The sequence below is a fragment of the Streptomyces sp. NPDC048643 genome (genome assembly GCF_040650615.1).
In the GTDB taxonomy this organism is placed as follows: Bacteria; Actinomycetota; Actinomycetes; order Streptomycetales; family Streptomycetaceae; genus Streptomyces.
On sequence record NZ_JBEZHO010000023.1, the window covers coordinates 1 to 114,330 of the forward strand.

At 70.1% G+C, this 114,330-nt stretch carries 102 protein-coding genes, 1 tRNA gene and 3 pseudogenes; 58 read left to right on the forward strand and 48 right to left on the reverse strand.

Features of this window, described 5'->3' with window-relative positions; all coding sequences use genetic code 11:
• The 26 genes and pseudogenes from AB0C62_RS22625 to AB0C62_RS22750 form a co-directional block, all read left to right on the forward strand.
• Positions 1 to 847 (forward strand): annotated as a pseudogene (locus tag AB0C62_RS22625) (hypothetical protein); the annotation flags it as partial.
• Positions 848 to 867: 20 nt separating this feature from the next.
• Complete coding sequence (locus AB0C62_RS22630; protein ID WP_362975759.1) at positions 868 to 1,644, forward strand: peptidoglycan-binding protein; 777 nt, start codon at positions 868 to 870, stop codon at positions 1,642 to 1,644.
• Between the two features lie 13 nt (positions 1,645 to 1,657).
• The gene (locus tag AB0C62_RS22635; protein WP_362975761.1) at positions 1,658 to 1,837 is read left to right on the forward strand and encodes a hypothetical protein; all 180 of its coding nucleotides are present in this window, start codon (positions 1,658 to 1,660) and stop codon (positions 1,835 to 1,837) included.
• Positions 1,838 to 1,946: 109 nt separating this feature from the next.
• Complete coding sequence (locus AB0C62_RS22640) at positions 1,947 to 2,471, forward strand: hypothetical protein (RefSeq protein WP_362975763.1); 525 nt, start codon at positions 1,947 to 1,949, stop codon at positions 2,469 to 2,471.
• Positions 2,472 to 2,591: 120 nt separating this feature from the next.
• Positions 2,592 to 2,765 carry a hypothetical protein gene (locus tag AB0C62_RS22645; RefSeq protein WP_362975765.1) on the forward strand — a complete coding sequence of 58 codons (174 nt, stop codon included), beginning with the start codon at positions 2,592 to 2,594 and terminating at the stop codon, positions 2,763 to 2,765.
• A 105-nt stretch (positions 2,766 to 2,870) separates the two neighbouring features.
• Entirely contained in the window at positions 2,871 to 4,454 is a 1,584-nt protein-coding gene (locus AB0C62_RS22650; protein WP_362975767.1) for a hypothetical protein, read from the forward strand.
• Between the two features lie 233 nt (positions 4,455 to 4,687).
• On the forward strand, positions 4,688 to 5,554 hold the full coding sequence (locus AB0C62_RS22655) for a hypothetical protein (RefSeq protein ID WP_362975769.1): 867 nt from the start codon (positions 4,688 to 4,690) through the stop codon (positions 5,552 to 5,554).
• The gene (locus AB0C62_RS22660) at positions 5,551 to 5,706 is read left to right on the forward strand and encodes a hypothetical protein (protein WP_362975771.1); all 156 of its coding nucleotides are present in this window, start codon (positions 5,551 to 5,553) and stop codon (positions 5,704 to 5,706) included. The genes AB0C62_RS22655 and AB0C62_RS22660 overlap by 4 nt, the downstream gene beginning before the upstream one ends.
• 116 nt (positions 5,707 to 5,822) lie before the next feature.
• A complete protein-coding gene (locus AB0C62_RS22665; protein WP_362975773.1) occupies positions 5,823 to 6,029 on the forward strand; it encodes a hypothetical protein in 207 nt (68 codons plus the stop codon).
• A gap of 178 nt (positions 6,030 to 6,207) precedes the next feature.
• The gene (locus AB0C62_RS22670) at positions 6,208 to 6,936 is read left to right on the forward strand and encodes a hypothetical protein (RefSeq protein ID WP_362975775.1); all 729 of its coding nucleotides are present in this window, start codon (positions 6,208 to 6,210) and stop codon (positions 6,934 to 6,936) included.
• 165 nt (positions 6,937 to 7,101) lie between these two features.
• On the forward strand, positions 7,102 to 7,380 hold the full coding sequence (locus tag AB0C62_RS22675; RefSeq protein WP_362975777.1) for a hypothetical protein: 279 nt from the start codon (positions 7,102 to 7,104) through the stop codon (positions 7,378 to 7,380).
• A gap of 275 nt (positions 7,381 to 7,655) precedes the next feature.
• Positions 7,656 to 8,078 carry an HNH endonuclease gene (locus tag AB0C62_RS22680; protein WP_362975779.1) on the forward strand — a complete coding sequence of 141 codons (423 nt, stop codon included), beginning with the start codon at positions 7,656 to 7,658 and terminating at the stop codon, positions 8,076 to 8,078.
• Positions 8,066 to 10,510: a phage/plasmid primase, P4 family gene (locus AB0C62_RS22685; protein WP_362975781.1), complete on the forward strand. Its 2,445-nt coding sequence runs from the start codon at positions 8,066 to 8,068 to the stop codon at positions 10,508 to 10,510. Before AB0C62_RS22680 ends, AB0C62_RS22685 begins: the two co-directional genes overlap by 13 nt.
• A 103-nt stretch (positions 10,511 to 10,613) precedes the next feature.
• Positions 10,614 to 11,114 (forward strand): DNA (cytosine-5-)-methyltransferase, encoded by a 501-nt coding sequence (gene dcm, locus AB0C62_RS22690; protein WP_362975783.1) that lies wholly within the window; start codon positions 10,614 to 10,616, stop codon positions 11,112 to 11,114.
• A gap of 70 nt (positions 11,115 to 11,184) precedes the next feature.
• Positions 11,185 to 11,670, forward strand: a complete 486-nt coding sequence (locus tag AB0C62_RS22695) for a DNA (cytosine-5-)-methyltransferase (protein ID WP_362975785.1) — start codon at positions 11,185 to 11,187, stop codon at positions 11,668 to 11,670.
• Between the two features lie 230 nt (positions 11,671 to 11,900).
• Complete coding sequence (locus AB0C62_RS22700) at positions 11,901 to 13,775, forward strand: DNA polymerase (protein ID WP_362975787.1); 1,875 nt, start codon at positions 11,901 to 11,903, stop codon at positions 13,773 to 13,775.
• A gap of 466 nt (positions 13,776 to 14,241) precedes the next feature.
• Complete coding sequence (locus AB0C62_RS22705; RefSeq protein WP_362975789.1) at positions 14,242 to 15,429, forward strand: sigma-70 family RNA polymerase sigma factor; 1,188 nt, start codon at positions 14,242 to 14,244, stop codon at positions 15,427 to 15,429.
• Positions 15,430 to 15,527: 98 nt separating this feature from the next.
• Positions 15,528 to 15,737, forward strand: coding sequence for a hypothetical protein (locus tag AB0C62_RS22710; RefSeq protein ID WP_362975791.1), 210 nt, complete (start codon positions 15,528 to 15,530; stop codon positions 15,735 to 15,737).
• A 24-nt stretch (positions 15,738 to 15,761) separates the two neighbouring features.
• Positions 15,762 to 15,848: transfer RNA gene (locus AB0C62_RS22715), tRNA-OTHER, on the forward strand.
• Between the two features lie 123 nt (positions 15,849 to 15,971).
• Complete coding sequence (locus AB0C62_RS22720) at positions 15,972 to 16,289, forward strand: hypothetical protein (protein WP_362975793.1); 318 nt, start codon at positions 15,972 to 15,974, stop codon at positions 16,287 to 16,289.
• A 13-nt stretch (positions 16,290 to 16,302) separates the two neighbouring features.
• Positions 16,303 to 16,593, forward strand: a complete 291-nt coding sequence (locus tag AB0C62_RS22725; RefSeq protein ID WP_362975795.1) for a hypothetical protein — start codon at positions 16,303 to 16,305, stop codon at positions 16,591 to 16,593.
• Positions 16,583 to 16,771: a hypothetical protein gene (locus AB0C62_RS22730; protein WP_362975797.1), complete on the forward strand. Its 189-nt coding sequence runs from the start codon at positions 16,583 to 16,585 to the stop codon at positions 16,769 to 16,771. The genes AB0C62_RS22725 and AB0C62_RS22730 overlap by 11 nt, the downstream gene beginning before the upstream one ends.
• Before the next feature lie 24 nt (positions 16,772 to 16,795).
• On the forward strand, positions 16,796 to 17,533 hold the full coding sequence (gene thyX / locus AB0C62_RS22735) for an FAD-dependent thymidylate synthase (protein WP_362975799.1): 738 nt from the start codon (positions 16,796 to 16,798) through the stop codon (positions 17,531 to 17,533).
• On the forward strand, positions 17,530 to 17,757 hold the full coding sequence (locus AB0C62_RS22740; protein ID WP_362975801.1) for a hypothetical protein: 228 nt from the start codon (positions 17,530 to 17,532) through the stop codon (positions 17,755 to 17,757). The genes thyX and AB0C62_RS22740 overlap by 4 nt, the downstream gene beginning before the upstream one ends.
• A 286-nt stretch (positions 17,758 to 18,043) precedes the next feature.
• Entirely contained in the window at positions 18,044 to 18,316 is a 273-nt protein-coding gene (locus AB0C62_RS22745) for a hypothetical protein (RefSeq protein WP_362975803.1), read from the forward strand.
• Positions 18,309 to 18,713, forward strand: a complete 405-nt coding sequence (locus AB0C62_RS22750) for a deaminase (protein ID WP_362975805.1) — start codon at positions 18,309 to 18,311, stop codon at positions 18,711 to 18,713. The genes AB0C62_RS22745 and AB0C62_RS22750 overlap by 8 nt, the downstream gene beginning before the upstream one ends.
• Here the strand turns inward: AB0C62_RS22750 and AB0C62_RS22755 are convergent.
• Positions 18,706 to 18,978: a hypothetical protein gene (locus tag AB0C62_RS22755; protein WP_362975807.1), complete on the reverse strand. Its 273-nt coding sequence runs from the start codon at positions 18,976 to 18,978 to the stop codon at positions 18,706 to 18,708. The two genes, AB0C62_RS22750 and AB0C62_RS22755, sit on opposite strands and share 8 nt — an antisense overlap.
• Before the next feature lie 1,488 nt (positions 18,979 to 20,466).
• On the opposite strand from AB0C62_RS22755, the gene AB0C62_RS22760 reads away from it, so the two are divergent.
• Entirely contained in the window at positions 20,467 to 21,189 is a 723-nt protein-coding gene (locus tag AB0C62_RS22760; RefSeq protein WP_362975809.1) for a hypothetical protein, read from the forward strand.
• Positions 21,190 to 21,761: 572 nt separating this feature from the next.
• Complete coding sequence (locus AB0C62_RS22765; protein WP_362975811.1) at positions 21,762 to 21,995, forward strand: GntR family transcriptional regulator; 234 nt, start codon at positions 21,762 to 21,764, stop codon at positions 21,993 to 21,995.
• 7 nt (positions 21,996 to 22,002) lie between these two features.
• Here the strand turns inward: AB0C62_RS22765 and AB0C62_RS22770 are convergent, their stop codons facing one another.
• The 13 genes and pseudogenes from AB0C62_RS22770 to AB0C62_RS22830 all read right to left on the reverse strand — a co-directional run bounded on the left by AB0C62_RS22770 (position 22,003) and on the right by AB0C62_RS22830 (position 38,295).
• Entirely contained in the window at positions 22,003 to 22,332 is a 330-nt protein-coding gene (locus AB0C62_RS22770) for a hypothetical protein (protein WP_362975813.1), read from the reverse strand.
• A gap of 151 nt (positions 22,333 to 22,483) precedes the next feature.
• A pseudogene (locus AB0C62_RS22775) lies at positions 22,484 to 22,960 on the reverse strand (Ada metal-binding domain-containing protein); the annotation flags it as partial.
• 202 nt (positions 22,961 to 23,162) lie between these two features.
• Complete coding sequence (gene rsgA, locus AB0C62_RS22780; RefSeq protein WP_362975978.1) at positions 23,163 to 24,239, reverse strand: ribosome small subunit-dependent GTPase A; 1,077 nt, start codon at positions 24,237 to 24,239, stop codon at positions 23,163 to 23,165.
• Positions 24,240 to 24,568: 329 nt separating this feature from the next.
• Entirely contained in the window at positions 24,569 to 25,318 is a 750-nt protein-coding gene (locus AB0C62_RS22785; protein ID WP_362975815.1) for an NUDIX hydrolase, read from the reverse strand.
• A 62-nt stretch (positions 25,319 to 25,380) separates the two neighbouring features.
• A complete protein-coding gene (locus tag AB0C62_RS22790; RefSeq protein WP_362975817.1) occupies positions 25,381 to 28,110 on the reverse strand; it encodes a CHAT domain-containing protein in 2,730 nt (909 codons plus the stop codon).
• Positions 28,111 to 28,199: 89 nt separating this feature from the next.
• The gene (locus tag AB0C62_RS22795; protein WP_362975819.1) at positions 28,200 to 29,729 is read right to left on the reverse strand and encodes a CATRA conflict system CASPASE/TPR repeat-associated protein; all 1,530 of its coding nucleotides are present in this window, start codon (positions 29,727 to 29,729) and stop codon (positions 28,200 to 28,202) included.
• A gap of 111 nt (positions 29,730 to 29,840) precedes the next feature.
• Entirely contained in the window at positions 29,841 to 30,176 is a 336-nt protein-coding gene (locus tag AB0C62_RS22800; protein WP_362975821.1) for a CATRA system-associated protein, read from the reverse strand.
• A 244-nt stretch (positions 30,177 to 30,420) separates the two neighbouring features.
• Complete coding sequence (locus AB0C62_RS22805; RefSeq protein ID WP_362975822.1) at positions 30,421 to 31,083, reverse strand: hypothetical protein; 663 nt, start codon at positions 31,081 to 31,083, stop codon at positions 30,421 to 30,423.
• Entirely contained in the window at positions 31,080 to 31,502 is a 423-nt protein-coding gene (locus tag AB0C62_RS22810) for a hypothetical protein (protein WP_362975824.1), read from the reverse strand. Before AB0C62_RS22810 ends, AB0C62_RS22805 begins: the two co-directional genes overlap by 4 nt.
• A 3-nt stretch (positions 31,503 to 31,505) precedes the next feature.
• Entirely contained in the window at positions 31,506 to 33,941 is a 2,436-nt protein-coding gene (locus AB0C62_RS22815; protein WP_362975826.1) for a glycoside hydrolase domain-containing protein, read from the reverse strand.
• Positions 33,942 to 34,464: 523 nt separating this feature from the next.
• A complete protein-coding gene (locus AB0C62_RS22820; protein ID WP_362975828.1) occupies positions 34,465 to 35,952 on the reverse strand; it encodes a cellulose binding domain-containing protein in 1,488 nt (495 codons plus the stop codon).
• Positions 35,953 to 36,238: 286 nt separating this feature from the next.
• On the reverse strand, positions 36,239 to 37,561 hold the full coding sequence (locus AB0C62_RS22825; protein ID WP_362975830.1) for a radical SAM protein: 1,323 nt from the start codon (positions 37,559 to 37,561) through the stop codon (positions 36,239 to 36,241).
• A 71-nt stretch (positions 37,562 to 37,632) separates the two neighbouring features.
• On the reverse strand, positions 37,633 to 38,295 hold the full coding sequence (locus AB0C62_RS22830; protein ID WP_362975832.1) for a pyridoxamine 5'-phosphate oxidase family protein: 663 nt from the start codon (positions 38,293 to 38,295) through the stop codon (positions 37,633 to 37,635).
• 166 nt (positions 38,296 to 38,461) lie between these two features.
• Between AB0C62_RS22830 and AB0C62_RS22835 the strand changes: the two genes are divergently transcribed.
• The gene (locus tag AB0C62_RS22835; protein WP_362975834.1) at positions 38,462 to 39,310 is read left to right on the forward strand and encodes an alpha/beta hydrolase; all 849 of its coding nucleotides are present in this window, start codon (positions 38,462 to 38,464) and stop codon (positions 39,308 to 39,310) included.
• A gap of 110 nt (positions 39,311 to 39,420) precedes the next feature.
• On the opposite strand, the gene AB0C62_RS22840 is transcribed toward AB0C62_RS22835, so the two are convergent.
• The gene (locus AB0C62_RS22840) at positions 39,421 to 40,428 is read right to left on the reverse strand and encodes a hydroxyacid dehydrogenase (RefSeq protein ID WP_362975836.1); all 1,008 of its coding nucleotides are present in this window, start codon (positions 40,426 to 40,428) and stop codon (positions 39,421 to 39,423) included.
• A 243-nt stretch (positions 40,429 to 40,671) separates the two neighbouring features.
• Here AB0C62_RS22840 and AB0C62_RS22845 point away from each other — a divergent pair, with 243 nt between their 5' ends.
• The 3 genes from AB0C62_RS22845 (at position 40,672) to AB0C62_RS22855 (ending at position 46,091) form a co-directional block, all read left to right on the forward strand.
• The gene (locus AB0C62_RS22845; protein ID WP_362975838.1) at positions 40,672 to 41,922 is read left to right on the forward strand and encodes an FAD-binding protein; all 1,251 of its coding nucleotides are present in this window, start codon (positions 40,672 to 40,674) and stop codon (positions 41,920 to 41,922) included.
• An 82-nt stretch (positions 41,923 to 42,004) separates the two neighbouring features.
• The gene (locus tag AB0C62_RS22850; protein ID WP_362975840.1) at positions 42,005 to 44,986 is read left to right on the forward strand and encodes a glycoside hydrolase family 2 TIM barrel-domain containing protein; all 2,982 of its coding nucleotides are present in this window, start codon (positions 42,005 to 42,007) and stop codon (positions 44,984 to 44,986) included.
• 202 nt (positions 44,987 to 45,188) lie between these two features.
• Positions 45,189 to 46,091: an alpha/beta hydrolase gene (locus AB0C62_RS22855; protein ID WP_362975842.1), complete on the forward strand. Its 903-nt coding sequence runs from the start codon at positions 45,189 to 45,191 to the stop codon at positions 46,089 to 46,091.
• Between the two features lie 46 nt (positions 46,092 to 46,137).
• On the opposite strand, the gene AB0C62_RS22860 is transcribed toward AB0C62_RS22855, so the two are convergent.
• The 5 genes from AB0C62_RS22860 to AB0C62_RS22880 form a co-directional block, all read right to left on the reverse strand.
• On the reverse strand, positions 46,138 to 46,941 hold the full coding sequence (locus tag AB0C62_RS22860; protein ID WP_362975844.1) for an isocitrate lyase/phosphoenolpyruvate mutase family protein: 804 nt from the start codon (positions 46,939 to 46,941) through the stop codon (positions 46,138 to 46,140).
• Positions 46,922 to 47,782, reverse strand: a complete 861-nt coding sequence (locus AB0C62_RS22865) for a rhomboid family intramembrane serine protease (protein ID WP_362975846.1) — start codon at positions 47,780 to 47,782, stop codon at positions 46,922 to 46,924. The genes AB0C62_RS22860 and AB0C62_RS22865 overlap by 20 nt, the downstream gene beginning before the upstream one ends.
• 57 nt (positions 47,783 to 47,839) lie before the next feature.
• A complete protein-coding gene (locus tag AB0C62_RS22870) occupies positions 47,840 to 49,672 on the reverse strand; it encodes a DUF2264 domain-containing protein (protein ID WP_362975848.1) in 1,833 nt (610 codons plus the stop codon).
• Positions 49,673 to 49,857: 185 nt separating this feature from the next.
• Positions 49,858 to 50,646 (reverse strand): class I SAM-dependent methyltransferase, encoded by a 789-nt coding sequence (locus tag AB0C62_RS22875; RefSeq protein WP_362975850.1) that lies wholly within the window; start codon positions 50,644 to 50,646, stop codon positions 49,858 to 49,860.
• Positions 50,647 to 50,694: 48 nt separating this feature from the next.
• The gene (locus AB0C62_RS22880; protein WP_362975852.1) at positions 50,695 to 51,309 is read right to left on the reverse strand and encodes a nitroreductase family protein; all 615 of its coding nucleotides are present in this window, start codon (positions 51,307 to 51,309) and stop codon (positions 50,695 to 50,697) included.
• 81 nt (positions 51,310 to 51,390) lie between these two features.
• Here AB0C62_RS22880 and mmuM point away from each other — a divergent pair, with 81 nt between their 5' ends.
• On the forward strand, positions 51,391 to 52,341 hold the full coding sequence (gene mmuM, locus AB0C62_RS22885) for a homocysteine S-methyltransferase (RefSeq protein ID WP_362975854.1): 951 nt from the start codon (positions 51,391 to 51,393) through the stop codon (positions 52,339 to 52,341).
• Positions 52,342 to 52,527: 186 nt separating this feature from the next.
• On the opposite strand, the gene AB0C62_RS22890 is transcribed toward mmuM, so the two are convergent.
• Positions 52,528 to 54,246, reverse strand: a complete 1,719-nt coding sequence (locus tag AB0C62_RS22890) for a carboxylesterase family protein (RefSeq protein ID WP_362975856.1) — start codon at positions 54,244 to 54,246, stop codon at positions 52,528 to 52,530.
• 90 nt (positions 54,247 to 54,336) lie between these two features.
• Complete coding sequence (locus tag AB0C62_RS22895; protein WP_362975858.1) at positions 54,337 to 55,014, reverse strand: ThuA domain-containing protein; 678 nt, start codon at positions 55,012 to 55,014, stop codon at positions 54,337 to 54,339.
• Between the two features lie 291 nt (positions 55,015 to 55,305).
• On the opposite strand from AB0C62_RS22895, the gene AB0C62_RS22900 reads away from it, so the two are divergent.
• The gene (locus AB0C62_RS22900; protein ID WP_362975860.1) at positions 55,306 to 55,719 is read left to right on the forward strand and encodes a VOC family protein; all 414 of its coding nucleotides are present in this window, start codon (positions 55,306 to 55,308) and stop codon (positions 55,717 to 55,719) included.
• A gap of 9 nt (positions 55,720 to 55,728) precedes the next feature.
• Here AB0C62_RS22900 and AB0C62_RS22905 read toward each other — a convergent pair whose 3' ends face one another.
• Both AB0C62_RS22905 and AB0C62_RS22910 read right to left on the reverse strand, forming a co-directional pair.
• On the reverse strand, positions 55,729 to 56,484 hold the full coding sequence (locus AB0C62_RS22905; protein WP_362975862.1) for a helix-turn-helix transcriptional regulator: 756 nt from the start codon (positions 56,482 to 56,484) through the stop codon (positions 55,729 to 55,731).
• Between the two features lie 10 nt (positions 56,485 to 56,494).
• The gene (locus tag AB0C62_RS22910) at positions 56,495 to 57,466 is read right to left on the reverse strand and encodes an AraC family transcriptional regulator (protein ID WP_362975864.1); all 972 of its coding nucleotides are present in this window, start codon (positions 57,464 to 57,466) and stop codon (positions 56,495 to 56,497) included.
• A 103-nt stretch (positions 57,467 to 57,569) separates the two neighbouring features.
• Between AB0C62_RS22910 and AB0C62_RS22915 the strand changes: the two genes are divergently transcribed.
• Entirely contained in the window at positions 57,570 to 58,403 is an 834-nt protein-coding gene (locus AB0C62_RS22915) for an NmrA family NAD(P)-binding protein (protein ID WP_362975866.1), read from the forward strand.
• Between the two features lie 12 nt (positions 58,404 to 58,415).
• On the opposite strand, the gene AB0C62_RS22920 is transcribed toward AB0C62_RS22915, so the two are convergent.
• A complete protein-coding gene (locus AB0C62_RS22920) occupies positions 58,416 to 59,603 on the reverse strand; it encodes a YihY/virulence factor BrkB family protein (protein ID WP_362975868.1) in 1,188 nt (395 codons plus the stop codon).
• Positions 59,604 to 59,620: 17 nt separating this feature from the next.
• Between AB0C62_RS22920 and AB0C62_RS22925 the strand changes: the two genes are divergently transcribed.
• The 15 genes from AB0C62_RS22925 to AB0C62_RS22995 all read left to right on the forward strand — a co-directional run bounded on the left by AB0C62_RS22925 (position 59,621) and on the right by AB0C62_RS22995 (position 74,711).
• On the forward strand, positions 59,621 to 61,255 hold the full coding sequence (locus AB0C62_RS22925) for an acyl-CoA dehydrogenase family protein (RefSeq protein ID WP_362975870.1): 1,635 nt from the start codon (positions 59,621 to 59,623) through the stop codon (positions 61,253 to 61,255).
• A gap of 405 nt (positions 61,256 to 61,660) precedes the next feature.
• Positions 61,661 to 62,806: a GAF domain-containing protein gene (locus AB0C62_RS22930; protein WP_362975980.1), complete on the forward strand. Its 1,146-nt coding sequence runs from the start codon at positions 61,661 to 61,663 to the stop codon at positions 62,804 to 62,806.
• A 218-nt stretch (positions 62,807 to 63,024) separates the two neighbouring features.
• Positions 63,025 to 64,374, forward strand: a complete 1,350-nt coding sequence (locus tag AB0C62_RS22935; protein WP_362975872.1) for a hypothetical protein — start codon at positions 63,025 to 63,027, stop codon at positions 64,372 to 64,374.
• A gap of 100 nt (positions 64,375 to 64,474) precedes the next feature.
• Positions 64,475 to 65,047 (forward strand): GNAT family N-acetyltransferase, encoded by a 573-nt coding sequence (locus AB0C62_RS22940; RefSeq protein WP_362975874.1) that lies wholly within the window; start codon positions 64,475 to 64,477, stop codon positions 65,045 to 65,047.
• A gap of 146 nt (positions 65,048 to 65,193) precedes the next feature.
• On the forward strand, positions 65,194 to 65,277 hold the full coding sequence (locus tag AB0C62_RS22945) for a putative leader peptide (RefSeq protein ID WP_309486338.1): 84 nt from the start codon (positions 65,194 to 65,196) through the stop codon (positions 65,275 to 65,277).
• Positions 65,278 to 65,413: 136 nt separating this feature from the next.
• Positions 65,414 to 67,108 carry a nitrite/sulfite reductase gene (locus AB0C62_RS22950; RefSeq protein ID WP_362975876.1) on the forward strand — a complete coding sequence of 565 codons (1,695 nt, stop codon included), beginning with the start codon at positions 65,414 to 65,416 and terminating at the stop codon, positions 67,106 to 67,108.
• Entirely contained in the window at positions 67,105 to 67,284 is a 180-nt protein-coding gene (locus AB0C62_RS22955; protein ID WP_081220004.1) for a hypothetical protein, read from the forward strand. Before AB0C62_RS22950 ends, AB0C62_RS22955 begins: the two co-directional genes overlap by 4 nt.
• The gene (locus AB0C62_RS22960) at positions 67,281 to 68,000 is read left to right on the forward strand and encodes a phosphoadenylyl-sulfate reductase (protein ID WP_362975878.1); all 720 of its coding nucleotides are present in this window, start codon (positions 67,281 to 67,283) and stop codon (positions 67,998 to 68,000) included. The genes AB0C62_RS22955 and AB0C62_RS22960 overlap by 4 nt, the downstream gene beginning before the upstream one ends.
• On the forward strand, positions 67,997 to 68,605 hold the full coding sequence (gene cysC, locus AB0C62_RS22965) for an adenylyl-sulfate kinase (protein ID WP_362975880.1): 609 nt from the start codon (positions 67,997 to 67,999) through the stop codon (positions 68,603 to 68,605). Before AB0C62_RS22960 ends, cysC begins: the two co-directional genes overlap by 4 nt.
• Positions 68,602 to 69,540 carry a sulfate adenylyltransferase subunit CysD gene (cysD, locus tag AB0C62_RS22970; RefSeq protein WP_164375023.1) on the forward strand — a complete coding sequence of 313 codons (939 nt, stop codon included), beginning with the start codon at positions 68,602 to 68,604 and terminating at the stop codon, positions 69,538 to 69,540. The genes cysC and cysD overlap by 4 nt, the downstream gene beginning before the upstream one ends.
• 2 nt (positions 69,541 to 69,542) lie before the next feature.
• Positions 69,543 to 70,898: a GTP-binding protein gene (locus AB0C62_RS22975; RefSeq protein ID WP_362975882.1), complete on the forward strand. Its 1,356-nt coding sequence runs from the start codon at positions 69,543 to 69,545 to the stop codon at positions 70,896 to 70,898.
• 235 nt (positions 70,899 to 71,133) lie between these two features.
• Positions 71,134 to 72,243 (forward strand): aliphatic sulfonate ABC transporter substrate-binding protein, encoded by a 1,110-nt coding sequence (locus AB0C62_RS22980; protein ID WP_164375266.1) that lies wholly within the window; start codon positions 71,134 to 71,136, stop codon positions 72,241 to 72,243.
• 36 nt (positions 72,244 to 72,279) lie between these two features.
• Entirely contained in the window at positions 72,280 to 73,068 is a 789-nt protein-coding gene (locus tag AB0C62_RS22985; protein WP_362975884.1) for an ABC transporter ATP-binding protein, read from the forward strand.
• The gene (locus tag AB0C62_RS22990; protein ID WP_362975886.1) at positions 73,055 to 73,957 is read left to right on the forward strand and encodes an ABC transporter permease; all 903 of its coding nucleotides are present in this window, start codon (positions 73,055 to 73,057) and stop codon (positions 73,955 to 73,957) included. Before AB0C62_RS22985 ends, AB0C62_RS22990 begins: the two co-directional genes overlap by 14 nt.
• Before the next feature lie 7 nt (positions 73,958 to 73,964).
• Positions 73,965 to 74,711 carry a sirohydrochlorin chelatase gene (locus AB0C62_RS22995; protein ID WP_362975888.1) on the forward strand — a complete coding sequence of 249 codons (747 nt, stop codon included), beginning with the start codon at positions 73,965 to 73,967 and terminating at the stop codon, positions 74,709 to 74,711.
• A gap of 29 nt (positions 74,712 to 74,740) precedes the next feature.
• Here AB0C62_RS22995 and AB0C62_RS23000 read toward each other — a convergent pair whose 3' ends face one another.
• The 5 genes and pseudogenes from AB0C62_RS23000 to AB0C62_RS23020 all read right to left on the reverse strand — a co-directional run.
• On the reverse strand, positions 74,741 to 75,358 hold the full coding sequence (locus AB0C62_RS23000) for a DsbA family protein (RefSeq protein WP_362975890.1): 618 nt from the start codon (positions 75,356 to 75,358) through the stop codon (positions 74,741 to 74,743).
• A gap of 111 nt (positions 75,359 to 75,469) precedes the next feature.
• Positions 75,470 to 76,510: a 2-dehydropantoate 2-reductase N-terminal domain-containing protein gene (locus AB0C62_RS23005; protein ID WP_362975892.1), complete on the reverse strand. Its 1,041-nt coding sequence runs from the start codon at positions 76,508 to 76,510 to the stop codon at positions 75,470 to 75,472.
• 53 nt (positions 76,511 to 76,563) lie between these two features.
• Positions 76,564 to 76,935 (reverse strand): nuclear transport factor 2 family protein, encoded by a 372-nt coding sequence (locus AB0C62_RS23010; protein ID WP_362975894.1) that lies wholly within the window; start codon positions 76,933 to 76,935, stop codon positions 76,564 to 76,566.
• Positions 76,928 to 77,476 carry a DUF1697 domain-containing protein gene (locus tag AB0C62_RS23015; RefSeq protein ID WP_362975896.1) on the reverse strand — a complete coding sequence of 183 codons (549 nt, stop codon included), beginning with the start codon at positions 77,474 to 77,476 and terminating at the stop codon, positions 76,928 to 76,930. Before AB0C62_RS23015 ends, AB0C62_RS23010 begins: the two co-directional genes overlap by 8 nt.
• 64 nt (positions 77,477 to 77,540) lie before the next feature.
• Positions 77,541 to 77,789, reverse strand: a pseudogene (locus AB0C62_RS23020) (S8 family serine peptidase); the annotation flags it as partial.
• Between the two features lie 205 nt (positions 77,790 to 77,994).
• Between AB0C62_RS23020 and AB0C62_RS23025 the strand changes: the two are divergent.
• Complete coding sequence (locus tag AB0C62_RS23025) at positions 77,995 to 80,277, forward strand: MMPL family transporter (RefSeq protein ID WP_362975898.1); 2,283 nt, start codon at positions 77,995 to 77,997, stop codon at positions 80,275 to 80,277.
• A 108-nt stretch (positions 80,278 to 80,385) separates the two neighbouring features.
• Here AB0C62_RS23025 and AB0C62_RS23030 read toward each other — a convergent pair whose 3' ends face one another.
• The 5 genes from AB0C62_RS23030 to AB0C62_RS23050 form a co-directional block, all read right to left on the reverse strand.
• Positions 80,386 to 81,384 carry a CDP-alcohol phosphatidyltransferase family protein gene (locus tag AB0C62_RS23030; protein WP_362975900.1) on the reverse strand — a complete coding sequence of 333 codons (999 nt, stop codon included), beginning with the start codon at positions 81,382 to 81,384 and terminating at the stop codon, positions 80,386 to 80,388.
• Positions 81,385 to 81,691: 307 nt separating this feature from the next.
• On the reverse strand, positions 81,692 to 82,921 hold the full coding sequence (gene mgt / locus AB0C62_RS23035; protein WP_362975902.1) for a macrolide-inactivating glycosyltransferase: 1,230 nt from the start codon (positions 82,919 to 82,921) through the stop codon (positions 81,692 to 81,694).
• Between the two features lie 18 nt (positions 82,922 to 82,939).
• The gene (locus AB0C62_RS23040) at positions 82,940 to 84,223 is read right to left on the reverse strand and encodes a sugar ABC transporter substrate-binding protein (RefSeq protein WP_362975904.1); all 1,284 of its coding nucleotides are present in this window, start codon (positions 84,221 to 84,223) and stop codon (positions 82,940 to 82,942) included.
• Complete coding sequence (locus AB0C62_RS23045; protein ID WP_362975906.1) at positions 84,223 to 85,056, reverse strand: carbohydrate ABC transporter permease; 834 nt, start codon at positions 85,054 to 85,056, stop codon at positions 84,223 to 84,225. The genes AB0C62_RS23040 and AB0C62_RS23045 overlap by 1 nt, the downstream gene beginning before the upstream one ends.
• Positions 85,053 to 85,991, reverse strand: coding sequence for a sugar ABC transporter permease (locus AB0C62_RS23050; protein ID WP_362975908.1), 939 nt, complete (start codon positions 85,989 to 85,991; stop codon positions 85,053 to 85,055). The genes AB0C62_RS23045 and AB0C62_RS23050 overlap by 4 nt, the downstream gene beginning before the upstream one ends.
• 200 nt (positions 85,992 to 86,191) lie before the next feature.
• Between AB0C62_RS23050 and AB0C62_RS23055 the strand changes: the two genes are divergently transcribed.
• A complete protein-coding gene (locus AB0C62_RS23055; protein ID WP_362975910.1) occupies positions 86,192 to 87,055 on the forward strand; it encodes an aminoglycoside phosphotransferase family protein in 864 nt (287 codons plus the stop codon).
• A 64-nt stretch (positions 87,056 to 87,119) separates the two neighbouring features.
• Here the strand turns inward: AB0C62_RS23055 and AB0C62_RS23060 are convergent, their stop codons facing one another.
• The 4 genes from AB0C62_RS23060 to AB0C62_RS23075 form a co-directional block, all read right to left on the reverse strand.
• Positions 87,120 to 87,842, reverse strand: coding sequence for a 3'-5' exonuclease (locus AB0C62_RS23060; protein ID WP_362975912.1), 723 nt, complete (start codon positions 87,840 to 87,842; stop codon positions 87,120 to 87,122).
• Between the two features lie 122 nt (positions 87,843 to 87,964).
• Complete coding sequence (locus AB0C62_RS23065; RefSeq protein ID WP_362975914.1) at positions 87,965 to 89,203, reverse strand: SAV2148 family HEPN domain-containing protein; 1,239 nt, start codon at positions 89,201 to 89,203, stop codon at positions 87,965 to 87,967.
• Between the two features lie 119 nt (positions 89,204 to 89,322).
• On the reverse strand, positions 89,323 to 90,639 hold the full coding sequence (locus AB0C62_RS23070; protein ID WP_362975916.1) for a copper amine oxidase: 1,317 nt from the start codon (positions 90,637 to 90,639) through the stop codon (positions 89,323 to 89,325).
• 64 nt (positions 90,640 to 90,703) lie between these two features.
• Positions 90,704 to 91,522 (reverse strand): Tat pathway signal sequence domain protein, encoded by an 819-nt coding sequence (locus AB0C62_RS23075; RefSeq protein ID WP_362975918.1) that lies wholly within the window; start codon positions 91,520 to 91,522, stop codon positions 90,704 to 90,706.
• A gap of 179 nt (positions 91,523 to 91,701) precedes the next feature.
• Here AB0C62_RS23075 and glgX point away from each other — a divergent pair, with 179 nt between their 5' ends.
• Together glgX and treY are read left to right on the forward strand one after the other, a co-directional pair.
• A complete protein-coding gene (gene glgX, locus AB0C62_RS23080) occupies positions 91,702 to 93,810 on the forward strand; it encodes a glycogen debranching protein GlgX (RefSeq protein WP_362975920.1) in 2,109 nt (702 codons plus the stop codon).
• A 174-nt stretch (positions 93,811 to 93,984) separates the two neighbouring features.
• Positions 93,985 to 96,459, forward strand: coding sequence for a malto-oligosyltrehalose synthase (gene treY, locus AB0C62_RS23085; RefSeq protein WP_362975922.1), 2,475 nt, complete (start codon positions 93,985 to 93,987; stop codon positions 96,457 to 96,459).
• Here treY and AB0C62_RS23090 read toward each other — a convergent pair.
• Positions 96,419 to 97,711, reverse strand: coding sequence for a cytochrome P450 (locus AB0C62_RS23090; RefSeq protein ID WP_362975924.1), 1,293 nt, complete (start codon positions 97,709 to 97,711; stop codon positions 96,419 to 96,421). The two genes, treY and AB0C62_RS23090, sit on opposite strands and share 41 nt — an antisense overlap.
• 392 nt (positions 97,712 to 98,103) lie before the next feature.
• On the opposite strand from AB0C62_RS23090, the gene AB0C62_RS23095 reads away from it, so the two are divergent.
• Positions 98,104 to 99,354, forward strand: a complete 1,251-nt coding sequence (locus AB0C62_RS23095) for a M14 family zinc carboxypeptidase (RefSeq protein WP_362975926.1) — start codon at positions 98,104 to 98,106, stop codon at positions 99,352 to 99,354.
• Positions 99,355 to 99,381: 27 nt separating this feature from the next.
• Here AB0C62_RS23095 and AB0C62_RS23100 read toward each other — a convergent pair whose 3' ends face one another.
• The gene (locus tag AB0C62_RS23100; protein WP_362975982.1) at positions 99,382 to 100,755 is read right to left on the reverse strand and encodes a M14 family zinc carboxypeptidase; all 1,374 of its coding nucleotides are present in this window, start codon (positions 100,753 to 100,755) and stop codon (positions 99,382 to 99,384) included.
• A 166-nt stretch (positions 100,756 to 100,921) separates the two neighbouring features.
• Entirely contained in the window at positions 100,922 to 101,473 is a 552-nt protein-coding gene (locus AB0C62_RS23105; protein WP_362975928.1) for a DUF1707 and FHA domain-containing protein, read from the reverse strand.
• A gap of 190 nt (positions 101,474 to 101,663) precedes the next feature.
• On the opposite strand from AB0C62_RS23105, the gene treZ reads away from it, so the two are divergent.
• Entirely contained in the window at positions 101,664 to 103,409 is a 1,746-nt protein-coding gene (treZ, locus tag AB0C62_RS23110) for a malto-oligosyltrehalose trehalohydrolase (RefSeq protein WP_362975930.1), read from the forward strand.
• Between the two features lie 52 nt (positions 103,410 to 103,461).
• Here the strand turns inward: treZ and AB0C62_RS23115 are convergent, their stop codons facing one another.
• The 5 genes from AB0C62_RS23115 to AB0C62_RS23135 all read right to left on the reverse strand — a co-directional run bounded on the left by AB0C62_RS23115 (position 103,462) and on the right by AB0C62_RS23135 (position 110,411).
• Positions 103,462 to 104,403 (reverse strand): aminoglycoside phosphotransferase family protein, encoded by a 942-nt coding sequence (locus tag AB0C62_RS23115; RefSeq protein WP_362975932.1) that lies wholly within the window; start codon positions 104,401 to 104,403, stop codon positions 103,462 to 103,464.
• Between the two features lie 63 nt (positions 104,404 to 104,466).
• Positions 104,467 to 105,591, reverse strand: a complete 1,125-nt coding sequence (locus tag AB0C62_RS23120) for an aminopeptidase P family protein (protein WP_362975934.1) — start codon at positions 105,589 to 105,591, stop codon at positions 104,467 to 104,469.
• Positions 105,592 to 106,024: 433 nt separating this feature from the next.
• A complete protein-coding gene (locus AB0C62_RS23125; RefSeq protein ID WP_362975936.1) occupies positions 106,025 to 106,660 on the reverse strand; it encodes a PDZ domain-containing protein in 636 nt (211 codons plus the stop codon).
• 245 nt (positions 106,661 to 106,905) lie between these two features.
• Positions 106,906 to 109,083, reverse strand: coding sequence for a germacradienol/geosmin synthase Cyc2 (gene cyc2, locus AB0C62_RS23130; RefSeq protein ID WP_362975938.1), 2,178 nt, complete (start codon positions 109,081 to 109,083; stop codon positions 106,906 to 106,908).
• A 131-nt stretch (positions 109,084 to 109,214) separates the two neighbouring features.
• Positions 109,215 to 110,411 (reverse strand): damage-control phosphatase ARMT1 family protein, encoded by a 1,197-nt coding sequence (locus AB0C62_RS23135; protein WP_362975940.1) that lies wholly within the window; start codon positions 110,409 to 110,411, stop codon positions 109,215 to 109,217.
• A gap of 215 nt (positions 110,412 to 110,626) precedes the next feature.
• Between AB0C62_RS23135 and AB0C62_RS23140 the strand changes: the two genes are divergently transcribed.
• Positions 110,627 to 111,580 (forward strand): lytic polysaccharide monooxygenase, encoded by a 954-nt coding sequence (locus tag AB0C62_RS23140; RefSeq protein WP_362975942.1) that lies wholly within the window; start codon positions 110,627 to 110,629, stop codon positions 111,578 to 111,580.
• Positions 111,581 to 111,699: 119 nt separating this feature from the next.
• Positions 111,700 to 112,569 carry a LysR family transcriptional regulator gene (locus tag AB0C62_RS23145; RefSeq protein ID WP_362975944.1) on the forward strand — a complete coding sequence of 290 codons (870 nt, stop codon included), beginning with the start codon at positions 111,700 to 111,702 and terminating at the stop codon, positions 112,567 to 112,569.
• Between the two features lie 33 nt (positions 112,570 to 112,602).
• Here the strand turns inward: AB0C62_RS23145 and AB0C62_RS23150 are convergent, their stop codons facing one another.
• The gene (locus AB0C62_RS23150) at positions 112,603 to 114,048 is read right to left on the reverse strand and encodes a DUF3533 domain-containing protein (protein WP_362975946.1); all 1,446 of its coding nucleotides are present in this window, start codon (positions 114,046 to 114,048) and stop codon (positions 112,603 to 112,605) included.
• Positions 114,049 to 114,330 lie beyond the last annotated feature (282 nt).

Here is a 114,330-nt window from a genome sequence, read left to right on the forward strand (position 1 = left end):
ACCGGGCATTGTGCAGTCCGTGAATGGCAAGTCTGACGCTGCTGTAACGCTGACTGCCGCTGACGTTGGTGCGTTCCCGGTTGCGGGTGGCGTGATGACGGGCGGGTTCACTGCGGGTGGCACAAGTACGATTCCGAACCTTCGCATGGGTTCGACGTCCGTTGGGTTCGCGGGTGGCAGCGGCGGAATTCTCGCCTTCCCGAACGCGACGACCGTTCCGAACGCTGCCCCGACCGGCGCCGTTGTGTTCGTTGAAGGCGGTCTTCTGAAGGTCCGGCAGGGTGACAACACAACGGTCACGCTGACCGCTGACGCTGTGTCTTCGGTGAACTCCAAGACGGGTGCGGTATCCCTTACCGCTGCGGACGTCAGTGCTCTTGCCACGTCAACACGGGGCGCAGCGAGCGGAGTTGCAAGCCTGGGCACGGACACGAAGGTTCCCGTGGCTCAGCTTTCCGTCGCGTCGGCTGTGACTGCCGCTGATCAGTCCATTACGGCAGACGCGACGCTAACCACAGATGGTGACCTAGTCCTTCCGGTAGTGGCGAACGCGCGGTATCTCGTGACTGCCAACCTGATTTGGACGAACGGTGCGGGTGGGTTCGCCTGTTCGTTCACGGGACCTAGTGGCGCAACGATGGCTTGGACGGACAACGACAGCGGCGGCAATGCCACGCTCACCACGAAGTCGACGTTTCAGACTTCGAAGGGTTCGACCATGACGGGCGTTCTCGTGACGTCCAGCACCGCCGGAAACCTTTCGGTCACATGGGCCCAGGCTGTTTCGGACGCTAGCGCCACGGTTCTTAAGAAGGGAAGCGGACTTGCAATTCAGCGAGTCGGCTAATCAACGAAAGAGGCAACAGAATGGCTAAGTTCGCCGGCGCCACGTGGCGACCGATTCCCGTCAACTACACGAAGGGCGGGCAGGATTCTGTACACGGCGTTGTCGTGCACATCATGGCCGGAACGCTTGCCGGTACCGATTCTTGGTTCCGCAACAGTGCGGCTCAGGCTTCGTCCCACTTCGGCACGGGCAAGGCTGGGGCGCTTTATCAGTGGGTTGACACTGCTGACCGCGCATGGGCCCAGGCTGACGGCAACCGCACGTGGCTCAGCGTCGAGAATGAGGGCAAGGGCGGTGACACGCTGACTGACGCGCAGCTTGACCGCAATGCCGAAGTCCTTGCCTGGGCGCACAAGACGTACGGTGTCCCGCTTCAGGTGGCTTCGGGCGTCAGCGGCAAGGGGCTGGGGTATCACGGCATGGGCGGCGCTTCGTGGGGCAATCACCCTTCGTGCCCCGGTCCGAAGATCGTTGCTCAGCTTCCGGAGATTGTGAAGCGCGCGAAGGCGATAGCGGGTGTCAAGCCTGCCGCGCCGGCGAAGCCTTCGTATGAGCCGTTCCCGGGTGCTTCGTGGTTCAAGACTGGGCGGAAGTCGCCCATTGTCCTTGCCATGCGTAAGCGGCTCATTGCCGTTGGCTGCAACAAGTACAAGTCCAGCACTGACCCGGACACGATCGGCTCCGGCGACATTGCTTCCTATGAGACGTGGCAGCGGAAGTGCGGGTTCACGGGTGCGTCCGCTGAGTGGCCGCCCGGCAAGACCACGTGGGACAAGCTGAAGGTCCCGAACGTCTAAGAAGGGGTACGCCATGGGCGACCACAGCAAGACTGAGCGCTTCAAGCTGGGCATAGTGCTGTCCTGGGCGAAGGCTCATCCGAAGGTCGTGAGCGCGGTTGTTGTCGGCGTGGTCGGCGTTGTCTCGGCTGTGAAGCCTGACTTCCCGGGCGCTGCCGTTCTGGCCACGGTTCACGCTGTCCTAGGGGCTTAGTGACCGACTCCCTTCCTGGGTGGTGACACACTCAGCGAAGGGAGTTCGGGCAGTGATCCGATATCGACACGTGGGGCTCATCGGGCGTGCGCGGGCGGGGAAGGACTCCGTGGCGGCGCGCCTGTCGGAGCGTCATGGTTATCAGCGGGTGGCGTTCGCGGACCGGTTGAAGGAAGCGGCGCTGAAGGTTGACCCATACGTTGAGGTGTGGGCGGGACCTACCGCGTACCGGCAAATTCGACTGTCGGACGTTGTGCGTGAGCACGGGTGGGAAGGCGCAAAGAAGTACCCGGAAGTTCGCCGCTTCCTTCAGCAGTACGGGCAGACCGTTCGTGACATTGACCCGGACTTTTGGGTTCGTGCCGCACGTCCGTCTATCGACGCTGCGAATCGCCTGAGCCTGCCGGTCGTCGTGACTGACGTTCGGTACGCGAACGAAGCGCGTTGGCTTCTGAACCGTGGCTTCGCCCTTGTCCGGGTGACTCGTCCCAACGTGGTGTTGGCCGGCGCAGCGGGCAGGCACAAGAGCGAGACTGAACTAGCCGACTGGGCAACGGACATGACGGTTGCCAACACTGGGACGCTGAACGATCTGAACGGGATCGTTGACAGTCTCCTTCTCCCCCGGAGCTAGCAACTAGCCCCGCACTGACTGACCTTCGCGGTTGGTTGGTGCGGGGCTTTTTTGTGTCCTGGGGTTGTGCGTACGTACTCACGTGAGTATCTTGGAAGCACACCAACGAAGGGCGGGGAAATGTTCAAGCGCGCGAAGGACGTCACGTACACGGATCGGCTTGTGACCGAAGCGGGAATCATGGACGTGCGCACGGTGGCCACGGACATGATCGCATTTACCACGATGATCGGGAACGCCGACGACACGCTGATTTACGGGGCGTACGAACAGGTTGAGACGCTGGACGACTAGCCACCCGGGACCGGAGTCACGAACTCCGGTCCCACTCACCGTGAGTACGTTGGACACTCCAAGATCACTCAGCTAATGTCAGCAATGCAACGAAGGGGCGGGACCATGGCGGCCGTGCGTGCACCTAAGGGATACCGGACGTTCTACCTGGGCGCGGGCAAGGTCGTTCACGCCGCCCAGGACAGCGACACGACGACGCTGTGTAAGAAGCCGATCACGACTGTCAAGCTGTCGCACTACCCGTATATCAATTGCACCCAGTGCGCGAAGACTGCCCTGACGTTCACCAACGGAGAGAAGGAAGACATGCCGAAGAGTGGTGCGCGCCTTCCGTGGCGTCTGACGTTCCAATACGCCACCCAGGCCAAGCCCAGCAACAATGCGCACTACTCTGCGGAAGATGCGGAGCGAGCGGCGGACGAAATGGTTGACACTGCCGCGCGTCGCGACTCGTCCGTGACGATCACGATCAGCAATCGCGACACGGGTGAAAGCTACAGCTACCCGCGTACCGACGGAGAGAAGGAAGCCATGCCCCCGAAGAAGAAGACCGAAGCTGCGCCGGCTGACGTTGATGTTGACGCGCTGATCAGTGACGTTCACGCGACCATTGACCAAATCAATGAGATCACGCCGGGTGACGAAGGCGCGGCCACGCTTGCCGCTGAGCTGAAGTCGGAAGCCGAAACGAAGATCCTTCAGCTTCCCACCAACAAGCGCACGGCACTGCGGAGCGCACGGGACAAGGCGTACAAGGCAGCGATCACGAAGCCGGAGCCTGCCGCCGCACCTGCCCCCGCGCCTGCCGCTGAGGTAGCCACTATCAGCGACGACCCGATGAAGTGGGCGCACGTGCCCGAACTCATCGCAACGGGCGTCGAGAAAATGCGCGAAGGCACCGAAGCCGGGATGAAGCTGACTTCCGCCGGCGAAGTGGTGGCGAACGTTCTTCTGACTATCCGTCAGAACATGGTTGACCCTGAGACTGGTCTGCCGGATCTCCCGTGGCGCATGAAGGCGACCCGCAACGCTGCGAGCAAGGTGTACGACGACGCTCTTAAGGGTGTCTCCGAAGACGACGTTGACCGCCGTGCCGCTCACGCTTCGCTCATCAAGGCGACCCAGAACAAGGCGAGTGACGTCCTTGTTGCCTGGCTTCGCGGCTACACCCGGGATGACATTGCGCTTCTCCGGGAGATCTTCCCCGCTGCCGCTGCCGCCGTACAGGCTGACGAAGAGCTGACCCCGGAAGCCGCTATCCGGAAGCTGTACGCGGACAAGGGTGTTGAACTCCCGCTTCGTGGTCGCACTGAGCAGATGCGCATTAACCGTCGCGTTGACGCGATCGTGAGCGCGACGAAGGAACTTGAGACGGCGAAGGAAGCCGAGGACAAGGACAAGGCCGAAGAGCTTGAAGGCAAGATCAGCGACTTGAAGGCTGACCTTCCCGCTGACGCGCTTGAGAAGCTGGGCGAGACGGAGACGGAGAAGAGCGACGCCGACAAGACGTCGGAAGCGCTTGAGCGTGCGTGGAAGGCCATTGAGACGGCGGGCAAGCGCGCGAAGAAGCTGAAGGGCAACGACAAGCGGAAGGTCAAGGCGGAGCTGTACAAGCGCATTCGCCTCATGGCCGAAGACTTCGATCTTGATCTGAGCGCCCTTGTGCCGGCGGACACCGACGAAGCGTAAGCGCTAGCGCACCACCCGGAGCCCCGTTGGTCACCATGACTGGCGGGGCTTCGTCACGTTCAAGCACAGCGCGAAGGGCTCCGACCTGGGCTTAGTGACGGAGTGACGCTGTGTCTTAAAATCTGAATTCACACCAACACATATAGAGAGCAATCCAAATTTGAAGGCACTGCGTCACAGCATCACTTGCCCTGCTGCGCAGTGACCGACTCCCTTCAGTACGGGTGACACCAATGAAGGGGGTCACCTTGCCGAAGGTGCGCACTATCTTTCGCGGCGGAAGCCGCTTTTACATCCACCCTGAGAACAGGGAACTGATCCATCCGGGCGTGACCAGCATCCTGGGCATGATCCCTAAGCAGAACTTTCTAGCCCCGTGGCAAGCAAAGCTGACGGCGGAACTTGCCGCTGACTCACTTGACTTCATCGCTGACATGCTGACGCGTGGCGGACGAGACAGCGTGGTTGATTACCTGAAGGGCGCTGCCCGCCGGTACACGAAGGTTCGTGCCGACATTGGCAGCGAAGCTCACGACCTGTTTGAGCGCCTGATTCGCGGTGAGTACGTGGGGCGGGTTCGGTCGGATCTTGAGCCGTACGTGACGCACTTCCGTGAGTTCATGGCAGCGGTGAACCCGGAGTTCGTACGTGCCGAAGACGTGGTTTGGTCGGACACCTATGGGTACGCCGGCTCATTCGACATTTGGCTGTACGTGTGGTTGGACGAGAACGGCGACCCGACCCCGGACCGGTCCGGCACCCGTCACCTGATCTTGGGCGATTGGAAGACGGGCAAGAACACGTACCCGGACGTTGCGCTTCAGCTTGCCGCGTATGAGCGTGCCGACTACGTCATTGACCCGGACGGCAACCGTGAGCCCCTGCCTGAGTTCGACGGCGCGGCGGTGCTCCACATCACTGACGAAGACTGGGCTTTCAAGCCGGTTGACACGAGTGACGAAGTGTTCGCTGAGTTCCTGCACCTTCGTGCCACGTTCGATTGGGATCGTGAGCTGAGCCGGAAGGTAATCGGGAAGCCCATTGCACGGAAGGTGCGTAAGCGTCTCGTGACCGGTACCCAGCGACGGGCAAGCAAGTGACGCGCGAAGAGGCGCTGAACAAGGCAGCGGACCACGTGGCGAAGCTGTCGACGAACGCGCGTGGCTACGCGGACGGCGTGACACTGCCCCAGCGGATTGATGCAACTGAGCGGCTTGCCCGCTTCCTGATCGGTGAGGAGACGGACGAATGAGCGGTCCCAACTGTCTTTGCAACCCCCAGCGTTCGGGGCTGTGCGGTAGCTGCGGGGGCTAGTCTCCGACTCCCTTACTGGCACACGCAACCGAATCGCTTGAAGGAGAGACACCCTTGTTCGACTTCCTGAAGTTGTTCGTCGTGGCGTTCGTGCTGTCAGTCCTGGGGCTGTGCGCTTCGGCGTTCGGGCTCATGATTTACGTCGGCGTGTGGCACGGGTACAACGCTGCTGTGCCGGCTGTGGGCTTCATTGACTGCCTGTACGCCGTCGGCATTCTCTCCCTGCTGGGCATCCTGGGCGGCAGCGTGAAGTGCAAGTAGCACCCTGCCGGACCGACGACCCACACGAAGCCCCTCAGTGCCTTACACGGGCGCTGAGGGGCTTTCGTCGTTGCCGTGCCAAGTCTCCGACTCCCTTACAGACAGAAGACAGCTACAGCGGACGCGCGGGAAGTGTCACTGAACCTTCCCGCGCGCCCTACAAAGGGAGAAACCCTCTATGGCGCGGCAGAGCATTTGGGCGAAGGACGAAGAGAACAAGCCGAAGGAACGGGTCACCTATTCGGATGACACCGTTGGCCGGCTGCACTCCGGCTATATGGACGAGACGAACCCGAAGAAGCCCGTTCCCGTGGCGCTGGGCGAGTGGCGTTTTTCGACCGGTGACAAGGTCGTTGCTGATGCCCTTGCCGCACTGTTCGGCGGCACTCCCGCTGAGAATGATGAGAGTGCGTCCGAGAACTTCATAGACGTCTTCACCGACGCTGCGAAGGTCCCGGTGATCATCGAACAGGACGGTATCTATTGGGACATGAAGCAGTGGATCAACGGCAAGCTTGTCCACCACTGCGACGGCTTCAACTTCCTTTCGCATCCGAAGGATGACGAACTTGTCGGCACTGAGTGCGGTTGCCCCGTGCTCTTCGCGGAGCGTAAGCAGGCGGCGAAGGATTACCAGGGTCCGAACCCTGCCATCAAGGTGACCTTCCGCCTTGCTGATGACCCGGAGATTGGCCTGTTCAGTTTCCAGACTGGGGCATGGACGCTGTTCAAGGTGCTTCACGAGTCGGAAGGCGCGCTTGAGGACCTGGGCGTTACCGCGCTGGGTGATCTTGAGCTTGAGTACGTGGAGTACACGCCGAAGAAGGGTCCGATGCGGAACAAGCTTGTTTCGTACACGAAGCCCAACATCAACATTCGCCGGCCGTACGTCGCTGATGCTGAGTGACGCACAGCGCGTAAGCGTGTTGCGATTCCTGAAGGGCGCTGACGATGCGTACATTCGTCAGCCCCTTTGGGAGTTTCACCCGTCATACCGCGCTCACGTTCTTCATGAGCGGCGCGTTCGCTTCGGCGTTCCTACCGCTGACGATTTTGACCCGGAGTACCGCTAGTGAGCAAGCGCGGAACGGTCACCGACTACGCGGGAGAAGCGCTGTACGTCGGTGACCTAGTCAACTATGCGACGCGTTGCGGGAACGGTACGCGCGCCACGGACGCAATCATTCGAGCGATTGAGATTCGCTACGCGTACGGCAAGCGCATCCCGTTCCTTCTCGTCCAGCCGACGGGCGTTGAATCCCGCAGTGGATTGGATGAGCGCAAGACGCTGCGCAAGGAATGGATAGGCACGGAACACGTACGGCTCTTGCGTAGCAGCGTGGCCGGCTAACACGACAGATGACGACTAAGCCCCGGGCGGAGCACTGAGCTTCGTACCGGGGCTAGTCGCGTTAAAGGCACTCACGGTGAGTAGGTTGGGAATGCGAAAGGGATTGTTCATCACGCTGGGCGGGGCTCCGGCGATAGGTGACGTTCGGGCGGCAGACACGGCAAACGTGATCTTCGTACACGCCGACGCTCCACAGCGGAAGGACTGGGCGCGCTACGCGGACGCGCTGACGATTGCGGTTGCCCGTGGCGCTGAAGTCATCACGGGTGTGCGCCGTGCGTCATGAGCCGAAGTGTGGTTGCAAGCCGTGCCGAGACAAGCGGCGGAAGGCGTACATCAAGGACTATTACCGGAAGTTGCCGAAGGACAAGCGGCACACGCTGAGTCAGAAGCGTCGGGCGACGGCGTACGGCGTGGCGCACGAAGAGTATTCGCGCACGGAGATTATGCGTCGTTGGGGCTACCGCTGCGCCTACTGCAACGCGCGGGCTGAGCACCTTGACCACGTCCACCCGCTGAGCAAGGGGGGTGCTGACGCTGCCCACAACATGCTTCCGGCGTGCGCTCCCTGCAACTTGAGCAAGGGCGCGAAGACGCTTGCTGACTGGGCACTCACCTTTGGGCCGGCGGACCCAGGTAACCGACTCCCTTCTGTGGCTCCGAAGGACGAGAGAAGGGAACTTCCGTGGAGTTCGTAGACCTGTTGGGCCGCTTCAAGGACGTCAGCGAAGAGGCGGACGGCGGTTACCTTGCCGTGTGTCCGGCACACAACGACTCGCGTCCGTCGCTGCGCATATGGCGTGGTGACGACGACAAGGTTCGCATGACGTGTCGTGCGGGTTGCAAGACGGAGCGCGTGAAGGAAGCCGTGGGGTTGGCCTGGGCGGACCTGTTCGACGTTACCGGCGAAGGCAGCACCGTGCCGAAGGAGAAGCCCGCGCTTGTGACGGGTGCCCCGGTTACGCGGCTCCGCATGTGGCTTGAGTCGCTGCCGCTGGGTGACGGCACGTACGCCGAAGGCCGATTCGGTATCGACCCTGAGACGGCTGAGCGCCTGGGGCTTCGTTGGGCTGACGCTACGCCGTTCCCGTCCGCTGAGGCGTATGAAGCCGCCGTTGCCGCTGGGGTGCAGCCCGCATTTCTGTCGCGAAGCTTCGCGCGGTATCCGCGTCTTGTCGTTCCGCTGGACGGATTCGACGGCGTGACCCGTGGCGCTCAGGGGCGAGACTTGAGCGGCAAGTGTCCTGGGCGGTGGCTGAGCCTGAGCAACCCGGAAGGGCAGCGGTGGGCACCGTACGGCGTTTTCAGGGGCGAGTCGGGATATGGAGTCATCCTCATCACTGAGGGACCCGGAGACGCGCTCACAGCGGTTTCTGTCGGGTATGACGCCGTTGCCGTCCGGGGCGCTTCGCTGGTCAACAACCCTGAATTGATTGCGGAGTTGGCCGCTGGGCTGAAGGGCTTTCAGGTAGTGGTCGCCGGCGACAATGACACGGCGGGCAACGACTTCACTCAGCGGTTGTCTGAGGGGCTTGCCGCGCACGGAATCGACGTGTACGCGCTGACGCTGCCGCATGTTGGCGACGATCTGACCGATTGGCGTGCACGCGTCGGGGATGACTTCGCGTCCGACTTGCACGCTGCCGTTAAGCACGCGCGCCCCGTGAAGGATCGTGCCGTTGTGGAGGCGGAGCACCGTAAGGCGGAAGTGGCGCACCGCACGGGCGCAACGGTCGTCAGCAGCGATCAAGGCGCCGACGCTGCGCGCATCCTGGGTGAGCTTGCCGCCACGTACGGCGAAGAGGCTGACGCCATGAACGCGTTCGCCCTTGTTGCGTGGACGGAAGGGCGCATCAAGCACGCGAACGGGCTGGGGTACTTCGTCTGGGACGGTGTGACCTGGGTGAAGAGCGCGACTCGTGTCCGGCAGGAAATTCACGCCATGGGCGCGGCTCTTGTCCTTGCCGGGTACGTGAAGGAATCGCGCGGGTTCACGTCCACAAGCAAAATCAACAACCTGTTGGAAGAGCTTCGCAGCGTGCCGAGTGTGTATGTCGACGCTGAAGAGTTCGACGCGAAGCCCCACCTGTTGAGTTTCGCGAACGGTGTGGTTGACCTTCGTACGGGCAAGATCCGGCCGCACGACAAAGCTGACATGCTCACTGTGTCGCTGCCCATAGAGTACGACCCGGACGCGAAGGCTCCGCGCTGGGAACAGTTCGTGTCTGAGATCTTCCCGAACAACCCGGATCTTGTGGACTACATGCGCCGGCTGACGGGTTACGGGATTACGGGCAACACGTCGGAACAGTGCTTTGCTGTGCTGTGGGGCAAGGGTGCCAACGGCAAGAGCGTTTTCACGGAGACACTGACGGACGTCTTCGGCCGGATCACTTCCACAACGCCGTTCGCCACGTTCGAAGACAAGGGCAGTGGCGGGGGCATCCCGAACGACCTTGCTGCGCTTCGTGGTGCGCGCCTTGTCATGGCGTCTGAGGGCGAGTCGGGCAAGCCCATGTCGGAAGCTGTCCTGAAGCGTGTGACGGGTAAGGACAAGGTCACCGCGCGATTCCTTCGGCAAGAGTTCTTCACTTTCGCGCCGACGTTCCTGATCATGCTTGCGACGAACCACAAGCCGCGCTTCCGTTCCCAGGATGAGGGGCTGTGGCGACGCGTGAAGCTGATTCCTTTCACGCGGTACTTCGCGCCCCATGAGCGGGATTACGACCTTGACAAGAAGCTTCGCGCTGAGGCAGCGGGCATTATCGCCTGGGCTGTGCGTGGCGCTGTGGAATGGTACGCGAACGGGCTGAACGACCCGGAATCGATTAGCGCCGCTACGCGTGAATATCGCGCGACGTCCGATGCACTCGCCGGCTTCTTCCCTGGGGTGCTCATTGAGGACGAGTCGGCAACGCTGCCGGGTGCTGACGCGTACAACGCCTATCGCGATTGGTGCGAAGCCGAAGGACTGAAGCCTACCGAGGTTTGGTCACGGAAGGCGTTTTACGGCGCCATGGAAGAGCGCAACGTTTCGAAGAAGAAGACCAACAAGGGCATCAGCCTTGTCGGCGTGCGGGTTGCTGACGCGCCTACGGCTGTTGGTCCGGGAATCTTCAGCAAGGATTGACCGCACAACGGAGCCCCAACCTACTCACCGTGAGTGGGTTGGGGCTCTTCGCGTACCCAGGTCACCGACTCCCTTCTAGGTGCACAACGAAGGGAGAGACACAGTGCCAATTCTCGAACTCTGCGCGGGTTACGGCGGGCTGGGCATAGCCGTTGAGAACCTGACCGGCGACAAAGTGACCGTAGTCGCTGAGGTACACAAGGCAGCGTGCGAAGTCATGGCGTACCGATTCCCGGACGCGCCGAACATCGGTGACGTGCGCTATGCCCCGTGGCATGAATTCGCGGGTGAAGTCGACACGATCACAGCGGGTTTCCCGTGTCAGGACATTTCCAACGCCGGAAAGCGTGAGGGTATCAAGGGTGAGCGCAGCGGAATTTGGTTCAATATCGCCGAAGCCGTACGGATCATTCGACCCCGATACGTGTTCTTGGAGAACGTCGGAGCTATCCGAAATCGGGGACAAGGCGCAGTGCTCACATCGCTTCACGAAGTCGGGTATGACGCTGCGTGGACAGCTATTCGAGCTAGTGACATCGGAGCGCCCCACATGCGCGAACGGTGGTTCTGCGTTGCGACTCCTTCCGACTCCGACGGTAGCTGACGCGGACCGGGGACCGGACTTCGCGAAGGCTGACCGGCCTGGGGCTGGGGGCGACGACCTTGTAACCGCTGTGGCGCGCCTCTTCCCGCGTGACCGTGCTGACGTCCTCTTCAAGACTCCGACGGCGAACCTTGCCAGCAACGGCAGCGCACAGCACCCGGACAAGAGGAAAGCCGGCGGGCATGGTCCGACGTTGGAAGACGAAGTTTGCTTCCTGCTGAACGTCACGCCCGACGACGAATTGCCCGACGACGGTCCGCACTCCCCTGCTGAGTGGTGGAATGAGTTCGCGCCTGCCGTGTACCGCTGGGAGTGCATACGCGGCACTGCGGCACCGGTTCCCGTGGTTCGTGGTCCGCGCGGTGGCGTGAAGCTCAGCCCGGAGTTTGCGGAATGGCTCATGGGGCTTGACCCGGGTTGGGTGACCAGCGTTCCGGGGCTCACGCGCAAAGAAATGATTGAGCGAATCGGCAACGGCGTTGTCCCGCATCAAGCGTTCTATGCGTTCAGGGAACTGAAAGCGAAGTTGGATGCGCGCAACGGTGGGGGCGAGTAGTGGAGCACGAAGACGGGTGCGAATGCGCGGCGTGCGGAACGCTGGTCATGGGCCCGTTTGATGGCTGGGAACCGAGGTACCTGCCGGACGGTACCAACGGAACGTGCGTGTTCTGTCGGCGTAGTGGTCAACTCGCCTATTACACGGCGTTGGGCATGTCCGTAGGCGTGTGCTGTCAGCGCTAGTAACCGACTCCCTTCGTGGCACTTGTCACGAAGGGGGTTTGTTGCATGATCCATTACCGCCACGGAGTGAACGGCGAACCGGTAACCGTGTTCGTGCCTGAGACGGACGGCGACCTTCGCACGTTCATGGACTGGGCGCGAAGTCAGCCGGAACTTGCGTTGGACACGGAGACGACCGGGCTTGCTATGTACTCGCCCGGGTACCGCTTGCGCACGGTGCAATTCGGCACAGCGCATGAAGCCTGGGTCATCCATTACGAGTTGGGCGGCAGGTTCGTTGAGGCAGCGAACTACGTACTCCGCCACTGTCCGCGCTTCCTGATTCACAACGCGCCGTTTGACTGGCTTGTGTTGGACGCGCATTCGGAAGTGTCGCTTGAGTCGTTGGCTCCGCGCACGACGGATACGAAGATCAAGGCCACGCTGATTGACCCGCGTCAGCCCCAGGAAGGCGGCATTGGGACCGGCCTTAAGCCACTCAGCGCGTTCTACGTCGACCCGACGGCGCCGGACACACAAGGCGACTTGACCGCTGTGTTCCGTTCGCTGGGACTGACGAAGGCAACGGGCTGGGCGGGTATCGACCTTCGGCACCCAATTTACAACTTGTACGCGGGACTTGACGTCATACTCACGGCGCGTCTGAACCCGAAGCTTGACGCTGAACATGCGCGCCTGGGAGTTCGGCCGGCGCTTGTGGAGTATGAACACGAGATTGCCCACATGTGCGCTCACATGCAACGCGCTGGGCTTGTGCTTGACCTTGACTACGTCGACACGCTGCGCCGAATGTTGCGCGACGAAGAAGAGAAGTACCTAACGATTGCCGCGCGTTGGGGTGTTGATGCGGTCAACTCCGGCGCTCAGGTGTCCGAAGCCTTGCTTGCCATGGGCGAGACGCTGACTCAGAAGACCGACGGCGGAGCGCTGAAGGTAGACAAAGCCGTCTTGCTGCCGTTGGCGGACCTTGATCGCGATTGGCAGCGAGTCGGGGCACGTGCGCCTAACCCGTTGGCTGAGGCGGTGCTACGGAGCAAGCGCGCCGGCAAATGGGTCACGACCTACGCCGACCGGTTCGCGGCGAACGTTGACCCGCACGGGCGCATCCACGCGACGATAAACACCCTTCAGGCGCGCACGGGTCGCATGTCCATTTCGGGAGACTTCGCGGCGCAGACGCTGCCTTCGTCCGATTGGATGATTCGCCGCGCTGTGCTGTCCGACGCACCCGATCACATCGTTGGGTCCGTCGACTTTCAGGCGATTGAAATGCGCGTGTTGGCGGCGCTTGCCGACGTGAAGCGCATGAAGGCAGGGTTCAGCGACCCGCACCCGGACCCGGAGATTTACCCGGACGGGTTCGACATTCACATGTACACGGCGCGGCTCATCAAGGGTCCGAACGCCACGAAGCGTGATCGGAAGGTCTTCAAGGGCGCTGGGTTCGGCAAGGTGTACGGCGGTGGCGTGGCGACGATTGCGCGGCAAACCGGAGCGCCTGAATCTGAGATCTCCCGCGCTGTGACGGAGTACGACCGGGTGTTCCCTGAGATCAAGCGTGCGTCGTCGCGTTGGCAGCGGGAAGCGCGCAACACGGGGCTTGTGACTGTGTCGGTGACTGGTCGCCGGCTTCCGCTGGACCGTGACCGGACTTACGCCGTTGTGAACTATCAGTGCCAAAGCGCCGCCCGTGACGTGCTGGGGCAAGCCATGCTGAACATGCGTGACGCTGGGCTTCTCGACCTGATGAAGTTGCCGATTCATGACGAAATCGTCTTCAGTGCGCCGAAGTCGGACGCGAAGGACATTGCGCGTGAGTTTGAGCGTTGCATGACCATGGACTTGTACGGCGTGCCGGTCGTCGCTGATGCGGACCTAGGTGGGCGCTCATGGGGGTCGCTGTACGGCGCTGACGTCTAAGCGGAATCGCTCCAACACGTAGCGGAGTTCTGACGTCCACTCAAGATCACGCGCGGATAACAGTTCGAAGGTACTCACGGTGAGTACCTTCGAAACCTACCGAAGCCCCGTTGCCTGTAACTCAAAGGTAACGGGGCTTCTGGCATATGCCGCTTCCGTACATCCAAAGGATGAGGCCGCATCACGCCTTCGAATCTTCAACAACCCTGAGCCGGCCCGTCGGGTCTCTGCGGGTGTTCCGAACGAAATCAAAGGTACTCACGTGAGTGCCTTCGGGTTATGTTCGAACTGTTCGACGGACCGGAAGTGATCAGCCCCCGTCGGCAAGAGTCGGTGACCGTATCGGTTGCCCTCACCTGCCCAAACGTGGGGTGAGCCTTGCCGTGAATTGGCTGTGACGCGCTCCGTCGCTCCCTAGGTCACCGACTCCCTTCAGCGGATTCAAACCGACTTAGGGAGTCACCCAGTGCTGTCCTTCGACACCATCAAGGCCGCTCAGTCCGAAGACAAGCTTGCCGCCGTCACTGCCGCCGCAACCATCGTTGAAGCCATGGCGGGACGCATCAAGACTCACGCGGACCGGGCAGCGCGCCGCATGGCTCCGCACGGTGGGGCACGGCTTGCTGACTATCAGGACGAGTTTGCCCAGGTCGGACGAGTGGCTGTGTTCGACGCGCTGAGCCGCTTCACCGACACGACCGTTGACGCGTTCGAACGCTACGTGTACACGACCGTTGAGAACGCCATGAAGGATGCGGTCCGCAGTGAGCGCAACGGTGGGGCAGGCGCGGACGAGAACGCTGTAAAGACCTTCGCGGCAATGATCGAAGCGGCGGAAGGCAACCTTCACAAAGCAGAGAAGATGTGCCAGACGGAGCCGCCCGCTGGTCGTCGGATGAGCCCGGAGCGTGCACACGCCGCACGTCTTGCCTGGCAGGGTGCTCTTTCGCTGGACAAGGTCACCGGGGCGCGTGAGCACACCGAAGCGAGCGGCACGATTGCCGACACGCTTGCCTATCACGACGAAGAGCCGGACGGAGAGATTCGCCCGAAGGTTGGTCGGGGCGCTGTGATCGAAGCCGCCATGGTGCTTGAGCGGTACGTGCCCGTTCCCACTGACCACAAGGCGCGGAAGTTCCTTGCACACGCGCTCACCGTGGGACTCGCCGGCTACGCCACGCCGGACACCGTTGACGCGCTTGAGGACGTCATCACGCTCCCCCGTGACCCGGAAACGCGCCGCTACGTGCTGGACGCAATGGCAGTCTTCAGCGCCGCTGCCTCCACTGCGACGGACGGCGAACTTGCCGCTGACCTTCGTGACGTCCGAGACGACCGTATGGCCGACTCGCGTGAGAAGCATGACCGTGTGAACGGCGTTCTTGACTCCATGGGTGCCGCACAGCGTGACGTCCTTCGCCACTCGTTCGGTATCGGTGACGTCATGGAGTTCGGATGGGGCGACGGGTGCGATATGGAAGGGCTGTGCGAAGCCCTGGGCATGACGTACGTCAACGCGAAGGCTCACCGCGCTAAGGGTCGGAAGGCGTTCGCGAAGCGCTACGTGGCCGCTGTGGCTGTGAGCAAGCCCGCTCTTGCCGCCGTCCTTGAAGCCGCTGCCGCCGCACAGCTCACCAACAAGGGTCGCAAGTAACCGACTGTCCTGGGGCGGAGCTGACCGGTTCCGCCCCGGGTTACCGACTCCCTTACTCGCACACGAAGACGACGCTTCGCAGAAACAGGAGACACCCAATGCTCTTCAAGCTTGAGAACGGCTACCGCGTACGCACGACCCGCATGACCGACGGCGTTGAGTTCGAGACGCGCAATCGCAAGGGCGAAACCATCAGCAGCGTTCTTCACTCGCACGCCGAAGCCGTCCCGCTCATCAAGCGACTGACCGTGCTGGACGCGTGCCGCTTCGTTCGGGTTTTCGGCGGTGGGGCAAACACCATCGCTTAGCAGTGCGGGGCTTCGGCCCCATAAGCCCCGGTAGCTCAGCGGAAGAGCGCCCGGACCTAGGGCCCGTAAGGGTGCAACGGGAAGTCACCGGTTCGAATCCGGTACGGGGCACGCAAGACCAACTCACAGCGAAGGGGGCGCGCCGTGCGCGTGTGGAGAGTGGCACATGAGTCAGCCCGGTACGAAGGATTCCCCGCCGGACCGTACGCCTGTAGCGAGACACTGCCGGACAGCGTGAACATCAAGCTTCGCCGCATGTTCGAAGCGCACTGCGCCTACTCGCACCCTTCGCCTTACGCGGACGCGGACCTTCGCGGAATCAGTTCGCATGAACGCTGCGGGTTCGACTCGCGAGAAGCGCTGAGTGACTGGTTTGAAGGGTTCCTTCCCTTGCTTGTTGAGTGCGGGTTCCGCGTCTACACGTACGACGTTCCCGACTTCGCTTGTCGTGTGGGTCGCGCCGGCCAAGCCGTTTTTGATCAGTACGAAGCGAAGGAATTGAGCGTTGAGCCCTTCGCGTTGAAGCCCCAACAAATTGCACTGTTCGCATAAGGAGAGAACCGACATGCTGAGTGTTACGAACGAGACGAAGGCTGTACTTCAGGCGGAGAAGGGGCGCATTGTCGGCTTCATCAAGTCGTCGGAGCCGGGCAAGATCAGCATTGCCGTCCCGGGTGAGCGTGCCGTGATGACTCCGGCTCAGGCGCGTCAGCTTGCCGCGTGGCTTGTGGAAGAGGCCAACACGGGCGCAACGGCTACGCGTGAAGGTCGCGCTGAGAGTGGTTGGCGTACCGCTGAGGCGCGTCGACAGACGGAGATTCGAAGCGCGCTTCACCCTTCCCGCCGTGCCTTCTGAGATCAAGGCTCCGCGCGTCACAGCATCCCAGCGCCGTGCCGAACGGACCGCTGAGCGTGTGGACGCGTGGAAGATCGCACGCAACTTGATCGGTCCGGAAGCGGCATGGCCGGACGGCGTTGACCCGTACGACGTGTTTCAGCTTGCCCAGTGGCTAGCCGGAGACGCGACCGAATGACGACGTGGGGCGAACCTACTCACCGTGAGTGGGTTCGCCCCGTTGGGAGAGACCTTGAACGTTGACGTGATCGCAAGCACTTCGCTTAGCGACCTTGCCCTGTTCGACGCGTACGACTATGACGCGATTCCCTGGGGTCAGAACACGACTGAGGCGGACGCGCTTGCCGAAGCCGCTGGGCGAATCTGTTTCAAGAGCTTCAGCCGGCCGAACCCGAAGACCGCAGCGAACGCCGACTACTTGAACAACATCATTACCCAGGGTCATTACAGCGTGCTGGAACACTCGTCCGTGACGTTCCTTGTCCGTGACGTGTCCCGCGCACTGCTGACGGAGCTGACACGGCACCGACACCTGAGTTTCAGCGTGGTGAGTCAGCGGTACGTCCGATACGACGACACGAAGCCGGTCATTCCTCCTGCCATCGAAGGCCATGAGGGGGCAACGGAGCTACTGCGGACGGCGTACAAGCTTGCCGTTCACGATTACGGCGCACTAGTCCACACGCTGACCGCTCAGGGGCTGAGCCGCAAAGCTGCCCGCGAAGCGGCCCGTTCTGTGCTGCCGAATGCCGCACCCGTAGACATGGTGGTTACCGGCAACCTTCGGGCATGGCGTGACGTGCTGGGCAAGCGTTGGCACGTGGCCGCTGACGCTGAGATCCGTGAGTTCGCTGGGCTTGTCCTGGGTGAGCTTCGGAAGGTCGCGCCCAACTCCGTTCAGGATGTGCCGGCCAAGCCTTACGGGAGTGATGACCAGTGAGCGACGCGAAGCCGAACCCGTTCCTGAGCTTGAGCCCCGCTGCCGTCGATGTGCTGGACGACATGCGTGAGGAATGGAACGACCGTGAACGGCACGGCGAACTAAACGGTGGCTGGGGCTACGGGCCGAAGAAGACCGAAGCGCTCAGCGCGCTCAACACACTGATAACTGAGGCATGGCGCGTGCGGGTTGCGTACATCGACGTTGAGGAGACTTCCGAATGAACAAGTCCACTGCCGCACTTGCCGCTACCGCTGCCCTTGCTGCCGCTGTGCTGACCGGGTGTTCCGACGGCGACGACAACACGGAGTGTTCGACCTTCACGACGGTCGGGTATTCGGTTCCGGCTCCGCGTCCGGCTCCAGCTCCGCGCGTTGCTCCCCCGGCTCCGCGCCCGAACTTCAACAAGCCGACCACGCCGAAGGCACCCCAGCGCAACACGACCCCGATTCAGCCGGCACAGCCGAATTCGCCCCGTGTGCACACGACTTGTTGGGAGCGCGACGACCGATGATCAACGCCGTCCTTGTGGGGCTTCCCGGGCACGCGACTTCGCGCCGGATCATGGGCCCATTCAGCGCCGCGTGTTGGGACGCTGACGTTGAGCCTGAGTTCGCTGACGTCACTTCGTACGACCCGCGCGGCAACGGCGTTGACGTAGTCCCGACCATTCGCGTGTACGCCGACGACGACCCTTACGGCGACGTGTTGGCTGAGCATCGGGGCGCAGCGACGGACGAAGAGATTCGCGCACTTCTGAAGCGGGGGCTTGAGCTTGTCTGAACGACCTTCATGGGACGCGTATTTCTTGGCGGGTGCTGCCTGGGCGGCAAGCCGTGCGGACTGTACGCGCTCCCAGGTTGGCGCTGTGCTTGTGAACGCTTCCAACGAAGTGCGCGGCACGGGTTACAACGGTGCGCCGGCGGGTGTTCCTGGGTGCATGTCAGCGGGTGCATGTCCGCGCGGTCAGCTCACGTACGCGCAGTGCGCAGCGAACACGGACTACAGCAATTGCGTTGCCGACCACGCCGAACGGAACGCGATTCGTCATGCGCCTGCCGCTGAGCTTCCTGGGGCGACGCTGTACGTGACTCGTGAACCTTGCCCTTCGTGCTGGACGCTGATTCGGGCTTCAGGAATTCGTCGCGTCGTGACTCCAGAGTTTGACGTACTCACGTGAGTACGATAGATTCTCTCTTGTCAGCAACGACGAAGGAGAGAACGAAATGGTTCACATGCAATGCGGCGCTTGCAGCGGTGACGTTCAGGTGACCGAAGAGCAGTACCGGACGTTGAACGTGATCCCGTGCCCGAAGTGCCCCGACGGTGGCGTTGACCTTGTGCACGCGCGACGGCACGCCGACGATTTCTGATCTGCCGGAATCCCCCAACCTACTCACCGTGAGTGGGTTGGGGGATTCTTTGGTTTCTGGGTACGTACTCACGTGAGTACGTGGTAAGCTACTCACGTAAGGACGAAGACGACGAAGGGCACAAAAATGGTTGAGGTACGCGAACTGAAGTGCGTCAGCTGTGGCGAGAAGTGCAGCGGAAACATGAGGCACGCTCACATTTACCGCTGGGTGAAGCACTGACGGAAGACGAAGAAGCCCCGACCTACACACGGTGGGTCGGGGCTTTGCTGCGTTTGCTGACGTTCTCTCAGTTGTCTCTCAGGCAACAAACGTTCCCGTCTGGCGTCTGTCAGTGGTCGGGCGTAAGGTCGGTCACCTGTTCGACGGCGCGCACAGAACCTACACACGTGCACCCAACGAACGACACAAGTCACCGGTTGTACGACTCAGGTATTGGTAGGGGTCAACCCTGTCGGATGAGTCGTACGTATAACCGGAAGCGCAACATGGGAAGCACAGATTCCGCCACTGGGGGGCGACACATGCACACCGCACCTTTCACGCTGTCACTGTCCGTCTGGGTGCCGTCCAGCGCTGCCCATGCGTGGCTTCCGTGCGCGCTGCTGGGCACGTCCATGAGCGACGAACCCATAACGGCGTGCGCTGAACTCCACGCGGTTTTGGGGGCGCATGGGCGACTTGTCGCACGCATCCTGAGCGCTCCGCCGGCTCCGAAATACGCCGGTTTCCGCATCATTGGCCGTCGGAAGGATACGGGCATTTTGGTCGCCGGAGTTGAGTGGAAACGATCATCCGAAACAGGGCAACTCATCCTGAGCGGTGACGTGTTCACAGCATGTGAATGGGTTCACGCAACATAGCGGAAGCCGTTCATCCGGTTGGTGTATGGTCCGATTAAGTTTAAAACTGGACAAGATCCGTTTTGGGGGGTTTCAATGCGTCGGCTAGTGCTGCCCGCTGCCGTATCCGCTGCCGTTTTCACCATGATGTTGGGTGCCGTCGCACTCAACGCACACGCTGACGCTGACCCCGATTGCAGGGCTGACAGCGTTCCCGACAACCTGCCGGAAGCGGAGCCGACCCCGGAGCCGACGACCGGTGACACGCTGCCCCAGGGTTCCCCAGCGCCCATGAAAGCGACTGAGCTGCCCGCCCCATCGCTCATCAAGCCGAAGCACGCGAAGCCGCCCGTTGCGCCCAGTGAAGCCCCGCCGGCTGAGCACCACGCAACCGCGAAGCCCGCAAAGCCGAAGCACGCGAAGCCGGAGCACCATGAGCGGCACCATGCGCGCGGTGAGCACCATGGGCATGGTCACCACCATGGGAAGCACCGACGCAACACGACCGGAAGTAAGGGACCGTTCAGCGACGGCGACAAGGACGGAAAGGTTTTGGACGACTTGCTAGGAACGGTACTCCCCGACGGCATGTTGCCCATGAGCTACCCGACCGACCAACGTCACGACACCCAGCCTCAGCGCCCCAACCACCATTGGGCGTAGGCAAGTTACCGACTCCCTTACTCGCCCATGCAAGAGATCAAATTCTCAACTACGCATGGGAGTACGGGAGTTGGATACGCGGACGATCATCAGAACCCGACATGTGCTTGTGGGCGGACGTTGGTTCCTGATCCTGGGGCTTGTGTTTTACAGCCTCATGACGACCACGCCGTTCGTTGCCGCTCACAGCGAATGGGCGTGGTCCGGCTGGGTGCTGGGGCTCATCGTTGATGCCGCCTTCATCATGGCGCTGTCAGCAGAAAGCACCCTTGCGAAGTACGGCGTGACGAAGCTGGGGAATTGGCCCGTTGCCTTCCGCTGGGTCACCGGGTTGGCGTCGGTCTTCCTGAACGTGTGGCTGAGCGTGAGCGACCGTGATCCTGTCGGCGTGGCTGTGCACCTGATCGCTCCGGCGTTGGTCATGCTTCTGGCCGAAGTCGGACCCGTGTACATGAAGGCGCTTGCCGACGCTGAGCGGGAAGCCCTGAGCGCCCCGGAGACGCTGCCGATCACTGGGGACAACCCGATTGCCGCACGGTTCCTTGAAGAGCCTGAGGCGGAGTACGAGACACCTGACGACAGCGGGCTTGAGGCGAGTGGGTATGAGCCGGCGCCGGTCGTCACCCATGAGCGCCTGCCCAACGCTGAGGCGGACCGCATCATTGAGGAAGGTTGGCGGCACAAGCTGAACCCGGTTGAAGTCGCTGCCGCCGCTGGACGTCACCCGGCAACCGTTCGCCGGAAGTTCAAAGAGTTCGACGCTGCGCTGAGCATCTGACAGAAGCCCCGTGCTGACTGCCTTCCCGGCGGTTGGTGCGGGGCTTTCTGCGTGCCCATGAGAGAAGCCCCGTACGTGTCGGCGTACGGGGCTTCAATCTTCAGCGGGTAGCGCGATACTTCCGCCAAAGTTTTTGACCGTATGGGCAACCGCTGGTCGCCTTCGGGGCATGGGCGCACATGTGGCAGTGGTCCGCGTGCTTCAGCCACGACGCGTAAGCCGTCTGAAGGTACTGCGGCGCGCTCATCGGTTCGTCCCGTGCGGGTGGCGTCGGATCTCAACGTTGCAGTCCGTGACGCGGGACATGTCGTGACCCTTCCGCGCGGCTTCACGCTCCCTGACAAGGGCGCTACACACATTGCAGCCCCGGGCGGGCTGTGCTTCGTCCAGTACCTGACTAGTCTGTTGCACGGTGACACGCTCCATCGTGTTGCCCATTACCCCCGGACCGGTCGCACGGTTCGGGGGTTTCGTCGTTTCGTCACAGTAGCGCGGTCCGCCACCCTTCGCCATAGCGCGCCATAGATACCTATCGGTCGACTGGCGCGCAATAGGTACCTACGGTGAGAAGCATGGGTGATCTTGACGACTCACGCCCGAAGTGGGTACAGATTTTCGAAATTCTCAGCGCCCGGATTGCTGACGGCACGTACGCGCCGGACACGAGGATTCCGACCACGCTGGAACTTCAGGGTGAGTTCGGCGTAGCCAACGCGACGGCTCAGAAGGTGTATCGCCGGCTCCGCGAAGACGGGTTGATCCGGACCGAACCCGGCATGGGGTCGTATGTGAAGCGGCAGGCGTAGGGACGAGTCAGCGGGTGGGAAGCGCCTTCCGCAACGCGCCTTCAATGGCGCGCACCGCCGGACCGTACGAAGGGTCGTTCAGGCGCTCTTCGCGCATGTCCGCCACTCGCCCGACGCACACAACGTGATCAACCAACGCGCGCACAATCTTGCGAAGGTCGTCACGCGAAACGTCCGGGCGGTCAACCATGGCCAACGCGTACCGGGCATCATTGCGCGCTGTGCTGAGCATGTGGGCTTCTTCCTGATCTGCGAAGCCGTCCACTTCCCCCGGCGCTGCAAACTCCGCTTCGCCATTCGGCCCAGTCCACGGAAGCCGGCGGACGTTTTCAGGCATGACGACTCCCCATCAATCGCGCTGTGTCGGTGACGTCCACGCTACGGATACCAGGTGGCTAGAACGGCGTTGAACGGGCACGATCTTTCTGCGGAAACGGACTGACCCGGACACGTTGGACATGCTAGAACTGTTAGTTCCGTCCCTTCGGAAACCCGGCCGCGAAGGCGATCTGGGTGATGGGGAGGCCGGTGGTCTGGAGGAGGATCCGCGCGGTGTGCGCCCGCTGGGCCCGAGCGAGGGCGACCGGGCCCGCCCCGACCTCGGCGGTGAGCTGGCGCTGCACCTGGCGGGCGCTGTAACCGAGGCGTGCGGCGAGCCCGCCGACGCCCTCGCGGTCCACCACGCCGTCACCGATCAGGCGCATGGCGCGGCCGACGACATCGGCGCGTACGTTCCATGCCGCGGAACCGGGCACGGCGTCCGGGCGGCACCGGCGGCAGGCCCGGAAGCCGGAGCCCTGCGCGGCGGCGGCCGTCGCGTAGAAGCGGACGTTCTGCCGCTTCGGCGTCACCGCGGGGCAGCTGGGCCTGCAGTAGATGCCGGTCGTCCGCACGGCGAAGAAGAACTCCCCGTCGAAGCGGGCGTCCCGGCTGCGTACGGCCTCGTACCTGGTGTCCTCGTCGATCACCCTTCCAGTGTGGCCCGGAACGGACAGCGCGGCTGGCGGGAATCGGACACCACGTTACGGGCCCGGTGGAGGAACCGGGCCCGGCGGGGCGGCGACCACGGCCGGCCGGGGCGGAGCGACGGACGGGCCGTCGCCGCACCCCGGCCGGACCGGTGAACGGGCGGAGAGCCGGGACCCCCGGCCCCTTCGCGGGGCAGAGCTACCAGCGGCCCCGCTTGGCCTCCATGGCGGCGCGGCCTTCCGCACCCTTGCGCTTCCAGTCCCGGCGGATCTCGGCGCGGACGCGGGCGTCCGTCTTGGCGACGATCCGCTGGTTCTCCCGGATCAGCTTGCGGTAGCTGTCGAGCCGTCGTTCCGGCAGTGCGCCGGAGTCGACGGCCTCCAGCACCGCGCAGCCGGGTTCGGCGACGTGGGCGCAGTCCTGGAAGCGGCAGTCGGCGGCGAACTCCTCGATCTCGGCGAACACCTGGCCGACGCCTGTCTCGGCGTCCCAGAGGCCGACACCGCGCAGTCCCGGGGTGTCGATGAGGACGCCGCCGCCCGGCAGGACGAGGAGGTTGCGGGTCGTGGTGGTGTGCCGGCCCTTGCCGTCCATGTCGCGGGTGGCCTGGACCTCCATCACGTCCGCGCCCAGCAGGGCGTTGGCGAGGGTGGACTTGCCGGCGCCGGACTGGCCGAGCAGGACCGCGGTCCCTCCGGCGAGCACGGCTTCGAGGACGTCGAGTCCCTCGCCGGTCGCGGAGCTGGCGGTGAGCACGGGCACGCCCGGTGCCGCGGTCTCCACGTCCTGGACGAGGTGGCCGAGCGTCGCCGGATCGGGCACGAGGTCGGCCTTGGTGAGGACGACCACGGGCTGCGCGCCGGACTCCCAGGCCAGGGCCAGGAAGCGTTCGACCCGCCCGAGGTCGAGTTCGACGGCGAGCGAGACGGCGACGACCGCGTGGTCGACGTTGGCGGCGAGGATCTGCCCCTCGGACCGCTTGGAGGAGGTGGAGCGTACGAATGCGGTACGGCGCGGCAGATACGCCCGTACGTAGCGGGGGTGGCCCGAGGGTTCGACGGCGACCCAGTCGCCGGTGCACACGACCCGCATCGGGTCGTGCGGTGTCACGAACGCGGTGTCCGCGCGGATGACCCCGTCGGCGGTGGCCACGTCGCACTGACCGCGGTCGACGCGGATCACGCGCCCGGCGACGAGACCTTCGGAGAGGTAGGGAGCGAACTCGTCGGCCCAGGCGTCGTCCCAGCCGTAGGACACGAGCGGGGAGAGGTCCAGGGACGCGAACGAGGTCGGGAGGGCGGAGCTGGAAGTCAAGGGAGACCCTTCACAAGGGCGGCCCCGGCGACGCGCACTACGGCGCGAAGGAAGAGGAAGGTCAGCCGGCGGCCACGGAGGTGGACTTGATGAACTTCTGGATGCGGGCAGCGCCCATCTCAATGACAGCCATCGGTCACACCTCCCAGTGCACAATCCAGGTCACCTGCGACAACGAACCCCGTCGCCGCGCCAACGGGCCCCACTCTAGAGACCCCTCGGCGACGGCGCCATCGAATTACGGACAGAGGCCACTGCCCCCGGACTGCGGGGTCTCCCGGGCGGGCCGGTCAGCCCAGGTCGGCCTTCAGCACGCCCTGGGCCAGGGCCAGCGCGTATGCGGACAGGGTGTACGCGTCGGAGATGTGCCGGTCCGCGACCATCGTTCGGAACTCCTGTTGCGATACGGCCCGGTATGCCTGGATTCCCTCCGCCCGGGCGTCCCCGGTCGGCTCGTCGGCCACCTGGTCCGTCCCCACGTGCGCGAGGTACAGGTGGTCCACGCCCGCACGCAGGCCGGTGTCGGGAGAGAGCGCGCCGAGATAGGTGAAGTCCACGACGTGGACGCCCAGTTCCTCCTGAAGTTCCCGCGCGGCCGTACCGGCGCCGTCCTCCCCCGGAGCACCGAAGCCACGGGGGATCTCCCAGTGCCATTCCCGGCTCGCGTGGCGGAAGTGACGCAGCAGGACGACACGTCCGTCGGCGAGCAGGGGAAGAACCGCGGCTCCTCCCGACGCGGACGCGGGCAGGATACGGATGTACGTCCCCAGTCGGCCGTTCGCGAACCGTACGGCGTCACGTACCAGGCAGAAGTAGGCGTCGCGATAGACGACGCCGATGTGTCCGACGCTCTCGGGCAGACCGGCCGCGACGGCCAGCCGTGACATGGCGTCAGCCGCCCGATCCTGGTCTGCGCGGTCGAAGAGGATTTCGAAAGCCGCGCCGGAGGGGTTCACGAACAGCTCCGGGCGGTGCTGACGCAGCGCCTCGTAGTCGGTGAGTGCGGCCTGCTTAACGTCGGCCGGGTCGTGTGCGCCCATGGCTCTCCTCAATCTGTGCGCGATGTCGGTGTCGCCGCCGGGACGGGACGAGCGCGACCGGATCATAGATACAGCGCGATGGGGAGCCGATCGACTCGGGCCTCCACCGACGTGTACGTCTCGATACTCTCCCGGTAGTGGTCGTGCAGGGTCTGCACGACGTCGAAGACACCGGTGGCCGAGGGTCCGAGCGCCGCTCTGCTCTCGCGCAGCAGGGCACTCACCGTCGCCACCATCGCCGAGTTGCGGACGGACCACAGCGGCACGCCTATGGCACCGGCACCGCTGATGATCAGCGACCGCATGAATCCGAGGACGTCACCGCCGTCGGACCGCATCCCCTGTCCGGCCAGACAGGCGCCGAGCACGGTGAGCTTGTTCCTCGGCAGGCTGACGCGCAACGCGAGGTCGAACTGCGACAGCATGTCCGTCTTTCCCAGATAGATCAGCGGGCCGGAGACCTCAGGTTCGTCCACATACACCCCGTGCCCGGCGTACACGAAGAACTCCGGCTTCACCGCGACCAGTTGCTCAAGACCGTCCCAGTCGGCGGTGAAGGCGCCCGCGACCTTGCCCACGAGGGCGTCGGGGACCTCTCCGGCCACGTGGACGTGCGTCGCCGTCCAGCCGACATCGACGATCTCGTCGCCCGTCGCCTGTGCGTCGGTGGACAGCAGCGCGGCCAGGTCGTCGTCGTGCTCCATGAGTTGCTTCTTGAGCAGATGGCGGCCACGCGTGACGAAGGCGGCCACACTCACCGAGTGCGACAGCGGAACCCGGGCAGCGAGCGGCCGGTCGTCCCCCGGCGCGGTGGCGACATGCAGGGGGATCGCGAAGATGTCGTCGGTCGGGATCAGGGTGAGATGGCTCGGCGGCCCTCCCTTGGTGGCGCTCTCCCACACCGGCCCGACCAGCAGGTTCCAGATGCGCCGGCAGGTTTCCTCCTTCGGTACCGGAAACGCCGGATCCGCGAGGTCCTCGAAGACCTGGCGCGCGAGTTCGGCCACGTCCGTGTACGGAACGGAGGGCAGCAGCGTGAGCACCCCGTCCCGGCAGACCACGATGCCGAGCGAGTCGGGCTCGGTGGCCTCCTCGCCCTCCAGGGCCGCATCCGACGTACCGAAGCGGAAGTACCGCACGACACACGAGCCCTCGTGGTTGAGGGTGTACTGGACCAACTGATGGGCGATGTCGTCGTCGTGGGTCGCCGATGTCAGCGGGTGCTGGAGGAAGTGCTCCTCGTACTGCTGCTCGCGCTCGATGAGGAGTTCCCTCCACTCCCTCCCCTCCGTCGCCTCGGCGGATCTCTGTGTGCGCAGAGGCGTCCGACGACCCTCCGGGGAACCCTTTTCGGCCCGGGATCCTTCCGGAGCGGTGGGCAGCGGATGTACGGGGCGGCCGAGGACGGGTGGGCGGGACGACGCGAGCAGGTCCAGGAGTTCCCGGCCCGAGGACTCCTCCACCAGGGAGACGATCTTCTCCAGGTCCTCCTGCCGGTGGCCGCCCCGTGCCATCTGCGCACCGATGGCGCGCAGATACGCGGGCCTCACGTGGTTGGCGTAGGCGCGCTTGTACACGGGGAGGGCGATGGCTTCGCGCACCGACTCCGCCATCCTCAGTCGGCGGTCCAGGACGTCCCGTGGACGATCGGCCGCAGGGAGGGCGGCAGCCGTCTCCCGGTAGTAGCGCACGGTGTAGGCGTAGAAGTCGACGTCCAGCCCGGCGCGTCGGCCCGTACCGACGACGTCGTCCTCCAACTCGTCGAGAAGGTTCCCCAGATCGGCCAGGCCGTCGGGGCCGCCGGCGAGCCGGGCGAGGTTCTGGCGGGCGATCCGCCGTCCGCGCTCCCACCCCGGTCCCGCGTACTCCTCGCGGCCATGACCCAGATCGCGCAGGGTCGCGAAGCTCCTCTCGGGGTCGTCTCCGCAGAAGGCCTCGTTCAGGAGCGACTGCGTCGTGCGGTACGTGTCGTTCAGCCCCTCCGAGATGGCCTTGGCGCGCGCGGTGACGCGCAGTGACTGCTCCTTGTCCCCAGCCTGACGCAGAGCGGTGGCGAGGTTGTGGAGGGCATTGGAGTAGCCGCGGAGGAACTCCCTTTTCCTGAGAGGCGTTTCCTGATGCGGAACGGCATGGATGTCGACACCGTGCTCGTTCGCCTGCTCGACGAGTTGGTCGTGTCTCCGCTGCATCGGAGCGACCATCGCGTCGACGTCTCGCCCTCCGGTCCTGCCGTCGTCCTTCTCACGCGCCGCCTGCTCACGTTCCTCGAACTCGGCGCGGGTGTAGTTGCTGAGCAGGTCGGGCAGCGCCCACCACAGTCGGGCCGACTCGGCCACCCGCACCGCGGTACCGAAGTCACGCCGGGAGGCGGTGTAACTCCCCAGGCGGTAGCGGATCCTGCCCACTCCGTCGTGCCACCGGGCGAGGGCGTAGGCGGGGAAGGGGTCCTCGGGGTCGGCGGTGCCCTCGGTCAGCCACGCCGACAGCCGCTCGGCGTCCGGCCGTGACGCCTCGATCAGCTGCAGCCCCGCGAGCAACTCGTAGCCGAGGTCCGCCTGGACGATTTCGCACCAGTGGGCGCCGACTCTCCGTGCGATGCCTCGGGCACCGGCCTGCGGCTCCTTGGTGTGCGCTCGCGCCATTCGTAACATGCCGATGGCGTCCGCCTGGCGCATCGGGGCATCGAAGTCGATGTCGAACCGCATGATCAGATCCTCGACGTCCAGTGCCTCGACGAAGGCCCTGATCGCGGAGCCGGGGTCCTGCGGGTGCCGCCCGTCGTGCTGGCGCATGGGGAGAACTCCTCTGATTCCGTCGGATTCATCGCTCCGGCACCGCGGGGACTCGAGCGGCGCGCGGAGCGGAGGGGACAGCGAGTGGACTAGCGCGGCCGAGTCAGGAGGTGTGTCCCCACGAAAGCGATCAGACCGGCCACGACGGCGCCCGAGAGCGACCACGCGACGGCGGGAGGCCCTCCTCCCCGGCCCAGCGCCCAGCAAGTGACGGCCAGCCACCCCAGGGCGGCACCGAACAGCCCCGCGACGCCCGAGTCGAGCCATCGGTAGCGGGACGTCGTCGGCGCGACGCCCGCCCAGCGCAGTGTGGCCAGGGGCAGGGCGAGGGCAAGGGCTGCCACGGCGACGATGACCGGGGACTCGAGGGACTTGCGTATCGGCACCTTGTAGTTCATGGTCTGCACTGCCGTCAGCGCGGTGAGGAGCGAGCCCAGAATGGAGGTCTGAATCAGCGTCAGCCAGCCGCGGTGGCTGACCAGTTCACGCTCCACCAGTACCGAGACCGCGGCGCGCACGCTGTCCGCCCGTTCGCGCGCGGCTTCCAGATGCAGCCGGTCCTCGTCCACCTGCTTGATGAGCCATTCGGCGTCGGCGAGGTCCGTCACGGTCCAGGAGACTCCCCTGCCGTGCCTGCGTAAGTCGGGGGTGTGCAGACGCATGTTGGCGACGGCGGTGGAGACACTGCGGCTCAGCTGACGCTGGCGCGTGATGGTCCACAGCAGTCCCTGGGGCCCGAACTGGGTCTCGTCCAGCAGGTGCGACGTCTTCAGCAGGCGCTCGAGGGGCGCGGGACGTCGGGTCGCGGAGTCCAACTCCCGCAGGAGCGCCGTCGTCCGCTCGTCGCTCTCCGATATCTGCGCGCGCGACGGCTCCGAGGACGCGTACAGCCGTCCTTGGTACTGGATCTTCGAGAGCTGGAGCAAATAGCGTGTGAGCGGCATCAGCCCGTGTCGGCCGTCGGTGGCCCAGGCCCACTCGTCGAGGTCTGCCTCGTGCCGGGCCGGTGCGAGAACGTAGAGGTCGGTGGCATCCTCGGGTTCGCCGGTCTCGGTGGACCTCCACACGGCGAAACCGTGCTCCGTGCGGTCGAAGCCGGCCCACCAGGGTTCGGTGCCGGCCCGGGGAGCATGCCGACGGACGAGCTCGCACATCGCGCGGTCGCGGCGTGCGAGCCCCCGGCCGTGCAGGGCCTCGAACACGCGGAACTCCCCCAACAGACCCTGGGGTTGGGGCGGTCCGCCGGCAGCGGCCACCGCTCCGCTCCACTGGGCGTCGAGATCGGCCCACTGGGTGAGGCCTCTGGACGAGTCGTTGGGTGCCAGCAGGGCGACGAGGCCGACGACATCGTGGTCGGCGAAGGCGAAGGCGGAATAGACCGAGTCGTCGCCCGTCCGCTGTGCGGCCGCCAGCAAGGTGAATCGGGGGGCGACCGGGGGTGCCAGGCCGAAGTCGATATGGTCCGCGGGCACGGAGGTCCCGGCAACCGGCTCACGCATGCCCAGTGAACGGCATGCTCGCCACAGACAGGCGAGGTATTCGCGCGCGTTGCTGTCGATCTCGGATTCGGCGGGCGCGAACGCCATGACGAGTAAGGCCGGCTTGGTGATTCCGTTCATACTGTGCGACCTGCTTCCGGAACCCCGAGGGGCTGTCAAGGAGTACCGAGCCTTCTTCGATGCGCGTTCCTACTCGTCCGACCGCGGACAAGCGGTTCGGCTACGGTCGGTTCACGCCGTCTCCCCTTGGGGGTTCCGGCCTTCCCGGGAGCGGTCCTCGGGACCGCTCAGGTCGGCCGTGAGCCGTGCGACCAGGTGATTCCGCTGCTCGCGCTGTTGTGCCGGGATGGGTGTGCGCCCCGCGCCCAACCGGGCCTGCGCACGACGTGCCCCTTCTCGGTCCAACGGCTCCAGGAGGGCCAGCACGTGAAGAGTCTCGGCATCGTCCCCTTCGGGGAGCACGGACTCGAGCCTGTTCAGCACATCGCCCACGGCGCGCCATTCCTCCGCGGTGAGCGACCAGTCCTCGATCTCCCGCAGACGCGCAAGGATCTGTCGTAACTCCATGAAAGTCCTCCCCCGAGCACCGCCGACCGCACACCCACGCCCACGGATTCCCCGCATCCGCCCCGTATGCGAAGCCCAGCCTTGCGTGTGACGGAAGGTGTTCCTGGGTTCGCCGGCTGATTTTCCAACCTTTGGGCCGAGTGCACAAGGCAGAGCGGCACCGAGTGGGCACCGGGCCACCGACCGAACCGTCCGTCGCTGCGAGACCTCGCGCCGACGGACGGCCCGCGTTCCGCCGCGGGGCCTAGGAAGCGGTGCGGTGGGCGAAGGACGTGGCGCGTCGGCGGCGGGCGGGGTCGAAGGCGTCGGTGGCGCCCGCGCCCTCGTTGCCGGGGCCGGAGTTCCAGCCGTCGATCTTCCGGGCGACCCCCTTCACCTTGGGGTGACCGGGCTCGTGCGCGACCTCGAAGTGGGACTCCTTGGGCGTCGCGAAGTCGCCGCCCCACGCCACGGCGCCGTCCAGTTCGGCGAGGACGTCGCGGATGACGACCAGTTCCTGCGGATAGAAGCCGCCCTTGGCACCGAGCGGGTAGGCCTGGGGTCTGATCTCGATGGCCGTGCCGGACAGGTAGTTCGACTCGTGGGGGTCCTGGACGCGACGCGAGGTGCGGTGGCCCCGGACGTCGCCGTCCCGAAGCTGGTCGATCTCGTAGTGGAAGCGTCGTGCGACGTGCAGGAGCAGGGTCGCGGCCGTTCCTCCGGCGAGGTGGACGGACCGGTCGCTGCCCTCGATGCGGAAGCTCTCCGCCTCGGGCAGGATCTCCCAGCCGTTGGCGGAGCGGCTCCCCGCCCAGTCCGTCCGGCGGGGGGCTGCGGAGGCGGGGGCCGCCCCCAGTGACCCGATCGCGGCGGCTCCGGCGAACCCGGCGGCGGCGCCCACGAAGTGGCGCCTGGTCAGCTCGTTCACGCTGTGCCCTTCTCGGTGCGTTGGTTGACGACGGCCAGCCGAACGGCCAGGCCCAGGAAGGTGACGGCCAGCAGGGGCAGGACCACCAGGGCCGGGTTGACCCATACCGGGACGAGGTCGAAGCCAGCGTTGCACTTGTTGTGCAGGGGGAACCATCGCGAGGGCTCCTGCCAGTGGACGGAGCGGTAGGCGCGGTCGTAGGTGGTGCCGGCCGCGTGACAGGACTCCTCGGCGTCCATCGAGGAACCGGCGAGGGCTCCGACGATCCAGGTGACGAGCATGGCGACGAGACAGAGCCCCGCTGTCACGAGGAACCAGCCGGGTGTCTTCCACCGGCCGGTGAGGAGGGGCCGGCTCCACAGTCCCAGCACGATCAGGACGGGAACGGCGAGGAGGAGGAAGTTCGCGATGACGCCCATCGATCAGTGGCCGGCTCGTGCGGCAGCTCGCTGCCCGGCGGCCTTGAGGTACTTCCGCAGGTTGCTCTTGTACGTGGCGGCCAGGCTGTTCTCCAGGCCGACGAGGGCGAGCATGCGGTCGCTGAAGCCGAGGACGAACGCGTCGAGCTTGTCGCCGCCGCCGGGAAGATTGATCATCACGGACGGCAGCATGGCACCGGAGGCCATGATGAGCTTCTTGCGGGCGAGGTCGACGGTGACGTCGTCGGCGGCCGTGAGGATGTTCCAGCAGGACTGGTAGCAGTTCCCGCCGTTCTGCCAGCGGGTGTCGTAGTTGTTGCGGAACCGGCGCAGCCCGCCGCCTCCGTTGTACTGGGCCTTGACCCAGTCGACGATGTTCTGGCCGCCCGTGACGGCCTTGGCCAGCAGGTATCCGTCGGCGTCCTCGACCATGTCGGTGAAGCCGAAGCTGGAGACGACGGCCGGTTTGGCGAGCTTGGCGTCGCAGAAGGCGTGTCCGGAGGCGTACTGCTCCTCGGAGTTCCGCCAGTCGGCGTAGAAGGTCATGATGTCGCCGCCCCAGCCGGCGATGTCGCCGCCGGTCGCGGACTTCTTGTCGCTGGGGTCGGAGTTGACGAGGAAGCCGTTGGCGGTGGCCATCAGGTGCGTGGCGTCGAGGTCGTAGCCGGAGATGGGGTCCTTGAAGCTGTCCATCACGGACATGCCCCGGGTGTTGCAGTAGTCGACGAAGCCGGAGTCGAAGCTGCCGGCGAGCCACCACCAGGCCATGCCCGCGTACTTCTCGTGGCGGATGTACTCCATGACGAGCTGGCTGGCGTTCTTGTCGTGCCCGTACGCGACGGCCATGCCGTAGAGCTTCTCGACGTACGCGATGAAGCCGTCCGCCGGACCGGCCGTGCTGTTCACGGAGTTGGTGCCCGGGTCGCTTCCGGTGCGCCAGACGTCGCGGTCCAGGTCGAAGGTGTCGGACCCGTTGGTGACCTTGAACTCCTTGATCTGGTTCATGGACCAGTTGTCCGGCAGGGGGAAGCCGAGGTTGCCGGAGAAGCCGTAGGACATGCCGGAGACGAAGGAGTACCGGGCGAGGGTCTTCTCGGTGACGTTGGTACAGACGTTGCGGGATCCGTAGACGCCGTGGAGGTACTTCTTGCCCTGGCCGGCGAGGCCCGCCACCACGCCGTTGAAGTACGTGACGATGCCCTGCGGATAGCCGTCGATCGCCTCCTGCGTGGCGTCGTAGTCGCAGGCGAAGTAGATGGTGGTGCCGCGGTTGAAGCCGTAACCGCTCGCCAGCGCGTGGGCGTTCAGCGCGTGCTGGTACCCGGCCGTGTAGGTGAAGTCCGACAACTGGCGCGCGTTGTCCTGGTAGATGGGGAAGACGCGCAGGCCGGCGTCGAAGATGGTCTTGAGTTCGCCGGGTTTGATCTCCTTGTCGAGCGTGGAGCCCGGGGGGTCGTACAGGTAGCGGCCGACGATGCGGAAGCCGTTGTCGTAGAGCCATCTGGCGCGCGAGGCGGTTATCTCGTAGCGCGTGTCGCTGCCGTGGGCCTCGCGGTCCGGGTCGCCCATGGAGACGAGGAGCTGGGACCACGTCTGGTAGTCCCCGAGACCGGTCTCGGGGAGCTGCGAGAACTTCTGGAAGATCTGGACGAACTCCTTGGTCTTGGAGTCGAAGCTGTCCTTGAAGGTGGTGCGGACCTCCTGGTCGTCCTGGCCGTGCAGGATGACCGGCTCGTTGAAGACGCAGGCGGCCGTGAAGAGCTGGACGAAGATGCCGGAGTTGCCCTCGGTGAGGGTGTGCGACTTCAGGCCGGCCTGGGTGCCCGGGCCGAAGTTGCCGGTGGGGCTGAGTCCGAGTTCGTACTGGAGGGCGATCATGAGGGCCTTCTGCACGTCGCGGGAGTAGATCCCGTCGCAGGGGCCGATGCTGTAGGCGTCCTTCTGCCAGTAACCGCCGTTGAGCCACCGCTGGATGCCTCGGATCTTGTCGGTGCCACCCGCGACGACGACGTAGGCGTCCATGTTGAGGATGCACTTGGCGATCTTGGCGTTGATGACACCGTCGCCCTCGGGGATGCCCATGTTGGACCGCAGGCTCTTCACCGCTTCGCGGGTGACGCCGGTGAACCAGCCGTAACTGTCCGGCTCGACGGCCCAGTAGCCCTTGCAGAACAGGCCGTGTTCGAGGATGGCGACGATGTTGCGGTTCGCGTCCCAGCCGAATCCGATATCGCCGAGCGCCTGCATTTTGGACATCGTCCCGGGGCCGAAACTGGCGACCACCGGACTGATGCCGAGTTCGTGCTGAAGTCCCATGATCAGGGAGTTCATGGTGCCCCAGCCGGTGTGGCCGTCTTCCGGACACGGAACATATCCGGCCACGGTGCCGTAGGTGGAGTTCACCCATTTCTGCGCTTCGAGGACTTTCTCGTCTGCCAAGTCTTTTCCTGTCTCCGGTCGTACGGCACCAGGCCGCACGAGACTGCGAGCCGAAAGGAAAGGGGGCCTGTACAAGGAGGGGACGAACGTCGACGGGCCTGACCGGCCCACCGTCGCGGAACGCACGCTGCGGGCAGAGCTGTTGGGGGTGCCGCTCCGGCCGGCCAGGGGGAACGCTCCGAGGACGGGCACAGGTAGGCGTGCTCCCGATCTACCGAACTGCCCTTCCTCGCACCCGATTCACCGAAAGGCGTGGGCCTTTCCGACCAGCCGTACCGCGCACCATGAACACGTCCCCCGCTCCCCGTGACGGGACTTCCCGAAGAAGATCCCGCGAGCACGCTAAGGCACCCGCCACCGCGCGAACAGCCCCACGACGGCTGCCGGATCGGTGCGTCGGGAAACTCCGCATGCCCGAACGATGTGACTCCCGACACGGCTCCGAGGGTTGTGCGATTTCCGGCCTCTTCGCGGCGGGAACGGGCCAATGCATCGACCCCGGGAAATGGCCCGGCGAGTGGATTCAGTGCGCTGTCGCGCAGGATGCCCCATTGAGGGTGATGGTGTCGGGTGCCGTGTTCGTGTGCTGCCAGGAGCCGATGAAGCCCACGGAGACGGAACCGCCCGCGGCGACCGTCCTGTTGTAGTCGGCGGCGGTGGCGGTCACCCGGGAGCCGTGCTGGTCGACGGTGCCGTCCCACATCTGGGTGACCCGCTGGCCGTCGTCGAAGGTCCAGCCGAGCCGCCAGGTGTCCAGGGGCTCGGTGGTCGTGACGGAGACGGTCGCCTGGAAGCCGTCCGGCCACTCGTTGTCGAGGGTGTACGTCGCCGCGCAGCGAGGGGAGTTCCTCGTCGGCTCCGGGGTGCGGTCGACGACGCGGGCCGGAGGCGAGGTCGGGCCCTGGGGTTCGGGATCGGGATCGGGTCGCGCGTCGGCGGTCGTCCGCGTCGGCTCCGGCGAGACGAGCGTCCCGTCGGCGCGGTTGGTGGCCGGCGGGGACGACGACACGGCCGGGGCGGCCACCGGCCGGTCGGCGACGGCCGTGTCGCCGCGCGGCGCGATGGAACCGTCGCCGTCGGGGCCGAAGGGCATGAGGGAGACGGTGAGCGCGAGTCCGGACACGATGAGGGCGGCGACCAGCACTCCGGTACGGCCGATCCGGGGCGCGGGCTCCCGGTTCTCGGCGATGCCGGTGTCCACGGCGGCCTCCGAGCGACCGCCGCCGAGTCCCGCTTCGGCGGCGCGGCGGCGGCGTTCGAGATAGGCGAGGCCGCCCCAGCCGATCACCCCGCCCGCGAGCGCGGCGGGCAGTCCGCCGCCGTGCAGGCGCAGGCAGGCGGCGGCCTCCGCGCACTCGGCGCAGTGGGCGAGGTGCCGGGACAGATCCTCGGGTGTCCCGGCTCCCGGCGAACGGGTGACCGCGTCGAGGAGGCGGGCGTAGCTGCGGCAGGCGGTGTCCATCGGGGTGTCGAGGTGGCTGCGGTGGCAGCGGGCTCTGAACAGGGCGCGCACCTCGCCGAGTTCCTCGGCGGCCGCCACCGGGTCCAGGCCGAGCCGACGGGCCACGGCGGGCAGCGGGAGGGCTTCGACCTCGACCAGCCACAGCAGGGCGGCGTCCGCCTCCTGGAGGTCCCTGAGGCCGCGCAGGGCGATCGGGCGGTGCAGCGGGGGCCCGGTGAAGCGTGCGGCCTTCTCGGAGTTGAGCCACAGCCTGAGGTCGGGGTCGAGCCGGTGCCCCTGGCCGTGCGTCTCCCAGGCCGCGGCCGTGGTGCGTACGGAGTTGAGCAGCAGGGGGATCCGGGGCAGCCCCGGTGTCCTGCGGCCGGTGTTCTTCGCGCGGACCTCGGCGGCGCGGGCCTCGTGGACGCCGTGCGTGAAGGCCTCGGTGGCGAGTTGGGTCGCGGCGGCCGAGCCGGACGTGCACAGGTCGGCGTACGAGAGCACCGCGTCCCAGCACTCCGAGAACAACGCGGCCTCGGCGGCGTCCTGAGGGGTCGGCAGGTCGGGCATGGGGGGCTCCTGCATCCACTGCGTCCATGTGCAACGTCAGGTAACGCCCAACTCGGCTTGCGGCACCGGGGAGTTGGAGACCGTCCCGACAACGGGCCCGAGCCTTTCACGGTTCCGACACAACTGACAAGCCGTTCCCTCACATCGCGCGACCGGGCGGTCACGCGTCGGTGATTCCGGCCTCCCCCACGGCCCGCGGAACGCGCCCGGCCCGGACGTACGGATGACGTCCGGGCCGGGCGAGGCGTTCAGGGGTGCACGGGGTGGGGTGCACCGCGCCGATGGGTCAGACCTGGGCGGCCGGCTCCTCCGCGGGCAGGCTGTCCATGAAGGAGCTGACGGAGAAGACCGCGCGCCCGGGGCCCGGCTGCCCGTACCCGGGGGGCGACTTGAGACCGAAGTCGTCCATGGTGGCGCGGTAGGCCTCCAGCAGACGGATGTGGTACTCCAGCGGCGCGCCCTGCGGGTTGGCCTTGCCGAGCGGGGTGGTCGGCTCCGGGCACCAGGTGGTGAAGCGGGGCGTGATGCCGTGGGACATGAAGAAGCGCAGTCCCTCGGTCGTCGACGCGATGGCCTCGTCGACGCTGGTGAAGCCGAACGGCTCGGCCATCTCCACGCCCGCCACGAAGTTGGGGATCACGTTGCGCGCGCCGAAGATCTCGGCGGAGTCGAGGATGCGCTTGTGCCACTCGTCCCGGCCGACGTAGCGCTCCTTGCCGGGGCAGTACATCTTGAACAGATACTCGTCCCACACCTCGTAGTTGGGGTGGTAGATCTGCACGCCGTAGTCCTTGAACCGCTGCACGTCGTCGCGGGGCAGCGCCTGGGCCACCACCTTGCCGATCCAGCGTCCGGGGAACCGCTCCTCGATGGCCTTGGCGTAGTGGCCGTAGAAGTCGGCCTCGTCACGGCCGGACACCGTCTTGGTGATCGCGCCGCCGGTGAGGGTGTAGGCGGTGGACGTCTTCGCGGTGTCGTACCGGTCGATGATCTCCAGGGCTTCGAGGACCTCCTCGACGTCCTTGACCCCGGTGTACGGGCGGCCGGCCGCCTTGTGCTGGCGCCAGTTGTGGTTGATGTCGCAGTACTGGCACTCCTCCTTGGCGCCGAAGTACTGGCAGACCCGGAACACCGTGAGGTAGATCAGGTAGCCCCACTGGATCGTCGGCGCCACCTCCATCACGGACTTCCCGTTGGAGAGCTTGTGCCGGTAGTACTCGGGCATCGGCGGCACGCCGACGTCGGAGATCCGCTTCCCGTCGAGGTAGAGCCCGAGGACTCCCTCGTCGTCGGCGGCGACCCGGTAGGGCGAGGACGGGTTGACGCGCACGGAGACCACGGTGCGCCGCAGGTCGTACGGGCCGCCGGTGAGGATGATCTCCTCGGGCGGGCGCCGGAGCGCGGCCTCGCCCAGCTCGGGGAGCGTGCCGTGGTCGAAGGAGAAGATGAAGTACGACTTCGGCTTGACCTCGCCGTTCTCGTTGTCGCTGAGAGCGGACGCGTCGAAGGCCACACCCCCGCGGAGCAGGTCCTCCTTGAAGACGGCCTCCCGCGGTACGTGCGGGAACCGCTCCATCAGATCCTCGACCAGCGCGGTGCGGCTGCCCATCCCGTTCTCCTCGCTCCCGACCTGCTTCGTCTGTCGTGTTCGACTCCTCACGGTATGCCCCCGGCCCGGCGTCAGCCGTGCCGGGTCCCCTCGCGGCGCGCGATGTGGTCCGGAACGGGCTGTCCGGACGGCAGCAGCGGGTCGGGCACGGGCGCGCCCCAGGTGGCCGTCAGCGGGAGCGTGCCGGCCCACAGGCCCCCGGCGGCGTCCGGGCCGTCCCCATCGTCCGGAGCGCCGGTACGGATCTTGACGGAGGCCACTTCGAGGGACAGCGCGAGCACGGTGGTCGCGGCCAGCTCCTTGCGGCTGGGGCCTCGGGCGTAGTCCCACTGTCCGGGGGTGGCGTGCTCCGTGAGGAGGCGGAGGGCCTCGGTCTTCTCGTCGGGGTCGGTGACCTTCCGCGGGACGCCGTGGATCATCGCGCTGCGGTAGTTCACGCCGTGCTCGAACACGGACCGCGCGAGGACGAGCCCGTCGACGTGCGTCACGGTGACACAGACGGGCGTGTCCCCCGCGAGGCTCCGGCTCGCCACGGAGCCGTGGACGTACAGGTCGCGCTCGCCCCGCCCGTACACCGTCGGCACCACCATCGGGCGCCCGTCGACGATCACCCCGAGGTGGCAGACGAACCCCGCGTCGAGGATGGCGTCGAGGTCGGCGCGGTCGAGGCTGCCCTGCTCGCGCAGCCGGCGGTGCCGGGTGAGGTCGGTGTCGGGAAGCGGTCCGTAGGTCATGAGTGACAGAATAACGATATCTGTCATTCGTTAGCCATAGAGCAACTGAATCAGCAGCATGAGACGTCACAAACAACGGAATCCGCATCGAGAGCGCGGCGAGATGGCGCCCGGGCCACGCGGAAGTCGTTTGCCCCGTCCGGCCCCCGCTGCGAGAGTCGCGGCCATGCCGACCTTCACCGCGTACGACGGGACAGAGCTGGCCTTCGAGGTTCTCGGGGACGGACCACCCCTGGTGTGTCTGCCGGGCGGGCCGATGCAGGACTGCGCCTACCTCGGGGAGCTGGGCGGGCTCTCGGCGCACCGACGGCTGATCATGGCGGACCCGCGCGGCACGGGTGGCTCGGCGGTCCCCGAGGACCCCGGCACGTACCGCTGCGACCGCCTGGTCGACGACGTGGAGGCGCTGCGTGAGCATCTCGGTCTGGACCGGCTGGACCTGCTCGCGCACTCCGCGGGGACGAACCTGGCGATGCTGTACGCGCAGCGCCACCCGGACCGGGTCGAGCGGCTCGCGCTGATCACGCCGAGTCCCTACGCGGTCGGCATCGAGATCACCGGGGACGTCCGGCGGGAGACGGCGCGGCTGCGGGCGGCGGAACCGTGGTTCCCGGAGGCGTTCGCCGCACTGGAACGGATCGTCGCCGGAACCGGGGACGCCGCCGCCTTTCTGGCCATCGCCCCCTTCTGGTACGGCCGCTGGGACGAGGCTGCCCGAGCGCACCGGGCGGCGGAGGACGCGCACCGGAACCAGGAGGCCGCGGGCCGTTACGGCGACGGCGCGTTCACCCCGGACGACACCCGGGCGGCGCTCGGCCGCCTGACGTGTCCGGTGCTCGTGCTCGCCGGCGAGGTCGACCTGAACTCCCCGCCTGCCGCGGTCGCCGCCCTCGCCGCCGTGTTCCCGCGTGCCGAGCTGGTCGTCCAGCCCGGGGCCGGGCACTTTCCGTGGCTCGACGACGCGGAGCGGTTCGTGGGGACGACCGAAGCCTTCCTCGGCCGACCGGCCGGGTAGCCGCCCGCCGCGCGCAGCGCCACCCCGCAAGCGCCGGAAACGCCTGCCACCCCGCGGCGCCGGTGACGTCCGTCCGCCGTCGCCGCCGCCCCAGGGTCCTCTCCGGCCCGTCAGGCCGTCCGGTCCAGCTCCGTCTCGTCCACCCGGAACTCCAGCTCCCGCCCCGCCAGCAGCCGTTCCAGTTCGCCGAGAACGGTCGCGCCGAGCCGGGCGACCTCGTTGCCCTGGGAACCGGCCAGATGCGGGGTGACGAAGGCGTTCGGGAGGTCGAGGAGCGGGGAGTCCGCAGGGAGCGGTTCCGGGTCCGTGACGTCGAGGACGGCGCTGATCCGGCCGGACCGCAGTTCCCCGACGAGCGCGTCGTGGTCGACGAGGGAGCCGCGCGCGGTGTTCACGAGGACCGATCCGTCGGGCATCAGGGCGAGTTCGCGGCGGCCGACGAGGTGCCGGGTCTCGGGGGTCTGCGGGGCGTGCACGGTGACGATGTCGCTGCCGGCGAGCAGGGCGTCGAGCGGCAGCAGCGGCACCCCGAGAGCCGCCGCCCCGGCTTCGGTGACGTAGGGGTCGGCGAGGCTCACCTCCAGGTCGAACGGCCGCAGCAGTTCGATGAGGCGTCTGCCGATGCGGGAGGCGCCGACGACACCGACACGGCGGCCGAAGTTGCCGAGGCCGGGCAGGATCTCGCCGTAGGGGAAGGCCCGTTCGTCGCGGAGGCGGTCGCGGTGAGCGAAGACGTTCTTGCCCGCGAGCAGGATCATGGCGAGCGTGTACTCGGCGACGGGCAGCGCGTTCGCGGCGGCGGCCGACGACACGGCGATCCCGCGGTCCCACACCGCCTGTGTGGTGAACCCCTTCACGGAGCCGGCGGCGTGCAGCACGGTCCGCAGTTCCGGCGCCGCCTCCAGCGCACCGGCGTCGAGGACCGGACAACCCCAGCCGGTGATCAGGACCTCGGTGGCGGCGAGACGCTCACGCACGCGGGGATCGGTGAAGTCCCCCGCCACCAGGGCGGGATCGATGTCCACCAGCTCGCGCAACCGGGCGAGCGTGTCCGCCGGGAACACGCGCGGCACGTTCTCGGCCGTCATGGCGAACATCGCCACGGGACGCTTCGGCACAGAGGGGCCTTCCGGTTCGGGAGACGCCCGACGGCGTCCGGCGACGGTGCGGGGCCTCGACGCGATCGCGTGACCGTCGGCGAGTGTCGACGGCCCTCGTGACAGCGACAGCAACCGCTCTCTACGGTAGATCGCAGCGCGTGAGAGGGTCAACGAAGAGGTCTGCCACCTGGGCGGACCGGCGCGGTACGTTCGCCGGGTGGTCATCGCACGGGCGGCGGACATCCGAGGAGGAACAGCAGGATGACTGGGACGCTGACCAACTGGGCCGGCAACATCACGTACACGGCCAAGGAGCTGCACCGGCCCGCCTCGCTCGGCGCGCTGCGCGCGCTGGTCGCGGAGAGCTCCCGGGTGCGGGTGCTGGGCAGTGGCCACTCGTTCAACCGGATCGCCGAACCGGGCGCCGACGGCGTCCTGCTGTCGCTGACCGCGCTGCCGCCCACGATCGACGTCGACACGGCGGCCCGCACGGTACGGGTGTCGGGCGGCGTGCGCTACGCCGAACTCGCCCGCGCGGTGCACGCGAAGGGGTTCGCGCTGCACAACATGGCCTCCCTGCCGCACATCTCGGTGGCCGGCTCGGTCGCCACCGGCACCCACGGTTCAGGGGTCGCGAACGGGTCGTTGGCCTCGGCGGTCCGTGAGGTCGAGCTGGTCACCGCGGACGGTTCCTCGCTGACGATCGGCCGCGGCGACGACCGTTTCGACGGCGCGGTGACCGCGTTGGGCGCTCTGGGTGTGGTCACCGCTCTCACACTCGACGTGGAGCCGGACTTCGAGGTGAGCCAGCACGTCTACACCGAACTCCCGCTGGAGGGACTGGACTTCGAGACGGTCGCTGCCTGCGCGTACAGCGTGAGCCTGTTCACGGACTGGGGGCGGCCCGGTTTCCGCCAGGTGTGGCTCAAGCGGCGCACCGACCGGCCCCTGCCGGACTTCCCCTGGGCGCGGCCCGCGACCGAGGCCATGCACCCGGTGCCGGGGATGCCCGCCCGCAACTGCACCGAGCAGTTCGGCGTTCCCGGTCCCTGGCATGAGCGACTTCCCCATTTCCGGGCGGAGTTCACGCCGAGCAGCGGCTCCGAGCTGCAGTCCGAGTATCTGCTGGCGCGCTCGGACGCCCTGGCCGCCCTGCACGCCCTGGACGCGATCCGCGGGACGATCGCACCGCTGCTGCAGATCTGCGAGGTGCGGACCGTCGCCGCCGACCGGCAGTGGCTGAGCCCGGCCTACGGGCGGGACACCGTGGCGCTGCACTTCACCTGGGTCGACGACACGGAGGCCGTCCTGCCGGTGGTGCGGAGCGTCGAGCGGGCGCTGGAGCCGTTCGCGCCGCGCCCGCACTGGGGCAAGGTCTTCGCCGTACCGCCGGAGACCCTGCGCGGACGCTATGCGCGCCTGACCGACTTCCGGACGCTGGTCGACGGCCTCGACCCGGCCGGCACCTTCACCAACGCCTTCGTGGCGGACCTCCTCCCTCCTCGGTCCTGAGACACCGGGCAGGGCCTCGGGAGAACCGCACCGACCGGGAACACGACGCACGGGCTGATCCACGGGCTGACCTAGGAGACGCATGTCCTTCCGCACCTCCCCCTCGCACCCGACCGCCGCACCCTCCGCCACCGGCTACGTCGAGGACGTGTCCCCCGGCCACGGCGCGCTGCCGCCGCGCGCCCGGTACGCGGCCTCGGACGCCGCGGCCCTTTCCCTGAACGGGCGTTGGCACTTCCGGCTCTCCCCCACCGCCGACGCGCGCGACGACTCCTTCGCCGCCGAGGGGTACGCGCCGCACGAGGACGACGACCCCGACAGCTGGGCCGAGGTCCAGGTCCCCGGCCACTGGGTGCTGCAGGGGCACGGCGCGCCGATCTACACCAACCACCTCTATCCGTTCCCGGTCGACCCGCCGCACGTGCCGACCGAGAACCCGACCGGCGACCATCTGCGCCTCTTCGACCTGCCGGCGGACTGGCCCGCCGACGGCGGTACGGTGCTGCGCTTCGACGGGGTCGAGTCCTGCGCCCGCGTCTGGCTGAACGGCACGGACCTCGGCGAGTTCAAGGGCTCCCGGCTGCCGCACGAGTTCGCCGTGGGCCATCTGCTGCGGCCGGGGCGCAACGCGCTCGCCGTCCGGGTGCACCAGTGGTCGGCGGGCTCCTACCTGGAGGACCAGGACCAGTGGTGGCTGCCCGGCATCTTCCGTGACGTCACCCTGCTGCACCGCCCCGCGGGCGGCGTGCTCGACTTCTTCGTGCACGCCGGGTACGACCACCGCGAGGGCCTCGGAACCCTGCGCGTGGACTCCGACGTCGACGGACGGGTCCTCGTGCCCGCCCTGGACGTCGACGTCGCGACCGGGGCGGAGGTCACGGTGCCGGTGGCGCCGTGGACCGCCGAGACGCCCCGGCTGTACGACGGCGAACTGGTCACGGAGGGCGAGCGCGTACCCCTGCGGATCGGCTTCCGCACCGTCGCTCTCGACGACGGGCGGATCAAGGTCAACGGCCGTGCGGTGCTGTTCAAGGGCGTCAACCGGCACGAGTGGCACCCGGAGAAGGGCCGCGCGCTCGACGCGGAGACGATGCTCGCCGACGTGCTGCTGATGAAGCGGCACAACATCAACGCCGTCCGCACCTCGCACTATCCGCCGCACCCCGCCTTCCTCGACCTGTGCGACGAGTACGGCCTGTGGGTCGTCGACGAGTGCGACCTGGAGACCCACGGATTCACCGAGGAGGCCTGGCGCGGCAACCCCGTCGACGACGACCGCTGGACGCCCGCGCTCCTCGACCGGGCGGCCCGGATGGTCGAGCGCGACAAGAACCATCCGTCCGTCGTCATGTGGTCGCTCGGCAACGAGGCGGGCACCGGACGCGGACTGACGGCGATGGCCGACTGGATCCGGGGCCGCGACGGCTCACGCCTCATCCACTACGAGGGGGACGCCACCTGCCGTGACACGGACGTCTATTCGCGCATGTACGCCGACCACGCCGAGGTCGAGCGCATCGGCCGCCACGAGGACGGGGGCGACGCGAAGCGACGCGGACTCCCCTTCGTTCTCTGCGAGTACGGCCACGCCATGGGCAACGGTCCCGGCGGTCTCGCCGACTACCAGCGTCTGTTCACCGCGTACGACCGCGTCCAGGGCGGGTTCATCTGGGAGTGGATCGACCACGGCATCACGGACGGGCGCCACGGGTTCGCGTACGGCGGGGACTTCGGAGAGGAGCTGCACGACGGGAACTTCGTCTGCGACGGGCTGCTCTTCCCGGACCGGACACCCTCCCCGGGGCTCGTCGAGTACAAGAAGGTGATCGAACCCGTCCGCATCGACACCGGCGGGACTTCCGGCCTCCCCGGACCGGACCGACTCCGGGACCGGGAAGGGGTGCTGGACCGAGCCCTGGAAGCCGCCCCGGCCGACGGCGTCGTGCGCGTCACCAACGGGTACGACTTCGCCGACCTCTCCGCGCTCACGTTCTCGTGGTCGTACCAGGTGGACGGCGAGACCGTCGGGACGGGACCCCTCCAGGTGCCCGAACTGGCCCCCGGCGGGTCGGCGGACGTGAAGCTGCCCGCACCGCCCGTGGACCCGGGGGGCGCCGAGGCGCACTGGACGGTACGGGCGGTGCTCGCCGAGGACACGGCGTGGGCGCCCCGCGGCCATGAGGTCGCCTGGGCCCAACTCCGCAGCGCCGAGCCCGTGTCCGCACCTCTCGCGCGGTTCGTCGCCCCGGTGGCCGGTGAGGGAGTGATCACCCTGGGACCGGGCACCTTCGACGCCCGCACCGGGGAGCCGCTCACCATCGGCGGTGTCGAGGTCACGGGGCTGCGGCTGGACGTGTGGCGGGCCCCGACCGACAACGACAACGGCGCGCACTGGCAGCCCGACGCCCGCTTCGGCCTGCTCTGGCGCACGCTGGGCCTGCACCGGATGCGGCACCGCCTGGACGCGGTGGAGCCGGGCGAGGACGCGTTGACGGTACGGACCAGGGTGGCGCCCGCCGCCCGCGCGGTCGGCCTGCGCACGGTGTACCGGTGGACGTCCGACGGCACCCGGCTGCGGCTGACCGTGTCCGTGGCACCGGAGGGCGACTGGAAGCTGCCGCTGCCCCGACTCGGTGTCCGGCTCGGCCTGACCGGCTCGGCGGATCGCGTGACCTGGTTCGGCGGCGGCCCGGGCGAGGGCTACCCCGACACCACGTCGGCCTCGATGAGCGGCCGTTGGGAGTCGACGGTGGACGCCCTGCAGACCCCGTACGTGCGCCCGCAGGAGAACGGCGCCCGGCCCGACGTCCGCTGGGCGGAGATCGGCGGCCTGCGTGTCGAGGGCGATCCGCGGTTCTGGTTCACCGCGCGGCGCTGGACGACCGAGCAACTCGACGCGGCGGAGCACCTGTCGGACCTCAGGGCCGGTGACACGGTCTGGGTCAACCTCGACCACGGCCAGCAGGGCATCGGCTCCCAGTCGTGTGGTCCCGGCGTGCTTCCGCCGTACCGGCTGGCCGCGGAGCCGGCGGAGTTCTCGTTCGTCTTCTCGGACGTCCGCTAGAACGGTCGGACCGGTCCCGATCGGCCGGGCGGGTGCTCCCCCGTCCGGCCCGCCGGTGCCCGTCCGGTGTCCGTCGGGCCGGAATTCCGTGGAGTCCGCGCTCGGCCGCGCCTACGATCTTCCGGTGGACCGGCCGGGAGAACACCGGCGTGCCGGGTCGGGACGCCGGCGACCGGTTCACGGACGACGAAGGACGAGGACGATGACCGAGCCCGGGAACGAACGGCGCGCGTACCACCACGAGGTGCGGGGCAGCGGCCCCGTACTGCTGGTCGTACCGGGAGGGGCCGGCCACCCCATGGGCATGGAGGGCCTCACCGACCGGCTCTCCGAGCGGTTCACCGTGGTGACGTACGACCCGCTCGGCCTGTCGCGCACGCCCGTGGACGGCCCGGTCGGCGACCAGCGCGTCGAGGACTGGAGCGACAACGCCCACCGGCTCCTCGGCTCCGTTCTCCCGGACGGCGAGTCGGCGTACGTCTTCGGCACCAGCTCGGGCGGCATCGTCGCCCTCGACCTGCTGGCCCGGCACCCGGAGCGGCTGCGCCGGGTGGTGGCCCACGAACCGCCGAGCGTCGCGCTGCTGCCGGACGCGGCGACCCAGGTCGCGATGGTCGAGGAAGTGGATCGGCTCTGCCGCAGGGAGGGCCCCGCGGTGGCGATGGCGCGTCTGGCCGCGGGCCTGGAGGGCCGGCCCTGGGAGGGCGCGGCGATCGGTCGGGCGGACGGGAGCGCGGAGTCCGCGGAGGCTGTCGCGAGGCACGGCGGAGTGGCGCCCGGCCCGGAGGCGGCCGAGCCCGCGGAGATCCCCGCGGACACCCCGATGGCTGTCTTCCTGGCCCACGTGCTGCGCCCCTTCGCCACCCGCACCCCGGACGTGGACGTGCTCAAAGGACTGTCCGACCGGTTCGTCCTCGGCGCGGGCCGCACCTCCGGAGGCCAACTCCCGCGCCGTACGGCCGTGTCGCTCGCCGGGGCAACGGGAGCCGCGCTGCTCGACTTCCCCGGCGGCCACCTCGGCTGCCTGGAACACCCGGTGGAGTTCGCGGACCTTCTGGCGGAGGTGCTGGTGGGCCGGGCGACACGCCGAGACGCGCGTCCGTGACCGACAGCCGTGCCTCAACTACCCCTCGATCAGGTCGTTTTCCGGGTCAGGGATCGAGTCGCGGCGCGCTCAGGGCCTGCACGTCCGCGTAGGACGGGGTGGTCCCCTGTGGCGTCCGGCCGGCGCGGATGTCCAGGGCCGTGTCGAGGGCGGCGCCCAGGGATCGGCGGTACAGCAGGGAGCCGAGGCTGACCCGGCGGACACCGAGGTCGCCGAGCCGGGCGACGGTCGGGCCGAGCGGCGAGTACAGGATGTTGAGCGGCACGTCGAACGTCTTCACCAGGTCGGCGATGCGGTCCGGGTCGCCGAGGCCGGGCACGAACACGCCGTCGGCGCCCGCCTGGAGGTAGACGTCGAGGCGGCGGCACGTCTCGGTGTGGCTTCCGTCGCCGAGCCAGTACGTGTCCGTCCGGGCGTTCACGAACAGGTGGGGCACCGCGGCCTTGACCGCCGCGATCTTCGCGGCGTGCAGTGTGGCGGATCCGAGGCCGTCCTCGATGTTGACGCCGACCGCTCCGGCGTCGGCCAGTTCACGTGCCAGGCCGGCCACCTCGTCCGGGTCCCGGCCGAACCCGTCCTCCGCGTCCACCGACAGCAGGAATCCGCCGCCACCGAGCTGCCGGGCGAGCTGGATGGTGAGGTCGCGGGTGGCGGCCGCGCCGTCGGGGATCCCGGCGGCGGCGGAGACACCGAGACTCGTGGTCCCCACGGCCTCGAACCCCTGCCCGGCCAGTGCGAGGGCGGAGGCGTGGTCCCAGGCGTTGGGCAGCAGAAGGGGGACATCGGCGTGGTGCAGCGCGGCGAACGAGGCGGCGCCGCCGACCGGGTCGTCACTCGGGGCAGCGGTCATACGGGGACGATAGCGGCGCGAGGGTTCGGTATCCGCCGAACCGTCGCCCGGACCCGCGCCTGTCGGCGTCCCGTCGGCCCGTCCGGCGCTCGACCCCGGCCTGGAGAAGCCCCAGGTCCCCCAGCTCCTTGTGCAGGTCCGCGCGGGGGCTGTCCGGAGTGGGTGGCTGCGCGGTGCGGGGGGCCGGTGTGCCGGGCGGGGTGGGTGGGGTCGGGGTCGCGGTGTTGCGGGGGTGGCGGTCGCGGAACAGCCAGGCGCCGAGGAGGCCGCCGACCAGGCCTCCGAGGTGGCCGAGCCAGCTCACGCCCGGGGTTCCCGGGACGGTGACGGTGAGCATGTAGGCGAAGGACGCCGCCATGACGACGCCGATGAGGGTGTCGATCAGGTGGCGGTCGAAGAGGCCGCGGACCACGACATAGCCGAAGTACCCGAAGATCAGGCTGCTCGCGCCCACCGTGTCCACGCCGCCGTTCTCGAAGAGCCACACCGTGAGGCCGCTGGTCACGGCGACGAGGAGGCTCAGCCCGAGGAAGCGGGCCACTCCGCGGTAGGCGGCGAGGAAGCCGAAGACGAACAGCGGTCCGGAGTTGCTCTCGATGTGGGCCCAACTCCAGTGCAGGAAGGGCGCGCTGAGGATGTCGGGCAGGGTGCTCAGGTCTCCGGAGACGACTCCGTGGTCACGCGAGAGGGCGTAGTGGTCGGCGGAGTTGGCCAGTTGCACCAGCCACACGATCGCGAGGAACGCGAACACCACGAAGAACGCCTTTCGCGCCTCCGCGATCATCTGCTCCGGGTCGACCGCTCCCCTGCCCGCCCGCGTGGTCCTGCCCGCTCTGCCCATGGCCCGTTCCCCTCCCCCCCGCGGATCCGCGTCCGCGTCGGCACCGCCTTCCCCACTCTAGGGAGTTCGGACGAAGACCCTCGGGGAGGGGCCCTGGGACGGCTTCCCCGTCCCCGACGTCTCCGGGCCGTCCTGCGACGGGGCGTCCGGCAGCGCGGCATCCGGGTCGGCGGATGCGGTGAACCGGAAGGTCGCCTCGTCGCCCGGTGCCCAGGTCACCGTGAGGTCGTACGCGCCGGGTCCCTCGTCCTCCGCGGGCGCCACCCCCACCGACACCAGGTCGGTGAGCGGTCGCGGGTCCGGCTCCGCGGTGAGACGGACGAGGGCGACGAAGAGGGACGCGTCGGCTTCGGTGGCCCCTTCCGCCGCCTCCGGCAGGCCGTCCGCGGACGCAACCGCCCTCGACAGGCCGTGCACCGCGTGGAGTTCGGAGCGCGCACCGTCCCGCGCCGCCCAGCCCGTGACCCGTACCGGTGTCCCCGCGGCCGCGCCCGACACCAGGTGGGCCCGCACCTCGACAGCGCCCCGCGCGAGGACGAGACCGGCCACGGCGACGCCCTCCGCGACGGTGTGCCGGGACGCCGCCCAGCCCTCGCCGACTCCGAGCGGCACGATCCCCGTACGGCTCGCGTCGCCACCGACGATCACGCTGTTGTCGTACGAGGGCGAGGGCTCCGTGACGGTCGAGTAGGCGAGCCGCGTGTAGTACGGGTCGTAGCGGGCGTCCTCGCTGCCGTGGTTGTGGAGGCGGACCAGACCGTCCGAACGCGTCGACTGGATCAGCCAGTTGGCCGGGCGGACCGGGGTGACCGCGTCGGCGCGTTCCGCCGGGCCCGGCTCCTCGCGGGCCGTCCACACCTCGTGGTCGGGGGGCAGCAGCAGGCAGACGAACGCCTTGCTGGCCCAGTACGGCGAGGCGGGGCCGGAGTACTCCTGCAGGAACGCCTCGTCGGGGCCGCGCCAGCCCCGGGTGAGCAGGCCGTCGGCGTCGACCGCGCCCCGGTCGAGGAAGTAGCGCAGGGCGCCGGAGGCGAGGCGCCGGGTCTCGCCCGGGGGCAACGGTGTGCGGCCGGTGAGCGCGCCGAGCCACAGCGGGGCGGTGGCCGCGAAGCGGTAGGTCAGGGAGCGGCCCTGGAGCATCGGAGCCCCGTCGCCGCCGAACAGGCGGGCATAGTCGCCGAGATGGGTCTGAAGGCGGCCTGCGTACAGGTCGAGGAGGCGGGTGTCGTCGCCGAGCCAGGCGTGCAGCACCGGGTAGAGGTGCATCGCCCAGCCGTTGTAGTAGTCGAACTTGCGGCCGTGGCCGTCGGTGTACCAGCCGTCGCCGAGGTACCACTGCTCGATGCGCTCCAGGCCGCGGTCGATCACCGCGCGGGAGAGGTCGGGCTCGTAGCCGACGTCCTCAAGGAAGCCGCCGACCGTCACCGGGAACAACTCCCAGTTGTTGGGCCAGGGTTCGGCCTTCAGCGCGTCGCCGAGCCAGGCGGCGGCACGCCGGCGCACGCCGTCGTCCAGGCGGTCCCACAGCTGGGAGCGGGTCAGCCGGAGCGCGAGCGCGACGGACGCGGCCTCCACGAGCGGCTGGCTGCGGTGCTCGACCCGGGGCCAGACTCCCGCCGTTCCGGCGGCGAGCCCGTCCGCGTACCGCTCCAGGACCTTCTCGTCCCGGCGGAAGGCGGCCAGCAGCAGCGTCCGGGCGTAGCCCTCCAGCCCGTCGGAGAGCCGCCCGGAGGCGCTCGCGCGGTTTCCGGGGAGGTGATAGAGGGCGCCCCCGTCGGTCGCGTACGGCGCCACGGCGGCGAGCAGGGAGTCGGCGGTCGCCTCCCAGTGGGCGCGCGTACGGCCGGTGTACGGGCTCAGGGTGCGGTCCTCGGCGGGCTCGGCGGGCATCAGATGGGCTTCCTGTCTCAGGGGGCGTCCGGGCAGGCGTGGCGGTGCGGCAGGACGGAACGCCTTGGCGGCAGGACGCTACCCCTTCCGGGCAAGCGCTTTCCAGACCCCCGGAGCCCCGGGGTGCCAGGACCCGGTTCGGCGCTCCGGTCCGAGCCCGCCGCCGGCACCCCGCACCCCGGCGACTACGGAGCCGGCCGCTCCACCCGTCGGGCCGTGATCAGCTCGTGCAGGTAGCGCTTGGTGACGCTGCCTCCGTACCGGTTGTCGATCAGGCCGGCGAGGCAGGCGAGGAGGCCGTCGCGGGCGGGGGCGGGCAACGCCCGGTGTCCGGAGTAGGTGCGCAGGACGTCGAGGTAGGCCTCGGTGGTGTACGTGATCTCCCGGGAGAAGCGCCGGACCTCGACCGGCCCGAGCCGGTCGCAGGCGTCGAGTTCGCCGGTGTCGGAGGCGACGTCGCGCTCGTCCGACGCGCGCAGGCCGGGTGGGGTGGCGGGATCCCAGCGTTCGTAACACCCCTGGGCCCGGGCGAAGAACTCCTCGGAGCCGCCCGCCACATGGTGGGTGGTGATCAGGGCGAGGGTGCCGCCCGGAGCGAGGGCGGCGGTCATCCTGGGCACGCGTACGGCCGGGTCGATCCAGTGGAAGGCGGTGGCGCAGACCGCCAGTCCGAAGACCGGGCCCGGTGGGCTCCACTCCTCGAACGCGGCGACCTCGACGCGGGCCTCGGGGAACGGCCGCAGGTTGCGCCGGGTCACCGCCGCGAGGGAGGGCCCCAGCTCGACCGCCGTGATCCGGCAGCCGGTCCGGGCCAGGGGTACGGTCAGCTGTCCCGTTCCCGGGCCCACCTCCAGCACACGCGTGTCCGGGGTCAGGCCCGTGTCGCCGATCAGAGCGTCGACCAGGGCGGGCGGATAGGCGGGACGGGCACGGTCGTAGAGCTCGGCGTCCTCGTCGAACACGTCTCGCAGCATGCGTCCAGGCTAGAACGTTCACCCGGTGGGGCGGCCGCCGTGGCCGTGTCAGGAGTGCAGGCCCCAGTGCCCCCGGTGGACCACCTCGGCCGTACCGCGCCTGCGTTCCTCGACGAGAGGGCTCTGCGGGGGAACGTCGTCCGACCGGTGGCCGACGGTGATGCCGCCGATCGGCGCGTACTCCTCGGGGATGCCGAACTCGGCCCGGAAGGGCTCCAGTTCCTCGGGCATGATCCCGAAGAAGCAGGCGTCCAGCCCCTCGTCGACCGCGGTGAGCAGCATCATCAAAGACGCCATCCCGGTGTCGATGAACCAGTACGGGGCGGGCCAGCGCGCCTCCGCCCGGTCCTCCCAGCCCTTGTCGGGCTCGGCGTAACGCTCCAGGTAGGCACTCTTGTGGGCGAGCGGTACGACGACCAGCGGCGCGTCCTGCATGCTCGGCGTCTTCTCCACGCGGGTGGGGACGAAGGGCCAGAACCGGGCGCGGTCCGCCGGGTCGGTCAGGGCCAGGAACGCCCAGCCCTGCGAGAAGCCGGCGGAGGGCGCGCGCAGTGCGGAGGCGAGGACGCGTTCAACGACTCCGGGGTCAGGGGCTTGTCGGAGTAGTGCCGGATCATGCGACGGCGACGGACCACCTCGGAGAATTCCATGTCGGCCGATCATGCCACCGCCCGCCCCCTCCTCGGCAGGGTGCCGTCCGGACCTGCCCGGCAAGGCGCGGTCCGGATCGACTAGCGTCGTGACATGACCAGCGACACGACCGGCCGACCGGCCCGCGACACCCCCCGCACCTTCGCCGAGGCGCTCTCCCGCGGCACGGTCGTGCTCGACGGCGGTATGTCCAACCAGCTGGAGTCGGCCGGGCACGACCTGAGCGACGCGCTGTGGTCGGCACGGCTGCTCGCGGAGCGCCCCGACGCGGTCGTCGAAGCGCATCTCGCCTACTACGAGGCGGGCGCGGACGTAGCGATCACCGCCAGCTACCAGGCCACGTTCGAGGGCTTCGCGCGGCGCGGCATCACGCACGAGCGATCGGCCGAACTCCTCGCCCTGAGCGTCGAGTCGGGGCGCGAGGCCGCCCGGCTCGCCCATGCCAAGGGTGTCGCGCGCCCGCTGTGGGTGGCCGCGTCGGTCGGCCCGTACGGGGCGATGCTCGCGGACGGTTCGGAGTACCGGGGGCGGTACGGGCTGAGCGTCGACGAGCTGGAGCGGTTCCACCGCCCGCGCCTGGAGGTGCTGGCCGCCGCCGGTCCCGACGTGCTGGCCCTGGAGACGGTCCCGGACGCCGACGAGGCGCTGGCCCTGCTGCGGGGTGTGCGCGGGCTCGGCGTCCCGGCGTGGCTGTCGTACAGCGTCGCCGGTGACCGGACGCGGGCCGGTCAGCCGCTGGAGGAGGCGTTCGCGCCGGCCGCCGAGGCGGACGAGATCGTCGCCGTCGGTGTCAACTGCTGCGCGCCCGAGGACGTGGACGCGGCGATCGCCGTCGCGGCCCGTGTGACCGGCAAGCCCGTCGTGGTCTATCCGAACAGCGGCGAGGCCTGGGACGCCGAGGCCCGTGCCTGGACCGGCAGTTCATCGTTCACGGCCGGGCAGGTCGCCGGGTGGGAGCGGGCCGGGGCGCGGCTCGTCGGCGGTTGCTGCCGGGTGGGCCCGGAGGCGATCACGGGGATCGCGACAGCTGTGCGGGGCGTCTGAGGGCGGTCGGTGCGAGGAAGCCCGCACGCGTCCGTACAACCCTCCCGACCCCGGCCACCCACCAGCACGGCCCGCAACACCCACCCTCACGGGCGCCCGGTACCGCTGCCGTCCTCCAGCCCGCAACACCTCACGAGCGCCCGGTGCCGCTGCCGTGCACCAGCACGGCCCGCAGCGCCCCAGTGCTCACGGGCGCCCGGTGCCGCCGTCCGGGGTGCCCCGCGCGCCTGGCCTGCGGAAGCGGCGGACGACGGACAGGGGTGCCGCTATGCGGGTCGTCGTCTCGAACGTCCGGTGTGCCGGCGTTCCGGGTTCGGGGGACCCGTCCGCCGGATCGGCCGTGGGTGCGGTGGGACGCGCCGCCTCCTCCTCCCACAGGGCGAGTTCGCGGTCGCGCGGGCCGTGCACGGTGTGCGGGTCGCCGGCGCCGAAGATCCGGACCGGGTGCGAACTGTCCCAGGCGTCCCACCCCGGATCGCCGTCGACCGCGAACCGTACCCACGCGCCGTGCATGGCGTCCGCCAGCTCCTGCGGGGCTCCCTCGCCCGCGAGCCTCTCCGACTCGGGCACGTCGGGGGTGTCGAAGACGAAGCCCAGTTCCAGGGCGTGGCAGGCGCCGAGGTCCGGCACGTTGGACGGCCAGGCGAACTCGTAGACGTACGCCGGAGCCCGCGGGACGCCTCGGGCGTCCGCGTCGAGCGCGGCGGTGGGGCGGCCGTCGCGGGCGTCGGCGAGGCGGTGCAGCGGGACCCGCAGGACGTGGTCGGTGACCATCTGGCCGACGAGGTCGGCGGTGCCCGCGTCCGGGTGGAGGGCGCGGTAACCGCGGGGGACCTCGTGGCCGCAGTGGCAGCGGGCCATCGCGCCGGCCAGGGCGACCGGGCCGAGGCGGTCCACACGTTCCAGGAGGCCGCCCGGCACGAGCCACAGCCGGTACTCGTCGCGGGTCCAGCCGAGGAGGAGGCCGACGTCCGGCGCGGCGCCCTCGACGAGGGCCTCCAGCGGGTCGCGGGGGACGAGGTCGCCGTCGACGACGATACCGAAGGCGGGACCGCCGAGGACGGGGCTGCTGAGCCGGCCCACCTCGGCCTGGGTGCGCAGGAGAAGGTCGCGGTCGACGGCGGCGAACGCCTCGGCCGTCGCCGGGATCTTCAGCCGGGTTGCCATCCTGCGCACCATCCGGCGCACCTTGTCGCGGTCGCTCGCCTCGGGCGGGCCGCTCTGCAGGACGGCCCGGTGGAAGAGCCCCTGGGCCCGCGGGCTCGCGAGCAGCGCACCGATGCTGATGGCCCCCGCGGACTCGCCGAAGACGGTCACCCGGTCGGGGTCGCCGCCGAACGCGCCGACGGACGCGCGCACCCACTCCAGCGCGGCCAGTTGGTCGCGCAGTCCGGGGTTGGCGGGGGCGTCCGGGAAGAGGCCGTAACCCTCCACTCCCAGGCGGTAGTTGATGGACACGAAGACGACGCCGTCCCGGGCGAACGCGCGTCCGTCGTAGACCGGCACCGCGGAGGAGCCGCGCGTGAGGGCGCCGCCGTGGATCCACACCATGACGGGGAGACGGGCGGCGGGATCCGGGGCCGGTGTCCACACGTTGAGGTTGAGGCAGTCGTCGCCGGGCACGCTGGGGTCGGACAGCAGCCGCCCGAACGCCTCGGAGTACGGCGGTTTCGGCGGCGTCGGGCCGAACGCGCCCGCGTCCCGCACGCCGTCCCACGGCTCGGGCGGCACGGGCGGGCGGAAGCGGTGGGGGCCGAAGGGCGGAGCCGCGTAGGGGATGCCCCGGAAGACCGCGATGCCGTTCTCGTAGCGGCCGCGCACCCTTCCGTGCGGGGTGGCGACCACCGGGTCCTTCGTCTCCGCCGATTCCACCGCGTCCACCGCCATCCGGGACCAGCTCCTCATCGTCGCGAGTCGTAAAGATCAGAGCATCACATCACGTCCCGGTATTCCTGCGGACGTCCCCGTTCGGCCGATATCGCGGTACGGCCCCGGTCAGCGCGTCGCCGGGTCGGCCCCGGTCGCCGCCGCGGCCCAGGTGATGCCGCCGAGGAGGTGGCGGCGGAAGTCCTCGTCGTCGTAGGCCTGCGCGGTGTGTCCGAGGGCGGTGTAGAAGACGCGGCCCGCGCCCTGGGTCCTGCACCACGCCAGGGGGTGGTCGTCGCCCATCCCCCCGCCCTCGTAGGAGGATTCGTCGGCGGAGACGAGGACGCGTACCGAACTGCGCGGACTGGCACGGAAGTCGTACCACTCGTCCGTGAACTCCCAGGCGGGAGGTAGGTGTCGGGTGGCCGGGTGGCCGTGGTCCTCGACGACGGCGCGGCCCGGCTGAAGGTCCGGGTGCCGGTCGAAGCGGGCGCCGAGCAGTTCTCCGTAGTACGGCCAGTCGTACTCGGTGCAGGCGGCGGCGTGCACCCCGACGAACCCGCCGCCCTCGTCCACGTAGGCCGCGAGCCGGTCGCGCCCGGGCGGCGTCAGCACGTCGCCGCTGGTCGACAGGAAGACGACCGCCGCGTACGCGTCGAGGGGCGCTTCGAGGACGGCGGGGTCCTCGGTGACGTCGACGGCGAACCCGTACGCCTCCCCGAGGGCCCGTATGGCGGCGGTCCCGGCCGGAATGGAGTCGTGCCGGTAGTCGGCGGTACGGGTGTACACGAGGACGCGGAAGGTCATGACCGGAGCCTAGTGGCGGCCCCGACCGGGGCGGGGGCCGTCGGACCTGTGCCCCCGCGGCGGCAGCCGTCCCACCCGGGGCGGCCGGGGTGTCCCCGCCGGACAACGCTTCTGCCGCCGGCCGGGAGGGCGCCCGGCCCGCACCTCCCCCTGTCGGAGCGGGGCTCACCCCCCGGGGCTCCGGGGCGGGGTGAGCCCCGCTCCTCGCCCGGCGCGAGCGGCCCCACACGGCGCTCCGCCCTGTCCGATTCCTACAAGACCCGCTCTCCCGGGTCCGCCTACCGTGGCCGTATGACTCCTCGATTCGATGTGATCGGCCTCGTCGTCTCCGACATGGCCGCCTCTCTCACCTTCTACCGTCTCCTCGGGCTCGACTTCCCCGCGGGTGCCGAGGCCGAGCCGCACGTCGAGGCCGGGCTGCCCGGCGGGCTGCGTCTCGCGCTGGACACGGAGGAGACCATCCGGTCCTTCCACCCGGGGTGGCGGCCACCGTCCGGCGGGGGCCGGGTGTCGCTCGCCTTCCGCTGCGACGACCCGGCCGAGGTCGACTCGGTGTACGACGAGCTGGTCGGCGCCGGCCAGCACGGCGAACTGAAGCCCTGGGACGCCTTCTGGGGCATGCGGTACGCCGTCGTGCACGACCCGGACGGAAACGGCGTGGACCTGTTCGCTCCGCTGCCCGGGACCCGGACGCCCGCGCAGTAGTCCCGGCGACTACCGGTGGGCGACCAGTTCACCGAGCGTCGCGCCCGCCAACTCCCTTACGTCACGGGCCAGATGGGCCTGGTCGGCGAATCCGGCGCGGAACGCCGTCTCCGCGAAGGGCACGCCGTCGCGGGCCAGGGCGAGGGCGCGTTGCAGACGCAGGACGCGGGCCAGGGTCTTGGGTCCGTACCCGAAAGCCGTGAGGGACCGTCGGTGCAACTGCCGTGCTCCCAGGCCAAGTTCGTCCGCCGTCCGGGCGACCGGGCGCCCTTCGTCCAAGGCTGCCACGACCTCCAGGAGCACCGGGTCGGGCTCCTCGGTGTCGGCCGCCCGGCGCAGGGCGACATCTTCGAGCGCGGTCACGGGATCGGTGGCCGCGTCGATCCGCGCGGCGAGGCGACGCACCTCGGTGGCCGGCCACAGGTCGGTCAACTCCACGCGTCGGTCGCGGAGTTCGTCAGCCGGAACGCCCAGGTAGGTGGGTGCGGTGCCCGGGAAGAAGCGGACGCCCGCCCAGCCGCCGCCGGACGGCACCTCGTCCGGGACGTAGGGGCCGGTGTCGGGACCGGCCACCAGCAGGCGGCCCTCGGTCCACAGCAGGTCCATGCAGCCGTCCGGCAGAACGGCCGCGACGGAGGCCGCGGGCGGGTCCCCGGGGCCGGCGCCCGGCTCCTCGCGCCCGTTCTCCCGGCCCGGAGCGGGAGGGCTCGGGACGCGGCTCCACACGACCGCGCCCGGCAGCCGGGAGGCCCGTTCCGCGTACATGGGTGCCAGGCTACGCCGCGCCCGTCCGGTGTTCCTGCGGGCTGACGCCGTACACCCGCTTGAAGGCGCTGGAGAGGGCGAAGGCGCTGCCGTAGCCCACGTGGCGGGCGATCGTCTCCAGGGTGTCGTCGCTCTCGCGGAGCCGGTCGGCGGCCAGGGCGAGCCGCCGCCCGGTCAGGTAGGTCATCGGGGGCTCCCCGACGAGTTCGCTGAAGCGTCTGGCCAGGGCGGCGCGCGAGACACCGGCCTTGGCGGCGAGCGTCGCGACCGTCCAGGGGTGCGCCGGATCGTCCCGCACGAGCCGTAGGACGCGGCCCACGACGGGGTCCGCGAGGGCCTGGTACCAGGCGGGGGCGGCGGCCTCAGGGCGGGAGAACCAGGCCCGCAGGGCGGCGATCATCAGGAGGTCGAGCAGTCGGTCGAGGACGACCTCCTGGCCGGGTTCGTCGCGCACCATCTCGTCCGCGAGGATCGAGGTGAGCGGGCACTCCCACACGTCGGAGGTGAGGGACAGCAACGGCGGCAGGGCGTCCAGCAGCCGGCCGTCGACCTCGCCCCGCATCAGGTACGTGCCGATGAGCAGCACCGTGGAGCCGTCGAGCCGGTCGCCCCAGGTCCGCACCCCGAGGTCCCAGTGGCCGCTGAGCGAGCGCCCGTCGGGGTAGGAGCACTCGCCGCCCGGAAGGATCACGGCCTGCGTGGGGGTGTCGGGGTCGTCGGCGCAGACGTACGGGTCGGGGCCGCGGGCGATGGCGAGGTCACCGGCGTGCAGCCGGACGCGCTCGCCGCGCTCCGGTACGACCCAGGCGTCGCCGCGGACCACGAGCATGATCGTCAGCGGGGCGCGGTCCTCGACGCGCAGCGACCAGGGCGGGTCGAAGCACGCGCGGATCATGAAGGCGCCCCGTGCGCGGGGACCCTCCAGCAGGCCGGCAAGGGGGTCCCCCCGCGTCAGCGGGTTCGAGCCCGGGCGAGCGTCCATGGCGCCAGCGTAGACGGACCGGGTGGACGCCGTGGACGTCCGCTTATGGGAACGAGCCGCTCGGCGATGGTTCCGTGCCCGGCGCGGCAGTTGACTCGGAGGCATGACGGAGAACACGCGGAACATGACGGTGTTGGTGACAGGCGCGACGGGACGGACCGGGAGCCGGGTCGCGGCGGCCGCGCGGGCGGCCGGACTGACGGTCCGGCCCGGGTCGCGCGCTACGGGCTTCGACTGGGACGAGCCGTCGACCTGGGCCGGGGCGCTCGCGGGCGCCGCCGCGGCATACCTGGCGCATCCCACGGACGTGGGCTCGCCGGCCGCCACGGAGGCGGTCGGCGCGCTGGCCCGGGAGGCGGTGGGGCTCGGTGTGCGGCGGCTGGTGCTGCTGTCGTCACGGGGCGAGGAGCAGGCCGCGGCGACGGAGGAGGCGCTCAGGTCGTCCGGCGCGCACTGGACGGTCGTACGGGCGGCGTGGTTCGCGCAGAACTTCAGCGAGGGTCCGCTGGTGGAGGGGCTGCGCCAGGGGGAGCTGGTCTTCCCGGCCGGTGAGGTGCGGGAGCCGTTCGTGGACGTCCGGGACATCGCGGACGTCGTGGTGGCGGTGCTGACCGGGGGCGAGCGGTTCGCCGGCCGGGAGGTGGAGGTCTCGGGGCCGCGGCTGCTGACGTTCCGGGAGGCGGTCGCGGAGATCTCCGCGGCCACGGGCGAGGCGATGACGTACACCCCGGTGTCGGCACGGGAGTACGGCGAGGTCCTCGCGGGGTTCGGGGTGCCCGCCGAGGAGGTCGCGTTCCTCGTGGACCTGTTCGGGAGCCTGCTCGACGGCCGGAACTCCCACCTGTCGGACGGTGTCCGGGAGGTCCTCGGGCGGGCGCCGCGGGATTTCACGGAGTTCGCGCGGGAGGCCGCCGCGGGCGGGACGTGGAAGGCCTGACGGACGCGGGGCTCAGGGGGTGTCGTGCGGGGGGTGCTCCTCGCCGTCCTTCTCGGGGCGGTGGGCGTGGTGGGTGTTCCTGGTGTGGGTGCGCAGGCGGGAGGTCACGTCCTCCGGGGGCAGGAAGCGCGACCAGCGTTCCGGGAACTCGGAGGGCATGTCGGGGTCGTCGGGATCGGCGTCGTAGTCGGAGTCGTACGAGCGGGTCGCGGCGACGCGGGCCACGTACTGGGCGGCCTGGGCCTCGCGCATCCGCTCGTTGGCGGCACGAGCGGCGGCGGTGGCGGCGGCCGGCCAGACCCGGTCGATCGCGGCGTTCACGGCCGCGCCGACGAGGACGGCGAACGCGGACACACCGATCCACAGCAGGACGGCGACCGGCGCGGCCAGCGAGCCGTAGATCGTGGGGCCCTCGACGGTGTTGGTGAGGTAGATACGGAGCAGGAAACTGCCGAGCACCCACATGGCGAGCGCGACCAGGGCGCCGGGCACGTCCTCCACCCACGGTGACCGGACGGGCACGGACACGTGGTAGAGCGTGGTCAGGAAGACGACCGACAGCACGATGACGACGGGCCAGTACAGGACCTGGACGACGGTCGTCGACCACGGCACGAAGTTCACCACGGCGTCCGGTCCCGCCACCATCAGCGGCAGCGCGACCGAACCGATCAGCAGCGCCACGATGAACAGCAGGAACGACATGACCCGGGTCTTCACGATCCCGCGGGTGCCGTCGAGGCCGTACATCACGGTGATGGTGTCGATGAAGACGTTCACCGCGCGCGAGCCCGACCACAGGGCGAACAGGAAGCCGAGCGAGATGATGTCCGGCCGGCCGCCCTTCATCACGTCGTGCAGGATCGGCTCGGCGATCTGGTGCACGCCCTTCTCGGTGAGAACCGTGCGGGACGCCTCCAGCAGGTTGGACTCCAGGCTGGCGATGGTGTCGGCGCCCGTCCAGTCGTCCACGTAACCGAGCAGCCCGATCATGCTGAGCAGCAGCGGCGGCACGGAGAGGAGCGTGAAGAAGGCGGCCTCGGCCGCCAGTCCCAGGATCCGGTACTCCATGCACGAGTTGACGGTGTCCTTGAGCAGCAGCCAGGCGGTCCTGCGCTTCGAAACGTTCCGGTACAGCGCGCGTGCGCGGTGGAAGCGGCCCGGGCGGGGCCGTTCAGGTGTTTCTTTTGCCTGGTGCACGTCCTTACCGTATCCGTATGGCAGCCAGCACCCACACCGTGACCAACCAGGCTCCGCCCCTGGTCGGATATGACGTATTCGCCGCCGACCGGGCCCTCACCGAGGCGGTCGACCGGCACCTCGATCCAGGGCTTCTCGACGAGGCCCGCGACGAACTGTCCGCGCTCGGCCGGTCCTCCGGTTCCGCCCAGGTGCAGGAGTGGGGTGCGCTGGCGAACGAGAACCCGCCCAAGCTGCGCACCCACGACCGCTACGGCAACCGGATCGACCAGGTCGACTTCCACCCGGCCTGGCACCGGCTCCTCGGCAAGGGCGTGTCGGCGGGCCTCACCTCCGCGTGGAACCGGCCCGGCGGGCATCTGCGGCGCGCGGCGGGCTTCGTCGTCTGGGCGCAGGCCGAGGCGGGCAACGGCTGCCCGCTGTCGATGACCCACGCGGCCGTCCCTGCGCTGCGCACCGATCCGGCGCTCGCCGCCGAGTGGGAGCCGCGACTGACGTCCACGATCTACGACCAGGAGCTGCGCCCCGCCTCCCGGAAGCCCGGCGTGATCTTCGGTATGGGCATGACCGAGAAGCAGGGCGGCAGCGACGTACGGGCCAACACGACCGAGGCGCGACCGCTCGCCGAGGAGGGGACGTACGGGCTGACCGGGCACAAGTGGTTCTGTTCGGCGCCGATGTCGGACGGCTTCCTCGTGCTGGCGCAGGCGCCGGGTGGGCTGACCTGCTTCCTGGTGCCGCGCGTCCTGGAGGACGACACCCGCAACGTCTTCCGTATCCAGCGGCTCAAGGACAAGCTCGGCAACCGTTCCAACGCGTCGAGCGAGGTCGAGTTCGACGGGACGTGGGCGCGTCGGGTGGGCGAGGAGGGGCGCGGGGTGCGGACCATCATCGAGATGGTCGCGGCGACCCGGCTGGACTGTGTGCTCGGTTCGGCCGCGCTGATGCGGCAGGCCGTCGCGCAGGCGGTCCACCACTGCACGTACCGAGAGGCGTTCGGCGGCCGGCTCGTCGACAAGCCGCTGATGCGCAACGTCCTCGCGGACCTGGCACTGGAGTCGGAGGCGGCCACCACGCTGGCGATGCGGCTGGCCGCGGCGTACGACGACGACAGCGAGCAGGAGCGGGCGTTCCTGCGGCTCGCGGTGCCGGCCGCCAAGTACTGGGTGACCAAGCGGTGTACGCCGGTCGCGGCGGAGGCCCTGGAGTGTCTGGGCGGCAACGGCTACGTCGAGGAGTCGGGCATGCCGAGGCTGTTGCGCGAGTCCCCCCTCAACTCCGTCTGGGAGGGCGCGGGCAATGTGCAGGCGCTGGACGTGCTGCGCGCGCTGCAGCGGGAGCCGGGGGCGCTGGACGCGTATCTGCGCGAGGTGGGACAGGCGCGCGGCGCCGACCACCGGCTGGACGGCGCCATCAAGAACCTGCTGGCCGAACTCGCCGACCTGGACGGCATCGAGGGCCGGGCCCGCCGGCTCGTCGAGCGGATCGCGACGGTGCTGCAGGGTTCGCTGCTGGTGCGCTACGCGCCGCCGGAGGTCGCGGACGCGTTCTGCGCGTCACGGCTGGGCGGGGACTGGGGTTCGGCGTTCGGCACGCTGCCGCACAGTCTGGATCTGGCCACGGTGGTGGAGCGGGCCCGGCCGGTGGCCTGACGGGTCCCGACGCGGGGGTGGTGCTGCGCCGACACGGCACCACCCCCGCCTTGGCCCCGTTCAGGAGCGGGACGCCGCTCAGGCGGCGTCGTTGTCAGTTTCAGGGAACCTTGTGACCGTTGGCGAGAGTTGCAGACCGTTGCATTCCTTTGTGCACCTTGTGCGAAGTCCGCGCGGACCGGGCCGAGAGCAGGCACGATGTGGGGGGACGGCGGCGTCGTGGCTCGTCCGCGGTCCTCGTTCCGGGAGTGCCCTGTGAAGACCACATCGATCCGTCCCACCCCGTTCGCACCGCTCGACGCGTCCGAAACGTCCGCCCCGCTCCGGGGGAGCTGGGCGTCGCCGGTCAAGGGCGCACGCGCGCTGATCGCTCCCCGGCCGGTGATCGGCCAGTCGTGGCAGCGGATGAGACGTCTGGGCATCCATCCCGAACAGGGAACGGACAGCGTGCGGTTGCAGTCGGACGAACTCGAACACCGGCGGACGTCCACCGTCCTCGCCGATGTGCTCCCGACGCTCAGCGCCGGGCTCGGAGCGGTCGTCGACGCCTCCCTGCAGATCATGGTGGTCGCGGACCCCGAGGGCCGGGTGCTGTGGCGGGAGGGCAACGCGGGCGTGCTGCGCCGCGCCGACGCCGTCTGCCTGGCCGAAGGGGCCGACTGGAGCGAGGACACCACCGGCACCAACGCCATCGGCACGGCCCTGTCGGTGGACGCACCGGTGCAGGTGCACGCGGCCGAGCACTTCGTCCGCGCCCTGCACGAGTGGACGTGCGCCGCGGCCCCCGTCCACGACCCGCGGGACGGACGGCTGCTCGGTGTGGTCGACGTGAGCGGCCCGGACACCACCTTCCACCCGGCCACGCTCGCCCTGGTCGACACGGTGACGCGACTGGCCGAAAGTGAACTGCGCACCCGGCATCTGACGGCCATCGAGCGGTTACGCGCGGTCGCGGCCCCCCTGCTGTCGCGGCTGTCCGGCCGGGCGATGGTGGTGGACACCCACGGCTGGCTCGCCGCCGTCACCGGGATGCCGCCCGTCGACCGGGTCCCGCTGCCGGACGACTTCGGCGCCGGCCGGACCTGGCTGCCGACGCTCGGGACGTGCGTCGCCGAGCCGATGCCGGGCGGCTGGCTGCTGCGCGTCACCGGGACCGAGGACCACGACGGCGCCGCCCGGATCCACCTCGACCTCGCCGACCCGCGGCGGCCCTGCGTCACCGTCTCGGGCTCGGCGGGCAGTTGGTCCCAGGACCTCAGCCCGCGCCACGCGGAGCTGCTGTACGTCCTCGCCGTGCACCGGCAGGGGCGCAGCGCGGCGCAGCTCGCGGTCGACCTGTTCGGCGACCCGACCCGCACGGTCACCGTCCGTGCCGAGCTGTCCCGTGTACGGCGTCGGCTCACCGGGCTCCTCGACCACCGGCCCTACCGCTTCCGCGAGGAGGTGGAGGTCGGGGTCCTGCTGCCCGAGGACCCGCTGGACCTGCTGCCGCACTCGACGGCTCCGGCGGTGCTCGGAGCCCGGTCGGCGGCCGAACCGGCACGGTCCTGAGAGCGGGGCCGCGGCGGACGGATGACGGGGACGGGCAGGCCGTCCGTCCCCGGCGATACGGACGAAGGGTATGACGTGAGCGTATTTAGTGAGCGTCTTCCGTGGACTTTGTCCTGGCCCGGGGGTCTCTGTCGTAGCATCCCCTTCACAGGCCACCCCACCCGTCTCTCCGTCAACGCCCTCGGCGGGGGAGGCAGTTGGCCTAATCGGGAGGACGCATGAAGCAGCGCGGCAGGCACCGTCGTCGCAGAAGGGGTCAGGCGCTGCGCGCCACCCTTGCCGGAACCGCGCTCGCACTCACCGCGGCCGCCACCCTGATCAGCACCTCGCAGGCCACCGGCGGCAACAGCCCGGGCGGCCTCACCGAACTCCGGACCGGCTCGGCCTCCCAGCAACTGGGTCTGCACGAGAACCTGACCTCACGGGAGTCGCTCGACACGCTCAGCGGGACCATGGGCGGCAACGTCGGCGTCGAGGGCGTCCTGGACGACACCGACCACGCCCTGCGCAACACCGCCGACTGCTCCGCGACCGAACGGTCCGCGCTGCCCGTCGAACCGACGGCCACGCGCGCGTACTGCTGGGACCGCGCGGACGCGCGGACCGGGCGGTGGCAGCCACGCTCCGTGACCACCTCCGGGGACGCCGACGTCACCGGACAGTGGGGCACCCGCCGGGTGATCCTCGCGGGCTGGACCCACCGTGGCGGAGACACCACCCCGGCGTCCCGGCGCGAGGGCTTCGCCAAGGTCGCCTTCGTCGACGCCACCGACCCGGAGGCGCTCCGGTACCGATGGGTCCTGCTGGTCGCCCCGCGCTCCGGCGGCAAGGACTTCACCGCGGTCCGCTCGGGCCTCGGCGGCATGGTCTGGTACCAGGACAAGCTGATCGTCACCGCGGCGCACGGCGCGGGCCTTCTCGTCTTCGATCTGCACCGCGTGCTGCGCACCGGGGTGCACGGCACCGCCGTGGGCCGGACCGGAGACGGCTACTCGGCCGCCGGCTACCGGTACGTGATGCCCGCCATCGGCTCGTACGACCCGGAGGGCGGTTCCTGTACGCGCGGCCGCGACCGGGCGGTCCCCTGTTTCGGCTCGCTCTCCCTGGACCGTACGACCACACCGGCGAGCCTGGTGGCCACGGAGGCCGCCGCCGGCCGCGCGGAGCGGACCCGCGTCTGGCGTTATCCGTTCAGCACCGCCGCGTACCGCACGGGGCTGCTCGCCGACGCCCAGGGACACGTGGACGCGGTCGAGGCCTACACGACCAAGGGCACCGGCGTGTCCGGCGTCCTCTCGCACCGGTCCGCGGGTGCGCGCGAGGCCCGGTGGTACGTGGGCCGGCCGTCCGGGAACGGCGGCCAGCACGGTTCGCTGTGGCGGCAGAACGGGGACGGCGCCCAGGCGGCCACCTGCACCGCGGACCAGTCGCACGCCTGCTGGGGTCTCGGCCCCGGGGCCCTCTCCTACTGGCCGCAGACCGGCGAACTGTGGACCCTCACGGACACGGCGGCTCGGCGGGTGCTGTACGCGGTGCCGCTCTCGTCGGTCGACAAGTCGCTCGAGTAACGCAGCGGTGGGACCGCCGAACGGTCGGCGGCGGGCCCGGTCCGGTCCTACCGGGACCGCTTTTTGGAGGGGCGCCCGCGCTCGTGGTTCCCTGACCGGCATGAGCAACGTCAGCGTGACCACCTGGTCCCTGGAGCAGACGGCACCGACCGACCTGCTCCCCGCGATCGCCCCCGACGGCGACGTCCGCATCGTCCGCGCCGAGGTCCCCTCCCCCGAGTTCAGCCGCTTCCTGTACGCGTCCGTCGGCGGCGACATCCGCTGGACCGACCGGCTCTCCTGGACGTACGCGCAGTGGCAGGAGGTCCTCGACAAGCCGGGCGTGGAGACCTGGGTCGCCTACGACCGGGGGACCCCGGCGGGCTACGTCGAGCTGAGCGCGCAGGACGACGGGATCGTCGAGGTCGCCTACTTCGGACTCCTCCCCGCCTTCCGCGGCCGCCGCATCGGCGGGCACCTGCTGTCCCACGGGACCGCGCGCGCCTGGGACCTGGCCGAGCGGTGGCCCGGGCTGGCCGGGACGAAGCGCGTCTGGCTGCACACCTGCAGCAAGGACGGCGAGCACGCGATGGACAACTACCTGCGCCGCGGCTTCAAGCTCTTCGACACCAAGGTCGAGGAGGAGCGCGAGGTGGCCACCCCGGGCCCGTGGCCCGGAGCCCACACCCCCTGAGCCGCGCTCCTCATCTCGCCGCCCCGCGCACGCGCGCGAACCCGGTTCTGTGACCGGCGACACCCTTGTCTCGCCATGCGGGACAAGGGTGTCCACATTCTGGATGATGGTGGACTGGCCCGAGATCCGCGTGACACGCTTCCGTCATGTCTGGAACTGGGATTGCCTTGGTGAGTCGGCGGCACGTCGACCTCGGCCGCATGTCCAGCGCCATCTGTCCGGCGAGCTGATCAGCACAGCGACGCCGACTTCCCTCCCTTTCTGCACTCCCCGCGCAGCATCGCGCCCATACCCCCGTATGCGCCCGTGCGCGCAGGTCAGAGCCGCAGACAGACCTGTCCCGCAGTCTCGAAGGACGTAACAGCCATGGCCGCCACCCCGCAGAATCCCGACGCCGCGCCCCGCCGCAAGGTGAGCCGTCACCGTGGTGAGGGTCAGTGGGCCGTGGGTCACTTCACCCCGCTCAACGGGAACGAGCAGTTCAAGAAGGACGACGACGGTCTCAATGTGCGGACACGCATTGAGACGATCTATTCCAAGCGGGGCTTCGACTCGATCGACCCCAACGACCTGCGCGGCCGGATGCGCTGGTGGGGTCTCTACACCCAGCGCAAGCCCGGGATCGACGGCGGCAAGACCGCGATCCTGGAGCCGGAGGAGCTGGACGACAAGTACTTCATGCTGCGCGTCCGGATCGACGGCGGCCGGCTGACCACGGACCAGCTGCGTGTCATCGGCGAGATCTCGCAGGAGTTCGCGCGCGGCACCGCCGACCTCACAGACCGGCAGAACGTGCAGTACCACTGGATCCGCATCGAGGACGTCCCGGAGATCTGGGACCGTCTGGAGGCCGTGGGTCTGTCCACGACCGAGGCCTGCGGTGACACGCCCCGCGTCATCCTCGGTTCGCCCGTCGCCGGCATCGCCGAGGACGAGATCATCGACGGCACACCCGCCGTCGAGGAGATCCACCGCCGGATCATCGGCAACAAGGACTTCTCGAACCTGCCCCGCAAGTTCAAGTCGGCGATCTCCGGCTCGCCGCTGCTCGACGTGGCGCACGAGATCAACGACATCGCCTTCGTGGGCGTGCACCACCCCGAGCACGGACCCGGCTTCGACCTGTGGGTCGGCGGCGGCCTCTCCACCAACCCGAAGATCGGCCAGCGCCTCGGCGCCTGGGTCCCGCTGGACGAGGTCGCGGACGTCTACGAGGGCGTCATCTCGATCTTCCGTGACTACGGCTACCGCCGGCTGCGCACCCGCGCCCGCCTGAAGTTCCTGGTCGCCGACTGGGGTGTGGAGAAGTTCCGCCGGATCCTGGAGGACGACTACCTGGAGCGGAAGCTCGTCGACGGGCCCGCCCCCGCCCAGCCCGTCGCCCGCTGGCGCGACCATGTCGGCGTGCACCGCCAGAAGGACGGCCTCTTCTACGTCGGCTTCGCGCCGCGCGTCGGCCGGGTGGACGGCGCGACGCTGACCAAGATCGCCGAACTGGCCGAGGCGCACGGCTCGGGCCGGCTGCGCACCACGGTCGAGCAGAAGATGATCGTGCTCGACGTGGACGAGACGCGGATCGACTCGCTCGTCGAGGGCCTGGAGGCACTCGACCTGACGGTCCGTCCCTCCACCTTCCGGCGCGGCACGATGGCCTGCACCGGCATCGAGTACTGCAAGCTCGCGATCGTCGAGACCAAGGCGCGCGGAGCTTCCCTGATCGACGAACTCGAGCGCCGCATCCCCGAGTTCGAAGAACCCATCACCATCAACATCAACGGCTGCCCGAACGCCTGCGCCCGCATCCAGGTCGCGGACATCGGCCTCAAGGGCCAGTTGGTCCTCGACGAGCGGGGCGAGCAGGTCGAGGGCTTCCAGGTGCACCTGGGCGGCGCGCTCGGCCTGGAGGCCGGCTTCGGCCGCAAGGTCCGTGGCCTGAAGGTCACCTCGGACGAACTGCCGGACTACATCGAGCGGGTCCTCAAGCGCTTCCAGGCGGAGCGCGAGGACGGCGAGCGCTTCGCCGTCTGGGCCTCGCGTGCCTCCGAGGAGGCGCTGTCATGAGCGAGCGAGCAGCGCCGTTCTACTGCCCCTACTGCGGGGACGAGGACCTGCGGCCCAGCGAAGAGGGTCACGGCGCGTGGGAATGCGCGGCGTGCAACCGGGCCTTCCAGCTGAAGTTCCTCGGGCTGCTGTCCCGGGGCCTTCGGCAGGACGACCGTGGAGGGGCGGAGATATGACGGCACTTCAGGAAGAGCGCACGGAAGAGGACTTGAAGAACCTCGCCGAGCGGGCGGGGCGCGACCTGGAGGACGCCTCCGCCCTGGAGATCCTCCGCTGGGCCACGGACACCTTCGGCGGGAAGTTCTGCGTCACCTCCTCGATGGAGGACGCGGTGGTGGCCCATCTGGCCTCCCGCGCGTTCACCGGCGAGGGCCGCGTCGACGTGGTGTTCCTCGACACCGGCTACCACTTCCCCGAGACCATCGGCACCCGGGACGCCGTCGAGGCCGTGATGGACGTCAATGTCATCACGCTCACCCCGCGCCGCACGGTCGCCGAGCAGGACGCCGAGTTCGGGCCGAAGCTGCACGACCGCGACCCGGACCTGTGCTGCGCGATGCGCAAGGTCCAGCCGCTCGAAGAGGGCCTGACCGCCTACGACGCCTGGGCGACCGGGCTGCGCCGCGACGAGTCCCCGACCCGGGCGAACACCCCGGTCGTCGGCTGGGACGAGAAGCGCCGCAAGGTCAAGATCGCGCCCATCGCCCGCTGGACGCAGGACGACGTCGACGCGTACGTCGCGGAGCACGGGGTCCTCACCAACCCCCTGCTGACGGACGGCTACGCCTCCGTCGGCTGCGCGCCCTGCACCCGCCGGGTGCTGGCGGGCGAGGACGCGCGCGCGGGCCGCTGGGCGGGCCGCTCGAAGACAGAGTGCGGGCTGCACGGATGACGCCGACGACGACGGCAACCGACACGGCCGCGCCCGCCGCGGACCCCACGAACTCCCAGGAGCAGCAAGTGACGACCGGAGCCACCGTCTGGCTCACGGGTCTGCCGAGCGCCGGCAAGACCACCATCGCGTACGAACTGGCCGGCCGGCTGCGCGAGGAGGGCCACCGCGTCGAGGTGCTCGACGGCGACGAGGTCCGCGAGTTCCTCTCCGCGGGCCTCGGTTTCTCCCGCGCGGACCGCGACACGAACGTCCGGCGGATCGGCTACCTCGCCGAACTGCTGGCGCGCAACGGCGTCAAGGCGCTCGTGCCGGTGATCGCCCCCTACGCGGACAGCCGAGACGCGGTCCGGGGACGTCACCAGGACGGCGGCACCCCCTACCTGGAGGTGCACGTGGCGACACCGGTCGAGGTCTGCTCGGTGCGTGACGTGAAGGGGCTGTACGCCCAGCAGGCCGCGGGTGAGATCTCGGGCCTGACCGGCGTCGACGACCCTTACGAGGAGCCCGAGTCGCCCGATCTGCGCATCGCGTCGCACACCCAGACCGTGCAGGAGTCCGCGGCCGCGCTGCACGCGCTGCTCACCGAGAGGGGTCTCGCATGACGACCGTCGCCAGTGTCACCGGGGACACGGACAGCAGCCCGTACGCGCTGTCGCACCTGGACGCCCTGGAGTCCGAGGCCGTGCACATCTTCCGCGAGGTCGCGGGCGAGTTCGAGCGGCCGGTGATCCTCTTCTCCGGCGGCAAGGACTCCATCGTCATGCTGCACCTCGCGCTGAAGGCGTTCGCGCCCGCCGCGATCCCCTTCACGCTGCTGCACGTGGACACCGGGCACAACTTCCCCGAGGTCCTCGCCTACCGCGACCGAACGGTGGAGGAGCACGGGCTGCGGCTCCACGTCGCCTCCGTGCAGGACTACATCGACCGCGGTGTGCTGCGCGAACGCCCCGACGGCACCCGCAACCCGCTGCAGACCCTCCCCCTGACCGAGAAGATCCAGGCGGAGCGCTTCGACGCCGTCTTCGGCGGCGGGCGCCGCGACGAGGAGAAGGCCCGGGCCAAGGAGCGGGTGTTCTCGCTGCGTGACGAGTTCTCCCAGTGGGACCCCCGCCGCCAGCGCCCCGAGCTGTGGCAGCTGTACAACGGCCGCCACGCGCCCGGCGAGCACGTCCGCGTCTTCCCGCTGTCCAACTGGACGGAGCTGGACGTCTGGCAGTACATCGCCCGCGAGGGCATCGAGCTGCCGGACATCTACTTCGCGCACGAGCGGGACGTCTTCCAGCGGTCCAACATGTGGCTGACCGCCGGTGAGTGGGGCGGTCCGAAGGACGGCGAGACGGTCGAGAGGCGGCTCGTCCGCTACCGCACCGTCGGCGACATGTCCTGCACCGGCGCCGTCGACTCCGAGGCGACCACCCTGGACGCCGTCATCGCCGAGATCGCCGCGTCCCGCCTCACCGAGCGCGGTGCCACCCGCGCCGACGACAAGATGTCCGAGGCCGCGATGGAAGACCGCAAGCGCGAGGGGTACTTCTAGACATGACCAGCACCACCGAACCCACCGAGCCGCTGTCGGTCGAGCAGTTGTCGGCGACCACCCTGCTGCGCTTCGCGACCGCCGGTTCCGTCGACGACGGCAAGTCGACCCTCGTCGGGCGGCTGCTGCACGACTCCAAGTCGATCCTCACGGACCAGCTGGAGGCCGTGGAGCGGGTCTCGGCCGGCCGCGGCCAGGACACCCCGGACCTCGCCCTGCTCACCGACGGCCTGCGCGCCGAGCGGGAACAGGGCATCACGATCGACGTCGCCTACCGGTACTTCGCGACCGCGCGCCGCCGGTTCATCCTCGCCGACACCCCCGGGCACGTGCAGTACACGCGGAACATGGTCACCGGCGCCTCCACCGCGGACCTGGCCGTCGTCCTCGTCGACGCCCGCAACGGCGTCATCGAGCAGACCCGCCGGCACGCCGCCGTCGCCGCCCTGCTCCGCGTCCCGCACGTGGTCCTCGCGGTGAACAAGATGGACCTCGTCGCGTACGAGGAGACCGTCTTCGCGGCGATCGCCGAGGAGTTCACGGCGTACGCCTCCGAGCTGGGCGTCCCCGAGATCACCGCGATCCCCATCTCGGCGCTGGCCGGCGACAACGTCGTGGAGCCCTCCGCCAACATGGACTGGTACGGCGGCCCCACAGTGCTCGAACACCTGGAGACCGTGCCCGTCAGCCACGACCTGGCGCACTGCCACGCGCGGCTGCCCGTGCAGTACGTGATCCGCCCGCAGACCGCCGAGCACCCCGACTACCGGGGGTACGCGGGCCAGATAGCCGCCGGCACGTTCCACGTCGGCGAGAGCGTCACCGTGCTGCCGTCCGGCCGCACCTCGAAGGTGGCCGCCATCGATCTGCTGGGCACGCCCGTGAACGTGGCCTGGACCCCGCAGTCGGTGACCCTCCTGCTGGAGGACGACATCGACATCTCCCGCGGTGACCTGCTCGTACCGAGCAAGGACGCGCCGCCGACCACGCAGGACGTGGAGGCGACCGTCTGCCACGTGGCCGACGCCCCGCTCACCGTCGGCCACCGGGTCCTGCTCAAGCACGGCACCCGCACGGTCAAGGCGATCGTCAAGGACATCCCGTCCCGGCTGACCCTGGACGACCTCTCGCTGCACCCGCACCCGGGCCGGCTGGTCGCCAACGACATCGGCCGCGTCAAGATCCGCACCGCCGAACCGCTCCCCCTCGACGCGTACGCCGACTCCCGGCGCACCGGCGCGTTCATCCTGATCGACCCGGCCGACGGCACGACGCTGACCGCGGGCATGGTCGGCGAGTCGTTCGCCGCGCCGCAGCCGGTCGCGAACGACGCCGACGAGGACGGGTGGGACTTCTGACATGAACCCCATCGACTACTACTCCACGTTCGCGAAGGAGGGCGGCCGCGTCGGCAGCGGCGCCCTCGGCAGCGGGCAGGGCGGAGTCGCGCGATGTGCGCGATGACGTACGCGCACTGCCTGCGCGCCCCGTCCCCCCACAGCCAGCGAAGACGAAGACCTGCCGACCTCCCGGCCACGACCTGAGAAAGGCGTGACCGCCGGGCCAACGAGAGGAACACCTCCCGTGCCTGCCATCCGCTCCCACCGCTCCGCCCTGGTGCGCCGCGGCCTCGCCGTCGCCACCGCGCTGCCCCTGCTCGCCCTCGCGGCGTGCAGCTACGGCTCCGACGCCAAGGACGACACCAAGGCGAAGGTCGCCGCCGGCTCGAAGAAGATCGACGGACTCGACTCCGTGAAGATCGGCTACTTCGGCAACCTGACGCACGCCACCGCGTTGGTCGGCAACCAGAAGGGCTTCTTCCAGAAGGAGCTCGGCGCCACCTCGGCGAAGTACCAGATCTTCAACGCCGGCCCCTCCGAGATCGAGGCCCTCAACTCGGGGTCCATCGACATCGGCTGGATCGGCCCCTCGCCGTCCATCAACGGCTTCACGAAGTCCCAGGGCAAGAGCCTGCGCATCATCGGCGGTTCGGCTTCGGGCGGCGTCAAGCTCGTCGTCAACCCGAAGAAGATCAAGTCCCTGAAGGACGTCAAGGGCAAGAAGATCGCGACACCGCAGCTCGGCAACACCCAGGACGTCGCGTTCCTCAACTGGGCGGCGGAGCAGGGCTGGAAGGTCGACGCCCAGAGCGGCAAGGGTGACGTCTCGGTCGTCCGTACCGACAACAAGATCACCCCGGACGCCTACAAGTCCGGCTCCATCGACGGCGCCTGGGTGCCGGAGCCGACCGCGTCCAAGCTGGTCGCCGAGGGCGGCAAGGTGCTGCTCGACGAGCGGGACCTGTGGCCCGACAAGAAGTTCGTGATCACGAACATCATCGTGTCGCAGAAGTTCCTCACGGAGCACCCGAAGGTCGTCGAGGCGGTCCTCAAGGGCTCGGTCGAGACCAACAAGTGGATCAACGCCAACCCGGACGAGGCGAAGGCGTCGGCGAACAAGCAGCTGGAGGCGGACTCGGGCAAGGCCCTGCCCGCCGATGTCCTGGACCCGGCCTGGAAGTCCATCCAGATCATCAACGACCCGCTGGCCTCCACCCTGACCACCGAGGCGGACCACGCGGTGAAGGCCGGTCTCCTGGAGAAGCCCGACCTGAAGGGCATCTACGACCTCACGCTCCTGAACAAGGTCCTCAAGGCCGCGGGCGAGAGCCCGGTCGAAGACGCCGGTCTCGGCGTCAAGTAAGCCCGGATCCCGAAGAGTTCCCAGGAGGTGACGACCATGGCCACGACCCTCGCCAACGCCGCGGACGGCGTCGGTACGACGGAGTACGCCGCCCGCATCGAGCACGTCTCGAAGTCCTTCGCCGGACCTGCGGGACCCCAGCTCGTCCTGGACGACATCACCCTCGATGTCGCGCCGGGCGAGTTCGTCACCCTCCTGGGGGCCTCGGGGTGCGGCAAGTCCACCCTGCTGAACCTGGTGGCGGGGCTCGACAAGCCCTCCGCCGGTGACATCACGACCCATGGGCGCCCCGCTCTGATGTTCCAGGAGCACGCCCTGTTCCCGTGGCTCACCGCGGGCAAGAACATCGAACTCGCCCTGCGTCTGAGGGGAGTTCCGAAGGCCGAGCGGCGCGACAGGGCCGAGGAACTGCTCGGACTCGTCCGGCTGCAGGGCGCGTACGGCAAGCGGGTGCACGAGCTGTCCGGCGGTATGCGCCAGCGGGTGGCACTGGCGCGGGCGCTCGCACAGGACAGCCAGATCCTGCTGATGGACGAGCCGTTCGCGGCGCTGGACGCGATCACCCGGGACGTGCTGCACGACGAGCTGACCCGGATCTGGCGCGAGACGGGTGTGTCCGTCCTGTTCGTCACGCACAACGTGCGCGAGGCGGTGCGACTCGCGCAGCGCGTGGTCCTGCTGTCGTCGCGTCCGGGGCGCGTGGCCCGCGAGTGGACGGTCGACATCCCGCAGCCGCGCCGCATCGAGGACGCGCCCGTGGCCGAACTGTCCATCGAGATCACCGAAGAACTGCGTGGGGAGATCCGCCGCCATGGCCAGCACTGAGACCAAGGCCGACGCCGCCGTCAAGGAGACCGACGGGCTGGGCGGTCTGGAGGCGGGACTCGACGCGCTGGAGTCCTCCGTCACCCGCCGCAGGTCCTACGGGACGACGTTCCGGCAGAAGGTGCTGCCGCCGCTCATCGCCGCCGCGGTGGTGCTGGTCGCCTGGCAGGCCCTGATCACCTTCAAGATCGTCGACGACCCGACCAAGCTGCCCTCGCCGTCGGACGTCTGGGCCGAGGTGCAGGACGCCTGGCTCAAGGGCACGCTGCTCGACTACATCTGGACCAGCGTCTCCCGCGGTCTGCTCGGCTTCCTGTTCGCCCTGGTGATCGGGACCCCGCTGGGTCTGCTGGTCGCCCGGGTGAAGTTCGTGCGCGCCGCGATCGGCCCGATCCTGTCCGGTCTCCAGTCTCTCCCGTCGGTGGCCTGGGTGCCGCCGGCCGTGATCTGGCTGGGTCTGAACAACTCGATGATGTACGCGGTGATCCTGCTGGGCGCGGTCCCCTCGATCGCCAACGGTCTGGTGTCGGGCGTGGACCAGGTGCCGCCGCTGTTCCTGCGGGCGGGCCGCACGATGGGTGCGACGGGCCTGCGCGGCACCTGGCACGTCGTGATGCCGGCCGCGCTGCCCGGCTACCTCGCCGGTCTGAAGCAGGGCTGGGCGTTCTCCTGGCGGTCGCTGATGGCCGCGGAGATCATCGCCTCCTCCCCCGACCTCGGCGTGGGTCTCGGTCAGTTGCTGGAGAACGGCCGCAACGCCAGCTCCATGTCGATGGTCTTCCTCGCCATCTTCCTCATCCTGTTCGTCGGCATCGCCATCGACCTGCTGATCTTCAGCCCGGTGGAGCGGTGGGTGCTGCGCAGCCGCGGACTCCTGGTGAAGGGCTGACACCGTCATGAGCAGGCCCGAGCGTCCCGTCCTCGTCGTCATCGCCCACGGCAGCCGCGATCCGCGGCACGCCGCGACGGTGCACGCCCTGGTACGACGGGTGCGTGCCGCGCGCCCGGGCCTGCGCGTGGAGACGGGTTTCCTCGACTTCAACATCCCGTCCGTCCAAGCCGTGTTGACGTCTCTGGACGCGGAGGGTGTGCGGGACGTGGTGGCGCTGCCGCTGCTGCTGACGCGTGCCTTCCACGCCAAGTCGGACATCCCCGCGGTGCTGCGCGAGGCGCCGTCCCGGATGCGGGTGCGCCAGGCCGAGGTGCTCGGCCCGTCGCCGCTGCTGACGGCGGCGCTCGAACGCCGGCTGTACGAGGCGGGGCTGACGCCCGCCGACAAGTCCTCGACCGGGGTCGTACTGGCCTCGGCGGGGTCCACCGACCCGGAGGCGATCGCGGTGATCGCAGCAATCGCGCGGGAGTGGCGGCACACCGGTTGGTGCGCCGTGCGGCCCGCGTTCGCCTCCGCGTCCCTGCCGCGTACCGAGGACGCGGTGCGTGACCTGCGGGCGCTGGGCTGCGAACGCGTGGCCGTCGCTCCGTACGTGCTGGCGCCCGGTTTCCTCCCGGACCGCATCGCGCGGGGCGCGGAACAGGCGGACGTCCTCGCCGACGTCCTCGGCCCCGCGCCGGAGGTGGCCCGGGTCCTGCTGGACCGCTACGACGAGGCCCGGATGCCGGCCCTGGCGGCGCTCGGCGCCTGACGCGCGGCCGGGACCCCTCGGCGCTCCGCTCAGTCGAAGGAGAGACCGCCGGTGCGGGTCCGCTTGAGCTCGAAGAAGTCCGGGTCGGCGGCCAGGACGCGGAAGCTGTCGAAGAGTTCGGCCGCCCGCTCGCCGCGCGGGACCGCCCGGAGCACCGGCCCGAACCACACCGTCCCGTCGACATGGAGGGTGGGCGTCCCCACATAGGACCCGGAGTCCGGCTCCCTGCCCGCGTCGTGACCGCGCCGCACCGCCTCGTCGTACGCGGAGTCGTATGTCGCGTCCGCCAGTTCGGCCGGGAGTCCCAGCTCGGCGAGGGACTCGGCGACCACGGTGTCGAAGTCCTTGACCCCGCGCTCGTGGATGCGCGTGCCGAAGGCGGTGTACAGGTCCCGCAGCACCCCGTCGCCGTGCCGCTCGGCCGCGGCCACCGCGACGCGGACCGGACCGATGGACCGGTCGACCAGGTCCCGGTACCAGTCGGGGAGTTCGTTGCCCGCGTTGTGCAGGTACAGGCTCATCGGGTGGAAGCGGAGGTCGAGGGGGCGCAGCCGCTCGACCTCGAGGATCCAGCGCGAGGTGATCCAGGCGAAGGGGCAGGCGGCGTCGAACCAGAAGTCGACGCGGGTGGGTGCGGCGGTCGTCATACGGTCCAGGGTAGGGACACACCGGTACAGAGTCCTGGGCCGATCGGGAGCATCTTTCCTGGTCCAATTCCGCTCCGGTCCCGCTGTTCGGCCGTGCGCCCGCCGGCGTCCTCAGCGGGGACGCGCCGCCCCGCCTTCCCGGGCGGACGCGACAGCCTCGTCGGCGAGGCGGACCAGTTCCGTCATCGGCATCGACCCCGCGGGCCGGCGTTCGCGGGCGAAGCTGTTCGCCAGTCGCTGGAGCAGGTCGTTGAGCGGGGTCGGTACACCGTGCAGCCGGCCCAGCAGGGCGATCTCGCCGTTGAGGTAGTCGGCCTCGATGGTGCCGGTGCCGCGGTCGAGGGACTGCCAGGAGGAACCGCCGCGGCGCGGGGAGCCGTCGAAGGGCTTGAAGGTGATCTTGTCGCCGCGGGCCCTGGTCTGCTCCTCCTCGCCGGCGTACGCGATCTCGGCGGCGTCCAGGACCGCGGTGCCCTCCGCCCGTACCCGGTTGAAGAGCTCCAGCCCCTCCTCGCGGGTGAGGACGCCGCTGACCGCCTCGATCGCGTTGGCGAGGTTGCCGAGGAGTTTGGCGTACTGCCAGCGCGCGACGTCCGGCACGACCGGCGCCTCGAAGTGTGCCGTCTCCAGGTCGGCGGCGATCCGGCGGAGCGTGTCGTCGGTGCCGTCCGGATACCGGCCGAGGTGCAGGATGCCGGTGAGCGGGCTGCCGGCCGCGGCGACCGTGCCGGGTTCGACGAAGGTCGCGGGCAGCCAGACGCAGACGCCGTAGACCCGGTGGAAGCGGCGCAGCGCGAGACGCCCGCTCTCCACGCCGTTCTGCGCGCACACGACCGGCAGCCGTTCCGCGGCCCAACCGCCGCCCGCCACGGGCGCGGACCCCCAGTCCCTGAGCGCGGTCTCGCCGTCCTGGGTCTTGACGGTGAGCACGAGCACGTCGTCGGGGCGCAGTTCGCCGAGTTCGGCCGGCCCCTCCACGGCGGGGAGCCGGTGGACGCGCGGGCCCTCGGGGGTCACGAGCCGCAGGCCGTCGGCGCGCAGCGCCGTCAGGTGGGCTCCCCGCGCGACGAGGACGACCTCGTGCCCGGCCTCGGCCAGCCGCCCGCCGACGGCCCCGCCGACCGCTCCCGCCCCGATGATGATGTAGCGCATACGACGAGCCTCGCACAGAAGGGTGTAGCGGCCACCCGGAATGCCGCAGCCGGTCAGGCCTCGGTGGCGCCGAAGGGGGTGCCCTGGTGGAAGTAGAGCAGCCAGGCGTCGCCGGAGCGTCGCCACAGCGAACTGCGGTGCGCGCGGCGGCCGTTGTTGTCGGTGTCGAACGTCAGGTGCACGAGGTCCGCGGCGAGCTGGGCCCCCTTCATGCGCGAGGTGGTGCTGTGGCCGCCGGTCTCCGTCTCGGCGGCCAGGGCAGCGATGATCGAGGCGCGGTCCCAGATGTGGCCGGACGAGCCGAACTCGTAGAAGTCGGGGTGCAGCAGGGCGCCGACGAGGTCGGCGGAGCGGCGGACCTCGGGGTCGAGCAGGCGCAGTTCGCCCTCGACGGCGGCCTCGACGGCGGGGTTGCGCTCAGACACCGGTCAGCTCCTCCAGTTTGACGACGGTGTTCCAGTTCCGCGTGGTGGCGAGGACACCCTTGAGCAGCCGGGGCCTGGCCAGCACCTCCGCGAGCTTGGACCGGCCGAGGCCGTCGGGCGCGTACAGGTACAGGGCGCGGTCGCCGAGGCGGAACTCCTCGGGGAGGAAGGCCGCGGGTTCGACGGAGGCGAAGCGTTCGGCGTCGACGGGGTCCGAGAAGTAGGTGACGTGCACCTGCTTGGCCTCCAGCTCGGCGGCGGGGAACGGGCAAGCCTCCCGTACGGCCTTCAGGTAACGGTGGTCGCGGACGAGGACGCCGACGCCGAACCCGAACCGCTGCTCGATGGCCGTGGACAGTTCGGCGGCGAGGCTCTCCTCGTCACCGTGCGCGCTGCTGAACGCGGCGTTCCCGCTCTGGAGATACGTACGGACGTCGCCGTGCCCGAGTCCTTCCATCAGGGTGCGCAGCTCGGCCATCGGCACCTTCTTCGCGCCGCCCACATTGATGCCGCGCAACAGCGCCGCGTACGTCGTCGTCATCCGCACACCATAAAGCGGCCGTCGTGCCCCGTGGGGGTGGGCACGACGGCCGCGGCCCATGGGGCTACTCGACGACCCTCAGGAGTGTGTCGGGCGTGCCCGCGCTCGGATGGGAGATCGTGTCGGCGGTGGCGCCGCCGGTGAGAGTGACGGAGACCTGGGCGGGCGCGGCGTCCGGGTGACCGGCGAGATCGACGGTGGCGGCACCCGTGGCGGGGGGTGTGGCCATCGAGGTGCCGGAGATGGTGTGGGGGGCGGAGTCCGAGGTGTTCCGGTCGGAGGTGATGTCCGAGCCGGGCGCGTAGATGTCCACGCCCCTGACCGACGCCCCCGAGAACTCCCGTTAGATGTAAGGGGCTTGCTCCTCCGCAGTGCGGAGGTCGTCGGGGTCCGCGGGGAGGAGACGCCGGGCCCGGGGCTCACCGGACAGCACGACGAGACGCTCTTACGCGGCCCATACCGTCGAGGTGGAAGGTGACGGCAGGGGCCGTCACCACGCACAAGGGGGCTGGCTCGTCATGGCAAACGGACACACACGGGTGCGGGGCATCGCCGCCCGGGCAGGCGGCTGGAGCGCCCGGCACCGATGGGCGGCCGTCGGGATCTGGGTGCTGTTCGTCGTGCTGGCGATGGGTCTCGGCTCGGCGGCGGGCCGAGTCGACGTCAACGAGAGCGACCAGCTCAAGGGCGAGACGCACACCGCGGCCAAGATCATCGAGGACGCCGGTATCGAGGAGCCGGCCAGTGAGTCGGTGCTCGTGCAGGCGAAGGACGCGGCCGGCAGGGCCACGGACTCCGACTTCAGGAGCGCTGTCGCCGCTGTCGTCGAGGCCGTCGACGCCACCGGCAAGGTCACCGACGTGACCTCGCCGTACGACACCGGGACGATCTCCAAGGACGGCCGCAGCGCGCTCGTGCAGTTCGACATGCGCGGCGACTCCGACACGGCGGGCGAGCGCGTCGAACCCGTGCTGAAGGCCGTCGAGAGCGTCCGCAAGGACCACGCCGGGCTGCGGATCGAGGAGATCGGCGGCGCGAGCATGATGAAGCAGTACGACGACGCGTTCGGCGACGACTTCCAGAAGGCCGAACTGTCCGCCGTGCCGGTGGCGCTGGGCATCCTGCTCATCGCGTTCGGCGCGCTGGTGGCGGCGCTGCTCCCGGTCGCGCTCGCGGTCACCGCCATCATGGCGACGATGGGCCTCATGGGTGTCGTCAGCCATCTGATGCCGATGAGCGACACGGCCAACTCCGTGATGCTCCTGGTGGGTCTGGCCGTCGGCGTCGACTACTGCCTGTTCTACCTGCGGCGTGAGCGCGAGGAGCGCGAGGCCGGACGGGACGCCGCGACCGCTCTGCGGATCGCCGCCGCGACCAGTGGCCGCGCCATCATCGTCTCGGGTGTCACGGTGTGCGTGGCGATGGCGGGCATGCTCTTCACCGGGCTCGCCGAGTTCGAGGCGATGGGTCTGGCCTCGCTGATGGTCGTCGCGGTCGCCATGGTCGGCTCGGTCACCGTGCTGCCCGCGCTGCTCTCCCTGCTCGGCGAACGCGTCGAGAAGGGCCGCGTGCCGTTCCTGCACCGGGCCAAGCGGCGCGACGCGAACGGAGGCCGGACGAACCGTCGTCCGGCCGCGGAGGGCAGCCGGTTCTGGGGCGCGGTCCTGCGGGTCGTGCTCGCCAGGCCCGCGATCTCCCTCGTGGTCGCGACGGGCGCCCTGCTCGCCATCGCGGCTCCGGCGCTGGGCATGAAGACCCAGCAGCTCACCCTGGACCAGGAGTTCGGTGACTCGCTGCCCATCGTGGGCACCTACAACCGGGTCAACGACGCCTTCCCGGGCGGTTCCGAGCCCGCCGAGGTGGTCGTCAAGGCGCGGAACATCAACGCCGGCGACGTGAAGGCGGCGCTCGCCGACTTCCGTGAGCAGGCGGTCGTTTCGGGGGCCTCACGAGGGCCGGTCGACATCAAGGTGCACGCCGAGCACAACGTGGCCTTCGTGTACGTACCGCTGGTCGGCGGTTCCGACCAGGACAAGGCGGAGAAGAGCCTGCAACTGCTGCGGGACACGGTGCGTCCCGAGACACTCGGCAAGGTCGAGGGCGTCCAGGCGCCGATCACCGGACAGGTCGCGGGATCGCACGACTTCAACGACCAGCTGATCGGCTCGGTGACCCCGGTCTTCGCCTTCGTGGTCGTCTTCGCCTTCCTGCTGATGCTCGTCTCGTTCCGCTCGCTGACGATCGCGATCACCTCGATCGTGCTCAACCTGCTGTCGGTGGCCGCCGCGTACGGAATCCTGGTCGCCGTCTTCCAGCACGGCTGGGGCGCCTCCCTGGTGGGCGCGGAGGGCGTCGGGGCCATCGTGGCCTGGCTGCCGCTGTTCCTCTTCGTGATCCTCTTCGGGCTCTCGATGGACTACCACGTGTTCGTGGTCTCCCGGATCCGTGAGGCACGGCTGCGGGGCCGCGACACCAAGGACGCCATCCGGCACGGGGTGGTCACCACCGCGGGCGTGGTCACCAGCGCCGCCGTCATCATGGTCGCCGTCTTCGCGATCTTCGGGACGCTGTCCATGCAGTCCATGAAGCAGATGGGTGTGGGCCTGGCGGCCGCGGTGCTCATCGACGCGACGATCATCCGGGGTGTCCTGCTCCCCGCCGTGATGGCGCTGCTCGGCGAGCGCAACTGGTACCTGCCGAAGTGGCTGAACCGGATGCCCGACCTGACCCACGACGAGGCGGCCGAGGCGGTCGCACCGACCCCTCCGACGGCGGTGGAGGGCGAGCGGGTGGGGGCCTGACACGGGACCGGCCCGTCGGCGGCGGCGCCGGGGGCCGGTCGGATCGGGTGGCCGGGGCGCGCGTTCGCCCCGGCCACCTCGCCGTCCCGCCGCGAGGGCGAGGAGGGCTCAGGCGGCCTTGGCCACCGAGTCGCGCTCGAAGGAGTCGATCGTGCGCGTGAAGTCCCGGGTGGACAGCAGCAGTTTGTAGATGATGGCGAGTTCGAAGACGAGGAGCAGCACTCCGGAGACGATGGTCGCCCCCATCACGGAGTCGAGCAGCGGGCCGATCATGAAGACGCCCATCTGGAATTCGATGCCGCTCACCAGGTGGGCGCGAATGCGGTGCCGCAGCAGGAAGGAACGCAGCCGCAGATAGGTCGGGAATCGCCGGCGGAACTCCTGCTGGAGGTCGATGACACGGGCCGGGGCGACGGGCGTCACGTCCACCGGCGTCCCTGCCGCGTTCTCCAGCGTGTTCTGCGTCGCGGCGGCTTCCTCGGCCCTCGTCATGTCCTGCTCGATGTCGGCCTCGGGGTTGTCGCGCAGCAGGTCCTCCATGAAGCTCAGTTCGGCCTGGTTCTCCGCGCGGCGCGCCTCCCGCATCCTCGACTTGATCTGCTTCCGCATCGAATGGCGGATCTTGAAGATCTCCAGGGAGTTGATGTAGCGCAGGGTGTCGAGGCCGACGACGGCGAGCGCCAGCCAGATGTACAGCGTCTCTCCCGTGCGCTCGTACTGGCCGCCCATCAGCGCCACCGCGCACACGGCCACCCGGATGCGGTCGAAGACGAAGTCCAGCCAGGCGCCGAACACCGAGCCCTGACCGGTCAGCCGGGCCAGCTTGCCGTCCATGCAGTCGAAGATGAAGCTCACGTGGTAGATGACCGCGCCCGCGACGAGCCAGCGCCAGTCGCCGAGCGCGAAGCAGGCCGCCGAGGCCAGTCCGAGCAGGAAGGCGCCCCAGGTGATCTGGTTCGGGGTGACCCGCGTCCGCAGGGCGAGCTGCCGCACCAGAGGAGTGGCGACCGGATCGACGAGCAGCACCGTCCACCAGGCGTCGCGCTTCTTCTCCGTGATGCGGCGTACCTCGGCGAGGTGCGGTATGTCTCGGCGTGTGGATCGCATGGGTCAACTTCCTGGTGTTCGACTGGAATTAACCTCACGCTAAGAATCCGGTGGCCGAAGTCGCAAGATCCGCCCCGTGCAACCTTTTGGAAGGGGTAACGGTCTCCTTGATTACCGGGTCCATGGATATGCCCGGTGAGGCCCGCGTTACCTGAGCGTTACACAAATGCCCGACCGTTATCCAATGCGCGCCAGGACTTCACTGTTCAGGCGCAACCATGACGCGGCGGCACCGAAAGACCCCTGGACGGTGACATTCCGGGGGCCTTTCCGTACCGCCGCCGTGCCGTCGTGCCGTCGTGCCGGCTCAGCCGCGCAATTGCGCCTCGACGAGATCCGCCGCCCTGTGGGTGCCGCCCTCCCGCGCCATCCGTTCCCGGATCTCCTCGAGCCGCCGCGCCACCTCGGGATCGTCGGCCACCGCGAGGACCGCCTCGCGCAGCGCCGTGGCCGTCGCCTCGGCCGTCGGGAGGTGGCGGGCGACGCCGAGCGCCTGGAGCATGTCCGCGTTGCCGAACTGGTCGGCCGCCTGCGGTACGGCGACCATCGGGGTGGCGGTGGCGAGGCCCTCCTGGCTGCCGCCCGCGCCCGCGTGGGTGACGAACGCGTCGGCCTGGCGCAGGACGGACAGTTGCGGTACCCAGGAGTGCACCTCCACGTTGCCCGGCAGCTCGCCCAGCTCCGCGGGGTCGACGAACGTGCCGATCTGCAGGACGACATGCCAGTCCGGGAGGTCCGCGAACGCCTCCGCGCACGCGCGATAGAAAGCGGGCTGCTTGGTGAAGCTGGAGCCCAGGGACACGAGCAGCACCCGCCCGGCACCGGCGGGCCGCCGCCACTCCCCCTGCTCGGCGCGGTCGCCCTGGCAGGCGCCGACGAAGGTGTAGCGCTCCTCGTCGACCCGGTCCGCGTTGGGCTGCAGGGCCCGCGGGATGAGCACGAGACAGCGGTCGGGGCGTCCCATGAAGTCCTCGACGCTCAGGTCCATGCCGTTCCCGGCGATCCAGCCGGCGAAGGTCTCATAGAAGGCCTTGCCGCGCGGGGTCTGCTTGAGCGGCTCGAACAAGGGCTTGCCGACCTCCTCGTCGTAGCCCTCCCAGGCCACCATGCTCGGCGAGAGCTGCACGAGGGGGACGCCCCAGCGGTGGGCGAGCACGCGGGCGGGATAGGCCGTGATGTCGTACAGCACGAGGTCCGGCTCGTCCCCCGCGTAGGCCGCGGCGAGCTGCGGTTCGGCCTGGAGGGCGTCCGCGAGGAAGGGCTCGATGTTGTCGATCAGCTCGGTCCCCCACGCGTCCGGGTCGTCGTCGGTGGGCAGGGTCGAGTCCCAGAGCTTCGGTTCGGCGCCGACCTCGGCGACCTTGTCGGCGAAGGCGGGCGGGATCGCGTACGTGACCCGGTGGCCGCGGGCGACGAGTTCCCTGATCACCTCGATGCTCGGGTTCACATGGCCGTGCGCGGCGATGGAGAACATGGCGATATGGGCAGGTCGACTGGTCATGCGTCGACCATAAGCGAGACGAGACGTCTCGTCCATTTATTAAGGCGAGCTGCCTCAGCGCTGGTAGCGGGCCAGCACCAGGTTCCCGTCCCTCTCCAGGCGCTCGCGCAGCTCACGGAGTCCGATCGCGCCGCTGTAGTACTCCTGGAACGCGGGGGTCGCCACCTTGTCCTTCCACTCCGGATAGCCGCGCACGGACTGGGCGGGCGCGGGGCGCAGCCGGTCCGCGAGCGCGGTGCCGGTGGCCCAGTCGTTCTTCGCGGTGTGCAGGGCCGGATCGCGCAGCGCCTGCGTGCCGGTGGGCAGCATCCAGTCACCGAGGGCGAGCCGCACCATGTTCTTCGGCCGCAACAGGAAGTCGAGGAACGCGGCGGCCTCCTTCTTGTGCGGGCTGTCCTCGGCGATGGAGAGCGTCTGCGGGCTCACCCCCTGGGTGAGGCCGTCGGCTCCTGCGGGCGCGGGCAGCACCTGCCAGTCGAAGCCCTTCGGGGCCTGCTGCGCGATCTGCTGACGGTAGGAGAGGCCGAGGGGGACCATCGCGTACTTGCCGCCGAAGAAGCCGGGGAGCGTGTCGGACCCGCCCATGCCGAGCGTGGTGCCCGACGCGCTGTGGTCCGTGGCCACCTGGTCGCGCACGGTCCGCGGCACCACGGCGTCGGCGTCCCCGAACCGCACGGTCACCTTGCCGTCCGCGCCCCGGTGGAAGAGCCGACCGCCTGTCGAGAGGGAGAGGTTGAGCGTGGCCGAGACCGGTTCCTTCAGCGGCCACGCGACGCCGTACGTGCCCTTCCCGGTGAGCTTCTTCGCCACCGAGCGGAACTCGCCCCAGCTCCAGGGCCTGTCCGGGGTGGGGACGCGCACTCCGGACGCCTTCAGCAGGCGGGAGTTGGCGACGAGGACGCGCGGCTCCTGGAGGAAGGGCACGCCGTAGACCCCGTCACCGAAGGTGGCCGCCTCCCAACTCCGCTGCGGGATCTCCGACTTCAGCCGAGTCGGCAGCAGCCCGCGCAGGTCGGCGAGGTAGCCGCCGTACGCGAAGTCCGCGAGGTCGTCCGAGGCGTCGTGGATGATGTCCGGCGCCTCGCCGCCCTCGAAGGAGGTGAGCAGCTGGTCATGGACGCTGTCCCAACTGCCCTGCACGTAATCGACCTTGACGCCGGGATGGCTCGCGTTCCACTCCTTCACCAGCTCCTTGTTGGCGGTGACGGAGTCCTGCTGCCAGGCCAGGGACTGGAAGCGCAACGTGATCACACCGTGCGCGCGCCCGCCGCCGTCGTCCGTGCAGGCGGTGAGGAGCAGGCCGAGGACGGCGAGGACCGTCAGGAGCCGTGTGCGCATCAGCTCTTCACCGCCCCGGCGAGCATGCCGCCCGTGATCCGCTTCTGGATGAGCGCGAACACCACCAGGGACGGCAGGGTCGCGAGGAACGCCGCCGCGGCCAACGGTCCGAGGTCCGCGACGCCCTCCGCGCCGATGAAGTGCGTGAGGATGACCGGGAGCGTCTGTTTCTCCGGGGTCTTGAGCAGGACCAGCGCGAAGAAGAACTCGTTCCAGGCGCTGATGAACGCGAACAGCGCCGTCGCCACGATGCCCGGCGCCAGCAGCGGCGCGGTGACGGACACCAGCGTGCGCACCCTGCCCGCGCCGTCGACCGCCGCGGCCTCCTCCAGCTCGGCGGGAACCGCCCGTACGTATCCGACGAGCATCCACAGCGCGAACGGCAGCGCCCACACCACGTACACCATGATCAGTCCCGTCATCGAGTCGATCAGCCGCAGGTTCTTGAGCACGAGGAACAGCGGGATGATCACCAGGACGAAGGGGAAGGCCTGGCTGACCACGACCCACCCGGTGGCGGCCTTCGCGAGCGGGGTGCGGTGCCGCGCGATGACGTAGGCCATCGGCGTCGCGATCACCACGGCGATCAAGGAAGCGCCGAGAGCCGCCGTCAGGGAGTTGAGCGCGGCGCGCAGCAGCGGCTGCTCGTCGAAGGCCTGCCGGAAGTTGGCGAGCGTCGGGTCGTGGGGGATCCACGTCGGGTGCAGACTCGCCAGCTCCCGGGCCGGTTTGAAGGCGGTGGAGATCAGCCAGAGGAAGGGGAAGGCGAGAAAGACGAGATAGCAGAGCAGTGCCGCGTACTGGCCGGCGCGGGCTCCTTTGCGGGTCCTCACGTGTCGTCGCCTCCCCTGAGCGTGGCCACGAGCCGCAGGGCGAGGATCACCGAGATCACCGCGACCATCACACAGCCCATCGCCGCCGCGTAGCCGAACTGCCCGTAGCGGAAGGCCTCTTCGTAGGCGAAGAGCATCGGCAGTCGCGTCCGCCCGCCCGGACCGCCGTTGGTCAGCACGTAGACCAGCGCGAACGAGTTGAAGTTCCAGATGAAGTTGAGCGCGGTGATCGCGAGGGCGACCGGTCGCAGCGCGGGCCAGGTGACCGTCAGGAAGCGGCGCCAGGCGCCCGCGCCGTCCATCGCCGCGGCCTCGTGCAGTTCACGCGGGGTGTTCTGGAGTCCGGCGAGCAGCGCGACGGTCGTCTGCGGCATGCCCGCCCAGACACCGACGACGACGACCGCGGGAAGGGCGGTACCGAGTCCGCTCAGCCAGTCGCGGCCGTCACCGAGACCGAGGTCGCGCAGGGTCTCGTTGAGGATGCCCGCGTCGGGGTTGTAGACGAGCCGCCACATGATGCCGACGACGACCTCGGGCATGGCCCAGGGGACGATCGCGAGGGCGCGGGCCAGCCAGCGCAGCCGCAGGTCCTGGCTGAGCAGCAGGGCCAGCCCGAGGGCGAGGAGGAACTGCGGGACGGTCACCCCGACCGCCCACACCAGACCGATCCGGAACGACTCCCAGAACAGGGTGTCGTGCAGCAGGTCCCGGAAGTTCAGAGCGCCGACCCACTGCGTGGGCGCCGTCCGTCCGGACTGGGAGTCGGTGAACGCCAGCCCGATCCCGTACAGCAGCGGTCCTACGCTCAGCACCAGGATGGGGATCAGCGCGGGCAGCACCAGGAACCAGGCGCCGTGATCCGCGGGACTGCCGTCCCGGCCCGTGGCGCGGGGCGCTCCCCGCGCCGACCGCTCCGTCCTGGCCGTCAAGGTCACGTCACTCAGCTCCTTCGGGCGGCTCACGGGGTCCGGCCGTCCCGGCGGCCCCCGTCATGGTCGTGAAGGCGCTGTGGGTCGTCAAGACACCGTGCACGTGGTCCGACCTGTGGCAATGCGACACTGGCGGACGGATGGCGTGAACCCGACGCCGTGACGAGCGACAGCGCGCGGGCCGCGCGAGGACACGGAGGCGAGCGATGGACGAGGCACGGGCGCGGGACGTACTGGCCGCGGCGGACGTACTGCCGGGGTCGGCGCGGGACGCGACGCTCCTCGCGCTCGGCGAGAACGCGGTGTTCGCCGCCGGTGACCTGGTGGTGAAGGTGGGCCGGGACGCGGAACTCCTCGACCGCGCACGGCGGGAACTGGACATCGCGGGCTGGCTCGCCGCCTCGGACGTTCCCGCGGTGCGGGCCGCCGAGCCCGCGCCGCTGCTGGTCGACGGACACCCGGTGACGGTGTGGCACCGGCTGCCCGATGCCGTACGCCCCGCCGAGCCCCGCGATCTGGCCGAACTGCTGCGGATCGTGCACGCGTTGCCCTCCCCCGGCTTCGCCCTGCCGCCCCGAGAACTCCTCGGTGGTGTGGAGCGCTGGCTGCGCCTGGCGGGCGACGCGATCGACCCGGCGGACGCCGCGTACCTGCGGGAGCGGCGGGACGGTTTCGCCTCGGCCGCCACCGCGCTCACCCCGCATCTGCCGCCGGGCCCGATCCACGGAGACGCGCTGCCGCGCAACGTCCATGTCGGCCCGGACGGACCGGTGCTGGTCGACCTGGAGACCTTCTCCGCGGATCTGCGCGAGCACGACCTGGTGGTCATGGCGCTCTCCCGCGACCGCTACGGACTTCCGACCGAGGCGTACGACGCGTTCACCGGGACCTACGGCTGGGACGTCCGGGAGTGGGAGGGCTGCTCGGTACTGCGGGGCGCCCGGGAGACCGCCAGTTGCGCCTGGGTCGCCCAGCACGCGCCGACCGGCCCCAAGGCGCGGGCCGAGTTCGAACGCCGGGTCGCCTCGCTGCGGGACGGCGACGAGACCGTGCGCTGGTACCCCTTCTGACCCGCACGCCGGAGCCCTTCAGGGGCGGAGCGGGGCAGGGCGGACGACGGCCGGGCGGGCGGGCTCAGACGCGCTCGTCGGCCAGGGCGCGCAGGGGCCAGGTCCCGTCCACCACGGCGTCGGCCTCGCCCTTGCGGCGCAGGAAGCTCTGGAAGTCGGCCGCCCAGGCGGCATACCACTCGATCTGGCTGCGGTGCAGTTCGGCGGGGCCGAGGGTCGCCACCTTGGGGTGGCGGTCGGCTATCGCGCAGGCGAGCCGGGCGGCCGCGAGTGCGTCGGCCGAGGCGTCGTGCGCGGTGTCCAGGGCCACGCCGTACTCGGTGCAGACGGCTTCCAGGTTGCGCTTGCCCCGGCGGTAGCGGTCGACGGAGCGGTCGATCGTGTACGGGTCGATGACCGGCGCCGGGTCGCTGCCGCCGAGCCGGTCGCGCAGCGACGGCAGTCCGTGGCGGCGCAGTTCGGCGGAGAGCAGGGTGAGGTCGAAGGCGGCGTTGTACGCGACGACGGGGACGCCCGTCTTCCAGTAACCGGTGAGGACGTCGGCGAGTGCTTCGGCGACCTCGTCGGCGGGGCGGCCCTCGGAGGCCGCCCGCTCGTTCGTGATCCCGTGCACGGCCACCGCGTCGGCCGGGATCTCCACGCCCGGATCGGCCAGCCACTCGCGGCGCCCTCTCGGCTCACCGTCCCTGACCTCGATCACGGCACCCGTGACGATGCGCGCCTCCTGCGGATCGGTCCCGGTCGTCTCCAGGTCGAAGCCGATCAGCAGCTCCCGGTGCCAGCCCATGGATGGCCCCCCTTCTTCGTGGTGCTTTCCCCCAGTGGTCTCCACGATCGCACGGGCCACTGACAATCCGGGGACCGCGTTCCGCCGGACGCCGGACGGGTGCGTGCGCCGGGTGGGCCCTTTCAGGACACGGGCCGCGAATCAGCCCAAGCCACCTCGAACTCCTCGCGATAGGTCGGGAAGAGACCCTCTTCATCCTTGTCGTCCGGTTTGACCGTTCGACTGCCGCCCCGCAGCACGAGCACCGGCGCCTCCATGCCGCGCGTACGGCGCAGGTACGACTGCACGACCGCGATGCCGTCCGAGCCGTCCCCGTCCACGAGGTAGGCGGTGAAGCGGGGGGTCTCGTCGAAGACCTGGATCTCGAAGGCGTCCGGGTCCCGCAGCTTGGACCGCACCCGGCGCATGTGCAGGATGTTCATCTCGACGGCGCGGCTCAACTCGCCGCGCTTGATGCCGAGTTCACGCTCACGGCGCTTCACCGCGCTGGAGGCGGGGTTCAGGAACAGCAGGCGGACCCGGCAGCCGGACTCGGCGAGGCGGACGAGCCTGCGTCCGGAGAAGTTCTGCACCAGCAGGTTCAGCCCGATGCCGATCGCGTCGAGCCGGCGGGCGCCTCCGAAGAGGTCCTCGGCGGGGAACTGACGGAGCAGCCGCACGCGGTCGGAGTGGACCCCGACGACGTCCGCGTACCGGTCGCCGACGAGTTCCTCGACGGCGTCGACGGGCAGCCGGCGGGCGGAGGGCACGTCGCTGCCGGCGCCGAGGATCTCCAGAAGCTTCCCCGCGGCCCGCTCCGCCTGTCCGAGGACCGCCTCGGACAAGGCACGGTTGCGCGAGACGACGTTCCGGGTCACTTCGAGCTCGTCCAGGGCGAGTTCGACGTCGCGGCGTTCGTCGAAGTACGGCTCGAAGCAGGGCCAGTGCTGCACCATCAACTCGCGCAGCTGCGGCAGGGTGAGGAAGCTCAGCACGTTGTCGTCGGCCGGGTCGAGCAAGTAGCCCTTGCGGCGGCTGACTTCCCGCACGGCGACCGCGCGCTGCACCCACTCCTGTCCGGCGGGTCCGGCGGCGGCGACCACCCAGTCGTCGCCGTGGACGGGTTCGTAGATGGGGCGCAGGACGGCGGCCACGACCGCGCGCAGCCGCTGTTCGACCAGGTTCAGCCAGATGTAGGCGCGGCCGGCCCGCTGCGCGCGGGTGCGCACCTCGCGCCAGGCGTCGGCACCCCAGTCCAGTTCCGGTCCAATGGATCCCATCTCCATCGGCCGTGCCAGGGACACCGCGCCGGGTGGGACATCTGTGGAGTTCCCCTCGTGACCCTCGTCACCAGGAGGCAGCTCCAGCCCTCCCGAGCCCACCCACGCACCGCCTTCCGCTCCCCCGAGCAATCCCCAGGGGCCAGGCCCCAATCAACGATCAAGGAAGGGTACTCCGGGAGCGGTCGGCGATGCAGCCCGATGGACAGGCTGTTTCCCAACTACCGCGGTTGCGCTTGCCCGTTCTGGTTCGCCAGCTCCGGCGGAGTGAGCGGATTCATAGCGGTGACGTCGCGCGGGGCGATGGAGAAGCCCTGCCAGTGGACCGGCATGGGCTGCTGGTCCTCGTCACGGGCGATGTGGTGGAAGCCCACGTTGACCCAGACCACGGGGTGCGTGAGGGTCTGTCCGCCGACCCACTTGTCGACGGACTTGCCGTGTCCGGCACCGCAGTTGCGCAGGTTGTCGCTGGCGAACTGCTCGCACTTGTTGTACTCGGTGAAGTAGACGTCGTGCTGGGTGAAGGTGCGGCCGAGGTACTTGGTCGTCGCGCCCGGGACCAGCTCGTAGGAGCGGGCGTGGTTGTCCTTGTTCTTGCCGGAGTTGCTGACGATCCGCCACCAGCGCGAGTTCTTGGCGTCGCCCGCCAGCTCCTTGGTGACCTTGGTGAGCGTGGTCTTCTTGCTGGGCGCCTCGGCACCGTGCGCGGGCGGGCTGACCGTGGAGTCGTACTGCTCGACCTTGGCCTTGGACGAGCCGTCGAGGCCGAAGTTGAGCCGCCAGAAGACGTTGTGGCTGTGGCTGGTGGCGTAGTCCTTGGCGCCCTTGCCGAGCGGCCAGCCGCGGCCGTCACCGGCGTCGTAGTCACCGGGCGAGAGGCTGCCGGTGGCGCCGACGTTCATGTTGACGGTGCCGTCGTCCTGGAAACGCCACTCGGTGATGTACTCGTACCAGCCGACCTTGTTGACGGTGTAGACGAGCAGGTCCTTGCCCTGCTTCTGGAAGACCTTGTTCCCCGTGTCGGCCTGCATCCGGTAGGCGTGGCCGCGTGAACGGGTCGTGGTGCACAGGCCCTTGACGTTCGCGTGCTGCGGGTCCCAGGCCTCGGGGACCTTGACCGTCTTGATGGTCCCGCCCGGGCACTCGGTGGGGGCCATGTCCATCAGCCCCTGGCCGAACCCGGCGCCCGTCAGGTCGCTGTACTCGACGGAGCCGTCGTCGTAGGGGACGTCGATCTGGGCGAGCTTGGCGGTGCTGAGGACCTTGATCGGAGCGGCCTCGCCGGGGGGCTGGTAGGAGATGTCCTCCAGGACGAGCCCGGCCTCGCTCTCGTAGTGCCAGCACATCCGCCAGGTGGTGCCGGTGGCGAGCTTCTGCTCGATGCGGTACGCGGCGCTGCAGTCGGGGGCCGGTGCCGGGGCGGCCTTGGGCTGGGCGACGGCCGGTCCCGCGGCCGTCGTGGCGCCGGCGGCCAGGGCGAGCACCGAGAGGCCCGCCGCCGCGCGGCTGCGGACACGGCTGTTTCTGTTGACGCGCATGAGGAAGTGACTCCTTGCGGAAGGCGGTGAAGGTGGGAAGGAAGAAGGGTCGGGCGGCCGGCGCTCAGCCGAGCTTGCCGACCTTGCGGGCACTCAGGTCGATCACCAGGTCACGGCTGTCGATCCAGGGCCCGTTCTTGACCTTCGGGAAGAGCCGCACGCACCGGTGCACGCCGCAGGCGTCCAGGACGGCGGGCTGCGCGCCGGGCGTGGCGCGGTAGACCATGCTGTTCAGGATGAGCTGTCCGGACGAGGTCAGGCCCTTGCCGGTCGCGTCCTTGTAGTCGGCCTTCAGGCCGGCGCCGAGCGGGTCGGCGATCAGCAGGTCGGCGGCCTCGGTCATCTCGGCCCGGCTGATCGGCGGCTGCACGTCGTGCTGGACGCCCGTGTGCTCGACCGTCCCGGTGTCGAGGTTGACGGTCCGGGTGACGAGCGTGTCGTCCTTGTAGTCGTAGAACGTGACGTCGGCGCGCCGCGGCGCGTTCGGGTCGTCCAGTTCCGACGTCTCGGGTTCGGTGAGGTCGATGCCGAGGCGCTGCGGTCCGCGCGCGCCCTCGACGTTCTCGCTGGAGTTGAAGAGCTGCCGGCTCACCGCGATGCGCTCGACACGCTTCATCTCGTCGTCGGTCAGCGGGTCACGACCGGTGCCCTTCTCCCCCTGGGCCGGCGCCTGCTCGACGACACCGGGACGCACCGCGCCGTCCGGTGCCTGTCCCTGCTCCGCGGCCTGCTCGGCGGTTCCCCCGCCTCCTTTGCCCCCGCCGGTGTCGTCGGCCCCCGCCGACCCCGGAAGGGTGATGCCGATCATCACGGCCGTACCGGCCACCGCGATGGCCGCGCCCGCCACCACCTTGCCCAGATGGCGGTGCACTGTCCTGCGCACATTTCCCCCTACTCCCCCTGTGGTGACAGGAGTCGTTCGAAGCCCCACTGGTTCGGCATACGAGGTATGCCTGGTCGCGGGGTAAGAGGGGTGTAAGTCATAGGAGGTTCCATCACTTTCGGGGAGACTCGACTCGGACTCGCCCCCAGGGGCACGGCACTACTGGAAGAGTCATATCCATGCAGGTCTGGCCTGGTGAGGCATATCCACTCGGTGCCACGTACGACGGTGCCGGTACCAATTTCGCGGTCTTCTCGGAGGCCGCCGACCGTATTGAGCTGTGTCTGCTGGACGACGACGGCTCGGAGACGGCCGTGGAGCTGCGCGAGACGGACGCGTTCGTCCGGCACGCCTACCTCCCCGGCGTCATGCCCGGGCAGCGCTACGGCTTCCGGGCGCACGGGCGGTACGCGCCCGAGCACGGGCAGCGCGCCAACTCGGCGAAGCTGCTGCTCGATCCGTACGCCAAGGCGATCTCCGGCGCGATCAAGTGGGGGGAGGAGGTGTACAGCTATCCGTTCGGGTCGCCCGACAAGCGCAACGACCTGGACTCCGCCCCGCACATGATGACGTCCGTCGTGGTGAATCCGTACTTCGACTGGGGCGACGACCGGCGCCCCCGTACGGAGTACCACCACACGGTGCTCTACGAGGCCCACGTCAAGGGCCTCACGATGCGCCATCCGGCGCTTCCCGACGAACTGCGCGGCACGTACGCGGCCCTCGCCCACCCGGCGATCATCGAACACCTGACGGAACTGGGCGTCACGGCGCTGGAGCTGATGCCCGTACACCAGTTCGTGAACGACCACCGTCTGGTCGACATGGGCCTCAACAACTACTGGGGCTACAACACCATCGGCTTCTTCGCCCCGCACAACGCGTACGCCTCCTGGGGCGACCGCGGCCAGCAGGTCCTGGAGTTCAAGTCGGCCGTCCGGGCCCTGCACGAGGCGAACATCGAGGTCATCCTCGACGTGGTCTACAACCACACGGCCGAGGGCAACCACCTGGGCCCCACGCTCTCCTTCCGGGGTCTCGACAACGCCTCGTACTACCGGCTGGCGGACGACCCCCGCTACTACATGGACACCACGGGCACCGGCAACTCGCTGCTCATGCGCTCCCCGCACGTGCTCCAGCTCATCATGGACTCGCTGCGCTACTGGGTCACCGAGATGCACGTGGACGGCTTCCGCTTCGACCTGGCGGCCACCCTGGCCCGCCAGTTCCACGAGGTGGACCGGCTGTCGTCCTTCTTCGACCTCGTCCAGCAGGACCCGGTGGTCTCCCAGGTGAAGCTGATCGCCGAGCCCTGGGACGTCGGCGAGGGCGGCTACCAGGTGGGCAACTTCCCGCCCCTGTGGACCGAGTGGAACGGCAAGTACCGCGACACCGTGCGGGACATGTGGCGTGGTGAGCCGCGCACGCTCGCCGAGTTCGCCGGGCGGCTCACCGGCTCCTCCGACCTCTACCAGGACGACGGGCGGCGGCCTCTCGCCTCCATCAACTTCGTCACCTGCCACGACGGCTTCACCCTGAACGACCTCGTCTCCTACAACGACAAGCACAACGACGCCAACGGGGAGGAGAACCGCGACGGCGAGAGCCACAACCGTTCGTGGAACTGCGGCGCCGAGGGCGAGACGGACGACGAGGGCGTCCTGGCGCTGCGCGGCCGGCAGCGGCGCAACTTCATCGCCACGCTGATGCTCTCCCAGGGCGTGCCGATGCTCAGCCACGGCGACGAGTTCGCCCGCTCCCAGGGCGGCAACAACAACGCGTACTGCCAGGACAGCGAGCTGGCCTGGGTACCGTGGCCCGAGGAGGACTGCGAACTCCTCGACTTCACGCGCGCGATGGTGTGGCTGCGCCGCGACCACCCCGTCTTCCGGCGGCGGCGCTTCTTCCACGGCCGGCCCGTCCAGGGGACCCACGACGAGCTGTCCGACATCGCGTGGTTCACCCCCGAGGGCCAGGAGATGACCGAGCACGACTGGGGTTCCGCGACGGCGCGGGCACTGTCGGTCTTCCTCAACGGCAACGCGATCTCCGAGCCGGGCCCGCGTGGGGAGCGCATCGCCGACGACTCCTTCCTGCTGCTGTTCAACGCGTCGCCGAAGTCCCTGGACTTCGTCGTGCCGGTCGACCACGGCCGCCAGTGGCAGGTCGTCGTCGACACCTCGCTGCCCGGGGGCATCGCCGCGGGCTCGGGCGCGAAGGTCGACGCGGGGGACCGGCTGACCCTCGTCGACCGGAGCATGACGGTGCTTCAGCGGCCCGCCTAGGAGCGGCCCGCGACCGCACACGCGCGTGCGCCTCCCTTCCCGGAGGCGCACGCGTTCGTGTGTGCCCGTCACCGGCACGGAGGCGTGGCCCGTACGTGCCCTCGCCCGAGGCCGTGCGTGCCATATGCCCGCCCGGGTGACACGAAAGGCGGCGGGGCGGGTACGTAAGTCCCCATGACACCTGAGCGTCCCGAACCGGCGTTGGCGGACTCGGTGGTCCCCGGCCCGGTGCCCCCCGTCGTACCCACCTCCACGTACCGGCTCCAGCTCCAGCCGGAGTTCCCCTTCGCACGGGCCGAAGCGGCCGTGCCGTATCTGGCCTCGCTCGGCGTCTCGCACCTGCACCTGTCGCCCGTCCTGGAGGCGGTGCCGGGCTCGACGCACGGCTACGACGTCGTGGACCACGCGCGCGTGCGGGCCGAACTGGGCGGTGAGGAGGGGCTGCGCTCGCTGGCGCGCACCGCGCGGGAACACGGTCTCGGCCTCGTCGTCGACATCGTGCCGAACCACATGGCGATGGCCCCGCGCCACAACCGCGCCCTGTGGGAGGTGCTGCGCGAGGGCCCCGAGTCGCCGTACGCGCGGTGGTTCGACATCGACTGGGAGGCCCAGGGCGGCCGGCTCCTGCTGCCGGTGCTCGGGGACCGGCTCGGCGCCGAGATCGGACACCTGAAGGTCGACGGCGACATACTGCGCTACTACGACCACGTGTTCCCGCTGCGCGCGGGCACCGAGAAGCTGCCGATGCCGCAGCTCCTTGACGCCCAGTGGTACCGCCCGGCGTGGTGGCGGGTGGCCCGCACCGAGCTGAACTACCGCCGCTTCTTCAGCATCTCGGAGCTGATCGGGGTGCGGGTCGAGGACCCCGAGGTGTTCACGGCGACGCACGGGAAGATCCTGGAGCTGCTCGACGAGGGGGTGGTCGAGGGGCTGCGCATCGACCACCCGGACGGCCTCGCGGACCCGGACGCGTATCTGCGCCGGCTGCACGAGGCGACCGGCGGGCGGTGGACGGTGGTGGAGAAGATCCTCGCCGACGGCGAGCCCCTCCCGGCCGCGTGGCCCGTGGCGGGCACCACCGGGTACGACGCGCTGCACCAGGTCGACGGCCTGTTCGCCGATCCGGCGGGCGCGAGCCAGTTGCTCGGCCAGTACCGGCGGTTCGCGGCACCGCAGGCCGACCGGGGCGGCCACTGGGAGACGACGGTGCGGCGCGCCGCGTACAAGGTGGTCACGCACGAACTGGCCACGGAGGTCGACCGCCTCACGCGCGTGGTGAGCCGGCTGTGCGCCGCCTCCCCCGACCCCGCCCTGCGCGACCACGCCCCCTGGGCGCTCGGCGCCGCGCTGCGCGAGCTCCTGGTCCGCCTGGAGGTGTACCGGCCCTACCCGTCCACGGACGCCTCCCTGGTGGTGACCGAGCAGGCCGCCGACGAGGCCAGGGCCACGTTCACGGTGCCGGAGGAGGCACACGCCGTGGACGTCGTACGGGATCTGGTGCTCGGCCGGGGCGGCGACGGGCCGGAGCAGGCCGAGTTCCGGGCCCGGTTCGCGCAGACGTCGTCGGCACTGCGGGCCAAGTCCGTGGAGGACACCGCGTTCTACCGCTATGTGCCGTTGCTGTCCGCGAACGAGGTGGGCGGCGATCCCGGCAGGCCCGCCGTGTCCCCGGAGGACTTCCACGCCTACTGTGCGCGCGTGCAGCGCGACTGGCCGGGCACCGGCACCGTCCTGTCGACCCACGACACGAAGCGCAGCGCCGACGTGCGCGCCGCCGTCGCGGTCCTCTCGCAGTGCCCGGACCGCTGGTCCGACGTCCTGGAGGAGGTGTCCCGCGAAGGTGCGGGGATGCCGGACCCTCAGGTGGCGTGGGCCGCGTGGCAGACGGTGTTCGGCCTCGGTCCCGCAGAGGAGGGAGTCACCGGCGGGGGCGACGCGGCCGACTCCGCCGCGGTCTACGAAGCACGGGTCCAGGACGCGCTGTTGAAACACATCCGGGAGGCCGGCACGCACACCGCCTGGACCGAGCGGGACCCCGCCTACGAGGACGCGGTGGCCGCGTTCGTGGCACAGGGGCCGTGCGGGCCTCCCGGGCGGCGCGTGGCCGCCTTCCGTACGTCGCTGGCGCCGCATGTCCGGGCGAACGTCCTCGGGGCCGCTCTGGTCCATCTGACGATGCCCGGGGTGCCGGACGTGTACCAGGGCACGGAGGGCGAGTACCGGGCGCTGGTCGACCCGGACAACCGGGGGGCGTTCGCACCTCGGGACACAGCCGAGGAGAAGGTGGCGCTCACGGTGGCCGCGCTGCGGTTGCGGGCGCGCCGGCCCGACGCCTTCGGTGACGTGGCGACGTACGCGCCGCTGTCCGCCGAGGGTCCCGCGGCCGGGCACTGCCTGGCGTTCGTGCGGTCCGGTGACGTGATCACTGCGGTCACCCGGCTGTCGCTGCGGCTCGCGGAGGCGGGCGGCTGGGGCGACACGCGTCTCGCGCTCCCGGAGGGGCGGTGGGCCGACGTGCTCTCCCCGGACGCTCCGGAGCGGGTGTTCACCGGGCACGCGCGCGTGGCGGACCTCTTCGGGCGGGCGCCCGCGGTGCTGCTGGAGCGGGTCAGCGCAGCCGGACCGGCAGGGTCCGGGGCGAGCGGCTGACCAGTCCCTCCGCCGGGGGCCGGTCCCCCGGCGCCCGGCGGAGGTGCGGCAGGACGTCGAGCAGGGCCCGCAGTCCGTGCACCGCGGTCAGCCGGGCGAGCGAGGTACCCGGGCAGAAGTGCCGTCCCGAGCCGTACGCGAGCGCGCCCGGGTCGGCGCGGAAGGCGTCGTAGCGGTCGGGGTCCGCGAACCGTTCCGGGTCGCGGCCCGCGGCACCGAGGAGACAGGCCACGGTGGCGCCGGCGGGGATCGGACCGATCGTCTCCAGGGCCCGGCGCGGCACCACCTGCAGGGGCGGATCGCGGCGCAGCGACTCGGCCCAGGCACCGTCCGCCAGCTCGGGGCGGTGCCGGATCGCGTCCAACTGGCGCGGGTGGTCGAGGAGGTTGGCGAGGAACGTGGCGAGGGCCCGTGCGGTGGTGCCGCCGCCCGCGCCCAGCAGGATCCCGGCCACGCCCGTCACGGCCTCCTCGGTGAGCGGCCGCCCGTCGGTCCGGGCCGTGCTCAGCAGGGACAGCAGGTCGTCGCCGGGGTGGGCGCGGCGGCGGGCGATGTGCGGGCCGAGGAGTTCCGCCGACGCGGGGTGGTGTCCCCCGAGGTGGTCGAGGCCCGCCCTGCACAGCGCGTGCACGCGCGCGGTGGCCTCGTAGGGCAGTCCGAGGGCGGAGACGACCGCCGCGGTGGGCAGCCACTGGCAGAACTCGGCCACCAGATCGGCCTCCTGACGGGCCGCCAGGCGGCGGGCCAGGACGTACGCGGTGCGTTCGACGCCGGCGGACAGGGTGTCGAGCGCGCTGTCCCGGAACGCCGGTGACACGAGGGTCCGGTGGGCGTCCCGCGCGCCGACGTCCAGGTGGGCCAGGGCGGGTCCCGGCCCCGGAGCGGCGAGCCGGGGGTCCGCGAGGGCTGCGCGCACGTCGGCGTACCGGCTGATCAGCCAGGCGCCGAACGGCTCGTCGTACAGCAGGGGGAAGCGGCCTCGCAGGGTGCGGTAGAGCGGGTACGGGTCCCGCTCGGTGCCCGGGTCGAGCAGGCTCGGCGCGGTGGCCGCGGGCGCGGCCTGGACCGGCGGGGGCGTGAACGGGCCCCCTCGCGCGGGACCCGGCGGCTCCGTCGGGACGGCGGGCGGGGCGTCCGGACGCGTGTCGGGCAGGTCCACGGCGTGTGCCGGCGGCGGGCCGGTCGGCAGGGGTGGGGCGGCGCGCAGGGCGGCCGGGGCGCCTTCACCGGGAAGGCCGTGTGGACAGAGCACCGCGGGCCTCCATCTCGGGTCTGCGCGCCGGACCCGCGCGCGGGCTGCTCCCAGCCGACCATCGCGCGCCGGAGGCCGCAGTCCACGTACGCCCGTACGGGTGAATCACCGTGCCGGGCTCCGCGGTAGGTGGCGCCGCGGAACCGGTCGCGCGCACGGTTCCGCCGCGCCTCCTCGCGGGCCGCCGCCGGGTTCTCCGCAGGCCGGTGAGCCGTTCCGCGCCGGTTCGGGACGGCGCGTGGGTGCGGGACGGGCAGGTCCGCGCGGCCGGTGGGTGCCGGTGCGGGGAGAAGTGCCGCCGGGTGCCCTCTGGCGCCGCCCCGTCAAATCCTTGACAGTTCTCCAAGAGCGTGGAGTACTGCCAAAAGCGACGCAGGGCGGACAAGTCGGGGGTGAGTCACCTGCCGGAGTTGCGCTACCCCAGTGTGACCGAAATCGTCACGTCCGCACGGGCGTTGGCGGCCCACCGACCGGACCTGTGTGTCCTCAGGCAGGTGGGTGTCTCCCGCGGGGGAAGACCCCTCCACCTGCTGTCGGTCGGCCACGCGAGGCGCGCTGTCCTCGTCGTGGCGGGCGCCCACGCGAACGAACCGACCGGTGGTTCGACGCTGCTGCACCTGGCCGAACGCACGCTCCTCCAGCGGGAGTTGCGCAGGGACACCTCGTGGCACTTCCTGCTCTGCGCGGACCCGGACGGGGCGAGCTTGCATGTGACGCCCGCGCCCCGCACGCTGCTCGACTACCATCTGGGTTTCTTCCGACCGGCGGGGCCCGAGCAGCCGGAGTGGTCGCCCTCCGTCCTGCCGCCCGACCGACTGCCGCCGGAGACCCGCGCGCTCACCCGGGTCATCGACGAGCTGCGGCCCTACCTCCAGGTGACCCTGCACGGGACCGATCTGGGCGGCAGCTGGGTGCAGTTGACCAAGGACATCCCCGGTCTCGCCGAGCCGTTCGCCAAATCGGCCGCGGAGCTGCACATACCCGTCGAGACGGCCGCGTCGGACGCGGCGGGCTGGCCCGCGTCCGGGCCCGGGGTGCATGTGATGCCGGCGCCCGGCTCGGACACCGCCTACCCGAGCATGCCGGACGACGCGCGGCACAGCACCTGGTACCACGCCCACCGCTACGGCGGTCTGACGGCGGTCGTGGAGGTGCCGATGTGGGCGAGCGACCTGGTGGACGATCCCGCGCCGCACCCCGACCCCACCGCGGCGCTGCGCCGGCTGGCCGGTCGGCTGCTGACCGACGCGATGCAGGTGGAAGCGGTGCTCGGCCGGGCCGCGCCCCGGCTGGCGGGTCCCGACGGTCCGTTGCTGCGGGCCGCGAAGTGGGCGCTGGAGCTGGTGCCCGGGCTCGCAGGGGACTGGTCGCAGGCGCCTCCGCCGGACACGACGATGGCGTACGTGGGCAGCGTGGACGCGTTCGGCCGGCGCCTTCCGCTGCGGGCCGCGTCGATGCTGCTGCGTGTGCTCCAGGAGGTCGACGACTCCGAGGTTCCCCTGCTGGCGGACCTGGTCGCCTCCTGGAGCGACGCCTTCGCGGAGCGGTTCCGGGCCCGCTGGGTGCCCTTGGAGAACCAGGTCGAGCACCAGGCCCGTACGGTCGTCGCGGCGGCCCGTCACGCGCGCGACAGCGCCGCCTGACCCACGGAACGGTCGCCCGGCCCCGGGTCAGTCCCGGCGCACGGGCGCGGTGGGCCGCGACACAGCGCCCCAGCCGGAGTCACGCGCGGGGGAGGGCCCGCGCGCGTGCCGTTCCGCCAGGTCGAACACGGCCAGCACCACGCGCGCCTGGTACTCGACCTGGCGGGCCACCGGTATCCAGTACGCGCCGCAGCCGTCACGGTAGTCGGCGCACCACAGGTCGATGAGCCGGTCGAGCTCGGGCAGCACACCGCCCGGATCGTGGCCGGTGACGGTCACGAGCTGGTGCAGCAGTCCGGCCGTGCGCAGCGCGACCCTGCGTCCGGCGAGCCGCAGGGCGGTCAGTCGGGCGGTGTCGAGGGGCGGCAGGGCGCGTGTCGCGGAGTCCCGCACGTCGGGGTCCCAGGAGTCGGCGATGCCGGGGCCGACCAGTAAATAGTCGTCGACCGGGGCGAGGAGACGCTCGACCGCCGGCGAGGTGCCCAGGCCGGGCCGCAGGCGCGCGAGGACGCCCTCCAGGTGTTCGGTGTCGCGGCGCAGGGTGTGGCTCACCGAGCGCAGCACGGCGTCGGGGTCGGCGGGCCGCGTGGGGTCCTCGACGGCGTCGACACCCCACATGGGCGCCTCGACGATGGCGGTCACCGTGCCGTACGGCTGGGGGTGGAACCAGGTGGACTCGACGGCGGCCTCCGTGATGGCGGCGGTGAGGTCGCCGGTGCGCGGCGGCGGGACGCGGTAGACGGCGGGCCCGAGCATCGGCCAGTACAGGGTGTCGTACGGGCCGAGTTCGCGCGGGATGCCGAGGCGGGCGGCGCTGTGTGCGACGCGCTGGGCGAGTCCGGGCAGGTCGTGGGTCAGCTCGACGAAGGCGCCGCCCACGTCGACGCCGTGCAGCGAGCACTGGAGGAAGGGCCGCAGTTCGTCCTGGAGGTCGAGCAGGGTGCGGGTCTCCGGCAGGAGGGAGCCGTCCTCACCGTCGGGCAGCCATTCGGGCTGCTCCAGGAAGCCGGGCCGGAAGAAGTGCCGGAAGTAGTGGCCGAGTGTGTACGGGCCGGACAGCCAGGTCTCGTTGCGGCGGGAGCCGTCGGGGTCGAGGCACAGGAGCAGGTTCCAGGTGGCGTCGGCGCCCTCGGTGAGCCGGGGGTCGGCGAGGACCCGCTCGGCGAGCCGCAGGGCGGTGGCGCCCCCCACGGGTTCGTTGGCGTGCGGTCCGGCGACGACGAGGGCCTGCCGGCTGCCGTGTCCGACGGACAGGAGCCACAGCGGCGCACCGGCCCGGGAGGTGCCCGCGCGGCGCAGCCGGACGTCCTCGGGGCGATGGGCGGCGAGCGCGGCGGCGTGGACGCCGAGTTCGCGCACGGTCGGATAACGGCGCAGAGGCGGCAGGACACACCCCCTCATGCGGTGCCGTCGGCTCACCTGGTGTACACGGTGTCCCTACAGTCAGTCACGGTCCATGGTCCACGTCAACACCACTGCATGCGAAGGATGTTGAGGACACCGATACCCGAACGGCCGCCCCTGGCCGGCGACCGGAACCGATCCGCGGGGGACGGACCGCGCCCGGTCAGTCCGAGGCGAGGCGGAACAGCATGCGGCCGAAGCCGATCTGGTCGCCGTCCCGGACGACGGAGACGCCGATGACGCGGCGGCCGTTGACCGTCGTGCCGTTGGTCGAACCGAGGTCGCGCAGCACCCACACGCCGCCCTGCCTGCTCAGTTCGGCATGGACGCGGGAGACCGTCTCGTGGTTGAGCCGCAGCCCGCTGGCCGGGTCGCGGCCTATCCGCAACGGGTACGGGCTGCCCGGGTTGGGCAGCTGGAGCTTGGGGAGCCGCTCGGCCTGCCAGGCCCTGCGCAGCCGGACGGTGAAGCCGGAGACGGCTTCCACCGTCCCGAAGACCGCCTTCGACCAGCGCTTCTCGGTGGGCAGGTCGGCGGTGAGCACGGCGAGTTCCTCGGACCGGCGGGCGGCCAGGGCCAGCTCCATGCGGCGGATGAACGTGTCGTGCGAGAGACGGCCGAGGGCGACGCCGTCACGGAGCGACTTGAGCGCCCGGTCGCGCTCCGCGTCGGACAGCCGCGCGGGGTACGTGTGGAACTCGAAGGACGACGTCACGTTCGTGATTGTCGGTCAGCGACGACGACGTGTCCAGAAAATCCGTGAAGGGCACGGGAGCCGACCGGGGCGGTTCGCGCGCCCAATGGGCGACGGACACGCGGCAAAAGGGTGGATCGGAAAGCGAATTGATCTCGCGTGGAGCACCATGGACGGGCTGGGTCACGCTGAGCCGACAAGGGGGAACTCTGTGCGATTCGAGGTGTGGGCACCGCAGGCCGACCGGTTGACGCTCCACTGCGACGACGTCGAGAGCGCGATGGAGCGCGATCCGGGCCGTCCGGGATGGTGGAGTGCCGAGGCGGACGCGCGGGACGGGACGCGGTACGGCTTCGCGGTCGACGACGGACCCGTGCTGCCCGATCCGCGCTCGCGACGGCAGCCCGACGGTCCCGACGGGCTGAGCGCGGTGGTCGACCAGACGCGGTACGCGTGGCGCGCCGAGTGGGCCGGGCGCGCGCTGCCGGGGGCGGTCCTGTACGAGCTGCACGTGGGCACGTACACGCCCGAGGGCACGCTGGACGCGGCGGCCGAGCGGCTCGACCATCTGGTCGAACTGGGCATCACGCACGTCGAGTTGATGCCGCTCTGCCCGTTCCCGGGACGGCACGGCTGGGGGTACGAGGGCGTCTCCCTGTGGGCGGTGCACGAACCGTACGGCGGTCCCGAGGCGCTGAAGCGCTTCGTCGACCGCGCGCACGAACTCGGCCTGGGCGTCGTCCTGGACGTCGTGCACAACCACCTCGGTCCGTCCGGCAACTACCTGCCCGCGTTCGGGCCCTACTTCACGGACACGCATCAGACGCCGTGGGGTTCGGCGGTGAACCTCGACGCGCCGGGCTCGGACGAGGTGCGCGACTACTTCGTGGGCAGCGCGCTGGCGTGGCTGCGCGACTACCGGCTCGACGGGCTGCGCCTGGACGCGGTGCACGCGCTGAAGGACACCCGCGCGCTGCACTTCCTGGAGGAGCTGTCGACGGCGGTGGACGCCGTCGCCGGCGAGCTGGGCCGGCCGCTGTTCCTGATCGGCGAGTCGGACCTGAACGACCCGCGGCTCATCACCTCCCGCGAGGAGGGCGGTCTCGGTCTCGACGCCCAGTGGAACGACGACTTCCACCACGCCCTGCACACCACGCTGACCGGCGAGGGGCAGGGCTACTACGCCGACTTCGCGCGGGCACCGCTCGCGGCCCTGAGCAAGACGCTGACCGCGGGCTTCTTCCACAACGGCAGCTACTCCAGCTTCCGTGGCCGGCACCACGGCAGGCCGATCGACCGCGCCCGGATCTCGGCGCAGCGCCTCCTCGGGTACGCGCAGACCCACGACCAGATCGGCAACCGCGCCCAGGGCGACCGGCTGTCCGCCTCCCTCTCCCCCGGGCTGCTGGCCTGCGCGGCGGCGCTGACGCTCACCGCGCCGTTCACGCCGATGCTGTTCATGGGCGAGGAGTGGGGCGCGGGCACGCCCTGGCAGTTCTTCACCGACCACACCGACCCCGAGCTGGCGGAGGCCGTACGGCGCGGCAGGCGACGGGAGTTCGCGGCGCACGGCTGGGCGGAGGAGGACGTACCGGATCCGCAGGACCCGGCGACCCGGGACCGTTCCTGTCTGGACTGGTCGGAGCCGGAGGCGCCGGTCCACGCGCGCCTGCTGGCCTGGTACCGCGAGCTGATCGCGCTGCGCCACCGTCAGGCCGACCTCTCGGACCCCGATCTCGCGGCGGTCCGGGTGGCCCACGATCCGGAGGCCCGCTGGCTGGCCGTGCGGCGCGGTGACGTCCGGGTGGCCGTGAACCTGTCCAAGGATCCCGTGGTGATCCCGCTCGGCATCCGCCGAGGGCGTGTGCTGGCGTCCTGGGACCCGGTCGCGGCGCCGCTCACGGACGGCGTGCTGAACGTGCCGGGCGAGTCGTGCGTGGTGCTCACCCAGGCGTGAGGCGCCGGGTCCGGACGGTAGGCCACGAGGGCGCCGGTTCCACCGGCGCCCGCTAGGGCGCCTCGTCCGGCCCGTCCCGCAGGTCCGTCACCCGCTCCAGCAGGATGGTCTCCCAGGCGCGCCGCAGCCGGGTCTCCAGGAGCGGGACGGGGTCACCGCCTCGGCCACGGAGGCGGTCGGCGAGGCGGACGACGGTGTCGCAGCGGGCCAGCCACAGACCGCGCAGGCAGGGGCGGGCGCCGTAGCCGGCGAGCGTCGCGGCCCGCACGGCGGCGGGGGCGCCGACGGCGACGGCGAGTCCGGCGATGTCCTCGGCCGGGTCGCCGACGACCGCGCCGCTCCAGCCGAGGACGCCCCGCACCCGTCCGCCGGCACCGGTCACGAGGTGTTCGCCCGTGAGGTCGTGGTGGACGAGGAACGCGGCGCCCGGCTGCGCGGCGAGCTGCACGGCGGCGGGCTCGGCGAGCTGGTCGAGCTCCGCCGGGTCGAACTCCTCGGCGGGCAGCCTGCGGGCCGCGCGCACCGCGGCGGCCCGCAGGGTCTCCAGCGAACGCGGCCGGGCCTGTGGCACCCCGAGGGTCCCCGCCTGGCGTACGGGCACGTCCCGCAGCCCGGTCAGCAGGCCCGCCAGGTCGGCCTCCCCGACGGCCGAGACGCCCTGTTCCTCGGCGGAGGCGCCGGGCAGCCGGGTGTCGAGGGTGTAGGCCAGCCCGGTCGCCCATTCGCCCCGCGCGACGCTCACCGGGACCGGCACCCCGATGTGCGGGCGGACCAGGTCACGCAGCCGCAGCTCCCGGCGTTGCCGCAGGGAGGCGTCGCGGTCCCCGGCGAGCCGCAGCACATGGCGCGGGCCCACCCACCAGGTGAGGTGCTCGCCCTCCTCGGTGACCGGCCGCACGTCCGGTCCCGGGCTCGTGGCCCCGTCGTCGGCGAGCAGCGAGCGGACCAGGCGGCTGACGGTGTCCGGGGTGGGGGTCGGTGGCGGTTGGTTCATGGTCGCGCCCCTGTCGTCCGGGTGCGGGGGCGAGGCGGTCGCCGCGAGGTCGGTGCGTCCACGTCAGTCGACGACGACCATCTCGCGGGAGGTGTCGTTGAGCCGGCGTCCGCCGTCCTCCGTCACCGTGACGATGTCCTCGATGCGGACCCCGAAGCGGCCCGGCAGGTAGATGCCGGGTTCGACGGAGAAGCACATGCCGGGGACGAGCGGCTGTTCCTCGCCCTCGACCATGTAGGGCGGTTCGTGGGTGGTGACGCCGATGCCGTGGCCGGTGCGGTGGATGAAGTAGCTGCCGTACCCGGCGTCCTCGATGACGGCACGGGCCGCCCGGTCGATGTCCTGGCAGGCGGCTCCCGGGCGTACGGCGCGGAAGCCGGCCTCCTGGGCCGCGCGCACGATGTCGTGCACCGCGCGCTCCTCGTCGTCCGGTTCCCCGACGTGGACCGTGCGGGAGGTGTCGGAGCCGTAGCCGTCCTTGAGGCCGCCGAAGTCCAGGACGACCATGTCGCCATGCTGGATGACACGCTCGTCGGCCTCGTGGTGGGGGTTGGCGCCGTTCGGTCCCGAGGCGACGATGGTGAAGTCGACCTGTGAGTGGCCGAAGCGGCGCAGCAGGTCGGCGAGGTCGGCGGACACCTCGGACTCCCTGCGGCCGGCGAAGGTGACCTTCCGGATCTCCTCGAACGCCGCGTCGGCGGCCGCCCCGGCCGCCGCGAGCCGCTCCAGTTCCGCCGCGTCCTTGACGGCGCGGAGCATCGGCAGCGCCTCGGTCAGGGCCGCGTACCGGGAGTCGGGCAGCCGTTTCTGCAGGCCGAGCAGGTGCAGCGCCCAGCCGTTGTCGCTGATGCCGAAGCGGCCCGCGGGGTCGAGGAGGGGCACGGCGGCTTCGTAGGGGTCCGTGCCGTCGGTCCAGTCGTGGAGGGTCAGCGCGGGCGCGCCCGTCGACTTGGCCGCGTCGGGTGCCTCCAGGGTGGGCACGACGAGCGCCGGGTCCTGTCCGGCCCGCAGCACCAGGAGAGTGAGCCGCTCCGTCTCGACCGGGCGGTATCCGGTCAGCCACACCAGGTCGGGCCCGGGCGCCACCAGGACGCCGTCGAGACCGGCGTCGGCGGCGGCCTCGGCGGCGCGGCGCATACGGGTCTCGTAGTCGACGGCGGTGAAGGGCGCGGGTGTGGCGGCGGTCATCCATGCCTCCGTGTGTGCGGAGTTCCCCCAGAGGGCTACGGGCAGCATCCTCCCCCTCCGCCGGAACCCGCGCGAGCGGATCCCTGCGACGGGGCCGACTCCGGGGTGCCCGCCGCCGTCGGACATGGTGACCGGACGTCGCGACGGCGGCCGTCGAGGGCGGCACGAGGTCGACGGCGACGAGGTGGGGCATCCCTTGGGGCCGCCCGACGAGGTGGGGCATCCCTTGGGGCCGCCCGACGAGGTGGGGCATCCCTTGGGGCCGCCGGCACGGCCGGGCAGCACCCGCCGTACTCCGGCGGGTCGAACAGCGCCCGAGCCCGCCCCGGAGGACCGGGGGCGCCCGGTCGGAAGCCGGTCCGCTCCGCTCCACGTCGCCGCGAAAAGCGCCGCCCGGCGGTACGACAGGGCGATGCGGGCGGGCCGGCGGTCCTCACGTCGCGAAGCCCGGGACGGCCGACAGGTGCACGCGGGTCCCGCTCGCGTGCTGGACGTCCAGGGTGAGTTCCCGGCCGGGCTCGACGGCCGCGACCGCGTGGGCGAGGTCGGCCGCCGACTTGATCCCCTTGCCGCCGACGGCGAGCAGGACGTCGCCGCGGACCAGGCCGGCGGTGTAGCCGGGACCGGGGACGTGCACGCCGACGAGCAGGGCTCCCCCGCCCTTGGGCGCGTCGACGGCCTCGACCCCGAGCGCCGCCCGCCCCGACACGTCGGCGGCCTTCGGCGGCGGGATCGGGGCGCCGCTGCCGGACGCCGTCGTGGTCCCGCCCGGGTGCGGCGCCGCGGAGGCGCCCGGCCCGCCGGACGGCCCTCGCGGCTGCCCGGCCGCACCGGCCTGCTTCTGCAGGGCGGCCAGTTTGCTCATGCCGATCACGGTCGCGCCCACGGTGCCGAGCCCCACCCCGGACAGCACCAGCACCGCCCCGACGAAGAGGCTGAACAGCAGCGTGACCAGCCGCCTGCCGCGCCGCTTCGCCGCGTGCGGTCGCCGGACTCCGCCGGGGTGACGCTCCCCGGTGCCCGGTTCCTGCCCGGGCATCGGCTTGGGACGCAACGCGGTCTGTTCCATGGGTCGCCTCCGGCGGATGCTCTGCGGATCGCCTGCGGCTTCTGCCCTACCCCACGCTCCGGCGCGCGATGGTTCCCTAACGAGTGAGACTGGCGCCCCCGTTCGAGAAGTCCTCCTCCAGACCGCTGGTACGGCGAACCGGCGCGGGGCATGACGGAGGGCGGTGCGGGTGGTCCGTTCGAACCGGACCCCCGCACCGCCGGACGCGGTCGGTCACCGCGGACTCACCGCGGGTCGCGGGGCGTTCAGAGGGCGGCGGGCTCGGCCCGCCAGGCGAACGGCAGCCCGGGTGTCTGGTCGGGCACGAACCCGTGAGCGCGCCGGGCCAGGTCCGCAGCGCCGTAGCGGCGGCAGTCCTGGTGCCACTTCAGGATGCCGGCCAGCCAGTTCTGCAGCTCGACGACATAGCCCTGCATGATCCCGCGTACCTCCTCCGAGAGCTTGAAGTCCTCGAACAGGATGGGGAACTCGTGGGCCGCGACGTGCTGGAACTGCTCCATCCGCTGGGTCATCAGGTCGTGGATGATGCCGAGCGCGGTCGGGTAGTCGCAGCCGAAGAAGTTCTGCACGACGAGGATGCCGTTGTGGACCTCCCCCTCGTACTCGATCTCCTTCTGGTACGAGAACACGTCGTTCAGGAGCATGGCGTAGTCCATGGCGGCGTTCTCCAGCGAGCGGACGGGGCCGCTGCGGTACACCTCCGGCGGGACGGCGGGTCCGTGGCCGAGACGGCACAGGCCCATGGTCAGGTCGGAGCCGAAGGTGGCCCGGCGCATCTCCAGATAGTCGATGGGGTCCGGGATGCGGTTCTGGATCTGGTTGGACAGCTCCCACAGCCAGCTCTCGGTCATCACGTCCACCGACGCGCGCACGGTCCGGCGCGCCTCCGGGGGCATCTCCGCGGTGGTGCGCCGCCACAGGTCGATCAGTCCGCGCTCCATCGCGTTGACCGGTACGGGGACCTCCTCGCCGTCGATGGGCATGCAGGCCGACAGACGTGCGGTGGTCAGCTTGGCGGCGGCCAGGTCGCGGCGGTTGCCGAACAGCAGCGGGTAGTAGTCGTCGCCGTACGTGCCCCAGGCCAGCCACTGCGAACTGAGGTCGAGCGCCTCGGGGGTGGCGTCGGGATGGATGCCGGCCGCGCAGAGCGGCAGGTCGTAGGCGATGAGTTTGTCCTCGTCCCAGACGCCCTCCTGGAGCATGCCCGTGCCGTGCATCCAGCCGGTGAGCCGCTCGCGGGCCCCGGCGAGGTGCGGACTGAGCGTGACCTCGAACGGCATGTGGAAGTCGGGGAGTTGAGAGGGACCGACCTTCTGGAACGGGACGTGGGTGTACGCGCGCATCCGCTCGGCGCCGGCCGCGGAGAGCAGACCGCCGATGTCCGCGGCGGACGTGCCGAAGCCGGCCATGGCGAAGGGCCGCGGCTCGTCCGTGGCGCCCTGGTTCATGTAGCGGCTGGAGCGCATGTGCCATTCGTGGCCGCCGGACTGCCAGTCCACGAGTCCCTGCGTGTACGCGGCGACCGCGCCGACCTCCGGCGGGGTGAGCCCCTTCTCCAGTGCCAGCGCGGGCACTTCGGTGAGGGCCGTGTGCTCGAACTGGTGCAGCCGCGAGGTGAGGATGTCGTTGACGGTCTCGGCGGCCTCCTGGGTCGTGCAGCCGAAGAACGTCTCCAGGACCAGGACCCCGTTGCTCAGTTCACCCTCGTCCTCCACCTCGCGCTGGTAGGAGAAGAGGTCGTTGCGCAGATGGACGCCGTCCGAGAACGTCTCCATCAGGACGCGCAGCGGCCTGGACTCGGCCACGGACGCCGGGACTTCGGCGGTGGCGTACTCGACGAGACCGGCCGACCAGGGCGCGCCGCCGACCTTGCGGCGCATCTCGATGTACTCGACGGGGTTGGAGACCCGCCCTTCGTTGATGTTGGACAGCTCCCACATCGACTCGTTCAGCAGGTGTTCGGTGGAGACGGCGAACCGCCTGCGCCAGTCCTCCGTCATCGCGGGCACGGTGCGCGCCCACAGGTCGGCGAGGCCCGCCTCGACCGGGTTCTCCGGCTCCGGTACGGGAGTCGACAGGTCGTGAGGCATGAACAGCGGCAACCGGTCGAGGTAGGCCTTGCCGCCCTCGCGGTCCTGGGTGCGCTTGAAGGTCTCCAGGAAGTGGTCGTCGAAGAAGAACACCCACACGTACCAGTCGGTGATGAGAGAGAGGGCCGGTCCGTCGCAGTCGGGGTGGGTGTACGCGCACAACAGGCCGTAGTCGTGGGCGTCGAGGTCGGACTGCTCCCAGATGCCGGAGCCTTCCAGCATGCCCATTCCTCGGGCCCAGTCGACGGTGTGGGCCCGCGCCTCGTCCAGATGCGGGTTCAACCGGGCGGTGTACGGCATGTAGAAGTGCGGGAGTTCGAACGGCTGCGTCATGGCCGGGCCCTACCCACGGCCTCGCGCGGACATCCGCGGGCCCGGACATGATCACACCATCGCGTGAATCGGTGCGAAAGCCGCGCACGGCGGCACGGTTTCCGGTCCGGCGGACCCGGCCGGTCCCCGTCCTAGCGTCGCGCCTGGATCAGCGCGTGGGTGCCTCCGGTGCGCCAGCGGCCGTCCTCGGCGGCGTCCAGGGCGGCCTCGGTGGCGGGGGCGAGTCCGACGACGACGTCGGACTTGAGGGTGCGCAGCGCCGCCACCGGCCCGGGGAAGTACGCGGTGGCCTCCGCGAACGGGGTGGTGGCCGGGTGGAGGCGGTCGCCGATGAGGCGACGGTAGTTGAGGTCGCCCTTCAGGAGGGTGACGTCTGCAGCCGCGAACTCCTGGCGGAGGTCCTCGGGCAGGTCGGCGTACGGGAGCGGGGCGCAGGCGAAGGGGTGCGCGCGGAGGGTCAGCCGGCCGTCGGCGAGGGCCGCCCAGAGTCGCTGCCCGGCCTCACCCGCCGCTCCGTCGGCCGAGGTGAGCCGGCGCAGGGCGTCGAGGGCGTCGGCGGTGGTGGCGTCGGAGACGTAGTACGGGTACGGCTTCAGGTGCAGGACCGCCTGTCGGGCGCGGCCGTGGCGGAGCAGGTGGTCGATGAGGAGCAGGTCGGGGAGGAGTTCCCGGCCGGCGTTGTCCGCGACCAGGCAGAGGGTGCCTCCGGTGAAGAGGGAGCGCAGCGTCTCCCCGTCGTTCGCGACGAGTTGGGAGTCGGCCGTGGACTCGCCCCCGGCTGCCTGCAGCCGGAATCCGAGGTCGGCCCGGTTGCCCCACAGCGAACCGTGCAGGAGGGCCTCCTCCTGCTCCTCGACCGGGCGGTGCGCGAGGTCGTCGAGCGCGGCGAGTTCCTCGTCCGCCTCAGTACTCTCCAGCTCGGCGAGCTTGAACGGCCGGAAGGGGTCGATGCCCTGCCAGGGCCCCGGGGTGAAGTAGTCCACCGCTTCGAGGAGTTGGCGGTAGAAGTAGCTCTCGGACCAGAGGAAGGGCACGTCGAACCAGGACCGGCCGTAGTACGCCCGGCCGCCCCAGGCGTCCCACTGGGCACGGTCCGCCGCCGACGTCGGGAGCGGTTCGATCACGCCCTCGGAGCTGTTCGTGAGCAGGCCGGCGAGTGCCCGGCGCTGATCGGGTCCGTACGGAAAGGCGTCCTCCACCTTCCGCAGGAGTGCCGGATGCCGTTCGGCCAGCACGCTCCAGGGGAACGAGCCGCGCACCGAGGAGACGACCACCGGAGCGTCGTCGGGGGCGGCGGCGGACGGGGCGGTGGCGTGGGGTTCGGGCATGCCGTTCACCGTACCGGCCGGGCGGGAGCGGCCCGCGGACGCGGGCGCGCGCCGGACGCCGCTCCCCCGGAGGGTCCGGCGCCGGCCGGCAGGCGGCCGCCCCCGGCCTGAACACAGGGCACGGTGGCCCCGTACTTCACGGTGCCCCGCGCGGGGGACCGTCCGGTCCCCCGCGGTGGCACGCCGCTTCGCCGACGCACCGAGGAGACCTCCGGATGACCGCCTACCGCACCGCCACCGCGGCCGCTGTCGCCCTGGCGGCCCCGCTGCTCCTCACGACGTTGGCCGCGGGCCCCGCGTCGGCGCACGGCGCCCCGACGTCACCGGTCAGCAGGGTGTACGCGTGCTCACCCGAGGGCGGCGGCCTGAACCGGACGAACGCCTGCCGGGCCGCGATCGCCGCGAACGGCGCGCCCTTCACCGCGTGGGACAACCTGCGGGTGGCCGGCGTGAACGGCCGCGACCGCTCGGTGATTCCGGACGGCAAGCTGTGCAGCGGCGGCCTGCCCGCCTACAAGGGGCTCGATCTGGCCCGCGCCGACTTCCCGTCCACACGCCTGACGCCCGGCGCGTCCTTCACGCTCGCCTACAGCTCGACGATCCCGCACACGGGCACCTTCAAGCTCTTTCTGACGAAGCCGGGTTACGACCCGACGCGCCCCCTGAGGTGGTCGGACCTGCCGACGCAGCCGTTCGCGACGGCCACCGACCCGGCGCTCGTCGACGGCGCGTACCGCGTCAGGGCGAAGCTGCCGTCCGACCGCACCGGCCGCCAGATGCTGTTCACCATCTGGCAGAACACCAGCACGACGGACACGTACTACTCCTGCTCGGACGTGGTGCTCTCCGGAGCTCGCACGGCGTCCACACCGACCCGGAGCGCGGCGGCCGGGAAGGCGGGCACCTCGGCCGGCGGCCGGAGCACGCACACCCACACGTCGTCGCCGTCGGTGGCTTCGACGCCCGGCCGGACGTCGAAGCCCTCGCCGTCCGACTCGCCCTCCCTGGTGACCACGTCGCCCACCGAGTCGGCGGACACCGATCACCTGACGCCGGCCGCCGACAGCACGTCCGGCGGCGGCAGCGCCACCCTCCCCCTGGCCGCCGGAGCCGCGGCGGCGCTGCTGCTCACCGGCGGAGTCGCCGTCACCCTGCGCCGCCGCCGCTGACCCCGTACGCCCGTCGCCACCACCGCGAACCATCACCACCTGCGACCATCGACACAGGACGTCATCTCGTTCGGAGATGGACCGGCCAGGGCCGGTGACGGGCTGCTTCGGGAGTGGAGATGGATCTGCGACAGATGGAGGTCGTCGTCGCGGTCGCCGAGGAGGGCGGATTCACCGCGGCCGCCCAGCGGCTGCACGTGGTGCAGTCCGCCGTGTCGAGCACGGTCCGCGCACTGGAACGGGAGCTGGGCACACCGCTGTTCGACCGCACCACCCACCGGGTGTCGCTGACGCCGGCGGGTGAGGCGTTCGTCCCCGCGGCGCGCCTGGCGCTACGGGCTGCCGATCAGGCGCGGGCGGCCGTCGACCTGGCGCGGGGACAGCTGCGCGGGAAGCTCACCGTCGGCACGATGCAGGGCGTCTGGGCCGACCTCCACAAGCCGCTGGCCGCGCTGCGCGCCGAGCATCCGGGCGTCGTGGTGCGGCTGCGGCAGGCGGCGGTCGCCGACATCCGGCAGGCGCTGCGCGACGGCACGGTCGACCTGGCGGTGGTCGCGCTCGACCGGCAGCAGCAGCGCGGTCTGGTGACCCGGCTGCTCTCCCACGAGGAGATGGTGCTGGTGTCCGCCCCGCGGCGGGCACTCTCCGTGTCCGGTCCCGACGGCACGGTCACGCTCGCCGAGACGGCCCGGCTGCCCCTCGTGGACTTCGTGCCGGGCTGGGCGATCCGCCTCTCCGTGGACCGGGCGTTCCGCGCGGCCGCGGTGGAACGGGAGACGACCTTCGAGGTCAACGACATCGTCGCCGCGGCCGAACTCGTCCGCAACGACCTCGGCGTCTGCGTCATGCCCGCGTCGATCGCCGCGCGGTTCCCCGACCTCGTCACCCACAGCTTCGACCGGCACGCGCCGCACTGGAAGGTCATGGTGGTCCGCCCCCGCGGCGAGACCCCGCCGGTGGTCGCCGCACTGCTGCGGCACATGACCTGAAACTCCATCAGATGGCCTGCCCCGTACGACCGTTCAGGCGGACTCGACCGGCTGGACGGGCGGGACGGGCTGCGGGGTCATACGGTGCAGCCCCTTGCGGTCGTAGTAGCGGGTCATCGCGAAGCCGAAGAGGAGGCCGACCGCGGTGCCGACGCCGATCATGAGCCAGGCGCGGTCGAGGCCCGCGTCGGCCCGCGCGTCGAAGAAGAGGATGGCCCGCACCCCGTCGCTGAGCTGACGCATGGGCTCGAAGATCGAGAGGAAGCGGTAGAAGCCGGGGACGGCCTGCAGCGGCACGGTGGCTCCCGAGGAGGGCAGCCCCAGCACGATGAAGACGAACATGGACACGAGCTGCCCGATGCCGCCGAACGCCGCGTTGATGGCCTGCACACCCAGACCGACGGCGAGACTCGCGCAGTAGGAGTAGATCCACAGCAGCGGCAGGTGGGTGGCGTCCATGCCGAGGATCGCGACGGTGGCCAGCATGACCAGGGAGACCGTCAGCAGGGTGATCCCTGCGGTCATGGCCATCTTCAGGAGCAGCGTCTGGGTGCGGTTGATCGGCACGGTGGGCCGGCGGGTGTGCCAGGGGCCGATCTCACTGTCGGCGTAGCCGAGGGCCGTGTCGACGCCGGTGCTGATGAGGTTGGCGCCGAGGAACCCGGCGAGCACCAGGAGCAGGGTGTAGTAGAAGGCGCTCAGTCCGAGTCCGCTGTGCCGGCCGATGGGGTGTCCGACCCGGGTGACGACCTGGACGGGTTCGGCGAGGAGCAGGCGTGTGGTGGGGTCCGCCTTCGCGGTCGCGGGGGACGCCGTCAGCTGTTTGCCGATGGTGGCGGAGGCCTGCTGCGCGGCGGCGGTGGTGATGCGGCTCGCGAGGGAGGAACCGAGGCTGCCCATACCGGGGTTGGTCAGCACCGTCAGGGTGGGCCGTGCCGTGGCGTTCGCCGTCGTGAGGGCCGCGAGGGAGTCGGTGAAGTTCGTGGGGACCTCCAGGGCGCCGTAGATCTTCCCGGAGGCGAGCTCGTCCTGCGCCTCGGCGGGGGTCAGCCGGCGCCACTCGACGGTGTCGGACGTACCGTCGGAGACGATGGCGGTGGTGACCTGGGTGCCGACGTTCTGGCGCTGCCCGGGGAGCGGCTTGCCCAGGTCCGCGTTGACGAGCCCGATCGGCAGGTCGTGCAGGTTCCGCTCCGGGTCGACGATGCCGCCCATGTAGAGCAGCGACAGCAGCAGGGCGAGCAGTGCCGTCAGCACGGTGGGGAAGATCCACAGCTTCGGCCGCAACAGCAACGCGCCGGCCCGGGCCCCGCCCCCGGACCCGCCCGGCCCCCCTCCGGCACCCGGCCCGCCACCGCCGACATCACCGCTGCCGCCGCCACCGCCACTGAGGAGGGCATCACCGGTCGCGTCCCCGACGGGATCACCGACGGGGTCACCGCTGCCGTCGTCCTTCGGGTGCTTGCTGTCGGCGTCCATGCTTCTCCATAGGTTCCGGGCGGCGCGGGACCGTCGGGGGCGCGCGGCCCGGCCGGGGGTCCGGGGCCGCAGGTCAGGCCAGGATCGGTTGTCCCCGGGCGTCACGGACGCCGACGCGCCGACCGACCGGTTGACGGCCGCGATAACCTGACGGGCACTCGGACACGGCCCACACCGGATGGCGCGACGGTCCGCGGCGGGGACGAACGGGGCGCGGATGTGGTCCCACTTCCGCGGTGTTCCCGTACCTCACGTTCTTGGGGAGAAGCGTGCGCAAAGGAA

Bases quoted from the DNA above. Each gene is read 5' to 3' on its own strand.
- AB0C62_RS22630 (WP_362975759.1), top strand. From the start codon at position 868: ATGGCTAAGTTCGCCGGCGCCACGTGGCGACCGATTCCCGTCAACTAC.
- AB0C62_RS22635 (WP_362975761.1), top strand. From the start codon at position 1,658: ATGGGCGACCACAGCAAGACTGAGCGCTTCAAGCTGGGCATAGTGCTG.
- AB0C62_RS22645 (WP_362975765.1), top strand. From the start codon at position 2,592: ATGTTCAAGCGCGCGAAGGACGTCACGTACACGGATCGGCTTGTGACC.
- AB0C62_RS22650 (WP_362975767.1), top strand. From the start codon at position 2,871: ATGGCGGCCGTGCGTGCACCTAAGGGATACCGGACGTTCTACCTGGGC.
- AB0C62_RS22655 (WP_362975769.1), top strand. From the start codon at position 4,688: ATGAAGGGGGTCACCTTGCCGAAGGTGCGCACTATCTTTCGCGGCGGA.
- AB0C62_RS22670 (WP_362975775.1), top strand. From the start codon at position 6,208: ATGGCGCGGCAGAGCATTTGGGCGAAGGACGAAGAGAACAAGCCGAAG.
- AB0C62_RS22700 (WP_362975787.1), top strand. From the start codon at position 11,901: ATGATCCATTACCGCCACGGAGTGAACGGCGAACCGGTAACCGTGTTC.
- AB0C62_RS22710 (WP_362975791.1), top strand. From the start codon at position 15,528: ATGCTCTTCAAGCTTGAGAACGGCTACCGCGTACGCACGACCCGCATG.
- AB0C62_RS22725 (WP_362975795.1), top strand. From the start codon at position 16,303: ATGCTGAGTGTTACGAACGAGACGAAGGCTGTACTTCAGGCGGAGAAG.
- AB0C62_RS22745 (WP_362975803.1), top strand. From the start codon at position 18,044: ATGATCAACGCCGTCCTTGTGGGGCTTCCCGGGCACGCGACTTCGCGC.
- AB0C62_RS22760 (WP_362975809.1), top strand. From the start codon at position 20,467: ATGGGAGTACGGGAGTTGGATACGCGGACGATCATCAGAACCCGACAT.
- AB0C62_RS22765 (WP_362975811.1), top strand. From the start codon at position 21,762: ATGGGTGATCTTGACGACTCACGCCCGAAGTGGGTACAGATTTTCGAA.
- AB0C62_RS22770 (WP_362975813.1), bottom strand. From the start codon at position 22,332: ATGCCTGAAAACGTCCGCCGGCTTCCGTGGACTGGGCCGAATGGCGAA.
- AB0C62_RS22785 (WP_362975815.1), bottom strand. From the start codon at position 25,318: ATGGGCGCACACGACCCGGCCGACGTTAAGCAGGCCGCACTCACCGAC.
- AB0C62_RS22790 (WP_362975817.1), bottom strand. From the start codon at position 28,110: ATGCGCCAGCACGACGGGCGGCACCCGCAGGACCCCGGCTCCGCGATC.
- AB0C62_RS22795 (WP_362975819.1), bottom strand. From the start codon at position 29,729: ATGAACGGAATCACCAAGCCGGCCTTACTCGTCATGGCGTTCGCGCCC.
- AB0C62_RS22800 (WP_362975821.1), bottom strand. From the start codon at position 30,176: ATGGAGTTACGACAGATCCTTGCGCGTCTGCGGGAGATCGAGGACTGG.
- AB0C62_RS22810 (WP_362975824.1), bottom strand. From the start codon at position 31,502: ATGGGCGTCATCGCGAACTTCCTCCTCCTCGCCGTTCCCGTCCTGATC.
- AB0C62_RS22820 (WP_362975828.1), bottom strand. From the start codon at position 35,952: ATGCCCGACCTGCCGACCCCTCAGGACGCCGCCGAGGCCGCGTTGTTC.
- AB0C62_RS22825 (WP_362975830.1), bottom strand. From the start codon at position 37,561: ATGGGCAGCCGCACCGCGCTGGTCGAGGATCTGATGGAGCGGTTCCCG.
- AB0C62_RS22830 (WP_362975832.1), bottom strand. From the start codon at position 38,295: ATGACCTACGGACCGCTTCCCGACACCGACCTCACCCGGCACCGCCGG.
- AB0C62_RS22835 (WP_362975834.1), top strand. From the start codon at position 38,462: ATGCCGACCTTCACCGCGTACGACGGGACAGAGCTGGCCTTCGAGGTT.
- AB0C62_RS22845 (WP_362975838.1), top strand. From the start codon at position 40,672: ATGACTGGGACGCTGACCAACTGGGCCGGCAACATCACGTACACGGCC.
- AB0C62_RS22850 (WP_362975840.1), top strand. From the start codon at position 42,005: ATGTCCTTCCGCACCTCCCCCTCGCACCCGACCGCCGCACCCTCCGCC.
- AB0C62_RS22855 (WP_362975842.1), top strand. From the start codon at position 45,189: ATGACCGAGCCCGGGAACGAACGGCGCGCGTACCACCACGAGGTGCGG.
- AB0C62_RS22860 (WP_362975844.1), bottom strand. From the start codon at position 46,941: ATGACCGCTGCCCCGAGTGACGACCCGGTCGGCGGCGCCGCCTCGTTC.
- AB0C62_RS22865 (WP_362975846.1), bottom strand. From the start codon at position 47,782: ATGGGCAGAGCGGGCAGGACCACGCGGGCGGGCAGGGGAGCGGTCGAC.
- AB0C62_RS22870 (WP_362975848.1), bottom strand. From the start codon at position 49,672: ATGCCCGCCGAGCCCGCCGAGGACCGCACCCTGAGCCCGTACACCGGC.
- AB0C62_RS22875 (WP_362975850.1), bottom strand. From the start codon at position 50,646: ATGCTGCGAGACGTGTTCGACGAGGACGCCGAGCTCTACGACCGTGCC.
- AB0C62_RS22880 (WP_362975852.1), bottom strand. From the start codon at position 51,309: ATGATCGGCCGACATGGAATTCTCCGAGGTGGTCCGTCGCCGTCGCAT.
- mmuM (WP_362975854.1), top strand. From the start codon at position 51,391: ATGACCAGCGACACGACCGGCCGACCGGCCCGCGACACCCCCCGCACC.
- AB0C62_RS22890 (WP_362975856.1), bottom strand. From the start codon at position 54,246: ATGAGGAGCTGGTCCCGGATGGCGGTGGACGCGGTGGAATCGGCGGAG.
- AB0C62_RS22895 (WP_362975858.1), bottom strand. From the start codon at position 55,014: ATGACCTTCCGCGTCCTCGTGTACACCCGTACCGCCGACTACCGGCAC.
- AB0C62_RS22900 (WP_362975860.1), top strand. From the start codon at position 55,306: ATGACTCCTCGATTCGATGTGATCGGCCTCGTCGTCTCCGACATGGCC.
- AB0C62_RS22905 (WP_362975862.1), bottom strand. From the start codon at position 56,484: ATGTACGCGGAACGGGCCTCCCGGCTGCCGGGCGCGGTCGTGTGGAGC.
- AB0C62_RS22910 (WP_362975864.1), bottom strand. From the start codon at position 57,466: ATGGACGCTCGCCCGGGCTCGAACCCGCTGACGCGGGGGGACCCCCTT.
- AB0C62_RS22915 (WP_362975866.1), top strand. From the start codon at position 57,570: ATGACGGAGAACACGCGGAACATGACGGTGTTGGTGACAGGCGCGACG.
- AB0C62_RS22925 (WP_362975870.1), top strand. From the start codon at position 59,621: ATGGCAGCCAGCACCCACACCGTGACCAACCAGGCTCCGCCCCTGGTC.
- AB0C62_RS22930 (WP_362975980.1), top strand. From the start codon at position 61,661: ATGAGACGTCTGGGCATCCATCCCGAACAGGGAACGGACAGCGTGCGG.
- AB0C62_RS22935 (WP_362975872.1), top strand. From the start codon at position 63,025: ATGAAGCAGCGCGGCAGGCACCGTCGTCGCAGAAGGGGTCAGGCGCTG.
- AB0C62_RS22940 (WP_362975874.1), top strand. From the start codon at position 64,475: ATGAGCAACGTCAGCGTGACCACCTGGTCCCTGGAGCAGACGGCACCG.
- AB0C62_RS22945 (WP_309486338.1), top strand. From the start codon at position 65,194: ATGTCTGGAACTGGGATTGCCTTGGTGAGTCGGCGGCACGTCGACCTC.
- AB0C62_RS22950 (WP_362975876.1), top strand. From the start codon at position 65,414: ATGGCCGCCACCCCGCAGAATCCCGACGCCGCGCCCCGCCGCAAGGTG.
- AB0C62_RS22955 (WP_081220004.1), top strand. From the start codon at position 67,105: ATGAGCGAGCGAGCAGCGCCGTTCTACTGCCCCTACTGCGGGGACGAG.
- AB0C62_RS22960 (WP_362975878.1), top strand. From the start codon at position 67,281: ATGACGGCACTTCAGGAAGAGCGCACGGAAGAGGACTTGAAGAACCTC.
- cysC (WP_362975880.1), top strand. From the start codon at position 67,997: ATGACGCCGACGACGACGGCAACCGACACGGCCGCGCCCGCCGCGGAC.
- cysD (WP_164375023.1), top strand. From the start codon at position 68,602: ATGACGACCGTCGCCAGTGTCACCGGGGACACGGACAGCAGCCCGTAC.
- AB0C62_RS22975 (WP_362975882.1), top strand. From the start codon at position 69,543: ATGACCAGCACCACCGAACCCACCGAGCCGCTGTCGGTCGAGCAGTTG.
- AB0C62_RS22985 (WP_362975884.1), top strand. From the start codon at position 72,280: ATGGCCACGACCCTCGCCAACGCCGCGGACGGCGTCGGTACGACGGAG.
- AB0C62_RS22990 (WP_362975886.1), top strand. From the start codon at position 73,055: ATGGCCAGCACTGAGACCAAGGCCGACGCCGCCGTCAAGGAGACCGAC.
- AB0C62_RS22995 (WP_362975888.1), top strand. From the start codon at position 73,965: ATGAGCAGGCCCGAGCGTCCCGTCCTCGTCGTCATCGCCCACGGCAGC.
- AB0C62_RS23000 (WP_362975890.1), bottom strand. From the start codon at position 75,358: ATGACGACCGCCGCACCCACCCGCGTCGACTTCTGGTTCGACGCCGCC.
- AB0C62_RS23005 (WP_362975892.1), bottom strand. From the start codon at position 76,510: ATGCGCTACATCATCATCGGGGCGGGAGCGGTCGGCGGGGCCGTCGGC.
- AB0C62_RS23015 (WP_362975896.1), bottom strand. From the start codon at position 77,476: ATGACGACGACGTACGCGGCGCTGTTGCGCGGCATCAATGTGGGCGGC.
- AB0C62_RS23025 (WP_362975898.1), top strand. From the start codon at position 77,995: ATGGCAAACGGACACACACGGGTGCGGGGCATCGCCGCCCGGGCAGGC.
- AB0C62_RS23030 (WP_362975900.1), bottom strand. From the start codon at position 81,384: ATGCGATCCACACGCCGAGACATACCGCACCTCGCCGAGGTACGCCGC.
- mgt (WP_362975902.1), bottom strand. From the start codon at position 82,921: ATGGACGAGACGTCTCGTCTCGCTTATGGTCGACGCATGACCAGTCGA.
- AB0C62_RS23040 (WP_362975904.1), bottom strand. From the start codon at position 84,223: ATGCGCACACGGCTCCTGACGGTCCTCGCCGTCCTCGGCCTGCTCCTC.
- AB0C62_RS23055 (WP_362975910.1), top strand. From the start codon at position 86,192: ATGGACGAGGCACGGGCGCGGGACGTACTGGCCGCGGCGGACGTACTG.
- AB0C62_RS23060 (WP_362975912.1), bottom strand. From the start codon at position 87,842: ATGGGCTGGCACCGGGAGCTGCTGATCGGCTTCGACCTGGAGACGACC.
- AB0C62_RS23070 (WP_362975916.1), bottom strand. From the start codon at position 90,639: ATGCGCGTCAACAGAAACAGCCGTGTCCGCAGCCGCGCGGCGGCGGGC.
- glgX (WP_362975920.1), top strand. From the start codon at position 91,702: ATGCAGGTCTGGCCTGGTGAGGCATATCCACTCGGTGCCACGTACGAC.
- treY (WP_362975922.1), top strand. From the start codon at position 93,985: ATGACACCTGAGCGTCCCGAACCGGCGTTGGCGGACTCGGTGGTCCCC.
- AB0C62_RS23100 (WP_362975982.1), bottom strand. From the start codon at position 100,755: ATGAGGGGGTGTGTCCTGCCGCCTCTGCGCCGTTATCCGACCGTGCGC.
- AB0C62_RS23115 (WP_362975932.1), bottom strand. From the start codon at position 104,403: ATGAACCAACCGCCACCGACCCCCACCCCGGACACCGTCAGCCGCCTG.
- AB0C62_RS23120 (WP_362975934.1), bottom strand. From the start codon at position 105,591: ATGACCGCCGCCACACCCGCGCCCTTCACCGCCGTCGACTACGAGACC.
- AB0C62_RS23125 (WP_362975936.1), bottom strand. From the start codon at position 106,660: ATGGAACAGACCGCGTTGCGTCCCAAGCCGATGCCCGGGCAGGAACCG.
- cyc2 (WP_362975938.1), bottom strand. From the start codon at position 109,083: ATGACGCAGCCGTTCGAACTCCCGCACTTCTACATGCCGTACACCGCC.
- AB0C62_RS23135 (WP_362975940.1), bottom strand. From the start codon at position 110,411: ATGCCCGAACCCCACGCCACCGCCCCGTCCGCCGCCGCCCCCGACGAC.
- AB0C62_RS23140 (WP_362975942.1), top strand. From the start codon at position 110,627: ATGACCGCCTACCGCACCGCCACCGCGGCCGCTGTCGCCCTGGCGGCC.
- AB0C62_RS23145 (WP_362975944.1), top strand. From the start codon at position 111,700: ATGGATCTGCGACAGATGGAGGTCGTCGTCGCGGTCGCCGAGGAGGGC.
- AB0C62_RS23150 (WP_362975946.1), bottom strand. From the start codon at position 114,048: ATGGACGCCGACAGCAAGCACCCGAAGGACGACGGCAGCGGTGACCCC.